Origin of the sequence: Rahnella rivi, assembly GCF_019049655.1 — a bacterium.
GTDB classification, from domain to species: Bacteria; Pseudomonadota; Gammaproteobacteria; order Enterobacterales; family Enterobacteriaceae; genus Rahnella; species Rahnella rivi.
In genome coordinates, this window is the sequence record NZ_JAFMOX010000063.1 from 1 (window position 1) to 115,343 (window position 115,343).

Here is a 115,343-nt window from a genome sequence, read left to right on the forward strand (position 1 = left end):
ACTTAATGGACATCCCTATAATAAATAAAGAGTATTTCATGATCAGGAAAAATTCGTCTTAAAGGATAGCTTAAAAAGAATTTTATGGTAGTCTGTGCGGCCATGTAACGACCCTGGTGATTGTATTAAATCAGTTGATTCATCATGGTGATGCATATTAAATTATTTAGTAATTAATGAATAACTTCAGCATACCAGCGCTTCGTGAATGTGTTTGTCATTCACTATATCTGTATGTAAAAAAAACCTTTTCCAGAAAATTGTTAGATCGTTAGATTTTAAAATGAATCCCCACCTGGCTCATTGCATGAGTCAAATAATGTCGGATAAATATATGAGCAATACACAGCATAAATTAGATAAAGCAAGGCCACCCCGCGTACAAATTACTTATGACGTGGATATTGGTGATGCACAAACCGTCAAGGAATTACCTCTGGTGATTGGCGTGATGGGCGATTTTAGTAAAACTAATGACTCCCTGCGTGAGCGCAAGTTCCTCAACATTGATAAAGACAATTTCAGCGGCATCATGGCGTCCATGAAACCTGAAGCGGAGTTTCTGGTGGAGAGCGCTTTGCCTGAGCACGCCGGAAATCTGGCCGTGTCGCTGACGTTCAACAGCATTGAAGATTTTTCGCCGGACAACATTGCCCGCCAGGTGGACCCGCTGCGCAAACTGATCGAACTGCGTGAGCAGCTGTGCGATTTGCGCAACCGCGCGGCCAGCAATGAACGCCTGAAAGAACAGCTTTCCGAGTTATTGCAGCAGCAAAATTTCACGTCGTTAAACCTCAGTGAAACGCAAGGAGAGCAGGAATGAGTGCTGAGCAAATTCTCAATGTGGCGGCCGGTTCTGCGCTGAGCGAAGATTATCTCGATAAAATCATTGATAACACCCAGGCCATTCGTCGCGAATCTGATCGCGGACGCATGAAGTCCCAGCTGAACAACTTCCTTGCCGAAGTGGTATCCGGCGCAGTCGTGGTATCGAGCGATCTCATCGGCAGCATCGAAGACCGTATCACGGCGATTGATGAGCTGCTCTCCAGCCAGATAAGCCTGATCATGCACGCACCAGAATTCCAGAGAAAGGAATCTTCCTGGCGTGGTCTGCATAAACTGGTGGAATCGAGCGTCACAGAAAATACCCAGGTGCGCCTGCTGCAATGCACCAAACAAGATTTGATGAAAGACTTTAAATCCGCGTCGGATTTCGATCAGTCGATGCTGTTTAAATGCGTCTACGAAAGCGAGTACGGTACTTTCGGTGGCGTGCCTTTCTCCGCGTTTGTCGGTGATTTCCAGTTCGATAACACCCCGCAGGATATCGAACTTCTCGAGCAAATTTCCCACGTCGCTGCCGCTGCACATGCGCCATTCCTGAGTGCCATCGCGCCTGGCATGTTGTCGATGAACGATTTCTCCGACATGCCGCGCCCGCGCGATCTGGCGAAAATGTTCGACACCACGGATTACGCCCGCTGGCGTTCATTCCGCCAGACAGACGACAGCCGCTACATCGGCCTGACGCTGCCTGCGGTGCTGGGCCGTATGCCGTATGGCGCCAAAACTGTGCCGGTCGAGACGTTCGGCTTTGAAGAGCAAATTCTGGAAAACGAAGTGGGCTCGGACTACCTGTGGATCAACTCCGCTTACGAATTAGCGGGCCGCATCGTCGACTCGTTCGAAGAGTACGGCTGGTGCGCCTCGATCCGTGGCGTGGAAGGCGGCGGCCTGGTCAATGCTCTGCCAACCTATCACTACGTGTCTGAAAGCGGTGAACGCGTCATGCAGTGCCCGACGCAGGTGGCCATTTCCGATCGCCGCGAGAAAGAGTTGTCCGATCTTGGCTTCATACCGCTGGTGCATTGTAAAGGCACTGACTATGCGGCGTTCTTCGCGGTGCAATCGGTCAACAAACCGCGCCTGTATAACTCGGATCAGGCAAACGCCAACGCACGTCTGTCCAGCCAGTTGCAGTACATCCTTGCAACGTCGCGTTTTGCTCACTACCTGAAATCTATCGTTCGCGACAAAGTCGGCAGCTTCATGTCACGCAGCGAATGCGAAGAATATTTGCAGAAATGGATCATGCAATACGTGGTCGCCTCTGATAACGCCGGGCCGGAAACCAAAGCCCGTTACCCGCTTCGTGAAGCGAGCGTTGAAGTGGTTGAAGTGCCTGGCTTCCCTGGCACCTTCCGCGCGATTGCCTATTTGAAACCTCACTTCCAGCTGGAAGGTTTAAGTATGTCACTACGTTTAGTCGCAGACTTGCCTGCGGCGGCCAACACGTAATTGTCATTTATAAAAGGAAATAAAAAATGGCGAAGTTAAAAGACTGTCAGTTCATCAAAATCACTATCGACGGCAAAGATGTTGCCGGTTCTTCCGAAGAGAAGAAATATAAAGGCTGGATGGAAGGTTTTTCCCCTGCGGGTCTGACCACCTATTCCGGGCCTGACGGCACCTATTTCGAGTCTTGCAGTGCTTCTATTCTGGTGACCAAAGAAACCAGCAATCTGTACGAGCAATACCTGAAACGCGGCTATAAAAAAATCGCGATCACTATTGTTCATCGCGGCTCAGACCAGTTCGACCAGGATTATGAAATTCAGCGTTCCGTTTATAACGACTGTAAGTTCAGCAGCCTGAGCTTTGATATGCGTGACAAGTTATTCATGAACCTGACATTCGGTTACGAAGGCATGGTTGAAGTCACCTTCAACGTGCCGAACGCGCTGGAATCCGGTCTGGATAAAATCGGGCCAATCAAATACGACATTCCTGAGAAAGCACTCAAGTAATCGTTATTTACAAAAAGCAGTGCGTAAGCACTGCTTTACTGACATGAGATTTCCAATGCCATCATTTTTACTTCGCCTCAGTGATAATCAGCCGCACATAGAAGAAGAAAATTACCGGAATGAAGACAAAAGCACCTGGCTAATGAACGAGCTTAAGATGCTTTTTTCTTCACGTTCGCGCTTTCCTGCCATTGAAAACATTCCACTGGTGAATGCATCAATTTTAAATTACGGCATCAATGAATCAGTTTCGCAGATTCAGGAAACCGATCGCCGGAAAATAGTCATTGAAGAACGGATTAAAAATACGTTGCAGCGCTTTGAGCCGCGATTAACTCAGGTGGAAATTATTACCAACACCAATAATCCTTCCAACGTCATATTTGAAATAAATGCATTTCATCAGGCATTGCCAATGAAATTCGCACTGGTCTGGGACGACTGTACGGGTAAGTTTTATTTCAATGAATAGGCTACTGTCGTATTACCAAAAAGAACTGACCTTTTTGAAACAGCATGGCAAAGCCTTTGCCAGCCGTTTTCCTAAAATCGCGCGCCGTCTCGGGATGATCGAAGGTGAGTCTGAAGACCCGCACGTCGAAAGAATCATCGAATCATTTGCGCTGTTAACCTCGCGCATTCATCAACGCTTAGATGACGATATGCCGGAAGTCACCGAAGCATTGCTGACCGCCATCGCACCACAATTTTTGCGTGCCATGCCATCAACCTGCATCGTGTCAGTTGAGCCTAACCGGCAAACCAGCGGCATTACCGATAAAAACACCATTGCCGCTGGGGCATCACTGTTTTCACGCCACATTGAAGACGTCGTGTGTCAGTTCCAGACGGTGTATCCGGTGGTGCTTTTACCCCTGTCGGTAGAAAAAGCCCGGCTGAACTTTAATGAAGAAGATCTTAACTGGCATCTGCACTTAGGTTTTCAGGTGTGGTCCGGCGCGGTGGTGGCAGGGGAATCTTTACGCCTGTTTCTGCACGGACCGAGTAACGCCGTGAATATCCTCTATACCCTGCTGTGCTCTGAAATCAGTCAGTTGCACGTCCATCAGGGCGAGGCATTTTACCCGCTGAAAAGCTCGGCGATAAGCCCGGCGGGTTTTACCCATGAAGAAGGATTGCTGGCACAAGATCCCCGCGTCGCGCCGATCCATGCGTTACTGCAGGACTATTTTTTCTTTCCACAAAAATTCTACTTTCTGGATATTCAGTTACCGGATTCTTTTCACGCCAGCGCCAATTCCCTGTTCAGTTTTGAAGTGGTGTTTAACCGCACGCACCTCAACCAGCACCTGGAGAAGCTGGCAAAAATTATTGATGCCTCTTTCTTCAGGCTTAACTGCACTCCGGCCATCAACCTGTTCGCCCAGCGCGCAGAGCCGATCACCCTGACGGAAAACACCGCCGAATACCCGGTGATTCCCGACATCCGCCGTCAGCAGCAGATTGACGTCTGGGCAATCAACCACGTGTTTATTCAGAGTAAAGAAGATAACGAGAGAGTCTCGCTGCCTGTTCAGCCGCTGTTTGGCATCGACCATTCGCGCCTTGAAGGCGATGCGGGTATTTACTGGCAAAGTTTCCAGCGCGAAACCATGACTGCCAGCGGTGCCGGACGGAAAGTGTTCATCGCCTTTGCGAACCGCAACACGCAGCCCGCCAGACCTGACGCCGACATAGTGACCCTCAGCCTGACCTGTACTAATCAGGCCATTCCGGGGCAGATGAAAAACGGTCATCCGGAGGGGGATTTTGACTCCGACCTGCCGCTGGCCGGGCTGAAGATCTGCGCGCTGAACCGCCCGACACGGCCAATCTTGCCGCCGGACAAGAGCGCCCTGCGCTGGCGTCTGATTTCCCAGCTTTCTCTCAATCATATGCTGCTGAGCGGCAGTCAGGGCGTGCAGGTACTGCGTGAAACGCTGATGCTGTACAACTTCCATGACCTGCCGGCGATCACCCGGATTATCAATATGATCCTGCATCTTGACGTGCAGCCGGTCACCACCCGGCTGGTGGCGAATGACCCGCAAACGCTGGCGCGCGGGGTGTCGCTGACGCTGACCTTCACTCATGAGGCGATCAACGAACCGGAATACTACCTGATGTGCTGTTTTCTGGATCACTTCCTGGGGCTGTATGCGCCCGTCAACAGTTTCACCCGCGTCACCACCCAGATTGAAAACGAAGCGCATACCCGCCGTCTCTGGCCGGTGCGCGCAGGGAAACTGTCATGGATTTAACGCGCATCACCAGCCGGTTCAATTTTTATCAGCAGGTCAGAACGTTGCTGCACAAGTTGCGGCACCGTAATACGCCCGCAGACACGCCCTCCGCCGACTTGCTGGACGCCAGACTGCGGCTGATCTCAACACTCTCGCTGGAAGCACCGGCGGGGCAAATTGCCAGCATTGAACAGGAGACGCCGGAAGATCCGCTTCGCGTGACGGTGTGGCAGAACGGGATGACCGGTGCGCTGGGCGCGTTACCGACGGCCTACAGTGAATGGATGATCGAGCGTCATTATCGTTATGGCGACCACAGCGCAAAAGCGTTCCTTGATATGTTCGGCCACCGGCTTTACTGCCTGGATTATCTGGCGTGGCAAAAAAACCATTTATATGCCCGCGCCGAATCGGAAACGCAGCCGCCCTTACAACAGGCGACGCTGGCGCTGACCGGCCTGCTGACCTCGATGTCCGTTTCCGGCGGCGAAAACTACGCCCATTTGTTCTCCTCACCGGTGCGATCGCTGGTCAATCTTGAAGTCTGGCTCAGCCATTACTACGGCGTGCCTGTGCACATCACGCCTTTTACCGGCGGCTGGAAAACGGTCGATCCTGCCGAGCACTGCCAGCTGGGAAAACCGGGGCAAACGCTGGACACCGCGCCGATGATTGGCCGCGTGCGCTGGGAAGTGCAGTCACATTTTGACGTCACGTTTGGCCCGATGGATCAGAACCAGTCGCAGCACTTTATCCCGCAGGGGAAGTTTTATCAGGAGATCTGGGGGCGCATTCAGGAGTACGTCGGGCCGGGTCTGGATTTCTCGATCCACCTCAGTATCAGCAGCCGCCACACCCTGCCCGTTCCGCTGGGCGCGGGGCAGCTCGGGCTGGGAATTTGTATTGGTCACCGCGACCCTGAGCAATTGCTCAAGGTTTGCCTGCCGGTCTACGCCGCATAACGTTGCATGCACTGCGCATTTCAAAAGGAAGATGAAAATGCTACTAACCGCAAAGCTCAAAGAGATGCAGAAAAATCATTTTCTGCACTGGAACGGCACCATCGCCTCTGACTTATTACTGCTTTCTTTGCAGGGCACGGAGTCTGTTTCCGCGCCTTTTTGCTATGAACTGCGTTCCATGACCGAAATGAATGAAAAAGGTCTGGCGGCGTTACAGGGCAAAGCGGTGTCATGCCAGATTGGCGACGGGAACCGCAACCTGCCCCAGCGCTACCTGCACGGTATTGTTACCCAGATCCAGCGTGGCCGGGATGCCAACAACCAGACAATCTGCATTCTCAAACTCGAACCTGCTTTTGCGCTGCTGCGCATGGGGCGCTCGATGCGCGTCTGGCAGAACATTTCGGTGCCAGATTTAGTCAAAAAACTGCTGGGTGAACACCAGATTAATCAGGTGGACGTGCAACTGGGCAGCACCTATCAGAAACGTGAATATTGCGTGCAGTACCGCGAGTCTGACTTCGATTTCATCAGCCGTCTGCTGGAAGAAGAAGGCATTTACTACTTCTTCAAACATCAGGCAGATAAACACACTCTGGTGCTGGCCGATCAGCCCGCCGGACATCCGGCCGCCAACGCGGGCAGTCTGGCCTGGCATCATCAGGGCGATGTGCTGACCGGGGGTAACATTGACAGCTGGTCTTCCAGTTCGCATCTGATGCCCGCAGAAGTCGCGCTATCCGGCTACAACATGCAAAAAGCGGCCAGTGTGGCCGACAAATACGCATCAACGTTAAAGGGCCAGAGCGTTGATAATCTGAACTTTACTGACATCACGCCGTTTGCCGAACGCTCGCAGCTCACCAGCAAAGCCAGAATCGTGATGGAAGGGTTTGAGACGAATACCACGCTGTACGAGGCAACGGTCAACGCCCACTGGCTGAGCTGCGGCGAAGTTTTCACCCTCACCGGCCACCCGACTGACAACGACACTTACCGCGTCCAGTCGCTGAGCCTCGAGGCCAGCAACAATTTTGAAAGCGGCACCGGCGGTTATCGCTGTGACATTCACGCACTGCGCAACAGCGTGAAATGGCGGCCAGTCTGCACCCGCACACCGCCCGATATTGCCGGTGTGTTGATCGCCAAAGTGGTCGGCCCTTCTTCCGAGGAGATCCACACCGATGAATTCGGGCGCATCAAAATCCAGTTCCCCTGGGACAGCGAAAACAAAAACGACGACACCAGCTCGTGCTGGGTGCGCCTTTCCCAACCCTGGGCGGGCAGCAAATTTGGTTTTCAGTTTATTCCCCGCGTCGGCAGCGAAGTGCTGGTCAGTTTTATTCAGGGCAATCCGGATTTTCCGCTGGTCACCGGCTCCGTTTACAACGGCCAGAACAAACTGCCGTTCACTTTACCGGACGAGAAAACCGAATCCGGCTTCGCGTCACGCAGCACCAGCAAAGGTGGAATGGAAGACGGCCACCGCCTGAGTTTTAACGATAAAAAAGGTGAAGAAAAGCTGACCATTACCGCGCAAAAGGATCTGTTACTGACGGTAAAAAATGATGTCACCAGCGAGGTGAAGCATGAAGTCAAAAGCAAAATCGGCGCCAACCGCAACACCGAAATCACCAAAGGCGACGACACGCTGGTGCTGAAACAAGGATCGCTGCACATCACCCTCAACAAAGGCGATATGCAGCAAAAAATCACCGGCAACATGACCACCAGCCTGAGCAACGGCAACTACTCCCTCACGGCGACCGGCGGCAGCGGCAAGATCAAAACCGACAAAAGCTGCGTGATCGAATCCACGCAGTCCATTGAGCTGAAAGTAGGCTCGAACAAAATCGCGATTTCACCGAGTGGCATCACCATCAGCGGCACGATGATCAAAATCGAAGGGTCAGGCACCGCAGAACTGAAAGGCGCAATGACCACGGTGCAGGGAAGCGGCATGACGCAGATTAAGGGCGGCATCATCAACATTGGTTAAGGAGGCATCATGTCCGATTACGGTTATCCCCACAGTGCGGGGGCGGCGCACTGGCATCAGGATGCGCAGCAACGCATCGCCGCCGGTCAGTGGGAAGAGGCGCTCACGCTGTGGGTTCAGCAGGCTTCGCCGCGCGCGTTAAGCCTGTGGCTGATCCGCATTTTGCGCGGTTCAGCCCAAACGGCGGCGGCGTCACTGCTGGATGAAATGCAGCGCTGGTACGCCGAACCCGACGAGAAACTGCGCTGGCAGATTTTCCATCACGCCGACACGCTCGGTTTTGAAACGCCGGCGGGTGCGCTTGCGCTGTCGCTGTTCTGGTCGCAAGGCAGCATGAGCCCGGAAGGGCTGGAGCCGGTCTATCCGCAGCCCCATCTGAGCCCGGAAATGCGTCGCTGCGTCTTGCTGATATTGGCCGCAGGCGACCCCGAAACACCGGCAGAGGGCACACGCCAACTGCTGACTCAGTGGATCCATCAGGAGAAAGCCTAATGGCACAACCCGCAGCTCGCGTTTCAGATATGCACGTTTGCCCGATGGTCACGCCCGGATTACCGCCCATCCCTCATGTGGGTGGCCCGATCTTGCCGCCTGGCGTGCCCACCGTGTTGATCGGCGGAATGCCTGCCGCCACCGTGGGGTCAATGGCCGTTTGCGTAGGCCCGGCGGACAGCATCGTCATGGGCAGTTTCAAAGTCCTGATCGGCAAAAAGCCTGCCGCCCGCATGGGTGACAGCTGTGCCCACGGCGGCACAATCGTCATGGGTTGCCCGAAAGTTCTCATCGGTTAAATACGTTTTTATTGGATAAAAAAGCATGTCAGCCATTCAGCCAGAAGTAGCCGCTCTTCTGATGCCCGTCAGCCCGGAAAATCCGGCAGGCATCAACCTGGAGTATGAACAAATTTATGATGATATCCGCAAAGCGCGGGAGAGCGACCCGGACTACCTTCCGCAGGATGAATGGACGATTGCTGAACCGCGCCGGGCAGACTGGCACAAAGTGCGCACATTGTGCGTCACGGCACTGACGCAGCAGAGTAAAGATCTGCAGGTCAGTTGCTGGTTTGCCGAGGCGCTGACCCATCTGCAAGGCATTGAAGGCACGGAAACGGGCTTTCAGTTTCTCAGCGAATTCATCACCCACTTTTGGTTTCAGTGCTGGCCTGCGCTGGACGATGACGGCGCCACATTCCGCTATGGCAAGCTCAGCCGGCTTGATCGCGATATCAGCCAGGCGCTGTATGTCCGCCCGCTGCTCAGGCAACCCGAGTCGGCGCTGGCGCACTGGCAGAAGGTGCTGGCGTTCGAGCACAAAATTTGCACCTGGCCGGATTCCCGTGACGACCTGATTGCCAAAGAAGGCGATCTGACCATGGAGAGTTTCGACAGTCTCGCGGCGACGTTTTCCTCGATTGAAATCAGTCAGCAGGATGAGATTCTGCAACGGTTACAGCTCCAGCTCGACCGGCTGGAATCCTGCTATTTCTCACTGAGCCAGGAAGAACCGCACGCGCTGTTTGCCCAGACGCGCCAGACGCTGAACGATCTGGCTGATTTCCTGCAACGTCTGGCACAGCGCGCCATTCCGCTGGCCAGCAACACCCTGAGCCTTAACTACGCGACACAACCCGAGGAAGAAGCGGCACCGGGTGAGGCGTTTATTGCGCCCGTCAGCCGCCAGACGATGTCCCGAGACGTTGCCATCAGCCAGATGTTGTCTATCGCTCACTTCTTTCGCCAGACCGAACCTTCAAGCCCGGTGCCTTTTCTGATGGAACGTGCGGCGCGCTGGGCCAACATGACGCTCACCGAATGGCTGGAAGAGATGCTCACCGACAGCGGCAGCCTGCGGGAAATCAACAACGTGTTAAAAGGACAGCAAGAGTGAAAGCCTTAAGGACGACGTTATTACTCCTGACTCTCGGGCTGATGCTCTCGGGTTGCTCCGGCGATCAGACGAAAAGCGTCTCTGCGGAGCAGCTGGCGGCAGATCAGGTCACCGCGCCGTTTGCTCAGGGCGGGATCACCCTCAGTATTAACGCTGAACCCGGCCTGAATGCCTGGAACGAGATCGCCAACAGCTGCACGGTGTTGGTCATTCAGGCGCAAAAAGCCAGCTCGCTCAATAAGATCCTCTCGAATCCGGCCCAGCTAAAAAGCCTGTTTAACGGTGCCGGCGCCGAGGATGACATTCTGAAGGTTGACCGCTACGCCGCCATGCCCGGCCAGAAAACCACCCTGCACATCGATCGCAGCGAGAACACCCGCCAGGTCGCGATAGTCGCCGGCTACTATCCGTTCCCGAAAAAGCAGCATATGGCGATGGTCAGCATTCCGGTCACCCTGACCAGCACCGGCTGGTGGACTAAAAAGTGGACGGCAGAATTATCGCCGCTGGTCCTCGACGTCACGCTGGGCAGCCAGAGCATCACGCAGCTGATAAAGAATGCCTCACCGCAAGACCTGCAGCCGCAAAAGGAACCTCAGGCCATCAAAACGCCGGACGACGCAGCCGCGAAGGGAGAGAAATAGAATGTATCCTGAACAACAGCAAATTTACTGGTACTCCGGGCTGTATCTGCAACCGCAGCATTTCCAGTCGGTGGATTTACATCACAGCTACATGCTGGCACAACAGCGCCAGCTGACGCAGCCGTGGAACGTCGGCGTGATCCAGTGCGATATCAATCCGGAAACGCTGGTGGATTTTTCTCTGAAAATCGACCACCTGCGTCTGATCCTGCCCTCCGGTTATTATCTGGAATATCCGGGTAACTGCCTGATTGAACCGCGTCAGTTCCGTGATGCCTGGAAGCAGCGCGAGAAACCTTTCACGCTGTGGCTGGCCTTGCGCCGCTTCGACCCCGGTCATCCGAACGTCAGCACAGGCACCAGCAGCCGCTGGATCAACCAAAGCGGCGATGGCGTGATGAAGGACGTCTATCACGACGGCCCTGAAAGTGCCGTGCCACGCATCGCGTATAACGTGCGCATTCTGAGCGAGGAAGAGAAAGAAACCGCCGTCGACTGCGAATGTTTGCCACTGCTGCAACTGCGCTATGACAACGACCGCGTCATGCTCGATCCGCGTTTCAGCCCGCCCGCAGTCACGCTGGCAGGCTCACCGGCGCTCAAAAATCTGCTGGAAGGGATACGCGCCGAACTCAGCAGCCGCGCCCATAAACTCGAAGAATACAAACGCCCGGAGCACCTGAGTGACATCGGCAAAAGCGCCGGTGACATCACGCAGCTTCTGGCGATGCGCTCGTTAAACCGCGCGCTGCCGCTGCTCGAACATTATTGCCGCGCACCGGCCCTGCATCCGTGGCATATCTACGGACTGCTGATCCAGCTGGTGGGGGAGATTTCCTCCTTCAACGACATGTGCTCGTTTAATGGCGAATGGCATGATGGCGGCGCCGCGCTGCTGCCTTACGATCACTACCGTTTAATTGACTGTTTTAACAGTGTCAAAAAAACGCTGATCACCCTGCTCAACGGGCTGGCGCTGGAAGACAACACCTACGTCACGCTCAAACCTGATGACCAGAAGATTTACCGTGGCGAGTTGCTGACAGCCAAAGCCCCGGCGGGCAGCAAGGTGCTGTTGCTGCTGCGTTCGGAAAAACTCGAATCCTGGCACGTTCAGTTCACCGGCGGCGGCGAGTTCAAAATCGCCAGCCAGGATGCCATCAGCGCGCTCATTCAGCACGCGTTACCCGGCATCTCCTCGCAATGGGAAAACCCGTCACCGCGCGGCGTCCCCAACCGCAAAGACTCCTATTACTTCGTGCTGAACCAACATGAACACGCCTGGAAACATGTTGAACAGCAGAAAAACATCGCTTTCTACTGGGCCGATGCGCCCGAAGATTTACAGGTACAACTGGTGTTCATGGTGCCATCACAATGAAACTGATCGACTGCTATTTACCGGTGTTTAAACTGGCCGCCCGCTTTGCCCATCAGCCCGAGCTTTTCGAGGATTACGGCACATTCCACGCGCTTTGCATCACCCGGCTCGAACAGGCGGTGCAGGAAGCAGAACATCACGACATTTCAGATTTTGAACGGGATCAGGCGTTCTTCGCTGTGGTTGTCTGGCTGGATGAAACCGTGCTGTGTTCCACCCTGCCCTTCGCGCAAAACTGGCGCACCGATCTGCTGCAACGCCGGTATTTCCAGACCGCCATCGGCGGTGAGATGTTCTTTGCCCGGCTGAGCCACCTGAAAGAAGAGCATTTGCAGGCGCGACAGGTGTTTCTGTTCTGCCTGCAACACGGTTTTCACGGCAAATACAGCACCGGGCAGGAGCAACCGGCGCTGTCGGCGTTGATTGACAGCCAGCGGAGCCTGTGTCTGCCGCAGGAATGGCAGACATGGCCGAATGACGCAGAGATAACGCCGGTGATCCTGCGCAAACGCTCGCTCGCGTCGTCCTCAAAGAGCCGCATCATCCTTGCCGTGCTGGGTATCGCGTTGATTCACGCCACCCTGGTACTTCTTCAGACCCTTTATTTTTCATAAGAACGTATGCTGAAAAAATTATTCGTTTTCGCCGGATGGCTGCTGCTGTTGTGCCTGGTGTTTCTGTTTTGCTGCACCGTCGGGCTGTGGCTGGAATGGAGTACGGGCACCATTTTACTGGTCTGGCTGGGTGTGCTGGTGGCCGGAGTGCTGCTGTGGGGCGCACTCCTCTGGTTCACATTGCTGATCAAAGAGAAGAGAGTTAACCGTTTCTTCCAGAAGTTTCGTCTTTCCCGCCGGGAATACGTGCTGTTTGAGCACTGGAAATCCGGTGCGGCGGTGGTGAAACGCATTCAGCGCAAACGCCCGCCGATCCCCTGGTATCTGCTGCTGGGCGACCGCTGCGGCAAAACCTCTTTGCTGGCGGGTTCCGGTCTGCCGATGTTTTCAAACGACGCAGGGGATAACACCGTTGTCCCAACCTATACCCTGCGCTGGTGGTTTTTCCGTAACGTCTGTTTCCTCGATCTTTCCGGGAATTTCCTGACCGGCGCACCTGCGTTCCAGCGCGCATGGGGAAAACTGGTTGGCTGGATGGCGAAAGTCCCCGCACCGGCAGGCGTGATGATTGGCCTGTCCGTGACCGATCTGATGAATGACGATATCAGCACGCTGCACGATAAAGCCCGCAAAATCCGCGCGCAAATCGAGCCGCTGATGCGCAAACTTAAACGTCAGTTGCCGCTGTATATCACCATTACCCAGTGCGACAAATTCCCGGCGTTCAGCCTGTGGACGCAACACCTTTCCGCCGAACAGCAACAACAGGTGCTGGGATATTACTGGCAGACGCCACCGGACATCGACGGCAAAGATGCTTCCACCCTGCTGCCGCTGGTTACCGCACTGAAAAACGGTTTCGATCTCGCACGCCTCAGCATGGCCGGTACCCCGGTTGCGCCAGACGTGCGTGCGGCGCTGCTTGATTTCCCGGAAGCGTTTATCGGGCTGCAAAATCCGTTGCTGGTTTTCCTGGCATCACTGTGTGAGCCCAACGCCTACTTCACCAATACCTCCCTTGGCGGCGTATGGTTTACGGCCAGCGAGCAGCAGGATAAAAACAGGAGTCGCCGTACCTCCTATTTTGTCCACGATTTGCTGATGCATTATCTGCCTGCGTTCAGCAGCACCCGTGACGTGCTCTGGCAGCACAATAAAAGAGTCCGCCTGGTGGCCGGGCGTCTGTTGCTGCTCGGCTGTGTCATCGCGCTTGGCTACAGCGCGGTGAAAAGCGCCGGATTAATGCAGCGCAACTACGCCACGCTTTCCTCGGCGTCGCTGGCAGAATTACTGGTCAAAAACGAAAGCCGCCACAACGCACCGCTGGTTTACCTGCCGTTTTCCACCGTACTCAATTACCAGCACCGGCTGATTGAACAGCGTCTGATGACCACGCTGCCGCCACAGGTTCTCAGCAGCGCGCAGATGATTTCAGGGTATCAGCAGGCGTTTATGGATGCTTCTGCACAGGCTCAGCGCCAGATGGTGCTTGATCTGGCGCACACCATCATCACCCGGCAGGACATGCGTGACAACGTCACTCTCGACGCGCTCAGCCGTCAACCGGCGATCCCTGATGCCCTGCGGCTCAACGCGCCAGATCCGGCGGCGACCGAACACGCACGGCTGGCGCAGGAGCGCTGGGTGATGCAACAGCCGATGAGCGCAGAGCATCTGGCAGCGCTGCACCGCCTGTTATCCACCCTGATCAATTACGATCAGTCGCTGGCATGGCTGGTGGCACCGGCTGATTCTCTGCCAGCGTTTCAGACCCGGGAGTTCTGGCCGCAAACGCAGGATGAGGAGACGCTGTCAGGCATCTGGACACGTCAGGGCGAAGCGCAACTGACCGAATGGGTGGCGTTGATCAATCAGGCGGGTGGCCGCACAGAGGAACCGCTGCTCCGGCATTTCATGCAGACGTTGCCGGTGCAGCGCCAGAACGCGTGGCGTGACCTGCTGCTTTCCGTGACCCCGTGGCTGCAAAACGGTGAGCCGCGTTCGCTGACGCAGAGCCAGCTGATTGCGCTAAGCCAGGGGCAAAGCCCTGGGATTAAATTCGCGCAACGCATCGCCTTTGAACTCGACAACATCCCGGACAGCCATGCCCAGGTGTGGCTGAGTGAGCTGCGCCGGTTACAAAAACTTCCGTCGCAGGCGGCGGTACACCCGACCCTGCAAAAAGTACAACGGGCCGATGCGAAACTGCGCGTCGGGCTGACGAAATGGTTACAAGGCGGATCTTCCGCCACGTCCGCAACGTCAGCGGTACCGCAAACCGCAGTGTGGCTGAAATGGCAGTCCGCGCTCACCGCCGCGACCGGTGAAGCACTCAATCAGGCGGCGCTCAGCCCGGTATTGACACAAGGGCTGTTCGCGACCCAGACCGATGCAAAAACCGTTAACCCGCTGGTCACCCTGTTCGCCAGTTTTGACCAGTTGCACAAAGCGATGCAAACGCACAGCGATGAAGCGGGCGTTGAAGCGGTCTGGACGCTGTATAAAAGCGATGCCAGTGCGCTGCTCTCCCACGCGCTGGCCCGTTCCGCCTGCTGGCTCAATGAACAGTGGCACAGCAAAATCATGTGGCCGATGAGTAAAAATGCCATCGGGCAGGATTACGCTTCCCAGCAAAGCCTGACCTGGCAGTATCTTGCCGACTTCGTGCGCGGGCCCGCCAAAGGGCTGCTGATCGTCAGCGATGAAGGGCCGCAGCCGGGTCAGTTCCGCGGTCAGACACTGCCGCTGAACGAAGAGTTTGTACGGATCGCCCGCTATATGCTCAATCCTGAAGACGTGCTCGACGTCCCGCAGCGCAAGAACACGCAGAACGCCGATCAGCTTTCCGTGCTGGATGACCAACTGCAACAACTGACGCAGCAGAAAAAAGTGCTGGAGCAAAAACCTTACAGCCTGACTATCGTCAGCGGCCCGGCAACCGTGCCGGAGGGCGCGCGCCTGATCCCAACCGGTGTCCGTCTTACGCTGGAATGCACGAACGGCAGCAAAGTGCTCGACAGCATGAACTTCGCCGAACAGGCCCAGTTCATCTGGTATCCCGGCCAGTGCCAGACCGTCAACGTTGACGTGAAATTCCCCGCGTTCACCGCGTCTTATCGTTATACCGGAGACAGCGCGTGGCCTGATTTTCTCGAGAATTTCGCCGGTGGCGAAGCACTGCTTGATGCGCGGGATTTTGATGACAACGCAGATTCTCTGACCGCGCTGAACATCAAACATGTGCTGGTGCGCTTTAAACTGGCGGATCAGGCCATTTTGCAAAATGCCTGGGCGGGCTGGGCAAATGTTGCTGAGCAAGTGGACGCTCTCAACGAACAAAAACGGGCGCTGGAACAGCAGCATCAAAACCAGACCCCCTCGGCAGCACTGCGCGGGCGCATGTCCGAGCTTCCGGAAAACGCGGCTGACTGCCGGTAATTGAATAAAAGGGATATTTATGAGCAGCTATTTAAAACGCATCGTCGACAAACTCACCCCGGAAAGCCGCAGCTGTCTGGATGCCGCGGTCAGTCAGGCGATTTCGCGCACCCACCATGAAGTGGACGTTGAGCATCTTTTGCTGGCGGTGATTGTCCAGCACAGCGATCTGATGGAAAGCCTGAATTTAGGCGCAGGTCTGGCGGCGGATGCCTTGCTGAGCGCCACCCAGCAGGCGCTGAACACCTTTCGCAGCGGCAACAGCCGCGCGCCGGTCTTTTCGACCGGGCTGGTTCAGTGGCTGGAAAAAGCCTGGCTGCACGCCAGCGCCAGCTGGGGACACACCCAGCTCGCCCCGGCCGCCCTGCTGGCCTGTCTGCTGGAAGAGAACACAGCACCGTCGTTAACCAGCGGCGTGCGTAAGGCGCTGAACTGCCAGCGGGATGCGGCGGAACAGCTGTTGCTTGACGCGTGCCACACCCGCGAAAATGCAGCGTCTCCGGCCACGCAGAGCAGCAACAGCGCACTCGGCAAATTTACCCGCAATCTGAGCGCCCAGGCCCGTAAGGGTGAACTGGATCCGGTGCTGGGGCGCGAAGCAGAAATACGTCAGATGATCGACATCCTGCTGCGTCGCCGCCAGAACAACCCTATTCTCACCGGCGAACCGGGGGTGGGGAAAACGGCGCTGGTGGAAGGCCTGGCGCTGCGGATCGCCGCTGGCAACGTGCCGGAGGTGCTCAGACAGATGGACGTGCTGACGCTGGATCTCGGTCTGTTACAGGCCGGAGCCAGCGTGAAGGGCGAATTTGAAAACCGTTTACAGGCGCTGATGAAAGAGATCGCCAGCGCACCTCAGCCGGTCATTTTGTTTATCGACGAAGCCCATACGCTGATTGGCGCGGGCGGTCAGGCCGGACAAAACGACGCGGCAAACCTGCTGAAACCGGCGCTGGCGCGTGGTGAACTGCGCGTGGTGGCGGCGACAACGTGGGCGGAATACAAAAAGTATTTTGAGAAAGATGCCGCGCTGACCCGCCGTTTCCAGCTGGTGCAGGTGGCTGAACCGGGTATCGACAGCGCCACCGCCATGCTGCGTGCCATTGCACCGGCCATGTCTCGCCACCACGGCGTGCAGATCCTCGAAAGTGCGATCCATGCCGCCGTCAATCTCTCCAGCCGCTATATCGCCGGGCGACAACTGCCGGACAAATCCGTCAGTCTGCTGGATACCGCCTGCGCCCGCGTGGCGGTGTCACAGTCTCACCATCCGAAAGAGATCGAAGACATCAACGCCCTGCTCAGCAATCTGCACACCGAGCGCGAGGCCTTACAAAAGGAAGGACAGCACGATCAGCGGCTGGCGACGCTGGCGCTGCGGGAAACTGAGCTGCTGGCCGATCTCGCCCATCTCCGGCCACTGTGGGAACAGCAAAAGAGTCTGGTGCAGCAACTGCAACAAAGTCGTGATGAGAGCGCTATCGCCGCCTGGCGCAGGGAGCTGGCTGAGCTGCATGAGGCTCATGCGCTGGTGTTTGAATGCGTTGATGCCACCTGTATCGCCGATGTGGTTTCCGGCTGGACCGGTGTGCCACTTGGCCGCATGGTAGAAAAACAACAGCAACAGTTGGGCGAATTACTTCACCGCCTGGAACAGCGGGTTATCGGCCAGCGCCACGCGCTCTCCACCATCGCCACACAAGTGCGCATCAGCCGCGCCAATCTGAACGATCCGCTGAAACCGACCGGGGTGTATATGCTGGCAGGTTCATCGGGTATCGGTAAAACCGAAACAGCGCTGGTGCTGGCAGATTTACTGTACGGCGGTGAGCAAAGTCTGGTGACCATTAACATGTCGGAATATCAGGAAGCACACAGCGTGTCCGGCCTGAAAGGATCGCCGCCGGGTTATGTCGGTTACGGTCAGGGTGGCGTGCTGACCGAAGCGGTGAAACGCAATCCGTACAGCGTCGTGCTGCTCGACGAAGTGGAAAAGGCGCACCCGGACGTCATGGAGCTGTTTTATCAGGTATTCGATAAAGGGATGATTGAAGACGCGGAAGGTCAGTTAATCAACTTCCGTAACACGCTGATTATCATGACATCCAATCTGGCCAGCGCGAAAATCACCGCCGCCTGCGCCGAAGGGGAAACGTCGCCGGAAGCCCTGTGTACGCTGATCCGCCCGGAGTTCGAGCACGTGTTCCGCCCGGCATTGATGGGGCGTGTCACGCTGATCCCTTACCTGCCGCTGCAACCGAAAACGCTGGCGCAAATCATCAGGCTGAAGCTGGATCGCATCTGCCAGCGCTATCACGCCGCCAGCAACGGCGAGGTGCAACTGAGTTACAGCGAGAGCGTGGTGAGCTGGGTGGCAGAACTCTGTCAGGTGATGCAGAGCGGTGCCCGTGATATCGATCAGGCGCTGAACCGGCACATTCTGCCGTTGCTGACCGACACCCTGTTGCAGGATGAGAAACCCGTCCGGGGCGGCCTGAAGATTGGCGTCAGCAAGGATAAACTCGTGACATGGAGGGCTCATGACAAAAGTTAATTACAGCGTGACGCCGGGCGATGTGAAAATCAGCTGCCACGATCCCCGGCATCATCACGAGTTTTTACTGCTCAGTAACAGCGTGAACGGCTGGAAAGGCCACGTGCACGACCGGTCATGGTGGCTCACGCAGGAAAACCAGTGCCTGGAGATTTTTCAGCGCCACGGCTACGACCTGCAAAGCGGCGTCTGGTTTTGTCTGATCAGCTGCCAGCGCCACGGCTGGGCGGGTATGGCGAACGCCACACTGCTGCTGGCGGAAGGTTTTGGCAAGAAGCAGCGCCAGTGCTGGCCGCCGGTGGCCGCAACCGATCTGCGTCAGCAAATTATCGAATGGTATTCCACCCATGCGGCGACCAGCCTGTACGGTCTGCCGCTAAACAGCGCAGAAGTCGATACCCTTCAGCAACTTGAAGGGGCGGTGTCGATGATGCTGGAACACGCGCTGGCCCTGCAATCGCGCAGTCAGGCCCCCCTGCGCAATCTGCTCGACTATCTGCAATCGAGCCGACAAACGCTGCAAAAGCGTGCCCTGATGGCGAAACCGGCCGTGCCCGACGTCGCGCCTGCGCTGGTAACGCCTCCTGCAATGGTGCCGGTGATCAAACCGGCACCCTTGCCTGCGCCACGCCCATGGAAAGCCTGGCTTTGCGGCGGCGGCGTGGGCATTGCGGTCACGGTATGCGTGATGAGTACCATGAACTGGCTGGCGCAACCCTCAGCGGCGATCCGCCTGAATGCGCTCTGGCCTGGGAATGCATTCTCGGCCCGCTGGCAAAATCATCACACCGAACTGAGTGCCACGTTGCCGGACATCAACAGCTGGGCGCTGGTGAACAACCAGCTAAACAGTGTCGAGCTGCGTTTGCTGGAAGCTGAACAAAAGCGCAAACCCTATATGACGATTTCTGAGCTGAAAACCGCGATTTATCAGATGCGCCAGACACTCCAGCAGGGTGGCGAACCGGTGCAGGCGCAGCTGGATGACCTGCAACGTAAGCTCGACAAACAGCAACCCGTCAGCAACGCCGAGATTAAACAAATTACTGAACATCTCGAGGCGTTAAACAGCCGGTTGATACTTTTAACGAATAAACAGTAGCCGCACAGAAAAAATCACAACGTTTTGGAATCAATATGCCTGACCATTAACCCGGCGGGCATAGCCGTTTCCAAATCAAAGGAAATATCGAAAGACACATTCACCTGATGATATTCATTGAATAAGGGATATATTAAATGAAAAGATCGTTCCATCCTTATACCCGCCCGTCGGCGCTGCCTGTGAAATCAAAATTCATTACTGAACAGGTTAAAACCTTTCTGGAACCGCCTTACTTTCTTTCTGAAAACAGCAATAAGGGAAATGTTTATTTCCATTATACTAATGAAGCCGGTATGCAGGGTATCAGACGCGATAACGCCATTAACGCCAGTAATAAAAATGAACATGGCCAGCCCGCAGGTTTATGCCGGATCTATCTGACTGATATTGCGCCGGAATTGATGAGGCAGAACAGTGCCCGTTATGCCCCGCTTATTTTCGGAAACGCCCCGTATCAGTCGTGGCAAAATAAAATTCGTTATTGTTATGTTCTGAATCTTTCCGGGCTAAGCCCCGAAAAAGGGGACGGAGAACATATCTTTTACCTTAAAGACATCCCCTTCCTGCCGATACATTACAGACTCAATGGTCAGCTGATTAACAGAGTCATCGCCCGTAAAAATGTCGCAACAGGATTGGTCATATAAATGTGATGGCATTAACCCTGAACAATGTACGGAGCAATATTTTGCTCCGTACATTGAGTATGCCCTTTCCACGGTGTTATTGAGGCAAACACGTGCCAGCCGCTCTATTCCGTGGAAAAAATAACGCACTTTATTTCAGGTTTTGTTTAAAGAATGACGTCAGTTTTGCAAAAGGGATCAGATCGGTGCGGTCGTAGAGGTCAACATGACCCGCACCGGGTACGATAACTAACTCTTTCGGCTGACCGGCAAGTTTGTAGGCATCTTCACTGAATTCCCTGGAGTGCGCGTTTTCGCCGGTGATAAACAGCATTGGCCGCGGTGAAATCGTTTCGATATCGTTGAACGGATAAAAGTTCATAAACTTGACGTTGCTGGTCAGCGTCGGGTGCGTCGTCAGCGCCGGGGAAGATCCTTTGGGTGTGAATTCCCCGCGCGGCGTGCGGTAAAAATCGTAGAACTCTTTCGCCACCGGCGGCGTGTCCGCATCGATTTTATGCACTGTACCGCTGGTATAGCGTATTTCGCCGCCGGTGAATTCGCTGTAACGCTGCTGCGCCGCCTGTTCAATAATGTCCTTACGCTGCGCCAGCGTGAGTGAATGATTGAGTGCGTGACGGTTCACCGCCCCCATGTCATACATGCTGACGGTAGCAATGGCCCGCATGCGCGGATCAATTTTCGCCGCGCTGATCACAAAGCTGCCGCTGCCGCAGATACCCAGCGCGCCAATCCGGTTTCTGTCGATATCCGGGCGCGTACCGAGGTAATCCACTGCGGCGCTGAAATCTTCAGCGTAAATATCTGGTGCGACGGCGTTACGCGGTTTCCCTTCACTTTCGCCCCAGAAAGAGAGATCGATAGCCAGCGTCACAAAACCTTGTTCAGCCAGTTTCTGTGCATAGAGATTGGAACTTTGTTCTTTCACCGCCCCCATCGGATGCCCCACCACAATGGCCGGATACCTGGCATTCTTATCCCTGTCTTTTGGCATAAACAGATTTCCGGTGACCTCCATCTGATACTGATTTTTAAACGTCACCTTTTGCTGCGTCACTTTGTCGCTTTTGTAAAAGTTATCTGCACCGCCAGACATATCGGCGCCGGTGGCGGCAAACGAGCTGATTAACAGCCCGACCAACATAGAAAAAATTTTCATCGAAATATCCTCAACAGGAGTGGTATGGGTTGGGCATCCGTTCGCCCGGTAAAAAGTGAATATGTCGTCAGTGTTGTGTGCGTGATGTAACAAATGTCAGACAGGCCGCCAGAGTCAGCAGAACGCCGCTGATGGCGAAGGTGGTTTGCCAGCCCGCAGAGTCAAAAGCCAGCCCTCCGGCGGTAGAACCCAGCGCGATGGAAAGTTGCACCACCGCGACCATCAGCCCGCCGCCCGCTTCGGCGTTGTCGGGAAAGGTCCGCGCTACCCATGACCACCACCCGACCGGTGCCGCCGTCGCCACCAGCCCCCAAAGGCCCAGCAGCGGCGCGACAATCCAGAGCCGGTGACCCGTCAGCATCAGCATCACGGCAATGGCCGTCATCATCAGCGGGATCGACATCAGCGTCAGATAAAAGCCTTTGCGCAGAAAAACGCCGATGATCAGGGTGCCAATAAAACCGGCCATGCCGATGGTCAGCAAAATCAATGACAACGTGGAGACGTCAACCCCGGTCACCGTTTCAAGAAACGGGCGCAGGTAGGTAAAGAGCGCGAATTGCCCCATAAAGAAAAGCCCGCACGCCGCCATCCCGGTGGCAACCTGCGGTTTTCTGAGCAGGCGTAACACATTTCCGGCCTTTTTTTCTTCCGCCGCCGTTTTCATGGAAGGCAGGCTGACGCACTGCCAGATAAAAACCACCAGCGCGACCGGCACCAGGCAAAAGAATGCGCCGCGCCAGCCCATCACCGACCCCAGATAACTGCCGAGCGGTGCGGCGATCACCATCGCCAGCGCGTTGCCGCCGTTGAATATCGCCAGGGCGCGGGGCACCTGATCCCTTGGCACCAGCCGGATAGCCAGCGCCGCCGACATCGACCAGAAGCCGCCGATGACGACGCCAATCAGTGCGCGCCCAACCATGTAAGTCAGGTAATCAGGGGCCAGGGCTATCACCACGCCGGAAACAGCCATCAGGGTCGTCAGCCCTAAAAGCAGAATTTTTCGGTCAATATTTCCGGCCAGTGTTGAGATCAACAAACTGGTCAACACCGCCAGCGCACCGGAGATGGCGATCCCCTGCCCGGCCAGCCCCTCGCTGATACCCAGATCGCGGGAAACCGGTGACAGCAGGCTGACGGGCATAAACTCCGACGCAACCAGCGCAAAAACGCACAGGGTAATCGCCCATACCCCGTTCCAGTGCGCGGCCCGATGTTGGTCAGGCAGCGCGTTTTCAACGGCAGATGGCACATTTCCTTCCTTTTTCAACGCTAAATGATGAATTTTTGGCAAGCACCGCCCGGTCTTTATTCACGGGAATAAAAACTGAAATAACATGAAGTTAAAGGGATAACGCCGGGAAAGTATTTCCTGTTTTGCGGACGTTATTGCTTGCCGGAAATTCTACAGGGCGGGTATATTCTTACTAGGTAATGAATCCTTAATGGGCTTATAAGCCCTGCTTATTAATAGAAGGACGGAAGCTGTGATGAAACGTAATTTCAATGATCTGATCGCTTTTATCACGGTCGCCCGTGAAGGGAGTTTTACCCGCGCTGCCGCGCTGCTCGGGGTCACGCAACCGGCGCTGAGCCAGACCATTACCGCTCTGGAAAATCAAATGGACATTCGCCTGCTCACGCGCACGACCAGAAATGTGTCGCCGACGGCGGCGGGAGAAAGGCTATTGCTGGCGATTGGCTCACACTTTGACGAGATTGAAGCCGGGCTGGATATGCTGACCGAGATGCGAGATAAACCGGCCGGTACCGTACGTATCACCTGCGGCCCGCACGTGCTTAAAACCCTGCTGATGCCAAAACTGTCGCCGTTATTACGCGAATACCCCGACATCCGGCTGGAATTTGATGCCAACCACGGCTTTCGTAATATCGTCGCCGATAAGTTTGACGCCGGTGTGCGCCTGGGTGACACCATCGATAAAGACATGATCGCGATGCCCGTCAGCCCCGCCTTGCGCATGGCGGCGGTGGCTTCCCCGGCGTATTTTGCGAAACATCCGCTGCCGCAGACGCCGCATGACCTGCTGCAACACAACTGCATGAATATGCGCCAGACCACGTCCGGCGGGCTTTATGTCTGGGAGTTTGATAACGAAGAGGGGCCGGTCAACGTGCGGGTGAACGGGCAACTGACCTTTAATACTTCCGCCCCTATGGTGGATGCGGCGCTGGCCGGTCTGGGCATTGCGTTTTTACCGGAAGAAGAGTTTGCGCCGCACATCGAAGAAGGCCGCCTGCTGCGGGTGCTCGATGCCTGGTGCCTGCCGTTTCCCGGTTACTACCTCTATTACCCCAGCAGAAAACAGCATTCACCGGCATTTTCGCTGGTGATGGCGGCGCTGAAACTCGACTGAGGGGCGCGTCACTGGCTCTCGCGCACGTTGATCACCTTACGCAGTTGCGCCACATCTTTCAGCGGAGGCAGCCCGAAAATGCGCGCATAGTCGCGGTTAAACTGCGGCACACTCCGGTAGCCCACTTCCTGAGCCACATAAGTGACGCTCTGCTGACGGCCTAAAAGCAGCGTTCGGGCATGGAGCAGCCGGACGCGTTTCTGATACTGCAACGGGCTCATGGCCGTTACCGCCTTGAAGTGCCGGTGAAACGCCGAAACGCTCATCGCCTCGCGCCCGGCCAGGGTTTCAACCACAAATTCTTCGGCAAAATGGTGCCTCAGCCACTGGATAGCGTTGCTGATCCTCGCCAGCATGGTACCCGGCGAGGCAATATCTCTGAGCATCCAGCCGTGAGGGCCTTTGAGAACATGATAAAGAATTTCACGCTCATAGCCCGGCGCGAGAGCGGGAATATCCTCAGGCGTTTTCATCAGACGCAGCATTCTCACCCAGGCATCAAGCAACTCCGGCGTGACTGACGCCACCGAGAACCCGCCTTCCGGCCTGCCCCTCATCTGCGAATGCGGTAAATCATCCAGCAAGGTGGCAACGCGCTGGGGATCGATGGTCAGGCTCACGGCCAGATAAGGTTCGCCGGTCAATGCCGGGTGAACTGCGCCCACCGCCGGCAAATCCACTGACATGACAAAGTAAGAGGCAGGGTCGTAATTAAAGACCTTCTCCCCCACCGTCATCGTTTTACTTCCTCTGAGGATCAGGTTGATCATCGGCTCATAGACTGCGGCCAGCGCCGCCGCCGGGACTTTCCCCTGCACCATAGCAACGCGCGGGATCCCGGTTTCTGTTCGCCAGTTCCCGGCATGAGCGGCCAGTCCGCGCAGTTCATCAAGTTGGGATTGCAAATCCATATCCTGCCTCAGCGGTAAAGGGGTGCGGGGAGCTTAAAGCAGAAACAGGCAAGAATCGAGCAGGAACGCAGAAGCCTCAGCCGGTGCCTTTCTTTAGTCTTACTGCACACCCACACAACGAGAGTCAACATCATGAAAGTCATTCTTATCACAGGCGGAAGCACCGGCATCGGGGCAAGTTCAGCAATTGAGTGCGCAGCAAAAGGAATGGGGGTGATACTGACCTGGCATCGCCACCCGGAAGCGGCTGACGAGGTGGTCAGGCAAATCGTCGCCGCCGGAGGCAAAGCCGTGGCAATGCAGCTTGATGTTTCCCGTACACAGACGTTTGCTGCCTTTCGTACACAACTCGCGGCAGTGCTGGAAGATTTCTGGCAACGCCGTAATTTTGATGTGCTGATCAATAACGCCGGTTTTGGCCTGTTTAACCCGATTGAAACCGTGACTGAAAATGAGTTCGACAACCTGTTTAACGTCCATCTGAAAGGCCCGTTCTTCCTGACGCAGACGCTGTTGCCGTTGCTCACTGATGGCGGCCACATTGTCAATGTGACCAGCGCCACCACCCGCGTTACAACGTCCGGCGTTGCGCCTTATGCCGCCTTTAAAGGCGGGCTTGAGGTACTGACGCGTTATATGGCAAAAGAGTTTGGCCCGCGTCGCATTCGCGCAAATTCGGTTTCGCCCGGCGCAATCCGGACCGGGCTGGGCGGTGGCCTCAACGATGAGCTGGAAACATTGCTGGCGTCGCAAACCGCACTGGGCCGCGTCGGCGAACCGGACGATGTAGGAAAGGCGATCGCAGGGTTGATTTCGGATGACAGCCGCTGGATCAATGCGCAGTCCATTGAAGTCGCCGGTGGCTACCACATTTAATGACGGACGGAGGTTCTATGCTCGATCACATTTTTGTTTCAGTGCGTGATGTTGACCGTTCGGTCAGGTTTTACACCGCCGCTCTGGCACCGCTTGGCATCACCTCGCGGGTCGATTACGACGGCAAAGACGGGCCGCCGGGGCACCCTGACCTCACCGGTTTTGGTGCACATGGCCGGATATTTTTCTGGCTGCGGCAGGCAAAAGCCACCGGCGATGCCTCGCATATCGGCTTTGTCGCCAGCAGTAAGGCCATGGTGGATGAGGCGTACGCCGCCGCAATCAACGCCGGGGCGAAGGATAACGGCGCGCCGGGCGCACGTCTTTATTACGATCCGCGCTATTACGCCGCCGGTGTGGTCGATCCTGACGGCTATACCCTGGAGTTTGTCTACAAAAGCTGGCAGCACGACCAGCCCTGAAGGCACGCACCGCTGACGTGGAGTCAGCGGTGACAACGGAGGTTCTCCTCCTGCACAAAATCGATAAATGCCCGCAACGGCGCAGGGATCAGACGGCGATCGTTGTAGTAAAGATAGGGCCCGGAAAACGACAGCCACCACGGCTGTAAGATGGGTTCCAGCTCACCGCTGGCAAAGGCGGGTTGCAGCCAGTCTTCAAACAGATAGAGAATGCCGCCGCCCGCTTTCGCGGTATCCACCGCCAGATCCACCGCGCCGCCGACGCTGACCACCAGCGGGCCGCTGACCTGTACGCTGAGATTTTCCCCTTCCCGCTCAAACTCCCAGGCAGTCATGATGCCGCTGGCATAACGGCCACGCAGGCAGGCGTGCTTCATCAGATCACGCGGGTGTGCGGGTCTGCCATGACGATCGAGATAATCCGCAGACGCAGCGGCGGCAAAACGCTGACGGCGCGGGCCGATGGGGATCGCCACCACGTCCTGTTCGAGACATTCGTCATAGCGGATACCGGCATCGCAACCGTCGCGAAACACATCCTGCACATTGCTTTCGGCGATGATCTCCAGCTGGATATCCGGATAACGTTGTAAAAACGCCGGCACCAGCGCGGGGAGAATCAGGCGCGTGGCGCTGACCGGCACGTTCAGCCGCAGCGTGCCGCCCGGCGTGTTGCGATAACGATTGATGGCGTCCAGCGCGGCATCGACCTCATTCATGGCCGGTAACAGGCGTTCCATCAGCGCCCGGCCTGCTTCGGTCAGCACGACGGTGCGCGTGGTGCGATGAAACAGGCGGATGCCGAGTTGCTGTTCCGCACGGCGCACGGCATCACTTAGCCGGGAGGCATTGCTGCCGGTGACCCGCGCCGCTTCCCGAAATCCCCCGGCTTTCGCCACTTCCACCACGGCATGCAGCAGAGCGATGTCCATTGGCATTGTGCGTAACCTCGTACAGTTTGTCCTGATTTCACCGGATAGTTGCACAGCCAGTTGCCCGATACAATGAATGAACACACACAGGAGAACCCCCATGTCACAACCCTCAATGACTTATCGCCTCGGCGACCGTGAAGTTGGACGCTTAGGTTACGGCGCAATGCAACTGGCAGGCCCCGGTGTTTTTGGTCCGGTGAAAGATGAAGCGCGGGCGATTCAGGTGTTGAAAGACGCGGTTGCATCGGGCGTCAATCACATCGACACCAGCGACTTTTACGGCCCGCATGAAACCAACCGGCTGATCAAAAAGGCTTTGCATCCTTATCCCGATGACCTGTGCATCGTCACCAAAGTCGGCGCGCGGCGTGATGAAAAGGGGGGCTGGTTACCCGCATTTTCAGCACCGGAGCTGACCCGCGCGGTGGAAGATAACCTGCGCAATCTGGGGCTGGAGACAATGGACGTCGTTAACCTGCGCAGTATGCTCGACGTGTATAAGCCCGCGGAAGGTTCGCTGGAACCGCAGCTGGAGGCGCTGATGGCGTTAAAAGAGCGGGGTCTGATCCGCCACATCGGGCTGAGCAATGTGACTGCCAGACAAGTGGCCGAGGCCCGCAAAGTCACGCCGATCGCCTGCGTGCAGAACATGTACAATCTCGCCAACCGCAACGACGACGCGCTGGTGGATGCGCTGGCTGAACAGGGGATCGCCTGGGTGCCGTTCTTCCCGCTCGGGGGGTTCTCGCCTTTGCAGTCAACACAGCTTAATGAGGTGGCCGCTGAATTACAGGCGACGCCGATGCAGGTGGCGCTGGCATGGCTGCTCAGGCGTTCTCCAAATATTTTGCTGATCCCCGGCACCTCATCTTCACAGCATTTGCAGGAAAACCTGGCCAGCGCGCGGCTGACGTTGTCGGATGAGGTGATGGCGAAACTCAACGAGATGAGCCGTTAACCCTGCCTTGCCAAAAAAAAGGCGCCTGCTGAGGGCGCCTTTGTTGTTTCTGAGGGGAAATGTTGGTCAGACCGTGCCGGTACCGCCATCCGAACACCACACCTGTCCGGAGGTGTAGCTGCTTTCGCTGGAGGCTAACGCCACGTACATACCGGCAATCTCGGCGGGCTGGCCCGGTCTGCCAAGCGGTGACTGCTCACCAAATTTCTCGACCTTTTCCTGCGGCTGGCCGCCGGAGGTTTGCAGAACGGTCCAGTACGGGCCGGGCGCAACGGCATTAACGCGAATACCGTCTGCGGCCAGCTGCTTCGCCAGACCTTTGGTGAAGGCGACAATCGACGCTTTGGTCTGCGAATAATCGAGCAGATTATCGCTCGGTAAAAATGCCTGAACCGAAGACGTATTGATGATTGCGCTGCCACGCGGCATATAGTCCAGCGCGGCTTTGGTGATCCAAAACATGGCATAGACGTTCGTTTTGAACGTGGCGTCAAAGGCTTCGGTGGTCAGGTCTTTGATCGAATTACAGAACTGCTGACGCCCCGCATTGTTGACCAGCAGATCCAGCCCGCCAAGCTGTTCAGCCGCCTCTTTCACCAGCGTCTGACAGAATTTTTCCTCACGGATATCGCCCGGAATCGTGACGATTTTCACGCCTTCCTTGCGCAGCAACGCCACCACATCTTGCGCATCCGGCTCTTCATCGGGCAGATAGTTTATCGCGACATCGGCCCCTTCACGGGCAAAGGCTATCGCCACCGCCCTGCCGATACCCGAGTCACCGCCGGTCACCAGCGCTTTACGCCCCTTCAGACGTGAACTGCCTTTATAAGAGGTTTCACCGTGATCGGGCACCGGGATCATCTTGCTGACCAGACCGGGGAACGGCTGCTTTTGCTGTTCAAACGGCGGTTTTGGAAAAGTGTCCACGTGCGGATCGTTAAGGGAAACGGGGATCGTTTTGTTGTTGTTCATACACAGGCTCCTTGTATAAAAACGAATGAAGGAACACTAAAGGTAGAACAGATATGCCAGGCCATGTGTCATTAAGGATATTTCTGAGTCTGAGGCAGCCCTTGCCCGCCGCAGGGGAAACCCTTTCACTCATTTGCATTTCGACACAATTATTCGCCCCGCCTTACGGCCTGTTTCTCGTTATTATCCTGACCAGACTGAAAAGTACAGGCTTCGTTGCGACGACAAAGGACTGACGACGGACGTTATATTGATAGTTTTTAACGGGATATATTATGCGTTACTCAAAAATGATGATGTTGTCAGCTCTGGTTTTCTCCTCCGTGATGACGCTGTCGCACACCGCGTCTGCGGCGACCCCTTCCCATGAGATCAAATCGTTCTTCGATGACTCGACCGAATACAAACTGGGCGACACCGTGCCCGGTTTATACCGCACCAAGCCTTATGAAATTGTTGACTGGCAACAGCGCCACCTGCCCGCCCCTGACGCAGGCAGCCACTGGACCTACATCGCGGGCAATTACGCGATGATCACCGACACCGACGGCAAAATTCTCAAAGCCGAATCCGGCGATATCTACTTCCAGTAATACCATCGCCGGTGACGCAAAAAGGGCGCGCTACCTCAGGTAACGCGCCCTTTTCTGTGTCATGCCGCCGTCACGCTTAACGCTCACGCATGGCTTCGTTCATTTTGTTCAGCGGTTTCAGCAGATAATCAAGAATGCTTTTGTTGCCGGTTTTGATGTCCACCGTCGCGATCATGCCGGGGAAAATATAAAACTTTTCATGATGCTTATTTTCCAGATAATTGGCGTTGGTCTTGATGTTCACGCGGTAATAATAGACGTCACGGCGCACCTCGTCCTGAATAGTGTCGGGCGAAATCGTGGTCACTTCTCCGTCAAAACTGCCGTAAATCGAATAGTCGTAGGCGGTGATTTTCACTTTGGCTTTCTGGCCGGGGTGAATAAACGCCACGTCGCGCGGTGAAATTTGTGCCTCCACCAGCATCTGATCGTCAATCGGCACCAGCGTCATCAGTTTGCCATTCGGCGGGATCACGCCGCCGACGGTGTTGACGTCAATATTCTTCACAATGCCTTTAACCGGGGAGAAAAACTCCAGACGGTTCAGGGAATCTTTACGGCCTAAAACCACCGAGCGCTGGGTTTCGATTTCCGCATTGGCTTTCGCCAGCTCTTCGCCCGCACGCACGTGATACTGGGTTTCCAGATCGGTGGCTTTGCTTTCCATTTCGTTGATCTGACGTTGCAGACGCAGCACCTCCACGTCGCTGGCCGCGCCCTGTTTCACCAGCGGCACGGTCATACTCAGCTCGCGGCGGATCAACGCCACGCCCTGCTTCAGGCCGGAAAGCTGCTTCTCCAGGCTGTTACGGCTGGAGTTGTACAGTTCAGTTTCGGATTTCACCAGCTCCGGTTCATCGTCAAGATCGGCCGGAAACGTCAGCGGTGTGCCGTTGATCTGTGCGGTCAGGCGCGCCGCCGTCGCCAGCGCGGCGTGCAGGCGGGACTGGCTTTCCTGCACGCCGGACTCGGTTTTGGTGCGGTCGAGCTGCGCCAGACGCTGGCCGCGCTCCACCACTTCACCTTCGCGCACGTCAATACTGTGAACGATACCGCCCTCCAGCGATTGCACGATCTGTTCGTGCGCCGAAGGAATGACTTTGCCGGTGCCGGTGGTGACTTCGTCGAGCGTATAGAAATTCGCCCACAGCGTGAAGCACAACAGCATCAGCGCCAGGCTCCACACCAGCAGGGTCGAACGCGGCAAGGTATTTTCACTCAGTGGCCGGTGATGGCGTTTGTTTCCATTCATGATGTCATCTCCTTATTGACGGCTTTCGCGGCCTGGGCTGGCTGTCCTTTCGGTCTGAAATGTTTACTGAGGATCTCGTCTTTGCTGCCGTCGAGTGTGATGCGTCCGTTGTCCATCACGATAATCCTGTCCACCAGCTGCAACAGCGCCAGACGGTGGGTGGCGACCACCAGCGTTTTGCCTTTACCCCACGCGGCCAGGTGAGTGATCAGATTCGCCTCGGAGATTTCATCCAGCCACGCGCTCGGTTCATCGAGCAGCAATACCTGCGGCTGCATGATGATGTGACGCGCTAATAACAGCGCCTGACGCTGGCCGCCGGAGAGGCCAACGCCGCCTTCGTGGATCAGGAAATTCAGGCCATTCTCTTTTTGCTGCACAAAGGTCAGCGCACCGCTCAACACCAGCGCCTGATGGATCTCGTCGTCCGTGGCCTGCGGTCTGCCCATGGTGATATTGTCTCGCACCGAGCCGAAAAACAGTCTGGCGTGCTGATTGTGCAGCGCCACGTCACGGCGTAAATCCGCCGGATCGATCTGTTTGATGTTGACGTTATCCAGCACCACCTGCCCCTGCTGTACCTGCTGCATGCCGGCCAGCACCTGCAACAGCGTCGATTTACCGGCACCGTTTTTACCCAGCACGGCGATCTTCTCGCCCGGCCTGATGTGCAGGTTGTTCAGCGCCAGATTGGCCACTTTCTCTTCTTCGTCGTAATAGAACACCGCATCGTGCACCTGGTATTCACCGGCGATCTGCGCCTTATGCACCATTTTCTGTCCGTCTTCCTGATCGACAGGCCGCTGCATCAGTTCATCCAGCCCTTTACGCGCCACTTTGGCCTGCTGCCAGCGGGAGAGCACGCCGGAGATCTGCGCCAGCGGCGCGATAGTGCGGGAGGCGAGGATGGTGGTCCCCACCAGCGCACCGGTGGTCATGTCGCCGTTCATCACCAGATAACAGCCCACCAGCAGCACAATGGCGTAAACGATCGACTGCACTTCCTGCGTCCAGGTCATCAGCAGGCTGGTGAGAAAACGCTGACGCATACTGATGTCGGCGGAGACTTCGTTGCAGTGGTTCCACTGATTCTGAAAGCGCTGTTCAGCGCGCATCAGTTTGATGTCTTCCAGAGATTCCACCGCTTCCACCAGTGAGGCGTTTCGCACTGCGGATTCGCGCATGCCTTCGTTCGCCAGTTTCGCCAGCGGTTTTTGGATCAGTAACCCTGGGATCAGCAAAAGCGGGATCGCCAGCAGCACCACAAACACCAGCGGGCCGCCAATCATCCACAGAATGACCGTGAATAACAGGAAGAAAGGCAGGTCGGAAATCACGCTGATGGTGGTCGAAGTGATCAGTTCACGCACCGATTCCAGCTCGCGGATTTGCGAAATAAAAGAACCGGTGGATTTGGAGCGGGCGCCGTTTTTAATGCGCAGCGCGCGGCCAAACACGCGGTCGGAAATGCGCAGATCGGCGCGTTTCCCCACCACGTCAGAAATATGGACGCGTACCATGCGCATCACGAATTCAAACACAATGGCGATCATCACGCCGCCGAATAACACCCACAGCGTCGGCACCGACTGCGAGGGCACCACGCGGTCGTACACCTGCATGGAAAACAACATACCGGCCAGCGCCAGCACGTTGGCGATCATCGCCGCCACCATGATGTCGCCGTAGCGACGCCAGTCTTTCAGGGCCAGATCCCAGAACCAGTTCTTTTTGTACGGCTTGATGTAGTTATCAACGCGCGCATCCGGCAGGGCCTGCAAAGGGCGCAGCAGAGTGATGCTCTGCACCCGCGATAAAAGCTGTTCAGGGGTGAGCGTGGTTTCCAGCCCCTGATCCTCGGTAAACTGCACGGCGCACTGGCCGCTGGCGTCCAGATGCGTCACCACGCCCAGACGGCCATTGTCCAGCGTCAAAATAAACGGCACGGACATCGGGTCCAGATCGGCAGGATGGAATGAGCGGGTCACGCGCGCCAGCCCGAGTTTGTGCGCCATCTCATCAAGCACGCTGTCTTGCGGTGCGCCCATCTCCCAGGCGAGCGTGGCTTTCACATGCTCTTCTGAATAATCCAGACGATAGTGGCGGGCGACATCCAGCATGGCGCTCAGCCACGCGCTATACCCTTTTTGTTTCTCCGCCTGCGCGGCGCGGCCATCGAACGCCACGGCCTCCGGTGCGGTACTGCTTTTCTCTGACATGATCTCTTTATTCATCTGCATTGTTCCCTAATTCATTGTTCCTTCACGTTCATTCCAGAACATGAATATTGAGCGGGAGAAGCGGAGCAGAGGATCATCCCTCTGCCCCGCCGCTTTCCGGTTGCCGTTAGCCAACCACTAACTGATGGTTCGCCAGCAGCGTCGCCAGATCGGTGTGAACGTTGGTCAGCGTGGCGATGGTGGTCATCGACTGCGCTGTGCCGCTGCCATCCAGATCGACCTTGATGACGGTGTCGTTGCCTTCGGTGCTGACGCTCAGGTACTCCGCCAGATTGCCGACGCCAGCGCCCAGGGTGGCGACGCCGTTCACGTAGCTGGCATCTGCCGTACCGGTGTAACCGCTCGACTGCAACAGATCGCTCAGATCAAGACGATCGGTGTTCGCCGTGCCTTCCCATGTGCCGACCGTAAAGCCGTTGATGGTGTCGGCACCGTTACCGCCGGTGGCGTCAGCACTGTCCAGCAACTTGTACAGCAGCGTGTCGTGCCCGCCGTTGCCCAGGTTGAAGGTGTCGTTGCCGCCGCGCCCTTCGAACACGTTATCGCCCGCGCTGCCGGTGAACACATCGTCAAAGTTCGACCCGGCAATGCCTTCGATATCTTTGAAGGTTGACGTGTTGAACCCGGTGTTCTGGGCATTGGTGTTGCTCAGATCCACCGTGACTCCGCTGGTGGCATTGCGGTAATCGACGATGTCCTGACCCCCGGTGGCGCTCCATGTCGCATGGTCTGACGTGGTGCTCCAGCCGCCGGAACCGTTGTAGATATAGGTGCCGCTTTCCGCGATAAACGTATCGTTGTAGCCGGTGCCGGTAAGGGTGCCGCTTTGTCCGCCGGTGGCGGCGTCCGCCGTTACCGAGTAGCTGCTGGTGCCATCGCCTGCGGTCAGGTCAGTCCAGGTGGCATTGGACGACACGCCGTTGATGTTGCGCACCAGCACCGCCGAATAGGTTTCATTCGGATCCAGCCCGTAGAAGTTCACCAGCGCCGAGGCGTCGTTAATCCCGATACCTGACTGGGCGTTGATGATCTGCGAGGCCACCAGTTCACCGGCTGAGTTGTACAGCTGAACGGTATTACCGTAGAACACGTTCATCCCTTCGCCGTCGAGAATGCGCAGGTGGATCGCCGTGCCGTCGGCAATGGTGCTGTTGTTGGCGATGTACACCACTTTGCCGTTAGCCTGCGACACCAGCAGATCCTGTGTTCCGTTCCAGTCGTAATCGAGGGTGGCAATCCCCGTGACGTTGACCAGTGCGGTGGCCAGCGTGTTGCTGCTCCAGTTGTTACCGGTGCCGTCATTCATGAACAGCGTGGCGGTCTGGCTGCCGGAATAGGTGCTGAACTTGATGATGTCCATATCACCGTCACCGTCCCAGTCCACGGCGGCGGAGAGATACCCGGCTGACGCCGCATTGGTCGTCGCCGCGCCCACCGCCGTTGGCGTGGTCAGCAGGGTGCCCTGCCCGCTGTTGTAATAAATCGCGCCGCCATAGTTGTACGTACCGTTCGGATTCAGACCGGAGGAAATGTACAAATCCATCAGGCCGTCGCCGTTGAAGTCCGCCCAGGTCATCGACGCCGCCGTGGTGGTGTTGGCCGCATTCGGCACAAAGACGTTGGCGATATTTTGGGTTTCTGTCAGCGTGCCGGTTCCGTTGTTGCTCACCACCGTCAGCGCATACGCGCCGTTGCGGTTGGTGTGCTGAACGATGTCCACGGTACCGTCGTTGTTGATATCCACGCCGGAGATTTCACGGTATGTCACCCCCGCCAGCCCTGCCGCGCCGTTGGTACCGTCCGCGGAAAGTACGCCGTTGTTATTGACCAGATACGTACGGGAGTCGCCGCCCGCATCGCCGTAGGCCAGATCCACCCAGCCATCGCCGGTTTTGTCGTAAGCAATCACGCCGCCGTACCAGATCAGCGTGCCGACAGCCTGCTGGCCGTAGGTGTAAGTGCCGTCCGGGTTCGCCGTCCATTTACCCTGGATGCTGCCGCCGTAGTTGGTTTCCGTCGCATAAATGTCTGACGTGCCGTTACGGTCGGTATCCGCCAGCGTATAACTCACCACAATGTTGCCGCGGGAGTTGGTCAGCGTGGTGCCGGTATAACTGTTCAGGTCGGTACTGGTGTAATCGGAGATACCGGTGACAATGTTCCACAAACCGTTAGCGTTCACGCTGAACGCCATCGCGTTGGTGGTTGTTGCCCCTGCGGTAGTGGCCCAGCTGGTGTCCACGGCGGTTTCGGCATACACGATGATCGCGCTGGTGCTGATGCCCGCATCGTTACCGTTACCGGCGCTGCTTCTTACCTGCGCGGTCACGTCATAACTTGCCAGCCCCAGAGCGCCCGGCACCTGCAAATACCAGGTATTGTTGAGCGGATCGACGACCACGGCACCGCCAGCTTCCGACGTGTAGGTCACGCCGTTGACCACCACCTGCACATACATGCCTTCGCCCAGCGCTTCGGACAAGGTCCCGCTGATGATCGGCGTGGTGTCCTGCGTAGATTCCGCTGTCACGGTGGCAATGGTGGTCGGAATTGACGTATCCACGGTCAATGTAAAATCGGTGGATGACGTGGTGTTCCCCGCCAGATCCTGCGAAGTCGCGACGTAAACATAGGTGCCGTCAGCCAGCGCCGAATCCGAGAAGGTCCAGGCCAGACCAACCACCGTCGCGACGCCAACAAACACGCCGTTGCGGTAGATTTTCAGCACTTCGCCATCGGCCAGCGCCTTGCTCAGCGTGCCGCTCAGCGTCGGTGCGGTTTCATCGGTGTAAGTGCCTGAACCGAAGGATCCCTGACGGTCGCCTTCATCATCCGAATACTGAACGATGGTCGCGACCGCTTCCGGGTTCAGCGTGTCGATGACCACGGTCTGGCTGCCGATCGTGCCGATGTTGCCTGCCTGATCGATAACCCGGACCTGCACGTTATGATTGCCGTCGGTGAGCACGGTGCCGGTGGCGTCATAGCTCCATGACTGGCCGTTAACGATCACATCCGTCCAGGTGTTGCCGCCGTCGAGGCTGATTTGCGCCCTTTCGTCGGTCGCCAGCGTCGCGCTCAGCCTGCCCGTGAACGTCAGGGTATTGTCGCTGGTAATAAAGTCACTGGCGGAATCGCCGGTGTCAGTGCTGATCGCGCCAATGGTGATGAGTTGCGTCGGCGCGGTGGTGTCAATGGTCACCACCTGCTGCGCGGTCTGGCCGACGTTACCGGCCTGATCCACCACGCGAACCTGATACAGCGTCTGGCCGTCGGTCAGCGTGCGGCCATCCACGTATCGCCAGGTGCTGCCCTGCAGCGTCACGGTGGTCCAGGTCGCGCCGTTATCGACACTGATTTGCACCACTTCGCCTGCGCCAAGTTCCGCGCCAATCGAACCGGTGACCGTCAGCGAGGTATCGCTGGTCACGAAGTCGCTGTCTGAAATACCGGTGTCCGTGCTGATGCTGTCGATGGTCACGGTTTTAGTGCTGTCCGGCGCAACGGTATCAACGGTAACCACTTTCGAGGTCACGCTGCCGACGTTACCCGCCATGTCCACCACGCGGACGTTATAGGTGTAATCACCGTCCGTCAGCGTGCGGCCATCCACAAATGTCCAGCCGGTGCCGATGGTGGTCGCGTTCGACCAGGTCACACCGCCATCGAGACTGACCTGCACGAACTCATCGGCAGCCAGCGCCGCGCCGAGCTTACCGGTGACGGTCAGTGCGGTGCTGCTGGTCACAAAGTCGGTGCTGCTCAGACCGGTATCCGGACTTATTGCATCAATACTGACGGTTTTGCTGCTGTCCGGTGCCGTGGTATCGATCGTGACCACCTGGCTGGCGGTCGCGCCGACGTTACCGGCCAGATCGACCACGCGCATCTGGTAGTTGTAATCCCCGTCGGTCAGCGTACGGCCATCAATATAGGTCCAGGTCAGGCCGCTGATGCTGACGTCTTGCCAGGTCGTGCCACCGTCGAGGCTGATTTGGGCATACTCATCCGCCCCCAGCGCCGCGCCGAGCGTGCCGCGCAGGTTAATGGTGGTGTCGCTGGTGATAAAGTCGCTGCTGCTCAGGCCGGTATCCTGCGAAATCGCATCGATACTGATGGTCTGGCTGGCGTCCGGTGCCAGGGTATCAATCACCACGGTCTGCGACGCCGTCGAACCGACGTTGCCTGCCGCATCAATCACGCGCACGTTATAGGTGTAACTGCCATCCGCCAGCGCGCTCCCCTGCGCATAGCGCCAGGTCGTGCCGGTCACGGTTAAGTCAGTCCAGGTCACCCCGCCATCCAGGCTGATTTGCGCGAATTCGTTGTTGCCCAGTGCCGCAGACAGCGTGCCGTTAAGCGTGATGGTGTTGTCGCTGGTCACGAAATCGCTGTTGCTGCGGCCGGTATCATCGCTGATCGAATCCAGGGTAATGGTCATCGATGGCGCGGTGGTGTCTACCGCAATGTCGTGACTGGCCGCACCGACGTTGCCGATGCTGTTGGTGACCGACGCGGTGATGGTGTAATTCTCACCATCCGCCAGCGCGTTCACCGCATTGGCGCTGAGATTCAGCGTCCAGTTCTGGTCGTTGCCGACCTGCGTGGTGTAGCTCTGGCCGTTCAGCGTCACCGTCACGATGGAACCTGCCGGTGCCGTTGAGGTGCCGGTAATCGCCAGCGGCCCGGGGTGTTCCGCCGCGCTGATCACGTCGTCCTGCGCGAAGGTGTTGATGGTGACTTCAGGCACCACACCGCTGAGGCTGACAGAAGAATCCGCCGCTGCCGGGTTCCCCGCCACATCCGTCACGGACGCGCTGACGGTATAACTGCCGTCGGCCACACCGTTGAAATCTGCCGCAGGCACATTCACGCTCCACGTCCCTTCTGCGGTAACGGTGCCGTGGTATTCGCGGTTGTTGAAGGTCACGGTGACCGTCAGACCGGCTTCTGCCGACGTGGTGCCGCTGATGGTCTGACCCGCCTGCTGCTCGGTGGTGTTGATGATGTCATCACCGGCAATGGTGCTGATGGTCAGCGTCGGCGCAAGGGTATCGACAATCACTGACGCGCTCGCCGAGGCCGGGTTGCCCGCCACGTCCGTGGTGCTGGCGTTGACCGTCAGGGTGCCATCCTGCAAGGCTGCCACGTCGTCCTGTGGAACCTGCACCGACCAGGTGCCGTCGGCGTTAACCCGCGCGGTATACGTGACACTGTTGAGCGTCACGCTCACCGTCTGACCGGCCTGCGCCGTGGAGGTGCCGTTCAGGGTTAATGGCTGCCCCAGCTCCGCCGCGTTCAGCATGCCGTCTGCGGTGATCGGGTTGATCAACAGCGCCGGTGCGGTGGTATCCACCAGCACGTCATGGCTGGCGCTGGCCGGATTACCCGCCGTATCGCGGGCGCTGGCGGTCACGGTGTAGTTACCGTCCGTCAGGCTGGCGACATCGGTCGCCGGAACGCTCAGCGTCCAGTCACCGTTGACATCCACCTGTGCGGTGTAGGTTTTGCCGTTCAGCACAACGGCGACTTCTGTGCCGGAAATCAGTTTTTCACTGCTGCCGGAAAGCGTCAGACTATTGCCGTGCTCCGCCGCATTGATGATGTCGTCCTGCGCAATCGCATCGATGCTCAGGCTGACCGCATCGGTATTGACGGTGATCAAATGGCCGGTGCTGCCGGTGTTGCCCGCGCTGTCAGTGATGCTCACCGTGAAGGTCGTTTCGCCGGAGGCCAGCGCGCTGATCACGCTCGCCGGTACGCCGACGCTCCAGTTACCACTGGCGTCCACCACGGTGGTGTAGGTGTTGCCGTCAATCACCAGCGTCACCAGATTGCCCGCCTGCGTCCCGGTACTGCCACCGGTGATCACCTGCGCCTGCGCATGTTCTGCGGTGTTCAGCACGTCATCACCGGCGACGGTGTTGACGGTGACCACCGGCGCAGTGACATCCACCAGCAGGGCGCTGTCGGTGCTGATGCTGTTTCCGGCGATATCGCTGACGCTGGCGCTGACGGTGTAAGTGCCGTCAGTGATCGCCCCCGCGTCTGCCGCTGGCACGGTGGTGTTCCAGGTACCGTCCGCCGCCACGTCGGCGGTGTAGGTTTTACCGTTAAGGGTAATCGTCACCTGCTGACCGGCTTCCGCGTTTGTTGTCCCGCTCACTACCACGTCTGCGCCCGCTTCCGCGCTGTTCAGTACGTTGTCACCGGCGAGGGTGTCGATGGTCAGCGTTGGCGCGGAAGCATCCACTTCTGCGGTATTCGCCGCGCTGGCGCTGTTGCCCGCCGCATTAGTCACGCTGACGGTCGCCGTGGCGTCGCCGTCTTTCAGCGCCGCCATGTCTGCCGCCGGAACGGTCACACTCCAGCTGCCGTCGTCGGCCACTTTGGCGGTGTAAATGTGACCGGCAAAGTTAACGGTCACGTCGCGACCGGCTTCGACGTTTTGCGTTGTGCCGCTCAGCGTCAGGTCTGCCGCCTTCTCCGCCGCGTTGATGATGTCGTCCACCGCGATGGTATCGACGGTGATCGCCACGCTGCTCAGATCAACGGTGATGTTTTGCGTGATGGTCACCGGGTTACCTGAGGCGTCCGCGCCGCTGACGGTGATTGCCAGAGAGCCCGCAGGCCAGTTCGCCACGTCCGCTGCCGGGATTGCCGCCGACCAGCTGCCGTTGGCCTGTACGCTTGCGGAGTAATCCACGCCGTTCACGGTTACGGTCACAGTGCTGTTCGGTTCGAGATCGGTGCTGGTGCCGCTGATGATCTGGTTTTGGTTAATTTCGATGCTGTTGACGATGTCGTCACCGGCCACGGTATCCAGACGCAGGCCCGGCAGATTGGCGTCGATGGCGATATCGCGCTCATTCGAGCCAGTATTTCCATACTGGTTGGTCACGCTGGCGCTGACGGTCAGCTCACCGTCGCCGAACCCTTGCAGGTCAGCCGATGGCACGCTGACGCTCCAGCTCAGATCTGCCTGCACGTTAGCTTCATAGGTTTTGCCGCCGAGCGTGATGGTGACAGTGTCACCCTCTGCCGCGTTGGTGACGCGGCCGCTCAGGGTCTGATCCGCCGCTGCTTCGGCAGCGTTGATCACATCGTCGCCCGCCACAGCATTGATGATCACGGATGGCAGCGAAGTATCGACCAGCAGGTTTGCGCTTTCGGTGATGTTGTTGCCGATAGCGCTGTTGGCGCTGGCAGTCACGCTGTAGTTCGCTTCGCCCAGTGCCGCCAGTGCGCTGGCCGGAACCGTCAGGCTCCAGACGCCCGCCGCAATCTGCGCGGTATAAGTCACGCCGTTCAGCGTCACGGTAACCTGCGTGCCTTCGCTCAGGTTGGTGCCGGTGCCGGAAATCGTCAGGTCTTCACCTTTTTCAATGGCATTCAGCACGTTGTCCTGCGAAATCGCATCAATGCTCAGGCCCGGCAGGCCGGTGTCGACGGTGACATCATGCGTCTGAGAACCGGTGTTGCCTGCGCTGTCGGTGATGCTGACGCTGACGGTGTAAGTGCCGTCAGAAATCCCGCTGATCACGCTGGCCGGTACGCCGACGCTCCAGTTGCCGCTGGCATCCACCACGGTGGTGTAGGTGTTGCCGTCAATCACCACTGTCACGGTGTTACCGCTGACCGTGCCGGTGCTGCCGCCGCTGATCACCTGCGCCTGAGCATGTTCGCTGAGGTTAATGACATCGTCACCGGCGATAGTGTTGATGGTCACCACCGGCGCGGTCACGTCCACCAGCAGCGAGCCGGTCGCGCCGGTGGTGTTACCGGCAACGTCGCTGACGCTGGCGCTGACGGTGTAAGTGCCGTCTGTGATCGCGCCCGCGTCCGCCGCTGGCACCGTGGTGCGCCAGGTGCCGTCTGCCGCCACGTCGGCGGTGTAGGTTTTTCCGTTAAGGGTAATCGTCACCTGCTGACCGGCTTCGGCGTTTGTTGTCCCGCTCACCACCACGTCTGCGCCCGCTTCGGCGCTGTTGAGCACGTTGTCACCGGCGAGGGTGTCGATGGTCAGCGTTGGCGCGGCGGTGTCTACTTCTACAGTATTCGCCGCGCTGGCGCTGTTGCCCGCCAGATTGGTGACGCTCACGGAAACGGTGGCGTCGCCGTCTTTCAGCGCAGCCATGTCTGCCGCCGGAACGGTCACGCTCCAGCTGCCGTCCTGTTGTACGGTAGTGGTATAAGTGTGCCCCGCAAAGTTGACGGTCACGTCGCGACCGGCCTCAACGTTTTGCGTTGCGCCGCTCAGCGTCAGGTCTGCCGCTTTCTCCGCCGCATTGATGATGTCATCAACCGCAATGGTATCGACGCTGATCGCCACGCTGCTCAGATCAACGGTGATGTTTTGCGTGATGGTCACCGGATTGCCGGAGGCGTCCGCGCCGCTGACGGTAATCGCCAGCGGGCCCGCAGGCCAGTTCGCCACGTCCGCTGCCGGAATGGCCGCTGACCAGCTGCCGTTGGCCTTCACGCTGGCAGAATAATCCACGCCGTTCACGGTCACCGTCACAGTGCTGTTCGGTTCGAGATCGGTGCTGGTGCCGCTGATGATCTGGTTTTGTTGAATTTCAATGCTGTTGACGATGTCGTCGCCGGCCACGGTATCCAGACGCAGGCCCGGCAGATTGGCGTCGATGGCGATTTCACGCTCATTCGAGCCGGTGTTGCCGTGCTGGTTGGTCACGCTGGCGCTGACGGTCAGGTCGCCGTCGCCGAACCCTTGCAGGTCATCGGATGGCACGCTGACGCTCCAGCTCAGATCGGCCTGCACGTTGGCTTCGTAGGTTTTGCCGCCGAGCGTGATGGTGACTGTGTCGCCCTCTGCCGCGTTGGTGACCCGGCCGCTCAGGGTCTGGTCTGCCGCTGCTTCGGCAGCGTTGATCACATCGTCGCCCGCCACCGCATTGATGATCACGGATGGCAGCGAAGTATCGACCAGCACGTTGTGCGTGGTGCTGCCGGTGTTGCCCGCCGCGTCGGTGCTGGAAGCGTTCAGCGTGTAGTTCGCTTCGCCGAGGTTTGCGACATCAGTTGCCGGAACGTCCAGCGTCCAGACGCCGCCGCTGACCTGGGTGCTGTACTCTTTGCCGTTAAGGGTCAGGGTGACGGTTGAGCCGTCGGCACCGTCGCTGGTGCCGCTGACGGTCAGCGCCTCACCTTTTTCAATGGCGTTGATCACGTCGTCGGAGGCCACGGTGTTGATGGTCAGCACCGGTGCAGCGGTATCCACCGTGACGTCGTGCGTGACGGAACCCGGATTGCCCGCCGCGTCTTTCGCGCTGGCAGTGATGGTGTAGCCGGTATCATTCAGGGTGCTGACCACAGACGCCGGAACGCCGACGCTCCAGTTGCCGTTCGCATCCACCGCGGCGGTGTAGCTGTGGCCGTCGATCTCAACCGTCACCAGCCCGCCCGCAGGCACGCCGGTGCTGCCGCCGGTGATCATCAGGTTTTGCTGATGCTCCTGCGCGTTGATCACGTCGTCGGAGGCCACGGTATTGATGGTCAGCGTTGGCGCGGTCACGTCCACCAGCAGCGATCCGGTCGCGCCGGTGGTGTTACCGGCAACGTCGCTGACGCTGGCGCTGACGGTGTAGGTGCCGTCGGTGATCGCCCCCGCGTCTGCCGCCGGCACCGTGGTGTTCCAGGTACCGTCTGCCGCTACTTCCGCGGTGTAGGTTTTGCCGTTAAGGGTAATCGTCACCTGCTGACCGGCTTCGGCGGTTGTCGTCCCGCTCAATACCACGTCTGCGCCCGCTTCCGCGCTGTTCAGTACGTTGTCACCGGCGATCACGTTAAGGCTTAGCGTTGGCGCGGCGGTGTCTACTTCCACAGTATTCGCCGCGCTGGCGCTGTTGCCTGCCAGATTGGTGACGCTCACGGAAACGGTGGCGTCGCCGTCTTTCAGCGCAGCCATGTCTGCCGCCGGAACGGTCACGCTCCAGCTGCCGTCGTCGGCCACTTTGGCGGTGTAGGTATGACCGGCGAAAATCACCGTGACATTCTGACCGGCTTCAACGTTTTGCGTCGTGCCGTTCAGGGTCAGGTCTGCCGCTTTTTCCGCCGCGTTGAGGATGTTGTCGGTGGTGACGGTGTCGATGGCAATCGCCACACCGGTCAGATCCACCGTGATGTTGTCAGAAATGGTGACATTGTTTCCGGCTGAGCTGGTGCCGCTGACGGAAACCGTCAGTGCGCCCGCAGGCCAGTTCGCCACGTCTGCCGCCGGAACGGCCGCATTCCAGCTGCCGCTGGCACTCACATTCGCCCGATACTCCACGCCGTTGACCGTCACGATCACCGTGCTGCCTTCGGCGATACCGGTGCTGGTGCCGCTGATGATCTGGTTCTGGTTAATTTCAATGCTGTTGACGATATCGTCACCGGCAATGGTATCAATGCGTAAACCGGGGATCGCCGCGTCGATGGCAATATCACGCTCACCGGAACCGGTGTTGCCGCTGAGATTGGTCACCGTTGCGGAAACCGTCAGCGCGCCGTCGCCCATTGCGGCGAGATCGGCAGCCGGAACGGTCAGGCTCCAGGTCAGGTCAGTTTGTACCTCGGCGTGGTACGTCTTGCCGCCCACGGTGACCACCACCTGTTGCCCCGCTTCCGCATGGAGCACGCTGCCGCTGATCACCTGATCGGCGGTCACTTCGCTGGCGTTGATCACGTCATCACCGGCCACCACGTTGATGGTCACGGCCGGGCTGTCAGAAGAGGTTTGCAGCCCTTTGCTGACTGAACCGCTGTTGCCGTACTCGTCGGTGCCGCGCACGCTCACCTGATACAACGCCTGTCCGAGGTTCGCCAGATCGCTGGCCGGAACGTCCGCACTCCACGCGCCGTTGGTCACGGTGCCCTGATAGTCCAGACCGTTAAGCGTGACGATAACCTGGGTGCCATCCGCCAGACCGGACACCGTACCGGTGATGGTCAGGGTGGTGAGCGCTTCGGTGGCATTAAGGATGTTGTCGCCACCGGCCATGTCATTGATGGTAAATACCGGCGCGGTCGTTTCAACGGTCACATCGCGGTTTGCAGAACCCGTGTTCCCGGCCACGTCCGTCGCCTGTGCGGTGATGGTGTAGCTGCCGTCGTTCAGACCGCTGATCACGTCCGCCGGAACGCCGACGCTCCAGTTGCCTCTGGCGTCGCTGACCGTACGGTAATCGACGTTATTGATGGTGACGATAACAACGCTGCCTGCCTCCACGCCGGAGACGGTGCCGCTGATCACCTGCGCCTGTGCATGTTCGCTGCTATTAATGACGTTATCGCCCGCGACGGTGTTGATGGTCACGACCGGCGCGGTGAGATCTACCTGCGCGGTGCCTGTTGCCGATGCCGGGTTGCCCGCGATATCGCTGACCGAGGCGTTGAGGGTGTAGCTGCCATCGCCCAGGCCGGAGAACACAGTGCCCGGTACGGTGGTGGTCCAGGTGCCGTCTGCGGCAACCTGCGCAAGATAGGTATTGCCGCCGAGCGTAATGGTGACGGTCTGCCCGGCTTCAGCGGTGCTGGTGCCGGTCAGCGTGACGTCTGCATTGCCCGAAACGGCGGTCAGCACGTCGCTGCTGGTGACGGTATTAATGGTCACCACCGGCGCGGAAGCATCCACTTCTGCGGTATTCGCCGCGCTGGCGCTGTTGCCTGCCGCGTTGGTCACGCTGGCGGTCGCCGTGGCGTCGCCGTCTTTCAGCGCCGCCATGTCTGCCGCCGGAACGGTCACGCTCCATCTGCCGTCGTCGGCCACTTTGGCCGTGTAAGTGTGACCGGCAAAGTTGACGGTCACGTCGCGACCGGCCTCGACGTTTTGCGTGGTGCCGCTCAGGGTCAGGTCTGCCGCTTTCTCCGCCGCGTTGATGATGTCGTCCACCGCGATGGTATCGACGCTGATCGCCACGCTGCTCAGATCAACGGTGATGTTTTGCGTAATGGTCACCGGATTGCCGGAAGCGTCCGCGCCGCTGACGGTGATTGCCAGCGGGCCCGCAGGCCAGTTCGCCACGTCCGCTGCCGGAATGGCCGCCGACCAGCTGCCGTTGGCCTTCACGCTGGCAGAATAATCCACGCCGTTCACGGTCACCGTCACAGTGCTGTTCGGTTCGAGATCGGTGCTGGTGCCGCTGATGATCTGGTTTTGGGTAATTTCGATGCTGTTGACGATATCATCACCGGCCACGGTATCCAGACGCAGGCCCGGCAGGTTGGCGTCGATGGCGATATCGCGCTCATTTGACCCGGTGTTGCCGTGCTGGTTGGTCACGCTGGCGCTGATGGTCAGGCCGCCGTCGCCGAACCCTTGCAGGTCAGCCGATGGCACGCTGACGCTCCAGCTCAGATCTGCCTGGACTTTGGCTTCATACGTTTTGCCGCCGAGCGTAATGGTGACAGTGTCACCCTCTGCCGCGTTGGTGACGCGGCCGCTCAGGGTCTGGTCTGCCGCCGCTTCGGCGGCGTTGATCACGTCGTCGCCCGCCACCGCATTGATGGTGACGGATGGCAGCGAAGTATCGACCAGCACGTTGTGCGTGGTGCTGCCGGTGTTGCCCGCCGCGTCGGTGCTGGAGGCGTTCAGCGTGTAGTTTGCTTCGCCAAGGTTTGCGACATCAGTTGCCGGAACGTCCAGCGTCCAGACGCCGCCGCTGACCTGGGTGCTGTACTCTTTGCCGTTGAGAGTCAGGGTGACGGTTGAGCCGTCCGCACCGTCGCTGGTGCCGCTGACGGTGAGGGCTTCGCCTTTTTCGATGGCGTTGATCACGTCGTCGGAGGCGACGGTGTTGATGGTCAGCGCCGGAGAAACGGTATCAACCGTAACGCCGTGCGTGACGGAACCCGGATTGCCCGCCGCGTCTTGCGCGCTGGCGGTGATGGTGTAGCCGGTATCGTTCAGGGTGCTGACCACAGAGGCCGGAACGCCGACGCTCCAGTTGCCCGACGCATCCACCGCGGCGGTGTAGCTGTGGCCGTCAATTTCAACCGTCACCAGCCCGCCCGCAGGCACGCCGGTGCTGCCGCCGGTGATCATCAGGTTTTGCTGATGCTCCTGCGCGTTGATCACGTCGTCGGCGGCCACGGTATTGATGGTCAGCGTTGGCGCGGTCACGTCCACCAGCAGCGAGCCGGTTGCGCCGGTGGTGTTACCGGCGATATCGCTGACGCTGGCGCTGACGGTGTAAGTGCCGTCAGTGATGGCGCCTGCGTCTGCCGCTGGCACCGTGGTGTTCCAGGTGCCGTCTGCCGCGACTTCCGCGGTGTAGGTTTTGCCGTTAAGGGTAATCGTCACCTGCTGACCGGCTTCGGCGGTTGTCGTCCCGCTCACTACCACGTCTGCGCCCGCTTCCGCACTGTTGAGTACGTTGTCACCGGCGAGGGTGTCGATGGTCAGCGTTGGCGCGGAAGCATCCACTTCCGCGGTATTCGCCGCGCTGGCGCTGTTGCCTGCCGCGTTGGTCACGCTGGCGGTCGCCGTGGCGTCGCCGTCTTTTAGCGCGGCCATGTCCGCTGCCGGAACGGTGACGCTCCAGCTGCCGTCCTGTTGTACGGTAGTGGTGTAAGTGTGCCCCGCAAAGTTAACGGTCACGTCGCGACCAGCCTCGACGTTTTGCGTTGTGCCGCTCAGGGTCAGGTCTGCCGCTTTCTCCGCCGCGTTGATGATGTCGTCCACCGCGATGGTATCGACGGTGATCGCCACGCTGCTCAGATCAACGGTGACGTTTTGCGTGATACTCACCGGATTGCCGGAAGCGTCCGCGCCGCTGACGGTGATCGCCAGCGGGCCCGCAGGCCAGTTCGCCACGTCCGCAGCAGGGATTGCCGCCGACCAGCTGCCGTTGGCCTTCACGCTTGCAGAATAATCCACGCCGTTCACGGTCACCGTCACAGTGCTGTTCGGTTCGAGATCGGTGCTGGTGCCGCTGATGATCTGGTTTTGCTGGATTTCGATGCTGTTGACGATGTCGTCACCGGCCACGGTATCCAGACGCAGGCCCGGCAGGTTGGCGTCGATGGCGATATCGCGCTCGCCGTTGCCGGTATTTCCATGCTGGTTGGTCACGCTGGCGCTGACGGTCAGGTCACCGTCGCCGAACCCTTGCAGGTCAGCCGATGGCACGCTGACGCTCCAGCTCAGATCTGCCTGGACTTTGGCTTCGTAGGTTTTGCCGCCGAGTGTAATGGTGACAGTGTCACCCTCTGATGCGTTGGTGACGCGGCCGCTCAGGGTCTGATCCGCCGCCGCTTCGGCTGCGTTGATCACGTCATCGCCCGCCACCGCATTGATGATCACGGATGGCAGCGAGGTATCGACAAGCACGTTATGCGTGGTGCTGCCGGTGTTCCCCGCCGCGTCGGTGCTGGAGGCGTTCAGCGTGTAGTTCGCTTCGCCGAGGTTTGCGATATCAGTTGCCGGAACGTCGAGCGTCCAGACGCCGCCGCTGACCTGGGTGCTGTACGCTTTGCCGTTGAGAGTCAGGGTAACGGTTGAACCGTCAGCGCCGTCGCTGGTGCCGCTGACGGTGAGGGCTTCGCCTTTTTCGATGGCGTTGATCACGTCGTCAGAGGCGACGGTGTTGATGGTCAGCACCGGTGCAGCGGTATCCACCGTGACGTCGTGCGTGACGGAGCCCGAATTGCCCGCCGCGTCTTTCACGCTGGCGGTGATGGTGTAGCCGGTATCGTTCAGGGTGCTGACCACAGAGGCCGGAACGCCGACGCTCCAGTTACCGTTCGCATCAACCGCGGCGGTGTAGCTGTGGCCGTCGATTTCAACCGTCACCAGCCCGCCCGCAGGCACGCCGGTGCTGCCGCCAGTGATCATCAGGTTTTGCTGATGCTCCTGCGCGTTGATCACGTCGTCAGCAGCCACGGTGTTGATGGTCAGCGTTGGCGCGGTGACATCCACCAGCAATGAGCCGGTCGCGCCGGTGGTGTTACCGGCGATATCGCTGACGCTGGCGCTGACGGTGTAAGTGCCGTCGGTGATGGCGCCTGCGTCTGCCGCTGGCACCGTGGTGTTCCAGGTGCCGTCTGCCGCGACTTCCGCGTTGTAGGTTTTGCCGTTAAGGGTAATCGTCACCTGCTGACCGGGTTCGGCGGTTGTCGTCCCGCTCAATACCACGTCTGCGCCCGCTTCCGCGCTGTTGAGCACGTTGTCACCGGCGATCACGTTAAGGCTCAGCGTTGGCGCGGCGGTGTCTACCGTCAGTTCCTGCGCCGCGCTGGCGTTATTGCCCGCGACGTTGGTCACGCTGACGCTCATGTTAGTGTCGCCATCTTTCAGATTTCTGATGTCCGCCGCCGCAACGGTGACGCTCCAGCTGCCGTCCGCCTGCACCGTCGTCTGATAGGTGCCGCCCGCGAAATTCACCGTCACCTGCTGACCGGCTTCGACATTTTGCGTGGTGCCGCTCAGCGTGACATCTGCCGCTTTTTCCGCGGCATTGAGGATGTTGTCCAGCGCGATGGTGTCGATGGCAATCGCCACGCTGCTGAGATCAACGGTGATATTGTTGGCAATGCTGACGCTGTTGCCCGACGTGCTGGAGCCGGTCACGCTGATGTTCAGCTCGCCCGCTGGCCAGTTCGCCACGTCTGCCGCCGGAATGGCCGCAGACCAGCTGCCGCTGGCGCTCACATTCGCCCGATACTCCACGCCGTTGACCGTCACGATCACCGTACTGCCTTCGGCAATGCCGGTGCTGGTACCGCTGATGATCTGGTTTTGCTGGATTTCAATGCTGTTGACGATGTCATCGCCCGCAACGGTATCTATGCGCAAGCCCGGCAGACTGGCGTCGATGATGATTTCGCGCTCGCCGTTGCCGGTGTTGCCGTGCTGGTTGGTCACTGACGCGCTGACGGTAAGATTTCCGTCGCCAAGCGCCTGCCAGTCTGCCGCTGGCACGCTGACGCTCCAGCTCAGGTCGTCTGCGACGGTGGTCTGATAAGTGTGGCCGCCCACGGTGACGAGCACGGTATCGCCCGCCGCCGCATAGGTGACTTTCCCGCTGAGGATCTGGTCAGCGGTGATTTCTGTGGCGTTGATGATGTCATCGCCCGCGGTGACGTTCACCGTGACCTGCGGCAGCGCGGAATCCACCTGCACCTGATGCGATGCGCTACCGGTGTTGCCGGCCGCGTCGGTGCTGACGACCGTCAGGGTGTAATGGGCTTCGCCGAGTTTTGCCACATCGGACGCCGGAATGCTGACTGACCATTGGCCGCCGCTGACGCGGGTGGTGTAATCCACACCGTTGAGCGTCAGGGTGACGGAGGTGCCATCCGGGCTGCTGCTGGTGCCGGTGACGGCCAGCGCTGCGCCTTTGGCTTCGGCGTTGATCACGTTTTCAATCGCGACGGTATCGATGGTCAGTTCCGGCAAATCGGAAGACAGTACGAGGGTCGAGGTCTGGTTGCCGGTATTGCCTGCTTTGTCGGTGATGCTGACGCTGACATCGTGGCTGCCGTCCGCCAGTGAACTGAACACGGACGCCGGTAAACCGATGCTCCATGAGCCATCCGCTGCCAGCGTTGTGGTGTAGGTCTGGCCGTTGATGATCAGCGTGACGGTGTCGCCTGCTTCCCCGCCAGTGCTGGTGCCGCTGACGATGTGCGCCTGCATTTGCTCCGCACTGTTAAGGATGTTGTCACCGGCGATGGTATCGATGGTGACGACCGGCACGGTGGTGTCTACGCGGAAATCATGCGTGGTGGAAGTGCTGTTGCCCGCCGCATCGCTGACGCTGGCGCTGAGGGTGACGTTGCCGTTAGCCAGTGCGCCTGCCTGCGCGGCCGGAACGCTCACGGACCAGTTGCCGTCTGCGCCAACGGTCGTGGTGTAGGTCTGGCCGTTCAGGTTAAGAGTGACGGTCTGACCGGCACCGGCATCCGAGGTGCCGCTGAGGATCAGGTCGCTGCCCGCTTCCGCCGCATTAAGAATATCATCGCCCGCCAGCGTGCCGATGGTCAGCGACGGAGGGTGCGTATCCACCGTCAGCGTTGAGGCGGAGGTGATGTTGTTACCGGCGCGATCCACGCCGCTGACCTGCACGGTATGAACGCCGTCAGCCAGAGCCTGCGCGTCTGCCGCCGGCACCTGCACGGACCAGGAGCCGTCTGCACCCACGGTGGTCTGCCAGCTTGAGCCATTAAGGGAAACGGTCACCGTGGTGCCCGCCGCCAGGTTTTCGCTTTTACCGGAAAGCGTCACGTCGCTGCCTGCTTCGGCAGCGTTGAGCACGTTATCGCCCGCCATGGTATCGATGCTCAGGGAGGCTTTAGCCGTGACAATGGTCAGGGTGATGGAGCCTGCGCTGGTGGTGGAACCGTTGCTTTCCTGTACCACCATGTAGGTATGCGAACCGGCAGACTGCGCGGCCAGTTGTGCCGTCCACTGCCCGTTTGCGTCAACCACGGTGGTGGCAATGATGTTACCGCTGGCATCCACAATGGCGATATCTGCCCCCGGATACCCGGTGCCGGTGAAGGTCGGACGCGTGTCGTCGGTCACCGCCTGATTCGCCAGAATGCCCTGGCTGTCGCCCTGCGTGTCGGTCACGAGGAACGTCGGCTGTGCCACTTCGACATCTTTGGTGTTATCAATGACCCTGGTTTTTTCGTCGGTGCCGCCGCTGTGACCCAGCAACGCGCCCGCCGCGCCCGCGCCCAGCACACCGGCCAGCAGGTACGGCCATTCCACGGTCACTTCTGCCGTGCTGAGCATTAAGCTGCTCATGTCCGCCAGCGGGGTTTCCACCGCGGTGAGGGTAAATACCGGCGTATCATGAGGGGCAGTGGCGTCGGTGAAATTCACCTCGGTCATCTGCTGATTTTCATCCTGAAAGACCAGTTTATTCTCGTCTTTATCACCTATATTCTCGAAATATCCTACACAGCGAATAACCGAACCATCCTGCATATGAATAATCAGATCATTGCCGCTGCGTTCATAGCTGGCGACATTTTTCACTGCGTCATGAATAACGACCACACCGGATTCATTCATCGCGACGGATGTATTTCCTTCTGCGGTGAAAACATTTTTCAATGACGTTTTACGAGAGATAATATCCATGGTTTTGCTCATGATATTGTGTCCATTCCTTTTATATACCCAATAGGTGTTATTACAACGCCATTAACCTGGCATTGTTTTTCTGTCGGAACTGCAGGTTACTTTAAATCAGGCAGTGACTGACTCACGCCCTGGTTAATACCGAGTTGTGGCAATAAATCATTCATCGCCGTGGCGTAATTTATTTGCGAATACCAGCTGTCGTATCGGGCGCTGACCTGTGAAAACTGCGCCTGGAATACATCCTGTTCCACGCTGAGTAAGTCATTCAGGGTGCGCTGATTGAGCTTATATTCGTTTTTGTACACATCACGCGAGCGGACTGAATCCTGCAACTGATCCGCACTGGCCTGCAACTGCCCTTGTGCGCCAGCCCAGTTGGCATAAGCCACAGAGGCTTTTTGCAGTACATCCAGCTTGGCCTGATCGACCAGCGTGGCGGCAATGTTTTTATGCCCTTCCGCCTGGCTGACGCGGGCGGAAACCGCGCCTCCCTGGTAGAGCGGAGCATTCACGTGCAGCTGGATCTGATTATTCCAGTAAGGGTTATTGGTTGTTTCGTAACGGGTTCGACTGGCCTGTAAACTCAGGGTCGGTAAATAATCAGACTTGGCTTTATTCACTTCAAATGAGGCGGATTCTTGTTGCGCCTGCGCATATAACACGGAGGGCACACGCGAATAATTAATATTATCCGGCATGACCGGCGGATCTAAATTCACACCGGACACGGGCAGGTAATGATTTGCTTTCACGCCGGTCAGCGACGCTAATTGGGCTTTCGCCGCAGATAAGCTCGCCTGATATTGTTTCAGTGTTGAACGCATCCCGGAAATACGTGATTGCGCCTGCAACACATCCGAGCGGGTGCTTAATCCGGCATCGGCGCGCAAAGAGGACATTCGCCGGACTTCTTCGAGCGCATTAATATTATCCTGCACCGCCTGGGTCAGATCCTGATATTTCAGCACATCGAGATACGCCGTTGCCGTTTGTTCGGCGACGTCAGACAGTGTCGCCAGCAGTTTGTAGCGATAGCTTTCCTGCGCAGATTTCTGCTGGTGAATACTGGCGTTGGTTTTGCCGAAATCGTAAACCAGCTGTGAGAGCGTCAGGCCGTAAGCCGCCGCATTGTTCAGGCTGTTGAAGGAGTCCTGCTGCGTCGAGTTACCGGTATTGGCGGTCAGCCCGATTTGCGGATACCACGCACTTTGCGCTTCGCGGATTTGCGCCTGACCAATCCCCATCTGATACGCCTGCTGGGTAACGGACGGGCTGCGTGAAAATGCCTGCAAAATGGCGGTTTTCAGATCCACCGAATCCATGCCTTTCATCGACGGCGCAGTGGCCCACTGTGGCGCCGTTTCTGAAACGGCGGCCTGTGTGATAAACGGCAGCGTCAGAAACAGAGTGAGCACGCTGCACTTTGTTACGACACTCTTAAGCATTTTTTTCATCTGACGCTCCTGTCGGTATCCTGTCGGAAACATCCTCGTGCCGCTGTCGCACTGTTTCCGAAACATCTCTTCCTTTTCACTTACGGCATCATTATTGCAATGTTCCTCACTCAGAAATAGTGGCCGAAAACCGTCGGAACGCTCTGAAACAATCGGAGGACACATTCACGCGGTGCGAAAAATCCTAAGTTTTGCATTCATCAGATGAATGAATTTACCTGTGATATCAGGGTGTTATTTTTCTCACAAAAAGATGTCGTGAAGTGACAAAAAGCACACTGAAATCAGGGAATTCGTTCACAATCGTCGGAAAAGCTTTACAAAAGTCAGGCAAATCCTAGGAATATTTGCGAAATCCTTACAAAGAAAATCACCAGAATTTGTCTTATACAGCGTGGCAGAAGGGTGAAATGAGAGAAAAGCGAACGATTATTCTGAATAATTCCTTAGGGTGTTTTGCCTGAATCACTTCAGGCAAAGGTGAAAAATCAGCAGAATAAAAAACGGCGGAATTGTTTAATGAAACTGATGTGTTGAAGGGGTATCTGCTCAGAGTTCGGCATTGCCGGGATTATCAAAACCCACACGCCCGATGAAGGGTAAACGCAGCGCCGGAGACTTAATATCAATGCCGAGATTTAGCCCTAACACATTGACCTCCACGCCCTCTTCCACGCCCATCGTGACGCCCAGAAGCCCCAGCACCGATACCTGAACGCCACGCCCCGACGGCGGTAAACCGATCGGATTGGTGATGCCGCGATAGTCTTTACCGATCGCATTCGACGGCATATCTAGCTTGAGATCCGGCACTTCACGGCCAATATGCGCCATAAAGGTATTACTGTTCGGGCCCGGCCAGGCGTGATAGGTATGCGGATAAGGGTAATTTTTGATGGCCGCTTCGATCTGCGGGATCAGCGCCTGCGCTGACGCGCCCCGGTGATCGACCAGCTTTCTCGGCCTTGAACCAAACCAGTAGCCGTCAGGTATGGCGTAATTGCGGCGAACGACGTTGTCGCTGCCCCAGCTGACCACGTCGTAACGGGTAAAAGCGGTTTCCCCTTCACGTTTGAAAATAATCCACGGGTGGACGGCGACCAGCCCGCGCCATCCGTAAGTGGGTGCAACGTAAATCTGCACAATCGCGGTGTCTTTGAGCTTAACCGGATCGGGTGCAATCCCGGCGGAATCACGGCGTGCCGTTGACCAGTTTTGCACGGGTTCTTCTTTGGTCTGGGTCGCTTTGGCATAGCTGTATCCAAATGACAGCAGCAAAACACAGACAAAGACGAGGCTAAACCATTTAAGGGTGATCATGCTTTTTTCACCTGAGAGAATTGTTCGAAACCTCCACATTACGCACTGCGCCGGAGGGTGGCAATAACGCATGACATTTGCGGGCGTTCAGGCGGGAGGGAGGTACGGGAATGTTGCGGGATGCGCGGCGGCGCGGGGTAAATCTGCACATAAAAAGAGGGAGATATCGCTATCTCCCTCCGGGTAAAAACGACAACTGACTTAGCCGTTAATGACGCTGATGTGTAAACACCGGCTCAGGCTGAGTGCGGCGACCCAACATGCCCATCGCACCGGCCAGTACGGCTTCAACGATTAACATAAAGAAGGCGAACCAGCTGGCTTTCGCCGTGGCGGCAGCGGCTTTCTCGCCAGCTTCACGGGCTTTCTGCTCCGCCTGCTGTTTCAGTTCTTCGTATTTTGCCCGCGCCTGCTGATAGGTTTTCTCAGCCTGGCTGACAATCTGATCTACTTCCTGATCGCTTTTACCGGTACGCGCTTTGATGATATTTTTCAGCGCTTCGCGGTCAGCGGCCTGGAATGTCGCTTCATTACGGGAAATAAGGCCCTTAATAAAGTTGGTCAAATCAGTGTCGGCAGTTTGCGGATGGTTCGCGGTATCACCGGCCTGCGCCTGTGCATTATTGACTTCACCTTCCGCTTTATTTTGCAAGTTCTCCGGCTGTAATTCCGGTTTACCCGTCTGACGCAACGTGGTTTCAAGTTCATTCTGTAAACTGTCGAGGTTAATATTATTCTCGCCCAGTTTATCTTTTACCATCTGAGTCACCGGCGGCGCGGCGGCGGATATTCCGCTGCCTAACGTTTGCAACCCGGAACCCACCACGCTCATTGCGCCGCTCATGGCATTATTCACCACCACCAGCAGGAACCAGGCGCAAATCAGCGTATTGACGCCAAACATTAACAGACCATGCAGCGCACCTTCGCGCTGGGCCAGACGGCCGCTGGCGTAAGCACCGGCCGCGATGGAGATCAACATACTGGCACCGGTCCAGATGGCCGCGCCCATACCCAGACCGTCCAGCGGATTTTGTTCTTTCAGCGGATCAATGGTACTGGCTCCGACCGCGGTACCTAATATGGACAACAGCAGATAAACCACCATTGAAATAATGACACCCGCGAATACCGCACTCCATGAAATACGTTTAAGGGGAACAGAATTTACCGGTTCAACCAGCGTATTATTGTAATGCCCTGGTGCAGGGTTAGGGTTTTCAATCATTTTGATATCTCCATTGGTTACCATACTTTTCATTAAAAAAAAGCAAATAAGGTACGTTAAACTCCTGAGAACCACCGCAAAAGGCCATATTAAATATATAAACCTGACAGCAGCTTAAATAAGATTAGCCATAAAACGGGAAATTGCCTCTGTCGCACCGCAAATTCGACGTCCGTTTAAGTCAAATTCGTCAAAAACTCATTAAAAATCATTACCTGTTCGCAATGAAACTATTTTAATTATTTTATAAAACCGGCCGGTGCGTAAAACGTGAAGACGTCAACCGCACACCGGGAAAATGGGACAGCGAGCCATTGCCGCCCCGCGGGCTCTGCCGCATACTGCCGGTAACATGACGAAAGGCTGAAAACGAATATCTGATATAACCCATTGAACAAAAGGATGAATATGACTAATTCTCAGAAAGCATTGATCATTGGCGCCTCGCGCGGTATCGGTTTAGGCGTGGTAAATGTTCTGGCAGAACGCGGCTGGCAGGTCACTGCGACGACGCGTGATGCGGTTCCTGCCGGCAGCCCGGCCTCTGCAGAGTGGCTGAAGCTGGACATCAATAAAGCTGATGAACGCAACGCGGTGAAAGATGCGCTTTCAGACAGCACGTTCGACCTGATTTTTGTTAACGCAGGGGCATTCGGCCCGGATCATCAGGACGTCAATCAGGCAGATGATGAAGAGATCGTCAGGCTGTTTATGACCAACACGTTTTCCCCGGTGCGCTGCGCAACAGAATTGCTGCCTTTGCTGAAAGCGAAAACCGGTGTCATCGCGCTGATGACGTCTGAACTGGCCAGCCTGAATGAAAACGACGTCGCCACCTACCCGCTCTATTCCGCCAGCAAAGCGGCTTTGAACATGCTGACGCGTCCGCTGAAAGAAGAAACCGACAAGCAGGGTCAGACGCTGTTGTCCGTGCATCCGGGCTGGGTGCAGACTGATATGGGTGGCGAAAATGCCACGCTGACCATCTCTGAAAGCACCAACGGCATTGCTGATGTGTTCGAAAAATGGCGCGGCAAAGGCGGCCATCATTTTGTGGAATATTCCGGCCGCGAACTGCGCTGGTAAAGGTTCCCGCCTGTTTAAAACGCTAAACAACGGCCTCTGCGGAGGCCGTTTTGCATGGTGGCAATCCGCAGGCTGCACCGCCAGACCGCGCACGACAACGTTGTTCACTCTGCGGGTTAAAGATTTGCCGCAGGTTTTGTGATAAATATACGACTCACCTTGTTTGTTAATTATTTGTATACACAATAATTGCCGGGCTAACGAGTCGTCACCGACCGCAGACCCGGCATCTTTCATTTTCTTCAGGGATTTGTCATGTCTGCACTCTCCGGCCAGTCGGACTCACTGTTACAGCACCGCTCGTTTGTCGCTTTCTGGATCGCCCGTGCGGCATCCAGCTTCGGTTTCCAGATGCTTTCCATTGTGGTGAGCTGGCAGATTTACTCGATGACCGGCCGGGCGTTCGACCTCGGGCTGATCGGCCTGGTGCAGTTTCTGCCGTCGGTGTTGCTGGCGCTGGTCGCCGGCCACGTTGCCGATCAGTTCGACCGCCGCCGCGTGGTGCTGCTCGGGCAAATTGCCGAGTGGGTCGCTATCGCCGCGCTGGCCTGGCTGACACTGACGCATCACGTAAATGAAGTGGTGATCCTCAGTTTGATTTTCATGATTTCCACGGCCAAAGCGATGGAAGCGCCTTCCCTGCAATCGATGTTGCCTGCGCTGGTGCCGCCGCATTTGCTGGCGCGCGCCATGGCGGCGAACAGCGTTTCCGGACAGGCTGCGGCGATGGTCGGCCCGGCGCTCGGCGGCTTTTTGTATGTCGCGGGCGCCGGTGTCGCTTACGCGGTGTGTGCGGCGCTGTATCTGTTGTCGATTGTGATGGTGAGCCGTTTACGTTACGAACATACGCCACCGCGCCGCGTACCCGCGACGTTCAAAACGCTGTTCGCAGGGATCGGGTTTATCCGCAACCGCCCCGACGTGCTGGGCGTGATTTCTCTGGACCTGTTCGCCGTGTTGCTTGGTGGCGCCACCGCCCTGCTGCCCATTTTCGCGCATGATATTCTGCACACGGGGCCGTGGGGATTAGGTTTGTTGCGCGGCGCGCCTGCTGTCGGTGGGTTGATTGTCGGTTTCTGGCTCAGCCACCGGGCGCTTAACCGCAACGTCGGGAAAATCATGTTTGCCGCCGTCGCCGGTTTCGGTGCCGCGACGCTGGTGTTCGCATTTTCCACCTCGCTGTGGTTATCCATTCTGGCGCTGTTCGCCCTCGGCGGATTCGATATGGTGAGCATGGTGATCCGTGGCGCACTGGTGCAGCTCGACACGCCTGACGACATGCGCGGCCGCGTCAGCGCAGTCAATTCCATCTTCATCAACACTTCAAATCAGCTCGGCGAGTTTGAATCCGGCCTGATGGCGGCCTGGCTCGGCGCAGTGCCTGCCGCCGCCATCGGCGGTGTGGGTACGCTGATCGTGGTCGGCTTATGGATGACCTGGTTCCCCGGCTTGCGCAAACGGCAGAAGCTGGAAAACGAAGTGATTGCCGCATAAATGTATGGCGGGGATTTTCGTCACTGGAACAAATCCAAAATCCCCAATATACTCAACTCATTCATTCACCAACGTTATATAAGGAGGATTGCCATGCTGACCCGTGAAGTTTTTTTAATTTCACTCGTCCTTAGCGATCGTCACTGCTCAGGTATTTCCGGCACCGTGCCGCGATAACCCGCCTGAGCGAAGCTAACTGACAACCTGAGAACTTCCCTCCGGCTTACCGGTTATCGTCGGCGTTTCTGACGATGGGCATAGCTATGCCTGAAAACCTGAGTAAGCAACATGACAACATTATTGTCTGCACAATCCTTATCCTTTGATAACACCTTCGGCCCGCTGCTGGCTGAGATTTCCTTCGGCCTGAAAAAAGGCGACCGTATCGGGCTCATCGGCCATAACGGCTGCGGTAAAAGTACCCTGCTGAAAATCCTCAGTGGCGATCTGGCCGCGTCTTCCGGCACGGTGACGCTCTCCGGCCAGTGTCTGATGGCGCGTATTGAACAGCATCTGCCGGCGGCGCTCACCGGGGGTTCGCTGATTGACGCTGTGCTGAACCATCTGCCGGAAAGTCTGCATCAGCCTGAACGCTGGCAGGCAGAAGTGCTGCTTGCCACGCTGGGGTTTGACGAACCGGCCTGGGATCTGACCGCCGGCACGCTCAGCGGCGGCCAGCACACCCGCCTGCTGCTGGCGCGGGCGCTGATCCGCCAGCCGGATTTGCTGCTGCTCGATGAGCCAAGCAACCATCTGGATCTCCCCACCCTGCTGTGGCTTGAGCAGTTTCTGAAAAACTGGAACGGCAGCTTTGTGCTCGTTTCCCATGACCGCAGCCTGCTGGATAACGTCACTAATGCCACCTGGATCCTGCGCGATAAAACCCTGCAATTTATCCGTTTGCCTTGTACGCAGGCCCGTCTGGCGCTGGAGGAAAAAGACTGCGCTGACGCTTTGCGCCGCAAATCCGAGCAAAAGGAGATCGACCGCGTGGAAAAAAGCGCCAAACGGCTGGCGGTGTGGGGCAGCGTGTATGACAACGAAGGGCTGGCGCGCAAGGCCAAGCAGATGGAAAAACAGGCAGAACGGCTGAAGGACGATCAAACCGAGGTAACAGCCGGTAACCTGTGGAAATTGCGGCTTAACGGTGAAGCCTTACCGGCTGACCGCGTGCTGGCGATGTCCGGTTTGCAGGTACGCCCCGCGCCGGAGGCACCGGTGCTGTTTAAGCTGGAAGAGATGCGGGTGAAAAGTGGCGGCCGTATTGCGCTGATCGGGCGCAATGGCTGCGGGAAATCATCACTTTTACACACGCTGTGGCAGGCGTTTATCCACCGGGACTCAGCGGTTCCCGGCGTGATTTTTCACCCCCGCGTGCGTACGGGTTATTACGATCAGAGCCTGCAACAGCTGCGTGACGACGACAGCCTGAGCGATGCGCTGGCACAGTTTGCTCCGTTGCTGGAGGAACAACGAAAAATGGCGTTGATCGGCGCCGGATTCCCGTACATCCGCCATCAGCAAAAGGTCAGCACGCTGAGCGGGGGTGAGCGTTCACGGCTGCTGTTTATCGGCCTGACGCTGGCGAACTACTCGTTGTTACTGCTCGATGAGCCGACCAACCATCTGGATATGGAAGGCAAAGAAGAGCTTGCAGAAACGCTGAAAACCTTCAGTGGCGCAGTGCTGCTGGTGTCGCACGACCGGCGGCTGATTGAACAAAGCTGTAACCGGTTCTGGCTTATCGACAAACAGCGGCTGGAGGAGTGGCATGACCTTAAACCGGTTTACACAATGTTAGCAGGCGGGCCACCGCCGGTTGCGTTGGCTGCCGAGAAGCAGACATCCGCAATACCGGTGCAGGAAACTGAAGAGGAACGCCTGCTGGCGATGCTGCTGGATCTGGAAAGTAAGCTGGAGGAAGACCGTACGCGGAAGCCGAAACATCAGAAACCAGAGTTGCAAAGCCGCTGGCAGCAGCAAATCGCCGAGCTGAACGCCCTGCTGGATTTGACCTGACGATCGCAGTGCCGCAAGGACGCGGCCTTTATTTCTGGTGTATTCGTCCGTTTTTGTCAGGACGGTGCGCTTTAGAGAAGATTGTGTGCTAAAAAAACCTGTCAGCCTGAAAACCAGCCGGAGAGATTATGTTTAACGTACTGCGCGCCGCGCCTAAAACAACATTCGAATACGGCCCTTTCAAAATCAGACGTATGCGGCCAGGGCTTATTCTGCCGGACGCGGGGGATGAGGCATTCGGCCCGCTCAGCGTCATCGACCACGCCACGCTGGACGTAGGCACAATGGTCACCTTGCACGAACACAACAATGATGAAATTCTCAGCTACCTGTGGCGCGGATCAATGGTCCATGAAGACGCCGCAGGCCACCGCGTGGCGCTTTCGCCGAAAAAACTAATGATGATGAACGCCGGTAAAAGCATCTGGCACGAGGAATCCACCCCGCTCGTCGCGACGGAAATGTTGCAAATTTTTATACGGCCGCGCAAAGCCGATTTAGAAAGCCGTGTTCAGTTTATGGAACGTCCGGAGGGCATCGGGGTGGATCACTGGACCATGCTGGCTGCGCCGGAAGGGATCAATTCGCCGCTGGAAATTCATCAGGCGGTGTATGTCTATGATATCCGGCTTGAGAAAGATTCCACCACCGCGATCCCGTCACATCCGGGTTTTGCCCAGTGGCTGTATATCATGGACGGTGAAATTACTCTTGATGAGTACCGGCTTAAGAAAGGTGATGCAATCAGTGATGTCGCGAGCGGCCTGCCGGTGGCAAAAGCCAGCCGTGAATCTACGCTGGTCTGTTTTTTGGTGTTGCTCGGGGCAGAAGCCAGCCTGGCGGGAACCATCAGCGGAACATAAAAATCATATTGATTATATAATCACAGGATTTTGGGATTCAGAGATACCCGCGGACGTCTAATTATCACAACCCCGAAATAGAGAAAGCCCCAGTAATGAATCACCGGGGCTTTCAGGGTACTACCAAATTAATATTTAACATTCATCAACTTAATTACTTAACTCTACTTCTCATGATGCACATATTTTCACAGGATATATTTGTTACTGCTTTACTGCTGTCCTCCTAGAGTTTTATGGAATAAGCGTTCATCCTGCTAATTTCATTAAGGCATATCCTTAAGATTTGTCTTAATGAGTACATCGCCCTCGCGATATAGACTCTTTGATGCGTTGCCTTACTTTCTTCGCGACATTCTCGATTTCATACTTACGTACCCAAATCGCGAACATTACTCTTCATAACAAGGCCTTACATCATCGCGTTATGGTCCACATGATGCGATTACAGTATTCTACTTCAAGGCCTGACATCCTCTTCTCACGTGGCTTGGTATTTCAGCCCAGTGTTGAAGAACCCATACTAAATACATCGTGGCCTTCATCGCATTTATTTACAGCTCAATAACTTTGGTACTCACTACTCGGTAATACACGCCGGATAATAAATCTCTTAACCATCTCCTCTCCAGCGTTAAGTTCTAATCTACTCGTTATAAACTGCGTGTCAACACTGTATTTTAGTACAGGGTTAATCGACGTTCTGAATATTAAAAAATGTAATGAAATCTGTGTTCTAAACCTTAATTTCCGATGAGGTTTCTAAGAATAATCACAGCAACCCGCCTGAGTTGTTTAATAAACAAGCAGATCGGTTAGGAACAGTACAAACGGGTGATCACACCTTTCTCATCAGACTCAATATTCAGACGTTCGGCGCGGTAATCCATCGTTACCGCCGTGTCTGGTGTGATGTTTCTCATCGGCTGCGCGAACCGCAGCGTATCAAGTGCCGAGGCCGGTTTGCCAATCAGATAACTGAAGGAACCCGCGCTGCAGGTGTCCGGCTGCTGCACGGTGGCGGCGTTTTTCGCGCGTTCATTCTTTACATCATCCTGATGGCTCTGACACCCCGTCAGGCCGATCGCGGCCAGCGCGCAGAGGGCAAGCATGTTTATCTTGATCATCATCGGGCTCTTCTTTCAAAAGTGAATCAATGTGCGCAGGTGCATAAGCGCGTAATGCCTTTTCAACAGACAGAACAGCTGCGAGCAACTGTCTTGTGTAATTCTGGGTAAAAAAAAAGCCCCCTTTAGCGAGCGGGCCATCAGCAGGCAGAGTCACGGCCCTGGCGGGCCGGCTACTGTTTCGGCAGCAGCGGGCAAGTTAATATTTTTTGGTGCCATATTTCCAGATAGCTCCACAAAAAAACCGGCTCACTGGCCGGTCTGCATTTGCAAAAACATCAGTACATATTAGCGCTAAATAACTCAGCGCTACCCTTAGGGTAGAGCACCTGGGTAATAAAGATACTAAGCTCGAAATTATTATCCCGGCAGGGATGTCATTTAAACGTGCCATAAATGTCTGTACTTGTGACAGTGCGCGCGTTGCCAGCTTCACCATTCAGGGGAAATGAAGCGAACAGGTGAACCGAACGCTATAAAGGGTTAGTACAGTTTTATTGAGGTGTTTCACTGTGAAAGTGATCAACAGGCAAATACAGCTCAAACAGATGCAGAAGATAAAGGAATCAGAAGCTTCTTAAATCCGCAAACTGACGCACCCTATGAATAAAAACATGTTATTAAAAACAGTGTTGACACGGTACTAAAAATCCGTAAATTAAGCTTCAACAGCGATACGAAAGTGTATTTCTGTTAGTTTTAGAAAGATTGAATACGTTAGTTTAATAATTAATCTTGGTTAACGTAAGCTGTAGTATTAAATGTAAGTAGACGTACCTGATGTATAGTCTGAAATACATGTAGTTGTGTTAATTGTAGTAATAGTTGTAGGCAAGTGTAATAAGTGTTAGTACAAACGCGATGATGTAAGGCTTTGTTTTTTATTAACTATGAGTTCGCGAAAGCAATGAGTGTCAGTAGTTTAACTATCGCGAAGGAAGTAAAGCCATGCATCAAAGAGTATATATCGCGAAGGGGAAATGTACGAGTTGAAGTAGTTTGGCCTGACTTGGTTTTGTGTTGGTATAAGTTGTCAGGTGGTTTTAAATCGATAAAGGAGGGAGTTATAGTTTTCAGTACCCAATGTTATCTGTAGTAACTTGTGCATTTAAAGCAGTACCAAATAGCAGTAAAAAGTAACGAAGTATATTAATGTTAAATCTTAAGTTAGCAGTACCTTAAAAGCCCTGACTCGTACAGTCAGGGCTTTTATTGTTTATGCATCAATAATGGATTCCCCCTGCCCTCATCCTGTTTCAGTGCTTCGACAGCTTAATTATTCACCGAAAATTAATCCTTGCATAAAAAATCAAACCAGGTCTATTATGACGGCATCGGTTTGGAACACAGACCTTATGAAAGCAGTTTTAGTAAAGCAGTCCTCATTTAAGCGTTATCCTAGATACCCTTCTTCATGAGCCTCCTCCTAAGTGCCCAATAAGTAAAACTCTGCAAAACAGGCCATCTTCGCTGCATAAGCGGCTCAAAAACGAAAGGAAGTATCTATGTCTAACAAAATGACTGGTTTAGTAAAATGGTTTAACCCTGAAAAAGGCTTCGGCTTCATCACTCCTGAAGACGGCAGCAAGGACGTGTTCGTACACTTCTCCGCCATTCAGAGCAGCGATTTTAAAACCTTAGACGAAGGCCAAAAAGTGGAGTTCTCTATCGAGAACGGCGCAAAAGGCCCTTCAGCTGCAAATGTTATCGCGCTGTAATTGCCGATAATTGCACTAACACTTACGGTAGCGATGAAGGCAACATCCTGAGCAGATAAGTGAAAGTGATAAAAAACCCGCCCTGAGCGGGTTTTTTCATTTTAAGGCCCGGTAAATACTCCAACAGCAGTAAAGAATGACGGTCGTTTACCCCAGCTGCTGGAGTGAAAAAATGAAGCCAAAGAGTGCGAAGCCAACAACCGATACTGTCAGCAGAGCCAAGAGTAATTTCCAACCAAACACCTTCCCTTCCACACAGTCAGCCTGATAACCCCGAACGATATTAATAATATTTTTTCCATGGTCAACCTGGACAAGCGTCTGGAATCCACTCAATAACGTTTTCTGAAAGCACTGATCAGCAACGGCTGAAGCCGTGTCTTCACGGGAGACGGGACGCTGCGGCTTCAGGCAACTGTCTTGTGTGTGGCTATGAGACTGAGATTGGTGGTGAGTTAGCTTAGAGCGAGGAGCGGACATTTGAGTTATGTTAAAGCTTTAAAAACATTCAGGCTTAATGATTGTTCATACATTAATTTATATATAATTCTAAATAGGGTTTTAAACTCTTTTGAGGTGACTTTGTGCGCATTCGTCCATCATCGCGATTAATAATACTCTCGCCTGAAAATCACGTGCTGCTCTTTAACTTCGTTCATAAAGATGATGCTCTGAGTGGGAGATCCTACTGGGCAACCCCAGGTGGTGGGCTCGAACAAAATGAATCTTTCGAGCAGGCTGCTTTGCGTGAGTTACTTGAAGAAACAGGTCTGAAAAGAAGTACTACGGGACCGCAAATAGCATCCAGAACCTTCACAATGGTTTTGCCCAGTGGGGAGACTGTTCTTGCAGAAGAGCGTTTCTTTATTATCAATACAGATGAATCAGATATCGACAGATCTGGGTGGAGTAGTAACGAAAAGAAAGTCATTCGCGATCATTATTGGTGGACAATAGAAGAACTCAGATGTACCGATGAAACAATCTTCCCATTGGATTTGATCCGTAACATTCTTGAAGGCAAGTTAACCGACTCGTTATCACATAACGCCTCGCAATGTCCTTAACGTTCGCTTTTGGCACTCGGGAGACGCTCAGGCTCAGCATGATCAGAAAATGAAAAGGATATCGAAGATGAAAACAGTCGAATTTCTGCTGTACACCCTAAAACCCGGCACCGGGAAAGACTTCCACAGAATCATGACGGAGGAGAGTGCTCCGCTTCACCGTTCAGCGGGTATGGATATTATTTCTTTTGGTATATCCGCACATGACAACGACGCATACTATCTGATCAGAGCTTATAACAGCCTCTCCCAGCTCAAATCCTCTCAGGAATCTTTTTACAACAGTGAAGAATGGCGTCATGGCCCCCGGCAGGCCATTATCGATAGGATCAGCGTCAGCGTTAAATCGGTTCTCACGCTTCGCAACAGTGCAATTGAGAGTTTACGATCCAGTTAATCGTGCAGCTAAGTACAATATAGCCGCGCAATCGACATTTTTTATTGCCTGCCATTAAATTCTCGCGCTATCTGGACACAACCCTCCGTCTGTTCAATACAGGCTGACCGCCCTCACAAAAAAATCTTTAACTAGAACTTTTTAATACATGCCTGAGCTGTTCACCCGGTGCCTGCGGTATCTAACCGACAGCTATGCGCGTAAAGGGGCATATTATGCCTACGCTTAAAGGGTTACTGGCTTCATGCTATATTCACTTTAAAGCAATAAAACGACTTTTTGGGAGAAATTATGTACGGACCAGATCCCGCTGATACACATCCAATGCAGGGTTTTCCACAGGTTTGTTTCATCAAAAACACCGTGACAAATCCCAACATCATTATCGGTGATTTTACTTATTATGATGACCCAGAGGACTCGCAAAACTTCGAGCGTAATGTTCTCTATCACTTTCCATTTATTGGTGACAAGCTGATCATCGGTAAGTTTTGCGCGATAGCAAAAGGTGTTCAGTTCATTATGAATGGAGCTAATCACAAAATTGATGGCTTCTCTACTTTTCCGTTTTATATCTTCGGAAACGGATGGGAAAAAAGCATGCCTCAACCCGGTGATTTACCCTACAAAGGTGATACGGTGATTGGTAATGATGTATGGATAGGTTATCAGGCGATGATTATGCCAGGCGTTAAGATCGGCAATGGAGCTATAATTTCAACGCGTTCCGTGGTTACTTCAGATGTCCCTCCATATACAGTTGTGGGCGGCAATCCCGCAAGAGTAATTAAGAAACGTTTTACTGATGATATTATTCTAGCTCTGGAAAAATTGGCGTGGTGGGACTGGCCTGTAGAACAAATTACACGAAAACTTACGGCAATAACGTCCGCTAATATTAAAGCATTGCTCGATGAATAGATTTTGCCGTTTGGCCTTTCCATATCAAAATGATGACTTGCGCATCGAGTCGGAGCAACTGCGCTACCGAAAATTGATCAAATGGCCCCGACTATACAGCCTCATGGATTTTCCCCTGCTGGCTGGGCAACTTGAGCAATGCCTGGATATGCGCTTCCTGCGGCATGCCAATTTCGGAGCGCGCTTGCTCGAACCCGAGGCGCTGTCGTGCAATTCCAAAATCCGTCAATGGTTAGCGCCCTGCGCCGACACTTTTGGATGGAACAGAAAAATGCAGCCGGAGTAGCGAGTACGGCGAAGCACCCTCATTTATCTCGACAAATTCCAGAAAACTTCTAATGAAGATGCCCTATTTTCCTGGACGGTTAAGAGTCAGATTTGGAGTGACCAGAGTCTTAATACTGGTGATGTCCGCTGTTGGCACTAACCATGGAAAATGTCGGCTGTGAGCGAGGAGCGGACATTCGCAGTTTTCCTACAATAGATACAGGCTTGTAACGCAGTCGCGTAGTTATCAACAGGGAGCAGTTAACCTGTACAGCTGTCGCTGTGAATGAATCGTAAATATATTTTTCAGACCGCACTTAATTGTGCTTTTTTTTCCTGAAAAAATCCCATCGCACTTATCGTGAAGAAATAAAACAGGTATTTTAGAAAGTTGGATGCTAAATTTTCAAAACCCAGCAGGTAATCTCATGATCTTAAGTGTTAATCACGTCGGTTTTTCAGTTAAAAATATTGAAGACTCATTATTTTTCTGGACTCATATTCTTGGAGGGGAGTTATTACGCGAAGGGAAAATGTCTGGACCTATTATTGATGAAGTGACAGGCGCAAGGGGAGCTGATGTACGAATGGCTTTGCTTGAACTGGCTGGTATTAAAATTGAATTACTGCAATACAATAACATTGAACAGCCAGAAGAGCCTTCAGCACCCTACATCCCTGGCTACGCTCACCTTGCGTTTAATGTAGAGGATCTTAATACGCTCTTGAGCAAAGTATCGGACTACGGCTGGAAGACGCCGGGTAAACCTCAGACAGTCTTGTCAGGACCCATGCAGGGAACCAGAGTAATATATTTACAAAGCCCCGATGGTCAGACGCTTGAGTTGATGGAACGCAGTCAATGAAGTCCACATGTTATGACCCGTTACCTTCTTAATAAAACAGTGATGTTTGCAAAGTCCGCTTATGGCACACAGCAGACAAACACCTGACGCTGAAGGTCTGCTGACAGCGAAAAGCGGAAGCCAAATTGCTTTCCTTTGCGGGTCGGGGGTGCCAACAAAGCTCGGCAACATTCAGGTAACAATTTTGTTGAATCCGGTAAATCTCAGTGCTAAAACAAAAGAGAAGTTTTTTACGATTCGTTGTGTTTCCTGTTCCCGATACCCAACCCATAAGAGAAAGTCAGAAAATGATTAAGTCAGTTCATACAGCGACAACCGTTACCACCACCGGAACTTTCGGCGGCGTGGGCGTATCTGTGACTGGCTCCTGACAAAACAGACTCTGACTCCCCGCCAAACCGGACGGGGAAGAAAATTTCTCCGTTCATGACTTACTGAATGGAGATACATCATGATTTCATCTGAAAATGCGCTTTTAGTTATCGATATGCAGCAGGGACTTTTCCGTGGCCCCGCCTCACCGTATTTTGCAGACAGGGTTCTGTCTAACATCTGCTTGCTGATTGAAAAAGCGAGGCAGGCTAAGGTGCCCGTATTTTTTGCCCGCCACACCGGACCTGATGATTCTCACTTCTCTGAGCAAAGTCCGTTGACGCAACTGATACCCGAAATGAATTTGTACGCTGAGCACGATGTCGTGTTTATCAAAAAGCACCCCAACTGTTTCCGGGGTACGAACCTGCAGCATCAGCTCAGCCAGCGAGGCATTAAGGAACTGGTTATCGCCGGGATGAAAACAGAATTCTGTGTGGACACTACCTGCCGCGCAGCACCGGAACTGGGATTCAGTACCGTGCTGATTTCAGATGCGCACACGACAATGGATAACAATTACCTGTCCGCAAATGAAATCATCAGCCACCATAACGTCACACTAGCTGGCCCGTTTGTGTCGCTCGCGACAGCAGCTGACTGGGCCTTTCACTCTGAGAAATGAGTTGGACTGAGAGCCGCCCTCAGGGCGGCTAAGGTGTTTGAAGTCCGCTCCTGGCACAGTGCTGTCCACTAGAGGAACTCGTACAGCAGCTAAGAGCGAAAAGCGGACGTCGTGACTTGTAATCTGAAATGGTGAACAAAGTTGGAGCGTGCAAATGGAAAAGAGCACCTCAGCGCTCTCCTGTTACCCTTTAACTACATGAATTCTATTCCCAACTTGCGGAGTCAGACAGACTTCAAAAACCAGTCAGGCACGCAAATCAGTTCTGGCGATTTCAGAGCTGCTCGCTGATGAGAACAGTATGACAATGCGCACCCGGCATCATTTTTTCCAGGCCATCAGTCAGCATCCTGCCGGCAGCATGCAGATCTTCCAGCGGCATTTGCGGCAGACTCTCAAGGATGAACCACATTCTGCTATCTGCCACGCTCAGGCGTGTCCGAATGCCCTGTCGCCAGTTCCACCGGCGGCAAGTTACGCCAGTATCATCACGCCAGATAACTTCACCCGCGTCCGGTGACTCGCTTCCCGGCTGGCCGTCCTTCATGGTGTCAAAGATTTCTGTACCTTCTGCAACCACCAGCCGTGGCCTTCCTGTGTATGCCGCAACGTTTTCTCCGCCAACTGGAACGGCATATCGGATGCTGACGGCGTTATACAGATCGACCACCGGATCGAGAGAGGCCATCGTGCCATCTTTAAGAACCCGCTTGCGCAAAGCTTCCGCTGAACAGGGTGTTCGTTTTGGTTTTGCCCCAAAGGCGCGAAATACCTCCGCCCATGCGTTCAGGTGCGCCTCTGCCCAGGCAGGCTGCCCTGCCTGAACTGACTCGCAGGCTTCCCGCAGCGCGACTTCTCCAACCCGTTCATCAGCCACGGGTGTAGCTTCCACGCTGATACTAAGTGCACGAAATCCTGGTGCGATGCGGTAAATTTCGGAGCTGATTGACGTTGACACGGCTGGCATATGATAATCCTGTAATGACTGATTTATTACATGATAATGACCGATGACCAAAAAAGTCAACATAACGACCGACGCCGATGCAGCCAGGGTAAACAAGGCCGTTTCCGCGCACGTAAAGCTCTACCGCAGCCAGAAAAAAATGTCGCTTGATGAGCTTTCCCGCCGTTCAGGCGTTAGTAAGGGAATGCTGGTAGAGATAGAAGGATGTAGGGCCAACCCCAGCATTGCACTACTCTGCCGCCTGGCGTCTGCTATGAACGTATCGGTGGCCGATTTTGTTAATGTCGCCGGTAAGCCCGCCGTTCATCTTATTGATTCTCGTGATATCCCGGTGCTCTGGAAAGGAGAAAAGGGTGGCAGTGCGCGATTGCTGGCCGGTACCAGCGGACCGGACATGGTCGAACTTTGGGAGTGGACGCTTTACCCAGGGGAAAACTTTGAATCTCCCGGACATCCAGAAGGCACCAGCGAACTGCTCCATGTCGCAAAAGGGATCCTGACACTCGTCGTCGGCGACACTACTTACGTGATTAACCAGGGAAGTGCAGCCGTTGCGAGAACGGATGCGCCGCATGCCTACATGAACAACGACGCTGGCGTGGCCGTGTTTACCATGACGGTGAACGAGAAAGGCCGCTGAAAATTCAGTGTCCGCTTCTGGCACAGGGCTGCTGTTGCAGCCCCGACAATCTTAAACTTCAATCGACTCAGAGATCTCTAACGCATCATCGACTTCAATGCCCAAATATCGGACTGTGCTTTCCAGTTTCTTATGACCTAGCAGGAGTTGTATCACACGAAGATTCTTGGTTTTCTTGTAGATCAGGTAAGGTTTTGTTCTTCTAATGGAATGTGTGCTGAACAGCGAATCTTCGAGACCAAGCTTTGCTACCAACCCATGAAAAATTCGGTTGTATTGCCGGGTTGATATATGTTGGCAAGAACCGACCCGGGATTTGAATAAGTAGTCTTTACTGTGCAGATTGCCAAGCTTTATCAATGCGGCAACAGCTTCTCTTGTCCCTTTAGTTAACTCAAATTGCACTGGGCTACCGGTCTTCTGTTGCAACACCGTCGCTCTGCTTGAAACAGAACTGCCATATGCAACATCTGATACTTTGAGTTTAACTAGATCACAGCCACGTAGCTTACTGTCCAAAGCCATGTTGAACAGGGCCAGATCGCGCGTTTTCCCCTCCAGTTCAAGTCTGATTCGGATCCCTTAGATATGAGATATCTGAAGCGGTCTTTTTTGGCCGATGATACGGTCTTTGTTCCACGGTGACGTGTTCATACTCAAATCTCCAGCAGTGTGGGAGATTTGAGTATGGTTGTCCCTCAAGAGCGAGAGGCGGACGTCAGGGTAAGCCTGTGAGTCACCCCATTGAAGTGGCTATCAAAAAATCAATCAGGACCTTCATTCTTTTCGTTTTACCCGCGTTTTTGGGGTAATAGAGATACACTGGCGGGTAGGTTTTCCAGTAGCTCTCCATCACGGGTATAAAGAGCTCCCTGTCGGGCTGTAACTGCCAGATGGGTTCAAACAAACGTCCAATTCCCATCCCGTTACGGATCCCGTCAGCCATAACGTCAATATCGTTACTGATTAACTGCCCGGGCATCTCAACCGTCAACTGCTCTCCGCGATCGTTCAGGATCAACGGAAGGATGCGGTTGTTGGTGATAAAACGGTACCCAATCAGCTTATGTTGACTGAGGTCTGACGGCACCTCAGGCATTCCATGCTCGCTGATATATGCTGAGGATGCATATAACCCTTCACGAAAGGGTTTCATTAACGGTCGAGCCACCACCCCACCTTCGAGGATATCGCCAAAACGGATCCCAAGATCAAAACGCTCTTCAATAATATTAACGGTACCGTCGTAAAGCGATATTTCCAGCTGTATACCCGGATATTGCTGACAGAATCTCGCCATTACAGGCTTAAGAATTAACAGATAGGCAAAACGCGAGAGCGTGATTCGCACGATACCAGAGGGCTCCTGATTCTGGTCGCGTATGCTTTCAAGCGAACTTTCCAGCGACTCCACCGCCGCAGTGGTCTGTTCCAGCAACAGCTGCCCGGTTTCCGTCAGCTCAATACGGCGGGTCGTACGCACAAAAAGCGGATGGCCAATATGCTCTTCCAGCAGCTTTAGGGCATTACTTACGGAGGGAGGCGTAATTTCCAGTTTTCTTGCGGCTGCCGAAATATTGCCCTCACGTGCAATGCTCTGAAAGATGCGTATCTGGTTATACAGGGCGTTATTCATAATGTGTTCCTTTAGCAATCTCCGCCTGATTATTAAGTACAGTCTAAAGATGCTTAAGTCAATGCCCCTCTAATCTTCCTGAAATATGCCTCTTATACTTTAATCTCTTTCTACAACGACCTGAATTCAGGAGACTATGATGCGAATTTTATGTCTGGATATCCCCGCACCTGGAGCATCGCTGGAAAAATATGCTCCACACCTTAACGCTGAAGCGCTGCACGCCTGGGGGTTGTATAAATCAGGCTTCATCCGCGACATCTACTTCCGTCAGGATAGACCTGGTGTTGCTATTTTTCTTGAATGTGACTCTGTCGAGGAAGCGATGAACGTAATGGCTGAATTCCCGCTGGCAAAAGCAGGTTTATTAAGCTTCGAGTGCATCCCGCTTGGCTCCTTTATTAACTGGGAAAATCTCTTCGCCGCTGAATTTAAAAATAAAGAGTGAGGCCCGATATGAAACCTGCAGATAAACCCGTGCTGTGTGTCGTTTCCAGCCATCCGATTAAAGGCGCATCCGGTGTACCAACCGGTTTTTTCCTGGCCGAGCTTACGCATCCGCTGAAAGTACTGGAAGATGCCGGACTAAAAACGACGATAGCCAGCATTCGCGGGGGACAGCCGCCGGTGGATGGATTTGACCTCAGTGACCCTGTCAACTCATGGTTCTGGAACGAAACCGATTTTCAGCAGCGCCTGGCTACAACGCCTGCGTTATCCGAGCTGAACGGTACCGATTACAGCGCCGTTTTCTTTGCGGGCGGGCATGGAACCATGTGGGATTTTCGCGATAGCCAGGATGCCCAGCGTATTATCCGCGAAGTGTATGAAAGTGATGGGATTGTCTCAGCCGTCTGCCACGGGCCTGCGGCACTGGTTGACGCAAAGCTCAGTAGCGGCGAATACCTGGTGAAAGGCAAAAACGTGGCGGCCTTTACCAACAAGGAAGAGGAAGAAGTTCACACCACAGATGTGGTTCCCTTCCTGCTTGAAACTGCACTCCGCGAGCATGGCGCACTTCATCATGAAGCACCGAACTGGTCTGAAAATGTGGTTACCGACGGACGCCTTATCACGGGGCAAAATCCCGCTTCAGCGCACGGTGTAGGTGTGGCGCTGTTAAATGCCCTCCGCCAGCCAACTTAATTCATTCATCTGCCTTTCACCGTTACTCACCCTCTTTGGCCGGTTTAAGTTAGCAACGATCCGGCTTTTTTTCAGGAGCTGAATATGAAAACATTTCCTCCCGTCGCGCTGGGCACATGGTCCTGGGGCACAGGCTTTGCCGGTGGCGACACCGTCTTCGGCAATCATCTTTCTGATACTCAGATGGCAGAAGTGTTCACCACGGCCATGAGTAAGGGCCTCAATCTCTGGGATACCGCAGCAGTATATGGCATGGGGAGTTCCGAGGCAGCGCTGGGAGCATTAGTCCGTCAGTTCTCCCGCGAGTATATGATTTTATCCACCAAATTCACGCCGCAGATTGCGGACGAACAGTCAGCGCAGCCTGTCAGCGATATGCTTGAGGCCAGCCTCGGACGCCTGGGCGTGGAAGCGATTGATATCTACTGGATCCATAATCCCCTCGACGTCGAGAAATGGACGCTTGGACTGATCCCGCTCTTACAAAGCGGTAAGGTAAAACGCGTCGGTGTTTCCAACCATAATCTGGCACAAATCAGACGAGCCAACGAGATCCTTAACGCCTCCGGTAATTCCATCAGTGCAGTACAGAATCATTACAGCCTGCTCTATCGCGCTTCTGAAGAGGCTGGGATCCTTGAGTATTGCCGACAAAATAATATCACGTTCTTTGCTTACATGGTCCTGGAGCAAGGCGCGCTCAGTGGTCGTTATGATTCAAATCATCCCATGCCTGCCGGGAGTGGCCGGGCAGAAAGTTATAACGCAGTGCTGCCGCAGATAGAGAGATTAACCGCCGCCATGAAAAAAATGGGAGCCGAGAGGAATGCCAGCGTTGCGCAGATAGCCATCGCATGGGCTATTGCGAAAGGTACCCTTCCACTCATCGGTGCGACTAAAGTCCGTCACGTTCTGGACGCCGCCAGCGCTTCAGACATCCAGTTACGCGATGATGAAATCATCCTGCTGGAACAACTCGCCACAGAGACCAGAGTGGATACACGTGGCGCCTGGGAAAAACCGATGGTGTAAACCCCGTCCGGGACAGACTGTCATGAATGACACTCACATATGGGCTGTTCCGGGTAATCCTAATCTGCATCACTTTTACTGCTTTGTATGAATGGTGAGAATATGAAAATCATTTGCCTCGAAGAACATTATCTCGACAGCGAGTTAGGGCGAGCGTGTATGCCTGTTGCGCTTGAGCAGGCGCCTTTCCTTGGCGACTGGGGGAAAACCGTCACTGATGGTCATAATCCGGACCGAAGCCGGCCGCAGATAGAAAAGAATTCGCGGATAAACCAGAAAGGCGTTGATTTGGGAAGCCGTCGTCTCAGAGATATGGATGAGGCTGGAATTACCATGCAGATCCTCTCTGTGGGAGGATTCCCCCAACTGGCACCCGAGGATGAAGCGGTAACATTAAACACGGCGGCAAACGAACGCCTTGCCGGAGCGGTAAGAAATCACCCGGAACGCTTCGCGGCATTTGCCACACTTCCCTGGGCACAGCCGAAAGAGGCCGAAAAAGAGCTTGTCCGCACAGTTGAAGAATTGGGGTTTAAAGGGGCACTTCTGAGTGGCAGACCCTATTCATGCTTTCTCGATCATCCTGATTATGACTCCCTGCTTTCCCGCTTTAATAAACTGAATGTGCCACTCTATCTTCATCCCGGATTACCGTTAAAAAGCGTACAACAGGCCTATTTCACTGGCTTCAGCGCAGAGGTCAACGCCAGGCTCTCTATGTTTGGCTGGGGCTGGCATCATGAAGCGGGGATCCATTTATTGAGGCTGATGTTATCGGGCGCATTTGATAAATATCCCCAGCTGCAGGTAATCAGTGGCCACTGGGGGGAGATGCTACCATTTTGGCTACAGCGTCTTGACGACAGTCTTCCACTGGCTGCAACGGGTCTGTCACGAACGCTAACGAGAACCTTCCAGGAACACGTTTACGTTACCCCGTCAGGTATGCTGACACTGCCGCACTTCAAGTTTATCTACGAATTAATGGGGGCAGAAAGGATCCTGTTCTCCGTTGATTATCCCTATCAGACCCTGGACGGTGTAAAAACATTTATCGAAAGTCTCCCCGTCAACAAGGCTGAAAAAGAGGCCATCGCGTTTCGCAACACAGAGCGTTTACTTGGCATCACGGCTTAGTTCACTAGTTCATGATGACTGAACACAATGAGAACAATCGACCATTATTAGTTTTTGCCTAAAAGTGAATGAGCCTTTACTGTTCTAAAAAAAATAATGTTGTCACTCTATAATGGGTTAAATATTCACAAATAATGTTTAACTAATTGAAATGAAAAATATCCTTGTTGTTTCAGGTCATCCTGAACTTACTTGTTCCGTAGCAAACGCCACTATCCTTGATGAAGTGGCGACCGCTCTTCCCGATGCTGAGATTCGTCGTCTGGACAGGCTCTATCCGAACGGCAAATTCAATATCGCTGCGGAGCAAGAAAGCCTGCTCAGGGCCGATGTGATTGTCTGGCAGTTCCCTTTTTCCTGGTATGGGCTGCCCGGGTTAATGAAACAATGGCTGGACGAGGTCTTTGTCCACGGCTTCGCGCATGGCTCAACGGCAAAACTGGGTGGCAAAAAGCTGATCCTCTCCTTCACTACAGGGGCGCCACTGGCGCTCTATACCGCTGACGGTTTCTTTGGCCATGCCATTGAAGAGTATCTTATTCCGTTCGAAACCACGGCAAGGCTGTGCAATCTTAAGTTGCTGGCGCCGGTTTATACCTGCGGTATCAGCTATGCCGACCGGGATGCTGACAAAATCGCACAGCAAAAAACGCTTGCCCGGGAACACGCTTCAAGGCTTGTCTATCTGCTCAATACCGTTCGTGAATAATCCAGAGGGAGAATAACGATGCAGTATACCCGGCTCGGTAAAAGTGACTTACTGGTCTCCCGCATCTGCATGGGATGTATGGGGTTTGGCGATCCGTTGACGGGCCAGCATCGCTGGACGCTGGGCGAAACAGCAAGCCGCGACATCATTCATTACGGCCTCGAAAAGGGTATCAACTTTTATGATACCGCCATCGCCTATCAGAACGGCTCCAGCGAGCGGTACGTTGGCCGGGCGCTACGGGAGATGGCGAAACGCGATGAAGTCGTGCTGGCCACCAAGTTTCTGCCACGAACCACCGCGCAAATTGCCGGAGGGATCAGCGGAAAAGAGGCAATAGCCCGATCGCTAGACCAGAGCCTACAGAATCTGGGGATGGACTACATAGACCTCTACATCTACCACATCTGGGATTACAACACGCCTGTTATTGACGTGCTTGAAGCGCTGCATACCGCCGTTACTGCGGGCAAAGTGCGCGCTATTGGTATTTCAAATTGCTATGCCTGGCAGCTGGCGAAGGCGAACGCCCTTGCCGAGCGCGAAGGGCTGACGTCCTTTGTTTCCGTACAGAGCCACTACAACCTGATTATGCGTGAAGATGAACGAGAGCTCTTCGGTCTGTGCGCTGAAGATAATATCGCAATGACTCCCTATAGCGCGCTGGCCAGCGGCCGTCTCTCCCGTAAAGAAGGCCACACTCTGCGAGCCACGGAGGATAACTATGCGCGTGGAAAATATGACAGCACGGCTGAACAGGATCGGATCATTATTGAGCGTGTAGCCGAACTTGCCGAAAGGCATCAGGTGTCCATGACGGAAATATCTCTCGCCTGGCTGCTGACAAAAGTCACGTCACCTGTCGTAGGGGCCACAAAAAAAGATCACGTCGATGGCGCGGTAAATGCAGTAAATCTTCAACTGAGCCCGGAGGAAATCCAGTTTCTGGAAGAAGCCTACCAGCCGCATGTTCTGACGGGGATTATGGCGCAAAACACGCCGCAAACGAAAGACGTTAAGCAGGTCTGGACGCGGTAGCCCTTATTCACCTTCATTAAATGTAATCAGGAGGGAGCATGTTTTTTAAAACAGCTGTAGCCTTTCTTTTCATCATCTCTGGGCTCGCTTCAGCAGTGGCGGCAACACCTGCTTATTACATCGCAGAGTTTCAGGTGACCGATCGTGAAGCTATCAAACCGTACAGCGCTCAGGTCGAATCAACCTTCAGGCCATTTGGTGGGCACTTCATCGTCAGAGGAGGTGAACCCGATGTTAAAGAAGGGTTCGGAGCACAGGGCCGACTGGTTGTTATTAAGTTTGAGAGTCTCAAAAATGCCCAGGACTGGTATCACTCGGCAGCGTACCAGAAGATCATCCCTATCCGTCACCGTGCCGGCAATTCGCGAACCTATATCGTAGAAGGATTACCGGAACTGGCCCCTGTTACACCATAGCGCTTACAGTCCAGTTAAAACAAAGGAGGTTTTATGATGGTGTTACGTCAGCGCAGAGCAGCAGCATTATTTTTGTTTGCATTTATTTTCCTCATGCCCGTTAGTCATGCACATAGCCGTGAAAAGGCCGACATTAAAACGCTCGTTATCGTCTCTCACCCTTATCCGGAACGCTCAGTTCTGACAAAAGGGCTGCAGGAAGCCGCTGAGAGTCTGGAAGGCGTGACGGTTCGCAACCTTGAGACGTTGTATGGCTATGACACACGTCGGATTAATGGCGACGCGGAGCGAAAAATGATGCGTGAGAACCGTCGTGTCGTTTTTATCTTCCCAACACACTGGTTCAATATTACGCCGATGATGAAAGCCTGGTTGAATGAAACCTGGGGAAGTGTCGGCCCCGGTCTGTGGCAGGGAAAGGAGATGTTTGTTGTCAGTACGGCTGCGGGGGGAAGCTCCACTTACGGGCCGGACGGCAGGATCGGGGTATCCCTTGCGGATGTGTTTTTACCGATGAAGGCCAGCGCCCTGCACGCCGGTATGACGTGGCTTCCTCCCCTGGTCTTTGAGAGCGCGAGTAGCGATCGGCTTCCCTCCTACCAACACCAGTTGATTGAACGTCTTAAACAGTAATGTCAGTAAAAGGATCATCGTGAAAAAGAGCCTTATGCTTTTAATTTGCCTGCTAGTAAGCAGCCCTGTCTTTGCAACAAAACCGGACACGCAGGATAAGCCCGTGATGAATATCTTCGAGCTTGGCGTCAGACCCGCCCGGGACAGGGATTTTGATGACGTGGCCAGACAAACGATTTCCGCTTCGGTTGAACATGAAGAAGGTACGCTGGCGATGTACGCCCTGCAACGCAGCGACAATCCACGTCAGGCATTCATGGTCGAACTCTATGAAAACGAGGGTGCTTACCGCAAACATCTGAATGCCGACCCGTACAAGGCATTCGCTGCTCGTGCACCTGACATTATCGATCGGAAAAAGAAAATCACCCTGGAGCCACAGTTTCTGGGGGACAAACACATCATACCGGACGAGCGGACCATCAATAATCTGGTGATCGTCGAAGTTAAGCCTGAATTTCAGACCGAATTTAAAAACATCGTCCTGCCTGAAATGGCGGAGTCGCTCAAAGTAGAGAAAGGCGTGTTAGCCATGTATGCCGCTACAGACTCACACACTCCGAACCGCTGGTATTTCTATGAGATTTACGCCAGTGAGGAAGCGTATCAACTGCACCGACAAACGCCACACTTCCGGGACTATCTCAGGCAAACGGCGCATATGAGCGCCAGTAAGAACGCTATCCCGGTAAAACCGGTATTTCTTCGTAACAAAGGCGGAATCAAACAGGATCCGCACCGTTGACCAGTGAGGATTAACATGAAAAGCGTAATTGCAGCGGCGGCCATGTCGCTTGTTATTTCTGATTTTGCTAATGCTGAGGAAACAAGAGGTAAAGCTATGATGAAAATTGAACCTTCAGCGATTTCGGAAGCTGATATTCGTTCTGTCTCACCGGCTCTGGCACGCTTTGGTCGCGAAGCTATTACTGAAGATCTGTGGACACGCGATGCCCTCTCGCCCAGGGACCGTAGTATGGTGACCGTCGCCATGCTGATTGCCAGAAACCAGCTTGGCGACCTCAAACACTATATAGACATTGCCCTTGATAATGGCGTGACGCCAGCGGAAGTGTCAGAAATCATTACCCATCTGGCGTTCTACTCAGGTTGGCCAAATGCAATGTCAGCCGTCAGCGTGACCAAAGCGGTTTTTGCATCTCGTGGCGTCACGGCAGATGCACTTCCTGAAGCTTCTCCGGATCTGCTCCCCCTCAACCAGGAAGCAGAAAAACAGCGTTCAGAAACAGTGGGAAAAAATGTGGGCCCAATATCTCCAGGCCTGGTTAAATTCACTGCTGACCCACTGTTCCTGGATCTCTGGCAAAGACCCGCGCTGAACCCCCGCGACAGAAGCCTGATTACGGTCAGCGCATTAATCGCATCCGGACAGAGCGCGCAGATTGGCTATCACCTTAATAGAGCTATGGATAATGGACTTTCAGCCGAAGAGGCGGGTGAAGTCGTTACCCAGGCCGCGTTCTACGCTGGCTGGCCAAATGCATTTACCGCAGCGCCGGTTGTGGGTGAGGTATTACGTAATCGGTCATTCAGCAAAAAATAAAATGTTCAGGAAGGACCCGCTTTTAGTGGTTCCTTCCATATCTTTTTCTCTGCTTCTTCATACAGAAAATCGTGGCTATCACCACGTAATACACCTTAACCTGCCCGGAGATGGTTATCTCACCGTAATGTGAGCAACGTCCGCTTCTGGCACAAAGCAGACATGCGGGCGTAAATGGTCCGCTTTGAGCGAGGAGCGGGCAACAAAAATAGAGCGGAAAGAGGATAGGAAATCTCGCTTTTTTTTTCAGGCCAGCCACCTGGTTCAGCTGGCCTTCATTTGAAACGTTGTTATATGGGAACGGGTCAGGTCAGTGCGACCCTCACCTTTAGTCCAATAACGAGTGTGGCAAAAAACATTATGCAACCAGCGGTAATGAAAACACCTGTTACGCCGCTGAAACCAAAGAGTAATCCTCCCAACGCAGCACCCGCAGCAATTGAGGACTGAACTGCTGCGACTACCATGCCGCCAGCAGTTTCAGCCTGATCGGGAACGGATCGCGCTACCCAGTTTGACCACGCAACGGGTACACCACCAAATGCCATCCCCCATAACGCGACGAACAACATCAATCCTTTTTCCTCTAGTGGCAGCAAAATCATGCTTAATGCCGCTAAACCAACAAGCGCTGGCATGAGTATCAGGGTAAGACGCAGGCTTCTCTCCATCATCCACCCGGCCAGCAGCGTGCCAATAAAATTAGCGATGCCAAATCCAAGCAGTATCAAAGACAAACGATCCACATCAAGTTGGGCAATATTTTCCAGAGCCGGACGAATATAGGTAAACAACGCATACTGACCCGTATGGGCAATCACACACCCCGTCATTCCCATCGCAATGCCTGGACGGCGGAGTAAATCCATGACAGAAGCCGTTATCATCATTTTACGCGGAGCCATTCCAGGAAGGGTAAACAGCTGAAAGAGCAGTGTCAGCACGCCTACTGCGGTTGCAGCGATAAAAGCACTACGCCAGCCATAAAGCCCCCCTAAATAGCTCCCCAGCGGGATCGAAACTACGGTACCGACAGCAATACCGCTAAAAATAATAGAGAGAGCACGCGGGACGCTTTTAGCTGGGACCAGCCGCATAACTACGGCAGCAGCCAGACTCCAGAAGCCTCCCAGCGCGATGCCCAGCAAAATGCGCATGACTAACAGAACAGCCAGACTGGATGAAAGTGCGACAAGCAGGTTTGAGGCAATCATCAGCACGGTAAAACTAAGCAAAACATTTCGGCGATCATAATTACGCGTCAGGCGGGGAACCATCAGACCAGCAAACAGGGCCACCACAGCGGTTACTGTCACAGCCTGACCTGCAAGAGCTTCGGTCACACCGAGATCGGCAGCCATGGGTGTCAACAGGCTGGCAGGAAGATATTCTGCAGTCAGCAAGCCAAACACGCCCATCGTCAGTGAAATAACGGCCATCCATGCGGACTCTTTGGGTTCCGCACTCTTCAAACTCGCGGATACAGCTACAGTTGCTTCATTTCTCATAACACACTCTTCTTGGGAAAAAATGACAACACCAAGTCTAGAGTTGAGCAGCTGGACGATCTATGATGCCACATCCTGATTTTTTACCCGAAACGCCGATTATGCCTGTGAATAAACATTTCGCCCTGTCATCCGAACTCATCAGTGAACTGCTGCTGGAAATGCGGCTGCGTGGTGTGCAGTATCGCCGTTTACAGACTGGCTCTCAGTTTGGCGTCGGTTTTAGCAACAGACCGGGACATGCCTATTTTCATTACATCGCTGTGGGTACTGCTCTGCTTCGCACAAACGACGGTACATTGCACGAACTGAAAGCCGGAAGCATGGTATTCATGCCGCAGGGTGAGGATCATCAGCTTGTATCGGATGTCAGCTGTTCATTTCAACATATCGACACCTTAGGATCTGCTCCCTTAGGTGAAGCCGTCAGCGGAATCAATACTTGCCCGAGTTCGCATCCGACACCCAGCACGGTTCTATTTTATGGCTGTATGGAGTTCGATCTCGGTGGAATGCAGGGTCTTGGTAAACTGATGCCGCAAGCCATAGTGGTTGAGGCAAATGAACAGATCTATCCGGGGCTGGTTCCCATTCTGGGCGCGATGAAATTTGAAATCTGTTCCGGACGCGCTGGCTTCGCGGGCATTCTGGCACGCCTCGCAGAAGTGGCGGCTGCCATGATTGTGCGAGGATGGATCGAAAATGGCAGCGAGAACGCCGCAGGCCTGATCGCTGCGTTACGTGATCCACGACTCGCCCGTGCAATTCTGGCGATTCATCGCGATACGGGTCGGGAGTGGTCTGTTGCCGAGCTTGCTGCCCAGTCGCATGTGTCACGTTCTGTTTTTGCTGAACGCTTCAAATCAATCATCGGCATACCTCCTCAGCGCTATGCAAGGGAGGTGCGAATGCGCATCGCAGGTCACTGGATTATTCACGAAAAGATCTCAATTGAGACTGTTGCTCTTCGCCTCGGCTATGCCTCACAGGCAGCGTTTAGCAGAGCTTTTAAGCGCATCAATGGATATCCGCCGGGCGCTATGCGTCAGCGACCAGCACGAGGCGTTAATACAATAAATGAGTGAATGTTGTCTTTATATTTATTGGACTCACTGTATGACGCTGCTCTCAACATTAAAAACTGAGCGGAAACGGCTTTTAACACTCAAGGTATCGTAATTTTCTTAATGTCCGCTTTTGGCACTCAGCAGACATTCAGACCCATCAAGATTCCTGCTTTGCTGGCGGAAGCAATTTTTTAGCTGCGTGAATGAGCTTTTCAATCTCTTCCAGAGGGATGCATCCTTCGTAGCAAGAAAAAGAGAACTCATGAGTGACATCGGAATAGAAGACTTCAGCAATTTGCCGGAGCGGGGATGTTCCAGCCTCAGAAAGCTCGAGGTACATCCCATCACGGATGACATCGCTTCCACGGGTTATTTTCCATTTTTCCTATTAACAAGGCCTCTGTTCGAGCGCAATAAAACGTAAAACATTCCCCAGAAGATAACTTGCACAGGTCCGCTGTGAACGAGAAGCGGACATTTGCATTCCCAGATCAGCACCTCTGGACTTAATAGGCGTTTGCGTTAAGCACCTCATCTGAAGCATCCATAATCCCTATGAGTTTATCTCCAATAGTGGACAATAAATCCACTATAGAGTATTCATATCAAATCATAATGGCAGGGCTCAATAGAGTTAATATGGATTCTTTACTTACATTTGTAATGCTGATTGCCGGAGGGGTTGCTCTGGTTATTCAGAACACGTTGATGGCCAAGATAAGTTACTCAGCATCAACAGTATTGATAGCTCTGGTGCTGAATTCTGCAGTAGGGCTTACCCTGCTCAGTAGCTTACTTGCGGGAAAAACCGGTGTGACAGGGTTTTACGAGCTAATACAATCGTTCAGGGGCTGGATGCTACTTCCGGGCATTTTAGGTTCTTTTTTTGTATTTACTGGGATAACTGGTTATCAGAATATCGGTGCTTCGCGAACGATTGCGATACTGGTCGCCAGTCAGCTTGTCGCAGGTCTGGGATATGATATCTACCGCAGTGGTACAGAGAATTTAATTAAAAACGCACCAGCCATAATTGGAGCTGTGTTACTGGTTGCGGGCGCTTTTCTCGTTGCATCGCGCAAGTTCTGATCTCAAGCTTTGTCACCGGCACATCCCTGTGCCTTTTATTGCTTCTAATGTAGTGTTCTGTGAGTATTCGCTATCAGGGGAGTTCCCGTGTATCAAGGCGTAACTGCATAAACGTCAGGTCCAGCCAGCGGCCAAACTTGTTGCCTACCTCTGACATTCTGCCGGCCTCTGTGAAACCGAGTTTTTTATGAAGCTCGATTGAGGTTGAGTTTCCAGATTCAATGCCGGCCACCATGACGTGTTTCCCCTGATCGGCTGCAAGTTTGATCAGTTCTTCCATCAGTGCCTTACCTGCGCCACGCCCCCGGGCACTTTTATGCACATAAACAGAATGCTCAACGGTGTGGCGATAACCGTCCCACGGGCGCCAGTCGCCATATGAGGCATATCCCAGAACTGAATCGTTCGCATCAACAAATACGATGACGGGAAAGCCTGCATCACGACGGTCTTTCATCCATTTTATTCGGTTAAGAAAATCGACCTTATTTTCGTTCCAGATAGCCGTGGTATTAAGCACGGCATCGTTATAAATCTCAGCGATGGTTTCAGCATCGTGTTCTGTAGCAGTACGAATTTGCATAGTAGACACCCCGTCTTTCATTCACTAAAGTAGATAAACCGTACACTATTATACTTATCCATTATGTTAGATAAAATGTCTAGTAAAGAAGACGGCTTGAACACTCGTATTGGCCTGAAGATAAAGTTTGAAAGAGAAAGACGGGGCTGGTCCCTGACCGATTTGGCAGCTAGCTCTGGCGTATCACGAGCGATGATTCATAAAATTGAGCGTGGTGAAAGCAGCCCAACAGCAACCCTGCTTGCGAGACTTTCTGGCGCTTACGACATGTCTATGTCCCAATTGCTTGCTGAAACGGAAGTTCGTACCGGAATGCTTGTCAGATATGAAAATCAGGCTCTATGGCAGGATCCTGAAACAGGCTACATCCGTCGCCATGCTTCACCAGGGCAGATCCCCGTAGACCTGGTTAGTATCGAGCTGCCTGCAAATACTGCCGTGCCTATGCCCGCCATCTCCTACCTTTCACGACGTCAGCTCATTTGGGTCATTGAGGGTAAGCTGACATTTGTCGAGGGCAGCACAACCTTTGAGATGTTACCGGGTGATTGTCTGGAGCTTGGTGATCCCGCTGACTGTATCTTCAGAAATGATACAGGTGACCTTTGCCGCTATGCCGTGATAGTTCTCAAGCCATCCTAATCACGAGCATGAGAGCTGACTTTTTCATAGTTTGCGAAAAATTCATCAGGAGGTAATTCTTTAGCCTAACTGAGCATCCCATTTGAGCCTAATTTTGTAACCGTCGGGGTGATAGCAACGTTTCTGCAGGCACATAACAGTCCAGTTCGCGCAATGTCCGCTTTTGGCACGAAGCAGCCCAAAAGGATTTTATTGGGCTGCTATGAGCGATAAGCTCTTGTGCTAAATGACGCTTTCTAAGGAGCATGCAAAATATGTTCGACCATTCAACCCACCCCGACGTCGCCGAATGGTTTGCAAGGTTCGGTGTTGCCGAGGTGTCATATAGCGGGTGTTCCGTCGACCTAACCAACGAACCGCCTGAGCACTGGTTTTACAAGCGCAACAAGTTGCGGCCTGAAAGCCTGAAACTGGATTTGCGCATCCCATCTAACGGAAACTGGTTGGTCGACCTGTCGCGTCATGACAAGCTGTTCAACATTCAGTGGCGCCCAAATGATGACTTGCGCATCGAGTCGGAGCAACTGCGCTACCGAAAATTGATCAAATGGCCCCGACTATCCAGCCTCATGGATTTTCCCCTGCTGGCTGGACAACTGGAGCAATGCCTGGATGTGCGCTTCCTGCGGCATGCCAATTTCGGAGCGCGCTTGCTCGAACCCGAGGCGTTGTCGTGCAATTCCAAAATCCGTCAATGGTTAGCACCCTGCGCCGACACTTTTGGATGGAACAGAAAAATGCAGCCGGAGTAGCGAGTACGGCGAAGCACCCTCTTCTATTTTGACTAATTCCAGGAAACTTCGAATGAAGAGGCACTATTCTTCTGGACGGTCACGAGTCAGATTTGGAGTGACCAGAGTCTTAATACTGGTCATGTCCGCTTCTGGCACGAAGCAAACATGCGGGCGTAAAGGGTCCGCTGTGAGCGAGGAGCGGACCTTACGCATCCCTGATAACATTGGCTCTGTGTAGTGGGAATTGAACTTTGCGATTCATTGCGAATTCCCTACCGCCATTGCAGCCAGCCTGATTCACCGTAACCTTTGGATTACTAACCCTAATTAATCTGTCCATTGTTTCCGTAGTAATGAAAAAACATGATGTTAGAAACCGGATTCATGGCCATAAATCACGGTCTTGTTCCCCTCAAAGTAATCGTATGAGGTCTTTATGCTGATAGCGCAGGTTTCAGACATTCACGCCTCAAACCAAAATGATCACCTGTTTCGGTTCGACCAGGTACTGAACTGGCTTGCGCATCTGCAACCGGACGTACTGGTACTTACAGGTGATCTAACGGATGGGCATTGGCAGGAAGGATATAAACAGATAGCTGACCGCCTGAATCAGCAAAATTACCCTTCATTGATCCTGCCCGGTAACTCAGACGACCGCAGTCTGATGCGTTCGGTTTGGGGTGAGAACCGATGGTTGCACAATGCCCAAGGAGAGGCCTTGCACTTAATCCATAACACAAGTGATCTTCGCCTGATTGGTTTAGATTCGACGATTGATTATAAGGATTACGGCAGTGTGACTGACCATCTGGAATGGTTGGATAATCAACTTAGCGACACAGGCGGCACTCCGTCATTGCTGTTTATGCACCATCACGTATTTGCATCTGGTATACCGACGCTTGATGAAACGATGTGCAGAGGTCTAACAGAAATGGAAGATTTGATTAGACGCGCCCCGGCCAGACTACTCGCCATTTCTACAGGCCATGTCCACAGACCAATCGCGGGTACGTTGGCAGGCATACCGGCCTACATTTGTGGCTCCGTCTGCCCGGCTAATCCTGTCTGGTTTGGAACAGTAAACGTTCCTCCTGTGAATGATCCGCCAGCGTTGATGATTCACCGCTACGTCAGTAACTCTTTTACCAGCCATCACGTTTGCGTTTAATTAGCATTCAGAAAACGCATAGACCTTATAGAAAACGACATGCTCCCCAGTGATCAACACATAATGTTCCGAGAGAGCAATATCCTCCTTTGGCACTGAGTTGCCTAAAGGGCTTCGACTGTTAGAGCCAATAGCAGACGTTACTGCCTTGGGCTACAACCAATTTTAAAGCCAAGCTGAAAAGACTGGCAGATGGCAAATCCGAGCTGTCCGCGCTAATCTCACTGGCGACATAAGCATTGGGTATATCACTTTTGAAAGGGTATAGGGAATGGCGGAAGAAATCAGTCTTGAGGTATGTGAAGATTCAGATGCAGCGAAATTGCTGCCAATTGAAGAAGGGCTAAATGAATTTAACGATCTTATGACGGGTATAAACGATCGTAAACCCCTTTCTGTCTTAGTAAAATCAACCAGCACGGGTAAGGTCCTTGGCGGAATGCAAGGGCGGTCTTCACTGGGACTCCTGTTTATTGATCTTTTTTATCTTCCACCAGAGTTGCGAAAAATGGGGATAGGTTCAGACATCCTCCATCGCTTTGAAGATGAAGGACGAAAAAGAGGCTGCTCTGCTGCGTTTCTCTATACAATTAGCTTTCAGGCTCCTGATTTTTATAAAAAGTACGGCTGGGAAGAGTTTGGGCGTATTGACAGTAAACCGGAAGGAATAAGCCGTATTTTTATGAAAAAATCATTATAGGACATATTGAATTTTGGCTAATATACGAACGGTGAGTTCAAAGAAAAATGAATCCCAACAGGTCATCTAGAATCTTAAGTATTATTTGCTACAAAATAGACGTCCTTTTCGCTTATAGCAACCTCAGGATAAAGGCTGTCGGTTAAAGTGCTCACTTTACAGTCCAAAAAGTGTCATTGATATCGAGGATAGGGTCAAACTGAAGCGATTCCCGTTGATTTCATATCAGACAAAAATCAACGGACCGGCAGCTCATCGGATAAAAACACATCTACAGCAAGTACATCAAAGGCAACATTTTCTGATAAAAACTGAATGCTGAAATGTCTGAACTTCGGCGATTCATGACTCGACACAAGACTCCACGTTTTCAAGTTGTCTCTCAGCCACTCTGAATCTGCAAACTCCGTCAACTTACCAAGCTTAAACTCACTTGGAACACTATCTAACTCAAAAAGAGAGCCTCCAGGGAACGGCCCCCGGATGAAACATCGCACATAGTTGAATGTAATTTCCCGCCTTAAAGCCAGTACCACCTCTTCGTTATCAACTAAAATCTCTTTTTCATAATCAATATCGAGTATTACATCTAGTCCAACGGAGTGGAACGATACCCTTGACTCACCATATCCTGGTAGCCACTCGTAGGGATCCATTATCAATCTGGGCTGACCTTTCTTCATGAAAACACCTAGTTGGTTGCTCTGCGCCTTTCAACGGCAATTTGTTAATTTTAACTGAATCTGCTACCAGAACATTTAAATAATGGCATGAAATTCTGCTCCTGGCATTCAGCAGCCCAAAAGGATTTTATTGGCCTGCTTAGAGCGATAAGCTCTTGTGCTAAATGACGCTTTCTAAGGAGCATGCAAAATATGTTCGACCATTCTACCCATCCCGACGTCGCCGAATGGTTTGCAAGGTTCGGTGTTGCCGAGGTGTCATATAGCGGGTGTTCCGTCGACCTAACCAACGAACCGCCTGAGCACTGGTTTTACAAGCGCAACAAGTTGCGGCCTGAAAGCCTGAAACTGGATTTGCGCATCCCATCTAACGGGAACTGGTTGGTCGACCTGTCGCGTCATGACAAGCTGTTAAACATTCAGTGGCGCCCAAATGATGACTTGCGCATCGAGTCGGAGCAACTGCGCTACCGAAAATTGATCAAATGGCCCCGACTATCCAGCCTCATGGATTTTCCCCTGCTGGCTGGGCAACTTGAGCAATGCCTGGATATGCGCTTCCTGCGGCATGCCAATTTCGGAGCGCGCTTGCTCGAACCCGAGGCGTTGTCGTGCAATTCCAAAATCCGTCAATGGTTAGCACCCTGCGCCGACACTTTTGGATGGAGCAGAAAAAGCAAGAAAAAGAGAACTCATGAGTGACATCGGAATAGAAGACTTCAGCAATTTGCCGGAGCGGGGATGTTCCAGCCTCAGAAAGTTCGAGGTACATCCCATCACGGATCACATCGCTTCCACGGGTTAGATTGTATTGGATCTTAGCCATTAATTTAATTTTCCATTTTTCCTATTAATGAGGCCTCTGTTCGAGCGCAATAAAACGTAAAACATACCCCTGAAGGTAACTTGCACAGGTCCGCAGTGAGCGAGGAGCAAACGTTCATTCCTGAATGATAGCCACATATTTGCTCTGGGCTACGTGAAGAGCATCGCAAGCAAACAATTTTATATCGGTGCACATTTATTTAGCGTCGCTAAAGCGTGTGCAGGGTCTTAGCCAGGAACCATTTGAAAATCAGAACCTCGCTTAGAGAGGGGCTACTTTACGTGGATAACATCACCGTGTTAAAATTTCATTTTTAAGTCTCAGGACATGGATATGTTTAATCGATTTAAATCTTTAGTAGCGACTCCAAAAAATAGTTTTGAAAGAACCACAGGAAATTTTAATTATACTGGCGCTTACATTTCTATCAATAATAAACTGGCCTATCGCTACGATTCCCGCTCACCTGATGAAATCAAAAAGAATGGATTTGCTGGTACACTGAGTCGTGATACTGAAGAGATTCGCGTTTTTGGGGAACAGAACGTATTTGCTTCGCGTTCCAAAGAAGGGGCGAAAAAATTTTTAGACATTAATCAGTATGTAGGACGGGAAAAAATTCAGCATCTTTATGAAATTAATACAAAAGGGATGCCGACATTTTCATTCGTTGAAAATAAAAACATTAACTCTGATGCGTTAATTGAAAATATCGCTGAGTTTACTCTGCAAAGGGCACTCGTTGAGTTTCCGAGAGATCAGGCCAGGCTTTTCGCAAGAGAAGCCATTGAGAATCTATACTGTTCTGTCGATGAACTGCATATCAATGGCCCAATACCTTCCTCACGAATAAAACATATTACGACCATCCTGGTGAAATGAGTTATTCATGTAGCTGAGGGAATACCCTTAGCTACAATCGCCTCAACTCCGTTTTTCTTCTGATGTGAGGTAAGCCCCTTTATTCTTGACCCGATAACGGTGATGAGCCGTTTACATCGTTTATTCCGCTCGTATGCGACAATAATGATGGATGTAACCCTGACATCAAATAGCAACTCTGATTGGCAAGCGTTTCTGAGTTCAGAAATCACTTATATATTTTATTTAACTAACGGACTTTTTGCCGCCTGCCCTATTCGGAATTTTTTATATACCCAGCTGTCAGGATATTCGGCAATCTATCCGCGATAAGAGGTTTAGTCTTAGCGATATTTAAAAACATCACGTTCTCTTTAATAAGAGCATTTGAATAGTAAAGATGTAGGCCCAGATATGTCTACAGGCTCGGGGGCACTGCACTCCTCAGTGCCGCCTTTCGTACCAGTGAACTAGTTCACGGTGTACAACATGGCTCGTTTGCACTATATTGTCGCGCTTAAGGTCAGAGTCGCAGAATAATCACGCGCTTTCTGACGTCCTTTACCATCTCTTCTTTTACAGCAATTCGTTATATGAATCGTGATAAAAGCCACGCGAGGATCCGCACTATGGCGACGCTTTCCAGGGAAGCCCCACTCCGTTCCGTCTTTGGCGGTGCAATGATTATCGGCGGAACCATCATCGGTGCCGGGATGTTTTCGCTGCCGGTGGTGATGTCCGGCGCCTGGTTCTTCTGGTCGGTCGCCGCACTGGTTTTCACCTGGTTTTGCATGTTGCATTCCGGGTTGATGATCCTCGAGGCCAACCTCAATTACCCGATTGGCTCCAGTTTTAATACCGTAACCCGCGATCTGCTCGGTCAAGGCTGGAACCGGCTGAACGGCATCACCATCGCCTTCGTGCTGTACATTCTGACTTACGCTTATATCTCGGCCAGCGGCTCGGTTATCCAGCATACGATGCGTGAAATGTCTGTGAGCTTTTCACCGCGTCTGGGCGGAATGCTGACCGCACTGGCCGTCGCGTTTATCGTCTGGCTGAGCACCCGTGCGGTCAGCCGGATGACCGCCATCGTGCTCGGCGCTAAAATCATCGCGTTCTTCCTGACCTTCGGCAGCCTGTTGTGGCACATCAGGCCGGTCAATCTGCTCAACAGCGTGGAACTGCATCCGAGTTATATGCCCTATGTGCTGGCGACGCTGCCGTTTTGTCTGGCGTCGTTTGGCTATCACGGTAATGTTCCGAGCCTGATGAAGTATTACGGCAAGAACCCGCAGGTGATCAAAAAATGTCTGCTGCTAGGCACGCTGATGGCGCTCGGGCTGTATGTGATCTGGATGCTGGGGACCATGGGCAATATTCCGCGTCCGGATTTTATCGGTATCGCTGAACGCGGCGGCAATATTGATGTGCTGGTGCAGTCACTGAGCCAGATCCTCAACAGCGAAGGCCTGGATTTACTGCTGACGATTTTCTCGAATTTCGCCGTCGCCTGCTCTTTCCTTGGCGTCACGCTCGGGTTGTTCGATTATCTGGCGGATTTATTCAAGTTTGACGACAGCAAAACCGGACGTTTCAAAACGGCGCTGGTCACCTTCATTCCGCCGATGATTGGCGGCGTGATTTACCCGGACGGCTTCATTTATGCCATCGGTTTCGCCGGGCTGGCGGCCACGGTCTGGGCGGTGATCGTACCTGCGCTGATGGCGCGCAAATCGCGTAAACGCTTTGGCAGCCCGCTGTATCGGGTCTGGGGCGGGAATAAAATGATTGTGCTGGTGCTGCTGTTCGGGGTGCTCAATGCGGTGGTGCATATTCTTTCGAGCGTGAATCTGTTGCCGGTATACCGGTAATGCGCAGGCACCCGTTCCTGATGCGGTATCGGGAACGGGTTCGTCTCAGGCGGGGAGAGAATCCGGGTGCCGCCAGTGCAGCCGGGGGGCTAAGTAGCAGCGGAGTTCTTCAGGCTGCTGCTCATTGATAAGACCGATCACCACGTCAAAGCAGTGCATCGCCAGCTCGCGGCAATCCTGTGCCACGGTGTCGATTTTCACTGACAGCGAATCATAAAGATAATGGTCATCGAAACTGCACAGGTGAATGTCACTCTCGAGCAGTTTGTGCTGGCTCATATAACGCAACACCCCTTCCATGAGGCCGCACGAGGCGACATACAACGCTTTGGGCGGACGCCCCAGACGCGCGCAGAGATTTGCAAACATCTCATAGCCGGAGCTCGGATGATAATTGCCGTACATGATCCACTCAGGCTGGAGGCTGACGCCGGCACGTTCAAGGCCCAGCTGATAGCCCGCCAGACGGTCACGCGTCGGGGAAATTCGCGGCTGGCCGCCGAGAAAATAAAACTCATCGGCATGGTTTTTTGCCACGCGGGCGACCAGTTCAGCGGAGGATTCGATCGCTTCGCACACCACCAGCGGCAGCTGAGTGTCCTGCATGTGGCGGTCAAAAAGCACCACCGGCAACTGCTGACTGATTTTGACGTATTCGGCGTCGTTGAGCATGCTTGAGGCGACGATCAGCCCATCCACCTGGCGCTGGATCAGGTTATTCACCACCATGGTTTCCTGACTGGTATTTTCATCGGTACAGGCGATCAGCAACTGCATACCGTTCTCGCGGCACAAGGTTTCAAGCTCGTTTGAGCAGGCTGCGAAGCCATAGTTGGTCATTTCCGGCACCACCAGCCCCAGCGTGTAACTGCGCGCCGCGTTGAGTGAACGGGCGTGAATGCTCGGCTGATAATGTTGCTCAGCGGCCACCGCAAGCACGCGATCGCGCGTGACATCGGAAATGCGAAACTTTTTGCTGTGTCCGTTGAGCACCTGGCTGGCAGTCGATTTCGACACGCCAGCCAGTTCGGCTATGCCGCTGATAGTAATGCGTTTGGTCTTTTTCACTGCGCCATATTCTGTTGTCCGGAAAGACGTTTAGTCTATCACGCAATCCGTCAACGACCAGTAACGCAGCGCTATCTGCTGTGCCCCGCTGAAGGTCAGTTGCGCCGGTAACGCAGGAAAATAGCGCGACGACATCACCGCCTCTCCGTCATTGATGAAAATTTCAACGGATGAACTGTCGCACAACAGCGTCAGGGAGCGTAACGCGCCTCGCCAGACGCGCTGCTCCTGCTCGCCGCTGCGACGGTTTTGACGCGTCAGACGCAGCCATTCTCCGTCCCAGGCCAGTTGCAGATTTCCACCCAAATCCGCGGCAAACGGCCCGGAGGTGTCGATTTCCACCTCCGCACGGCTGATGGTCCACACCGGCGCGTCCTGCGCGATGCCCCGCCACGCCTGCACTTCACCGCGTAACTGGCGCAGCTCACGCGCCGGGCGCTGAATAAGCCTGCCGTCTTCCAGCGTCAGTTCACGCGGGCAGGTCATGGTATGGATCCAGCCCTGCGCGACGGTCGGCTGATAAAACTCATCGCCGTCGGGAATGCCCATCCAGCCGATCAGCAAACGGCGGCCATCATCGGTCTGAGTGGTTTGCGGTGCGTAAAATTCAAAGCCGAGATCCAGCTCGCGGAACTCGCCATGCGCCAGCGTCCCGCGGGCGTAATCGAGCTGCCCGACGAAATACCCGGACTGGAACGTATTCAGGTAGCGATCGGCCTGGGCAGGCAGCCCCTGCGGACAGCAGACCAGCACGTCGCTGCCGGACAAACGGAACAGATCCGGGCATTCCCACATATACCCAAACTCGCCCAGCCCGTTCAGGCCGGAACCGGCGATTTCACCCAGCGATTCCCATGACAGCAAATCTTCAGAGCGCAGCAGCAGGATTTTGCCTTGCAGGCTGAGATCCTGCGCGCCCAGCACCATGTACCAGCGGCCTTCGTGCTGCCAGACTTTAGGGTCGCGCACATGGCCGGTGTAACCGGCGGGTAAATCCAGCACCGGCCCGGTTTTCTCAAACTCGCCGCGCACGTTTTCACGCGCCAGGCACTGAAACGCGGTGCGGCTGCCGTCCGGGTATTTCACATTGCCGGTGTAGATCAGCGTCAGCTGACCGTTGTCCGTGACAGCTGAACCGGAATAACAGCCGTGCGACTCATACTCTTCTGCCGGTGCCAGCGCCAGCGGCTCATGCTGCCAGTGCAGTAGATCCGCTGAGCTCCAGTGCCCCCAGAATTTTGCCCCGTGCGCGCAGGCCAGCGGATTCCATTGATAGAAAAGATGGTAGCGGCCGTTGTGCTGCACAAAACCGTTGGGATCGTTGAGCAGACCGACCGGCGGCGCGAGGTGCCAGCCGGGACGGTAAGGGTCAGCGGCGGCCTTCACCTGCCCCGCCACCACGCTGCGCAACGCCTGTTTCAGCAAACTCACTTCCGACATTATTCACTCTCCGTTTTGTATTTCAGCAGCAGGGAAAGCAGGAATGCGCTGCCGAAAGCAATCACTAAACCGATCAGGTAGCTGACCATCGAACTGGCCTGCACAATCGCCAGCCCCGGAATACCGGTCAGGCCGACGGCGGTCATGTTGACGTGCATCGCCACCACCCATGCCCCGCCGAGCGCACCGCCGGCTAAGGCGGCAATGAACGGTTTCATAAAGCGCAGGTTGATACCGAAAATGGCCGCTTCGGTAATGCCCAACATAGCCGAGAATGCCGAAGGAATGGCGATCGCTTTAATTTTCGCATCACGGGTTTTGAAGTACACCGCCAGACAGGCACCGCCCTGCGCCACGTTAGCCATCGACCAGATCGGCAACAGGAAATTCACGCCGATGTTCGGGTTGCCCAGCAGCCCGGCTTCAATGGCATGGAAGCTGTGGTGGATCCCGGTGATAACAATCACCGAATACAGCCCGCCAAAGATAAGCCCCGCGACCCAGCCCGCATGGGTGATCAGCGTGCTGAGAATAAAGGAAATGCCATCACCCAGCGCACGGCCTGCCGGGCCGATGATCAGGAAAGCGATAAAACCAGAGATAATCACCGTCAGGAAAGGCGTCAGGATCAGATCGAGCGCGTCGGGAATGACTTTCCGCAGACGTTTTTCGATGAAGCTCATAAACCAGACCGCCAGCAGCACCGGGAACACCGTGCCCTGATATCCGATCATCGCAATCTCCAGACCGAAGAAATTCATGGTGTGGAAACCGCTGGCAACGCCCCAGGCATTGGTCAGCGCCGGATGGGTGAGAATGCCGCCCAGCGTGGCGCCGAGGAACGGGTTACCGCCAAATTCACGCGCCGCGGTGAACCCGATCAGGATCGGCAGAATGATAAACGCCGCCGAACTGAACATGTCGAGCATGATAAAAATCGCGCTGTCCGGGTTGGCCCAGCCGTAGGTTTTCACCATACCGAGCAGCCCCATCAGCAGGCCGGAGGCGACGATGGCCGGAATGATCGGCACGAAGATATTCGACAGCACGCGCGCGATACGCTGGAACGGATTGAGCTTTTGCGCCGCAATATTGGCCGCTTCGGATTTGCTGGATTCGCCAATCCCCGCCACTTTAATAAACTCGGCGTGAACCTTGTTCACCAGACCGGTGCCAAAAATGACCTGAATCTGACCCGCATTGCTGAAACAGCCTTTCACGCCCTCGACTTTTTCGATGGCGCTTTTGTTCACCAGGCTGTCATCCACCAGCACCAGGCGCAGACGCGTGGCGCAGTGTGCCGCGCTGGCAATATTGTCTTTGCCTCCCAGTAACGGAAGCAGTTCAGTCGCGATTGCATTGATATTCATAATGTTCCTTGTATTACCCTGAACGATAACGCCCGATGTGCTCAGGCGTATCATGGTGATTCACACCCTGCTTTTTAGAACCAGGTTTCCATCTGGATGCCGAAATTCCACTGGCCGCCGGAGGTGAAACCGTCCGTCCCGAACGAGTCGCTGGAAGAGTAGCTGTCCAGTTTGTGGCTCCAGTCCATGTAACTGGCGAAGAAACGGATTTCAGGACGGCTGAGCATATCGCTGATATCCCCCACTTTAAACGTCGGCGCGAAGGTCAGTTTGTAGAATCCGCCTTTCACTTTGTTGTTATTCTGATAGCCCTGCGGATCGAGATCCATGTACTGATAGCTGCCTTCATAGGCCAGTTCAAAGTTTTCGGTGATCTGCTGGATAAGACGGGTGTTAAAGGTCAGCCACTGATAATCGTCGCCGGAGACATAACGGTCTTTGCTCTGTTGAGCGAGGATCGCCGGAGCGATATTCCAGTTTTTACTCAGCGGCGTGATGCCGTAAGTGGCCAGACGTACGGTACTGGCGTCGTCGGTCAGATGCCCGTCCGAGCCCAGCGCTTTCACTTCTGCCCCTAAACCGTGACCGTACAACAGCGCGGTTTTCGATGTCCCTTCGCGCAGGCCGTAGAAGCTGTCGCCGTGGTAGGCCAGCAGGGTATGGAAGCCGGTATCCGCGGCATTAGTGACGCCCTGTGTACCGGTGTTTTCGCGATCCTGATTGTTTTTGGCACGCAGCCCGCTGACCATCCACTGGAACGGCCCGGCGAAGTTATTCGCCGTGACGATGTAGTTCTCAATGCGGGTGTCGTCATTGCTGTTGTTGTTATCGTCCAGATCGTCGAAGTTGCGCCCGTAGAGCGAGAAGTTACTTTTCAGGTTATCGCCCCACTTCACGTCATAAATCCCGCCGCCGGTGCCGGCGAGGAAAATGACGTCGGAATCGAGCCAGTGAATATCAAAGTTATCGCGGTCAAAGCGTTTACCCGCCCACAGCGTGGAGTCTTTCCACGGGCCGGTGAACGTCGGCAGCGAACCCAGTTCCACAAACGCCTGACGAATATTCAGATCGCTGGTCGCGCCGGTCCAGTCGTTATAACTGCGCTGGCCGTCGGCAAGCATCACCTTATAACGTGAAGTTGCGCCGCTGGCCATGGTCTGGTTGTGCTCCAGATTCAGCTCAACGTAGGTGTTGTTTTCGTTGCCCAGACGGCCGACCGCGCCCCCGGTTTGTCCGGCTGGCGTCACGTAAGGGCCGCTTTCCGTCGAGGTGGCGGAATCATTCATGATCACGCCGGAACGGGCGTAACCGGTGAATTTAAACCCGCTGTTATCGCTGCTGCTGGTTTTGGTATTACTGGCTAACGTTTCGGTGCGTTTTGCCACATCCGCCGTTTGCTGCTGGGTAATTTCTGCCGTCTTCGCCACCTGACGGGTTTGCTGCTCGTTGCTGGCGGTGCGTGTTTCCAGCTGCTTAACCTGCTGTTCTGCCTGCGTTGCGCGGGCTTCGGCCTTGGCGGCGCGGCTTTCAGCCTGTTGCAAACGTTTTTCCATGGCGTTGAAGCGGGCTTCAATCGCACTGGCGGAAATATCGGCCCCCTGAGCCGCAGAAGAAAGAATAAGTCCAATAGCAACAGCAAGATAGCGAGGTTTCATCATCATTTTTATCCCTCAGAAGAAATGTAATTATTATGGGAAAAACTGTTTAGCTAAATTGCTAAACTGGTTTTCCTGAGCACAATAAGCACTCCCCCCGCCTTTAGGCAACGAAGTTCGCCAGTCTTGTAGTGGAATTGTGATCTTGCTGGCAAATCGTCACCGAATCCTAATAATTCATTTGTGCTTGATTAGCTAAACCGGTTCTTCTACTTTATCGACAGATGACTTATCAGGACGAGAAAAAGGGAATGAAGATGAATAAGCGGGTTTGGGTATTGGGCGATGCCGTGGTGGATTTGATCCCCGAAGAAGATGGCCGTTTACTGAAGTGCCCCGGCGGCGCACCGGCCAACGTGGCGGTCGGCATCAGCCGTCTTGGAGGAAACAGCGGTTTTATTGGCCGCGTGGGCGACGACCCTTTCGGCGCATTTTTGCGTAAAACGCTGGATGACGAAGCGGTGAACACCGAATTTATGCACCGCGATCCGCACCACCGGACCTCCACCGTGGTGGTGGAAAACGATGCTGACGGCGAACGATCGTTTACGTTTATGGTGCGCCCGAGCGCCGATCTGTTTCTGCAATCTGTCGATATTCCTGCGTTTTCCGCCGGAGAGTTTTTGCACCTGTGCTCAATTTCACTTTCCGCTGAACCCTCGCGTTCTTCCGCCTTTTTAGCCATGGCGCAGATGAAAGCGGCAGGCGGCCAGGTCAGCTTTGATCCGAATATCCGTCACGATTTATGGCCGGATGAAAATGCACTGCGCGAATGCCTCGAGCAGGCACTGTCGCTGGCAGACGTAGTAAAAGTGTCTGAGGATGAACTCGCGTATCTGACCGGCGAATCGCTGCTGTCAGAAGGCATTTTGCGGCTTTGTCAGCGCCACGATCCGGCGTTATTGCTGGTCACTCAGGGAAAAGACGGCGTGTCGGTGTATCGCAAACAGGATGCCTCGCTGATGCAGTATCCAGCGCCGAAAGTGCAGGCCATCGATACCACCGGCGCGGGCGATGCGTTTGTTGCCGGGCTGCTGGCCGGACTGGCACAGCACGGCCCGCAACCGTCACCCGAGGCGTGGCACGCCATTATCCGTCAGGCACTCACCTGCGGCGCGCTAGCCACCACCGCACGCGGCGCAATGACGGCGCTGCCGGATGCGCAGGCGCTGGCCGTCTTTAGGGGGCAGGCGTTTTAAACATGTCATCTGGCGTATAAAAAAACGGCGCAACCGCGATGGCTGCGCCGTTTCTCTCTTAACCTCCTGTTTTATTTCAGTTCCGGCCAGTAGTCTTTATTGGCTTCGATCAGATCATCCAGAATGGCTTTGGCGACAGACGCGCTCGGGACGGTTTTTGACAGCGTGATCGCCTGCCACAGCTTCAGGTAGGATTTCTCCACCCAGGCTTCGACCACCAGTTTTTCCACCGCCACCTGCTGGCCTATCAATCCTTGCTGGAACAGTGGGATCTTACCGACCGTCAGCGGTTCCGGCCCGCTGCTGCCGACAAGACACGGAATTTCGACCATTGCTTGCGGATCGACATTGGTGATAGCCCCCTCGTTCGGCACAATCAGCAGCATTCTTGCCTGCGTGTTGAACGCGATGGCCGTCGCCAGATCGACGATGTAAGACGCGTGTTCGTCGATTTCCAGTTCACCGGCAGACGATTTCCCGGCCTGAGTAATGGCGGCGCAGGCGCTGAACACATGTTTTTCGCGATGCTCCATCACCTCATTGGCGCGGGTATGGTCAGGGTTGGAATGCGCGACGACGTAATCCGGGTAGAGGTAATATTTTAAATAGGTGTTCGGGAAAGTGGACGGATCCAGCGCCCAGACATCTTTGGCTTTGGCGAAGGTGTCATTCCAGCTGGCTTCGCTTGCCTGTTCACCGGTGTGAGGAACATAGCCATATTTCGCCACATGTTCGCGGATTTTGGGCATCAGATCGTTGCCATGTGCGTCTTCGATTGATGTCCACCAGCCGAAGTGATTCAGCCCGTAATAACGCACGCGCATCTCTTTGCGGGATTTCAGCCCGGCAATCTCCGCCATGCGCCCTTCAATACCGATCGGCATATCGCAGATGTTGAGAATTTTGGCCTGCGGGCGCAAACGGCGCGTCGCTTCCGCCACAATGGCGGCCGGATTGGAATAGTTGAGCATCCATGCGTCCGGTGAATACTTTTCCATGTAATCGACGATTTCCAGCACGCCGCCGATAGAGCGCATTCCGTAGGCGATCCCGCCCGGCCCGCAGGTTTCCTGTCCGACCACTCCGTGACGCAACGGGATTTTTTCGTCCTTTTCACGCATCGGGTATTTACCGACGCGGATGTGCGCCATCACGAAATCGACATCCGTGAATGCCGCACGGGGATCGGTGGTGTAGCTGAACTCAATCTCCGGCGCCTGCTCTCTGAGGATCACCTTGCACGCTTCGGCGACAATCTCCTGACGTGCGCCATCATTGTCATAAAATTTGATGGCCCGCAGCGGGAATCTCTCCTGATTTGCCAGTAACATCAGAACGATACCCGGTGTAAATGTGCTGCCACCGCCTGCCACAACGACTGAGAATTTCTTCATCATACTGCCTCCGTAAGGGATGTTTCTGTCGGGGAACGCGCCCCGGATGTGGATGATTGTGTGAAAGCGTCTTGCTTCATCAGCGTCTCTATCTGGTCGCGCACCTGAGGAACGTGCAGACCCACGATGACCTGAATGGCGTTGCCACGCCGCACGACGCCGTGTGCGCCGAGGGCTTTGAAGATGTCGTCACTTTGCGTCAGCGCCATATCGCCCAACGTGATACGCAGCCGCGTCGCGCAGTTGTTGAGGTCGATAACATTGCCGTGACCGCCGAGCGCCTGCAGATACCCGGCGGCCTGACCCTGTGAGGAAGACGGTGCCGTGCGGTCGCTGGCCTTTTTCTGCGCCTGATAATCGGCTTTGCTGTAGAGCTTGATTTCACTGTCTTCGCGCCCCGGCGTTTTCAGGTTCAGGCGCAGGATCACCGTGCGGAACACCAGGAACCAGATGCCGGTAAACACCAGCCCGATACCGATTTGAGTGAACATCATTGCCGCGTGATTGTGGAACATCGGGATCCAGTTTTGCGGCAGGAAAGAATCGAGCAGGCCGCCGCCCATGTTGCCGACCACGCCGGCCATGTACATCAGCGTCGCCAGCGTGGCGGCCAGTAATGCATGGAGCGCAAACAGCAGCGGGGAAATAAACAGGAAGGTAAATTCCAGCGGTTCAGTGATGCCGACCAGCACGGCCGTGAGCGTTGCCGGGATCAGCAGCCCCGCCACTTTCACGCGGTTTTGCGGTGCGGCGGTGGCGTAGATCGCCATCGCAACCCCCATCGACCCGAAGACTTTCGAGTTACCGAACAGCGCAAAGCCGCCCTGCGGGAACAGGGTTTTCAGCGGTTCGGTGCTTTGGCTGAAGGCCTGCAAATGTTCAGCCCAGTAAACCTGAATGCCGCCTTCAATCGCCGCCGGGCCAAAGACAAAGGGACCGTAGACGAAGTGATGCAAACCGGTCGGGATCAGAATGCGTTCGAGGAAGGTGTAGACCCAGACGCCCAGCGAACCGGAAACCAGCATGAAATGCTGCATCGAGAGAATACCGGTCTGCACTTTCGGCCACAGCAGCAGGGTCAGCCACGCGCAGGGGATCATCAGCAGGAAACCAATAATCACCACGAAGGAGCTGCCCTGAAAAATACCGAGGAAGACGGGAAGTTGTTTATCAAAAAAATGATTGTGTATTGAGGTAACAAGACCGGAAATAATAATCGCACCAATTATGCTGGTGTCGAGCGTTTTAATTCCGGCAATCATCGCCAGCCCACTTTGCCCGCCGGGTTCGACGTTGAAATTAACGCCGAAATAATCTCCCCAGGTTAATCCCATGGCATTAATTAAATAATTCCAGGTCATAAAACTGACCAGCGCCGCCAGACAGGCACGGCCTTGTGCCTGTTTCGCCAGCCCGACAGGCAAGCCGATGGCGAAAATCAGCGGCATATTGCGAAACACCGTCCAGCCGCCTTCCTCAATAATATGAACAACTTGAGCAAAAAGGTTATCAGGGGCGGTGAGCGTTTCACCCATGAACATCGGGTTTTGAAGCATAATCGCGATGCCCACCACCATTCCCGCAAACGGAAACAGTAATACCGGCGTAAACATCGCACCGCCAAAACGTTGGATTTGACTGAGCATATATAATCCTCATTTTACTTCGGGGTCAGAGTTTTTTATTAAAATGTTTTTAATGACGTTTTTTATTTTCTGATCAGAGAGTAGGAATAATGAAAAATAAGATCGCAAAATGATTAATCGTTTCGTGATCGCATTCATGCTTTTTCTGTGGGTGAAGTGATCTACTTTTCAGGCTTTTTCTATACACTGAAATTAGCGGGTCTGAAAACCCCGCAAGGTCAGAACAGGTTATTGAGGATTTACAGGGGCGTAACCGGCTTTTCAGGCCCGGCTACGGAGATTCGCGCACGGAGAAAGAGGTCTGCCGGTGATCTACAAAACGCTTGCTGAACGCTTAAGAATTCGCATTAATTCTGCCGATTTCGGCATCGGTGATGCTTTACCCAGCGAAAAAAAGCTGGCAACGGAGTTTGGCGTCTCGCGCATGACGCTGCGTAAAGCGGTGGACTTGCTGATCGAATGGGGGCTGGTGCGGCGCTGTCACGGTAGCGGAACCTTCGTCGCGCAAAAGGATGTCCAGCATGAAACGCGCGGGCTGATGGGGTTTTGTGAACTGATGAAACAGCTTGGCCGCCCGACGGTGAGCGAAGTGCTGGAATTTAAGATCATGGGCGCGCCCCCGGCCATCGCCAGCCAGCTGCGCATCAAAACCGATGAACGTATCTACTATTCGCGCCGCCTGCGGTCGGTGGAGGGCAAACCGCTGGTGCTGGAAGACAGCTACATGCCTGGCCGTTTATTTGGCAATCTTTCGGTGAAGCATCTGGAAGGCTCTAAATTTTCCTACATCGAAGACGAATGCCATATCTGCATCGCCGGAAACTATGAAAGCTTCAGCCCGATCCTCGCCGACAGCACCGTCGCCGCCCTGTTTCACATCGCCGAAGGCACGCCGCTGCTGCGCCTGACGTCGCTGTCTTACAGCGATACCGGCGATTACATCAATTACTCAGTGATGATCCGCAACGCCAACGAATACCATGTGGACTACCATTTGCAGCGCAACAAATCCTGTACCGGTCACATACGGCCAGCCTGAGAGGTCAGCACTGTCTGAAGCGGATGTCAGGAAAGTCATGATGTGCGGTTTGGCTGAGACGTCATCAGGAAAAAAAGGGGAGATCAGAGAGGGAGCGGAAAATAGAATCTGAAGGGGCATCGTCACGCAGCCTGCTCTGCGTAGGGAGACAACAGGCCGCGATCTTCGGTAAGGTCGTTAACGTTACGCTTTGTTCACTGAAACAATTTCTTTAATGAAGGTGAAGTTAGAATCGCCGTGGTCAGTTTTAACCGTTGGATAAATTCTTTCTCCTTTCTTCACAAAGCCAGTGACTTCGTGGGTTGAGCCGTTCTTGACAGTAAAACTATCGCCAACACTGATCGAACTTTCGACTTCGCTCATAACAATCCTTAACTCGTGGTGCATGGAACTTCAAAAAACCAGGGTACGTCTTTATGCATGGTGCGGGTCGATGGTAGGCCTTTATGTGCAAGGTAGCCAGCGGTGTAGTCATAAAACCGCCAGCTCCGGTGTATCAGCGGATTATTTCACATCAGTATTGGCGTTCAGCGGTTCGCCGGTAGCGTAAAACTGGCCGCCTGCGATGTAGTGCAAACTGCGCAGCGACGGATCGGCTTCTTCGAAATGCCAGTGTCCGTTTTTGAACACGCGGGTGTCCGCCCAGGCACCGACAATCTCGCCGATAAACAGATCATGCGCCTGCTGGTTATGAGGCTCCGGGATCAGCTTACAGGCCAGCCACGCAGTGCAACCGGCGACGAAAGGTAAATCCCCCTGGCCTGCCATACGAAACAGCTCCGTGCCGCATTTCGCCAGTTTATCCGGGTCATTGCGCAGCGTACGGTTGCCCAGATCGTAGGTCATTTGCAGTTGCGCGACCGTGGGCACCTGAATCACGAAGTATCCGCTCTGTTCGATAAGCTCGCGCGTTCTGGCGATCTTATCCAGCACCACGGTCAGTTTTGCCGGTCTGAAATCCAGACCACACACCCACGAGGCAGACATCACGTTGTCAACGCCTTCGTGATGCGCAGATACCAGCGCGGTCGTGCCGTGATTAATCAGACGGTAAGCTTTTTCCAGCTCAACGGGAGCAAATTGTGGGGTCATTGGCGTTTCTCATAAAAAATGTCCGGCGTGCAGCATCGCAAAACTTCCGCCGGAACACTATTCATTCGGTGCGCTGTCAGGGATTTGAGGCGGCCTGACGCGGTTTGACCGCCTTGCGCAGCAGATGCACCGTCAGCGCCAGCAGGAAAATCAGCGCCTGAATCAGCACGATGGTCGGGCCGGTCGCGGCATCGATATAAAAACTGATAAAGGTGCCGGACACCGCCGCCAGCAGTGACGCGGTCACCGCCACCGCCATCATTTTCGGCAGGGTTTTACACAGCAGAAAGGCGGTGATGCCGGGGGTAATCAGCATCGCCACCACCAGCACCACGCCGACCGCCTGCAACGCGGCAACGATGGTCAGCGCCAGCAGACACAGCAGCGCATAGTGATAAAAACGCACCGGCAGCCCGATAACCTTCGCCTGTACCGGGTCAAAACAAAACAGCATCAGGTCTTTGAATTTGATGATAATCGCCAGGGTGACGATAAACGCGATGATCAGCGTTTGCAGCATTTCGCTGTCGGTGACGCCGAGCACGTTACCGAACAGAATATGGCTGAGATGCTGCTCAGTATTCACCCGCGAGAACAGCACCAGTCCGGCGGCGAACATGCCGGAAAACACGATGCCCATCACCGAATCTTCTTTTACACGGCAATGCTCCTTGATGAAACCAGTGGCGACTGCACAAAACAGGCCGGAACCGAACGCGCCGATCACCAGCGGGATCCCCGCCAGATAGGCCAGCACCACGCCGGGCAGCACCGCATGAGAGATGGCGTCGCCCATCAGCGACCAGCCTTTGAGCACCAGAAAACAGGAAAATATCGCGCAGACCACGCTGGTGGCCGCGGCGGTGAGCAACGCGCGCTGCATAAAGTCGAAGCTCATCGGCTCCATCAGCACATCCATCCAGGCCATCATGCGCGGCTCCCTGAACGTTTAAGACGGAAATGATTCGCCAGCCAGCCGTGTTTCGGTGCGAACAAAAATGCCAGCAGAAAAACGGTGGTTTGCAGACAGACGATCACCCCGCCGGTGGCACCGTCGAGGTAATAACTGAGCCATGCGCCCAGCGCGCTGGTTACCGCGCCGATCATCACTGAGATAATCAGCAGGTGCGAAAAGCGGTCGGACAGCAGATACGCCGTCGCGCCAGGCGTAATCACCATGGCGATCACTAAAATCGCGCCGACGGTCTGGAGCGCCGCCACGCTGCACGCGCTGAAAATGGTGAAGAAAATCACCTTCAGCCACAGCGGAGAAAGGCCGACCGAGCGCGCATGCGCTTCATCGAAAAAGACCGCCAGCAGGTCGCGCCAGATGACACACAGCACCAGCAGGGAAATGCCGACGATGATTTGCACCTGCAAAATGTCGGCGTCGTCGATGCCTAAAATGTTGCCGAACAGGATCGACTGCACGTTGACGGAGGTCGGATTCAGGGACACCAGCAGCAGGCCGAGGGCGAAGAAGGTGGAAAAAACAAAGCCAATGATGGCGTCTTCACGCAGTTTGGTGAAATGGCGTAGCAGCGTCATGGACAGCGCGGCCAGAATGCCGGTGCCAAAGGCACCAATGGCGTAAGGGAAGCCCAGCGCATACGCGCCCGCCACGCCCGGTACCACGGAATGCGATAACGCATCGCCCATCAGCGACCAGCCCTTGAGCATCAGATACGCGGACAAAAACGCACACACCGCGCCGACCCCCGCACTGACCCAGATGGCTTTCACCATATAGTTGTAATGAAACGGCTCAAGCAGCAGGTCTATCATTTCACCCGCCTTATCGGTGACAGGGTTTCTGGCATCGCGGCCGTTTCCTGCGGGACTAAATAGCCGATATTGCGCAGTGCGCCGCCGAACGTATTCTCAAGATTCGGATGGGTAAAGGTGGTGTCAAGAGGCCCGGCGGCGATCACCGTCCGGTTTATCAACACCACGCGGTCGCAGAAATCCGGCACGCTGGCGATGTTGTGGGTCGACACCAGGATCAGATGCCCCTCTTCACGCAGCTGGCGCAGCAGATCGATAATGGCGTTTTCTGTTTTGATATCCACGCCGGTGAACGGCTCGTCGAGCAACATCACGCGCCCTTGCTGTGCCAGCGCACGGGCAAGAAACACGCGTTTTTTCTGACCACCGGAAAGCTCGCCGATCTGACGCTGTGCCAGATCGGTCAGGCCAACACGCGCCAGCGCCGACGCCACCTGTTTTTTATCTTCCTGCGAGGGAATTCGCAGAAATGACATTTTGCCGTAGCGCCCCATCATCACCACATCACGCACCAGCACCGGAAAGTTCCAGTCCACGTCTTCAGACTGCGGCACGTAAGCGATCAGATTCTGCTTCAGGGCTTTGCTGACGTTCAGGCCATCAAGCGTCACGCTGCCGTGCGTCGGGCGAATAATGCCCATGATGGTTTTGAACAGGGTGGATTTGCCGCTGCCGTTGACGCCCAGCAGCGCGCAAATCGATCCGCCGCTCAGGCGGAACGACGCATTCTCTATGGCGGTGTGACCATTGTTGTAGGTCACTGAAATGTTATCGACGTCGAGATGCAGCGCGGTATCACTCATTGGCCGAATCCTTGTGCAATGGTGCCGACCGTGACTTTCAGCAAATCAATGTAGGTCGGTACCGGGCCATCCGCCGCAGACAGGGAATCGACATACAGCACTCCGCCATATTTCGCGCCTGTCTCTTTGCTGACCTGTTTGGCCGGTTTATCCGAAATGGTGCTTTCGCTGAACACCACCGGGATGTTTTGCTGGCGCACCAGGTCGATCAGTTTTTTCACCTGCTGCGGCGTGCCCTGCTCTTCGGCGTTGATCGGCCACAGATAGGCTTCTTTCAAATCATAATCTTTCGCCAGATAGCTGAACGCGCCCTCGCTGGTGACTAACCAGCGCTGCTGAGCCGGAATTTTTGCCAGACGTTCGCGCAGCGGCGCATCCAGCCGGGTGATTTTTTCGGCATAGCTTTTGGCGTTGCGGTCGTAGGTTGCGGCGTTTTCAGGGTCGTATTTCACCAGCGCTGCGCGGATATTCTCCACGTACACCAGCGCATTTTTCGCCGACATCCACGCGTGCGGATTTGGGTTGCCGAGATAAGGCCCTTCCTGGATCGGCAGCGGCGCGATGCCGTCGGTGACGGTCGCGGACGGCACATTTTTGATGTTGGCAAAGAAGCGCCCGAACCAGCGTTCGAGGTTAAATCCGTTCCACAGGATCAGATCGGCGGACTGCGTTTTTACGATGTCACGCGGCGTCGGCTGATAATCGTGAATTTCCGCACCGGGTTTGGTGATGGACTCCACCGTGGCGGCATCACCGGCAACGTTTTGCGCGATGTCCTGGATCACCGTGAAGGTCGTCACCACTTTAAACTTTTTTTTGTCTTTCTCCGCCGCCGTTGCATTGCCGGTGATCAGCGCCACGATCATGCCGATCAGCATCAGCCGTAAACGGAACGGCGACTGACTGAATAGTTTTACAATGTTTTGTCCATTTCCCATGAATTTTCTCCTGTCACTCTGTCCGGCTGTCGGCGGTTTATTATTCAGGTATAGCATAGGCTATACTCCATAGCCAAGGCAAAGTTCGCAGAAATTGGTAGATATGTGTTGTTGGTTTACAATGCGGTTCGTTGTCGCGCAAAGCGGCGGCGGTAAGAAACCGTTGAGCAAGAAAGAGGCAGGCGCAGTGAAAGATAAAAAATTAAATCCGTTGCTGGATGTTGAAGAACACGCTCAGGGTTTTTTACAGGTGCGCGAGGCGCACCGACGGGAACTGATGGATGATTACGTTGAACTGATTTCCGATCTGATCCGCGAGTTCGGCGAAGCGCGTCAGGTGGATCTGGCTGCACGTCTGGGCGTTTCGCAACCCACCGTGGCGAAAACCCTGAAGCGTCTGGCGAATGCCGGGCTGGTTCATCAGTTGCCTTATCGCGGCACCTTCCTCACGCCGGAAGGCGAGAAACTGGCGGCGGAAAACCGCGAGCGTCACAACGTGGTGGAGGCGTTCTTCATTGCGCTGGGCATCAGTGCCGAAACCGCACGGCTGGATGCCGAAGGCGTCGAGCATCACGTGAGTGATGAAACGCTGGAAGCGTTCCGGCGCTTTACCGCAAGTCAGAAATCCTCGTCCTGATCCTGAAGGTTTGCCCCCGTAAACAGGGGCATTCCTTCGATACCTTACGCCATTACCACTGATACCCTACCCCGACGGCGGCACCCATCTCCCCCTGCGAGTTGCTGCTGCCGGACATTTTGGTCACCCATCTGCCATTTTCAGAAATAGTGGACACCCCCAGCGCGACGGAGGACTGATCCTGATACGTCCCTCCCCCCATGCTCACCATACTGGCGCCCGGCGCGTAAGGCTGCGGCAGACTGGCCATCGCCATGGCCCCGGCGATACCGGCACTCAGCTTGTCATTATTGTCATCCACCAGGTTTTTCAACGCGCCGAACTTGTTATCCGTGTATTGGTTGGCCTGGGTAACGCCCGATGTTAACTGGCGAACGTTCACCGCATCGGTACCGCGGGTGCCTGTCGCCACATTAGTTATCTGACGCTCCGCCCCCGCAGAACCTACCGAAACCGAGTTGGCGCGATCGGCAAGAGAATCCGCCCCCAGCGCAACGGAATTTGCGGCAGAAGCGCGAGCATTCGAGCCGAGGGCGGTACTGTTATCCCCGGACGCGACGGCGCCGGCGCCCCCGGCAGTGGCCTCTTTGCCGCTGGCGACCGGTTTCGCACGTTTGCTGGTGTTGCTGACCTGGAACATGCCCTCTGTCCCGCTGGCGATATTATTCACCCCGGCAGAAACCGCGCTGAGCTGGGCATAATTCACCGCGTCGCTGTCCTGCGTGCCTGCCGCAACGTTAGTGAGGGTGGTCGGGTCGCCGGACAGCGTGATTTTGCTGTAATTGGTCGTGCCGTCGCTGTTGAGATCATATTTAACGGAAAGCGTATCCAGACTCGCCATGCCGCCATTGATGTTGTTGATCGCATCCGTCACCGCGTACAGCTGGGATCCGTTGACGGCGTCGGTGCTGGTGGCGTTGATCTGTCCGGCGGCCACATTCGTGATGGTGCGTTCCGTGCCGGTATCGCCGACGCTGACCGTTCCCACCGGCGAGCTGCCTGCAAAAACATAGTCTTTCCCCTGAAGGGTGACGCCGGAAGTGGCGACCGTCGCCTGTGTTTTTGCGCCATCGCCCAGCGCCACGCTGTTCGCGGTGCCCGCCTGCGCTCCGTTACCGATAGCGACCGCGTTGGTTGCGCTGGCGGCAGCACTCTGCCCTATCGCCACGGCGTCCGCCCCCGTCGCCGAGGAATCAGCACCGGTTGAATTTGCGTGAGTGTATTTCGTGCCGCTGCTGTAGATGCTGCTAATACTGTTATTGGTTTCGGTCAGCTGAGAGAAGTTCACTGCATCGCTCGGCGCGGAGCCGTCCGCCACGTTGGTCAATATTGTCCCGCCGGTGTGGGTGCTGCTGTTATAGGCGCTGCCGCCTGTCGTCATGCGGTTGTAGTTCACTGAACCGTCGGCGTTGGTGTCGTATTTCAACGCATGGTTATCCAGATCGGTGAAGCTGAGATTCAGATTCTCAATGGCCTGATTGGTGGCAAACAGTTGTGAACCGTTCACGCCGTCGGTGCTGTCTGAACTCAGCCGCCCGGCCGCCATGCGGGTCAGCGTGCGCTCGCTGCCGAGCGCGCCAAGGCTCACTGTGCCTGCGGGCGCCCCTGCGGCGAAAACATAATCCTTCCCGCGGATCTTCGTGCCGGTTGTCGCCACTACCGGAGACGTTACCGCACCCGCACCGAGGGCCACACTGTTGTTGATTGAGGCGGTCGCACCATAGCCAAAAGCAAGAGAGGAGGTGCCGGATGCCAATGCCTGCGCACCCAACGCCACCGCCGCCTGCCCGCTGGCTGACGCACGCCAGCCCATCACTGCCGACCCGGTGCCGCTGGCGCTGGCCCCCGAACCGAAGGCCATCGTCGAGGAGGCTGTCGCACTGGCGGTATCGCCGAGCGCAATGGAAGACACACCCGTGGCTGAGGCCGCGTTACCAATCACAACCTGATTAGCATTCGCGCCGGCAACGCTGTAGCTGCCGGTGGCATCGCTGCCGATAACCACGCTGCCTTTTGACGAACTCACCGTGGCATTTTTACCGATAGCCACGCCATTGCCTGAACTGGCATCGACGGTCGCACCCGCACCGGTGGCCAGCGAATACGCCCCCTTCGCACCATCATTGTTGTAGTTCGCTCCCGCCGTGCCGCCATCATTCACGCTGGAATAATGCGTTTTGACTTTCGTCACGGAATCATTGAGCTGATCAACGTTGACCGCATCACCGCCACTGGTGCCCGCAGCAACATTGGTGATCCGCGTTCCTCCGCTTTTGGTCGTGCTGCTGTACGTTGTTCCGCCTAACGTGATGTTGTTGTAGTCAAAGGATCCGTCCGGGTTGGTATCGTATTGCACATCGCTGCCGGTGACGGCCTGTAGTTGCAGGAGGCTAAGCCCGTCGGTGGCACGTTTGCCCGCAGCCACCTTATCTTCAGGTTTCGCACCCCCTGAGGCCTGAACGGCACCCTGCGCATTGGCCGGTAAAGATATCAGCGTCGCGGCCACGATACCCGTCAGGCCACTTATCCGTTTTATCTTTTGCCCCGCCAACTCACCCGAGACGAACCGGACTTTCGATGCAAAATTCCAGGTCAGACGAGATATTTTATTCATTTCAACTCCCTTTGTGGCTCCATGCCATGAGTAGTGTGTACAGATCATTTGCAGCGGATAAGGCCGCTACGGCCCAAGGCGGGCATATTTCAATGCCGGTGTTTATTGAACGATGAAATAATTAACGCCTGAATGCCGTTAACGTTTTTACAAGCATTTCGGCCCGTCATTCACTCATGCATTAACGGTTTTCCCCTGAATGCAATGAAATAAAAAAAGGAAAATACAAAATTCACAATACATTGATTTTATTGAACTTAACAACAATAACACTCAGCGCATTAAAAAGGATTTCAGGGGAAGTGATTATGCTATCAGACAATTTTTAAAAAGGTAAACCCGAAAAAATCAATTTTAAATTACCTGCCTTAACGCTTTAACAATATAACTTACACAGGTAATTAAATTGTAAAATCGTTTATTTTTGATTTACACAAGTTATTATTCAAGAAATAAAATTCTTTATGAGCCGGATATTTAAGAGCGAGCTTTAAGTGAGGAAAATACCGGTGAATGGCCTTCACTTTCGCTATCTTTGCGGGCGAAGAAAAGGGAGAGGGTTTGATTGCAGCCGAACGTCAGTATTTCGCGTTTCCGGAATTTTTTACACACAATTGCTGACGCATCCTTGTCCTGTTCCCCCTAATTCCACGCCAACCTTTCCGCTGGCAGCAGAGTATCTTTAGCCTCAGGAGAAGTGGCTTTTTTTACGACTCCGCGCAACGGGTTTTCTATCTCAGAGGTGGTTATGAAGAGGCTGCTGTTGTTGATGCTGACCGCTGGCGTACTGATGTCCGTCAGTTCAGCGTCGTTCGCCTATGGCTATTACGGACAGGGTTATTATGGACACGGCTATTATGGGCATGGCTATTACCGGCACGGTGGCTATGGCCGCGGCTGGTATGGTCCGAACGTGGTGATCGGCATCCCGCCGCCGGTCTATTATCCGCCGCCGCCAGTGGTCTATGTTGCGCCCGCGCAACCACAGACTTACGTTGAGAAAACGCCAAACTATGCGTATTACTGCCAGAATCCGGCGGGCTATTACCCGCGCGTTCCTGCTTGTCCGCGGGGATGGATGAAAGTGGTAGTGGGCGATTCAGCACCCCGTTAACAGGTAATAAAAGTGATGAACAGGTTTACTCCGGTGGCAATGCTCGCCCTGGCCGCAGCGCTGACGGGCTGCGTTTCGCCTCCTACCCGGCCTGATGTGATGGTGCTGCCGGGCACCGGTAAAAGTTATCAGTCGTTCCGGATGGATGAAATGTCCTGCCGCAACGCCGCTTACGGCAGTGTTAACGGCGGCGCAGAAACCGCCAGTAATAATGCGGCGGGCACGGCGGCGGCAGGGACGGTGGTCGGTGCAGCGGCAGGTGCTTTGCTCGGCGCCGCCTCCGGTCATGCCGGACCGGGAGCATTGATCGGCGCGGGCAGCGGATTACTGATCGGCAGCGCCATGGGCAGCAACAGCGCCGGTGCCAGCAGCGGCGATTTGCAAGATCAGTACGACACGGTTTACACCCAGTGCATGTATGCCAAAGGCAACAAAGTGCCGGTTGACGCCGGTTACAGTGATAATCAGTATTCCCCGCCGCAGTCGCCGGTACCGCCGGATTACAACCCGGCGCCTCAGGAGGACAGCGGCGTGCCACCTGATTACGTCCCCTGACCGCTCAGGTTCACTGACACACTGTAAACACCGCTTAAAGGCTGCCCGCTTCCGGCAGCCTTATTTCATTACTGGCCGCACACTGGCTATATTTGCACCGCTCTGAGAAATGAACCAAAAGACCCCTGGCTGATACGTTGATTTCAATCAACGGGAGGGGATATATCTTTGTAAGGTTTGTCTGCTTATGTAGGAATATTCTAGTATTCAATAAAGATTTGCAAAATAATCCGACGCCAATAATATATTTCATTCACTGTCATTTAAAATTCTTTTATTTTCAACCTGTTGCGAAATTATTTTTGAAACATTTAATGACATTTATATAATGTTTTAAATTCACTTACATTGACGGTAGGAATAATACTATATATTATAAATGCCAGAATGATGGATGAATATAACGGAGGTAAACCATCAGAGTCACAACCCGTTTATCAAATGGAATTTTTTTAATTTAAAGGAATGAATTAATGTTGCGGATTGCAATTATTGACTCATGCACGTTGACTTTTTTGGGATTGGAGAATGTCTTCTCTCTGATTAACACATCAAAGAGCATTATTTTTAATCAAATCAGCGCAGAATACGCCTTAGATAAGAATAGCCAGAAATTCGATATTTACATTATCGAACCCGGCGCAGTGAGTTTTGAATACGACATAGACAAGTTTATTTATAACTTAAAAACGAACACCAAAGAAGACTGCAAGATAATCATTCTTAGCGATAATGTTATTGTTAACAGCCGGTTGTCAGACTTTCACCTGTGCAAAAACAATGCATTATCTAAAGTGTTTTTCTTTTTCGATAGCCTGCTGACGGGGAAATATGAATCTATATTGCCTTTCATTGAGGACTTCATTCTGACGAAAAATGAAGCGATTTTACTGCGGTGTTTGTCGAAGAACGCTAAGATGAAAAATATCGAGAAAATCACCGCAATACCGGCCTCAAATCTCTATTACTACAAATACAGCGCCATGAAGAAGTTAAAACTGAAGAGTACAAAAGAGTTGTTCAACTACCTAAATAAAGTGCTCAACCACTCCATCTGACGCCACCCCCTCTCTGCCCGTGCAGTGAGGGTCCTCATCACACCCTCATCCTCACGCCCTTTCTCCGGTTACTGCATCAGGTATTTATAAAGCTCAATCGAGTTTTTCAGCCCCAGCTTTTTCATCGCATTTCTTTTATGCGTGCTGACCGTCTTAACGCTGCGTCCGAGTTTACAGGCAATGGTGGCGTTGCTTTTCATTTGCTGTATGGCACTCAGCACTTGCCATTCCATCTCGGTTAAATGCTTTTTCGCCGCGCGGGTAAAATCATTATCTTTCTGTTTGAGGAACGGGCTCACCGCCATGTGATAGTTAAGGTCGGTCACGCCGGTGATCAACATTTTTCTGAGAATAGAAAAATCTTCCTGCTCGGAGATGATCATATCTACCTGAAGTTCTGCCAGTAAACTCAGTTTCTCGGCTTTTTCTATTTTGGTCATGACAATAATTTGTGGCGGGGTGTAATAAAAGCTCAGCCTGCGCAAAAACTTTATGGCGGCATCAAAGTTTGAGGACTCTTCTTTCACTTCCAGAATAATAAAACCCACGCTCATTCCAGGCCCTGAATGAAAGAATTCCGTTAATGATGAATAAGATCGCGGCTTCACTTTTGCTTCTTTAAGAATGTGCGAAATCGCCAGCATTTCATAATGGCCGGAATGGATTATCACTGTGTCTTTCATAAATTGTTCCATTGAAAATAAACTGCAATATCAGTAATACCTTCCGCCCGCCGCGCCATGCAGGGTTGCGTAAGCGATATATAAACTGTGTTTGCCCTTCCCTGTTAAACCTTAACTAAACCAGAACCCCTTATGCGTTCTCTTTGCTGACACATTACGACATAATATGTCAGTGCCTTATTTTACTGCCTTAGGATAATTCTCTCAACGCAACAATCATAATTCTCAGTCTTAACATTGTCGAGAGCCCGTACCGGCAGAGAGTGGAATTCAGATTATTAAGAAGTTTTCGCGATAATCTACAAAAAAGCCCTGCCCGCAGAATTAAAAACCGCAAAACAGAAAACAAAAGGTGAATAATGCCAGCAGGAAGGCTGTTCTGACAGATATAGTGCCTGGGGAAATTGTTGAGGAAATATTATTGCAGTCTGATTGACATTTACATGCTGAAAATAAAAGGCGTTTAGATTTAACTTGCCATTTACACTATGTCACAGCACATAAACATTCTCACTGCATTCGAGCAGGCTGACTAGGAATTTTCGCGTTTTTTTCGCGAAATTTCTAATTAGTGAGATCTATAAGATTTTCCGCACGAATCGCTCACGCACAACCACGCCAGAGGGCCGCTGGCCGCTGACGTGGCTGCATGGGCTGGTCAGCCGTGATTAACGTCAAATGGCGCACGGCCATTCAGCCAGTCATCAATCACTTTCAGCACGCCCTCTTCCCGGTTGGATGGCGCACGGTATTTGGCAGCCGCTTTTGCCGGTTCAGAGGCATTTTCCATCGCGAAACCGTATCCGGCGTAGCTGAGCATCTCCAGGTCGTTCCCGCTGTCACCGAAGGTCATCACTTCTTCATCGCGAATGTCATAACGCTGCTGGATTTTCTTCAGGCCGTTCGCTTTGTGATTACCGGTAATGATCAGGTCAATCGATCCATGGCCGCTGGTGACCGGCGCAACAATGTTGCCGAGTTGCTGGGTGATTTCCCCCATCAGCGGATACACGTCATCTTCCACATAGCTGAGTGCAAATTTAAAAATGGTGTCATCGATGTGCGCGTAGGTCGGCACTTTGCTCAGACGGTGATAGTAATGGCTCATGCGACGGATGAACTCTTCATCGGTGCCCTCGAGCACGTAAGCCCCTTTTCTGCCGCAGACAAGGTTATTGATGCCGGGCGTGCGGCCAATCCATTGCAGGACCTGAGAGACCTGTTCACGCTCCAGGCTGGCGCAATACAGCTCCTGCTTTTTATCGACCACGTAAGCGCCACCTTCGGCGACGTAGGCGATCTGGTCATCCAGCTCATCAAAGAAGGATTTCAGCTGGTAATACTGGTTGCCGCTGGCAACCACAAATTTGATACGGCGACGCAATAATTCCTGATACTGCTCGCTAAAACGTGCCTGGTTATATTCGCTATATTCATTCAGGAACGTGCCATCCATGTCGACGGCGATAAGTTTTACGGCCATTGCAGCTCCTACAGGGTCAGATGATAAAAGGCGAAAATAGAAAAAAAGCGGGCGTTTTACGACCCGCCCGCGGTTCAGTGTGACTCAGTTATCCCAAAATCATTAATATTTTAATTTGTACGCGCCGAAGGTGATGATCAGGAAAGCCGCCGCGACGCCTGAGAATGCCACGTACAGGCTGGAGAGATGCGCGATAAACCCGATCAGCGCCGGGCCGCCGAGCACGCCGAGATAACCCAGCGTCGCCACCATCGCCACCGACATATTGACCGGCATGACTTTCTCCTGCCCTGCGAGAGTGATCAGCACCGGCACGATATTCGCCGCGCCAATACCCACCAGCGCAAAACCACACAGTGGCAGGATCCAGCCCGGTAACAGCACCACCATCAGATAACCGGCAATGCCCAAAATGCCGCCCACCACCAGCACACGTTTACGCCCCAGCGCGCTGACGATGGCGTCGCCGGTCATGCGCATCAGCGACATTGCGACAGCAAAGACGGCAAACCCCCAGCCCGCATGTTCCAGTGCCAGACCACGTTCGCGCGTCAGGAATACGCCGCCCCAGTCAAGTACCGCGCCTTCGGCCATAAAGCAGATCATAGCCATCACCGCCATCAGTACCAGGCGGAAGTTAGGCCGTGGTTTGGCTTTTCCTTCAACGTGCTCTTCCTCATGCGCGCCAAACGGCAACAGGCCACGACAGGAGTACGCGGTCACGATAATCACCAGTGCGATGGCGTAAAACGTACTGCCGAGCGGTGAAACGCCCGAGCTCAGCAGCAACGAACCGCCGCCGGCACCGGCGATACAGCCGACGCTCCATAAGCAGTGAAAACCGGACATCAGCGGCTTATCCGCGGCCTGCTCGACCAGCGTTCCCTGCACGTTCACCGAGACATCTGCCAGCCCGATGCCCATGCCGAAAATGAACAGGCTCACCGCCAGCAGCCAGATGTCGCTAAACAACGCCAGCAGCGGCAGCATCAGGCAATACAAAATGACCGAGGCGATGATCACCCCCCGGCAGCCAAACCGGCCAATCAGCCGCCCGGATCCCAGCATGGAGAGTAACGAACCCGCGCCGAGGCACAGCAGCAGCAGGCCGAGATCTCCCGCTTCCGAATGCGTGCGTAACTGCGCGTAGGGCACCAGCGCGGCCCACAACCCCATCGCCATGCCGGTGACAAAAAAGATTGAG

91 protein-coding genes and 1 pseudogene (1 of these 92 running past the window's edge) are annotated in these 115,343 nt (G+C 54.5%); 58 read left to right on the forward strand and 34 right to left on the reverse strand.

The genetic code is table 11. The features are described 5' to 3' along the window. The first annotated feature begins 334 nt into the window (after nucleotides 1-334). The 17 genes from tssB (at nucleotide 335) to J1779_RS16665 (ending at nucleotide 20,287) form a co-directional block, all read left to right on the forward strand. Complete coding sequence (tssB, locus tag J1779_RS16585) at nucleotides 335-823, forward strand: type VI secretion system contractile sheath small subunit (protein WP_136375139.1); 489 nt, start codon at nucleotides 335-337, stop codon at nucleotides 821-823. Beyond that, nucleotides 820-2,301, forward strand: coding sequence for a type VI secretion system contractile sheath large subunit (gene tssC, locus J1779_RS16590; protein WP_217204288.1), 1,482 nt, complete (start codon nucleotides 820-822; stop codon nucleotides 2,299-2,301). Before tssB ends, tssC begins: the two co-directional genes overlap by 4 nt. 26 nt (nucleotides 2,302-2,327) lie before the next feature. Next, nucleotides 2,328-2,810: a hypothetical protein gene (locus J1779_RS16595; RefSeq protein WP_056772552.1), complete on the forward strand. Its 483-nt coding sequence runs from the start codon at nucleotides 2,328-2,330 to the stop codon at nucleotides 2,808-2,810. A 55-nt stretch (nucleotides 2,811-2,865) separates the two neighbouring features. Further along, nucleotides 2,866-3,282, forward strand: coding sequence for a GPW/gp25 family protein (locus J1779_RS16600; RefSeq protein ID WP_056772556.1), 417 nt, complete (start codon nucleotides 2,866-2,868; stop codon nucleotides 3,280-3,282). Continuing rightward, nucleotides 3,275-5,071, forward strand: a complete 1,797-nt coding sequence (tssF, locus tag J1779_RS16605) for a type VI secretion system baseplate subunit TssF (protein WP_217204289.1) — start codon at nucleotides 3,275-3,277, stop codon at nucleotides 5,069-5,071. The genes J1779_RS16600 and tssF overlap by 8 nt, the downstream gene beginning before the upstream one ends. Continuing rightward, nucleotides 5,062-6,015, forward strand: a complete 954-nt coding sequence (tssG, locus tag J1779_RS16610; protein ID WP_183849191.1) for a type VI secretion system baseplate subunit TssG — start codon at nucleotides 5,062-5,064, stop codon at nucleotides 6,013-6,015. Before tssF ends, tssG begins: the two co-directional genes overlap by 10 nt. Nucleotides 6,016-6,052: 37 nt before the next feature. Continuing rightward, on the forward strand, nucleotides 6,053-8,014 hold the full coding sequence (locus tag J1779_RS16615; RefSeq protein ID WP_217204290.1) for a type VI secretion system Vgr family protein: 1,962 nt from the start codon (nucleotides 6,053-6,055) through the stop codon (nucleotides 8,012-8,014). A 9-nt stretch (nucleotides 8,015-8,023) separates the two neighbouring features. Continuing rightward, complete coding sequence (locus J1779_RS16620; protein WP_217204291.1) at nucleotides 8,024-8,506, forward strand: DUF6931 family protein; 483 nt, start codon at nucleotides 8,024-8,026, stop codon at nucleotides 8,504-8,506. Beyond that, nucleotides 8,506-8,805, forward strand: a complete 300-nt coding sequence (locus J1779_RS16625) for a PAAR domain-containing protein (RefSeq protein WP_217204292.1) — start codon at nucleotides 8,506-8,508, stop codon at nucleotides 8,803-8,805. Before J1779_RS16620 ends, J1779_RS16625 begins: the two co-directional genes overlap by 1 nt. A 25-nt stretch (nucleotides 8,806-8,830) precedes the next feature. Continuing rightward, nucleotides 8,831-9,904, forward strand: a complete 1,074-nt coding sequence (gene tssA / locus J1779_RS16630) for a type VI secretion system protein TssA (RefSeq protein ID WP_217204293.1) — start codon at nucleotides 8,831-8,833, stop codon at nucleotides 9,902-9,904. Beyond that, nucleotides 9,901-10,548 (forward strand): type VI secretion system lipoprotein TssJ, encoded by a 648-nt coding sequence (gene tssJ / locus J1779_RS16635; RefSeq protein ID WP_338019867.1) that lies wholly within the window; start codon nucleotides 9,901-9,903, stop codon nucleotides 10,546-10,548. Before tssA ends, tssJ begins: the two co-directional genes overlap by 4 nt. 1 nt (nucleotide 10,549) lies before the next feature. Then, nucleotides 10,550-11,929, forward strand: coding sequence for a type VI secretion system baseplate subunit TssK (gene tssK, locus J1779_RS16640; protein ID WP_217204294.1), 1,380 nt, complete (start codon nucleotides 10,550-10,552; stop codon nucleotides 11,927-11,929). Beyond that, nucleotides 11,926-12,543 carry a DotU family type IV/VI secretion system protein gene (locus tag J1779_RS16645; RefSeq protein ID WP_217204295.1) on the forward strand — a complete coding sequence of 206 codons (618 nt, stop codon included), beginning with the start codon at nucleotides 11,926-11,928 and terminating at the stop codon, nucleotides 12,541-12,543. Before tssK ends, J1779_RS16645 begins: the two co-directional genes overlap by 4 nt. A gap of 6 nt (nucleotides 12,544-12,549) precedes the next feature. Continuing rightward, the gene (locus tag J1779_RS16650; protein WP_217204296.1) at nucleotides 12,550-15,981 is read left to right on the forward strand and encodes a type VI secretion protein IcmF/TssM N-terminal domain-containing protein; all 3,432 of its coding nucleotides are present in this window, start codon (nucleotides 12,550-12,552) and stop codon (nucleotides 15,979-15,981) included. 19 nt (nucleotides 15,982-16,000) lie between these two features. Further along, nucleotides 16,001-18,535, forward strand: coding sequence for a type VI secretion system ATPase TssH (gene tssH, locus J1779_RS16655; RefSeq protein WP_217204297.1), 2,535 nt, complete (start codon nucleotides 16,001-16,003; stop codon nucleotides 18,533-18,535). Continuing rightward, complete coding sequence (locus J1779_RS16660; protein ID WP_217204298.1) at nucleotides 18,522-19,637, forward strand: VasL domain-containing protein; 1,116 nt, start codon at nucleotides 18,522-18,524, stop codon at nucleotides 19,635-19,637. Before tssH ends, J1779_RS16660 begins: the two co-directional genes overlap by 14 nt. A gap of 137 nt (nucleotides 19,638-19,774) precedes the next feature. Next, nucleotides 19,775-20,287 (forward strand): hypothetical protein, encoded by a 513-nt coding sequence (locus J1779_RS16665; RefSeq protein ID WP_122096605.1) that lies wholly within the window; start codon nucleotides 19,775-19,777, stop codon nucleotides 20,285-20,287. Nucleotides 20,288-20,417: 130 nt separating this feature from the next. Here the strand turns inward: J1779_RS16665 and J1779_RS16670 are convergent, their stop codons facing one another. Beyond that, entirely contained in the window at nucleotides 20,418-21,446 is a 1,029-nt protein-coding gene (locus J1779_RS16670) for an alpha/beta hydrolase (protein ID WP_056772600.1), read from the reverse strand. Between the two features lie 67 nt (nucleotides 21,447-21,513). Further along, a complete protein-coding gene (locus J1779_RS16675) occupies nucleotides 21,514-22,701 on the reverse strand; it encodes an MFS transporter (protein WP_338019868.1) in 1,188 nt (395 codons plus the stop codon). A gap of 238 nt (nucleotides 22,702-22,939) precedes the next feature. On the opposite strand from J1779_RS16675, the gene J1779_RS16680 reads away from it, so the two are divergent. Further along, complete coding sequence (locus tag J1779_RS16680; RefSeq protein ID WP_056772602.1) at nucleotides 22,940-23,827, forward strand: LysR family transcriptional regulator; 888 nt, start codon at nucleotides 22,940-22,942, stop codon at nucleotides 23,825-23,827. Between the two features lie 8 nt (nucleotides 23,828-23,835). On the opposite strand, the gene J1779_RS16685 is transcribed toward J1779_RS16680, so the two are convergent. Further along, complete coding sequence (locus tag J1779_RS16685; protein WP_217204299.1) at nucleotides 23,836-24,738, reverse strand: AraC family transcriptional regulator; 903 nt, start codon at nucleotides 24,736-24,738, stop codon at nucleotides 23,836-23,838. A 132-nt stretch (nucleotides 24,739-24,870) separates the two neighbouring features. Between J1779_RS16685 and J1779_RS16690 the strand changes: the two genes are divergently transcribed. Together J1779_RS16690 and J1779_RS16695 are read left to right on the forward strand one after the other, a co-directional pair. After that, nucleotides 24,871-25,614 carry an SDR family NAD(P)-dependent oxidoreductase gene (locus J1779_RS16690; RefSeq protein ID WP_217204300.1) on the forward strand — a complete coding sequence of 248 codons (744 nt, stop codon included), beginning with the start codon at nucleotides 24,871-24,873 and terminating at the stop codon, nucleotides 25,612-25,614. 17 nt (nucleotides 25,615-25,631) lie between these two features. Continuing rightward, a complete protein-coding gene (locus J1779_RS16695) occupies nucleotides 25,632-26,036 on the forward strand; it encodes a VOC family protein (protein WP_183849213.1) in 405 nt (134 codons plus the stop codon). Between the two features lie 23 nt (nucleotides 26,037-26,059). Here the strand turns inward: J1779_RS16695 and J1779_RS16700 are convergent, their stop codons facing one another. Further along, nucleotides 26,060-26,974, reverse strand: coding sequence for a LysR family transcriptional regulator (locus tag J1779_RS16700; RefSeq protein WP_183849215.1), 915 nt, complete (start codon nucleotides 26,972-26,974; stop codon nucleotides 26,060-26,062). Nucleotides 26,975-27,068: 94 nt separating this feature from the next. Here J1779_RS16700 and J1779_RS16705 point away from each other — a divergent pair, with 94 nt between their 5' ends. Next, nucleotides 27,069-27,929, forward strand: coding sequence for an aldo/keto reductase family oxidoreductase (locus tag J1779_RS16705; RefSeq protein WP_217204301.1), 861 nt, complete (start codon nucleotides 27,069-27,071; stop codon nucleotides 27,927-27,929). Between the two features lie 66 nt (nucleotides 27,930-27,995). Here J1779_RS16705 and J1779_RS16710 read toward each other — a convergent pair whose 3' ends face one another. Next, nucleotides 27,996-28,904: an SDR family oxidoreductase gene (locus tag J1779_RS16710; RefSeq protein ID WP_122096597.1), complete on the reverse strand. Its 909-nt coding sequence runs from the start codon at nucleotides 28,902-28,904 to the stop codon at nucleotides 27,996-27,998. A gap of 275 nt (nucleotides 28,905-29,179) precedes the next feature. Here J1779_RS16710 and J1779_RS16715 point away from each other — a divergent pair, with 275 nt between their 5' ends. Then, nucleotides 29,180-29,497 (forward strand): RcnB family protein, encoded by a 318-nt coding sequence (locus J1779_RS16715; RefSeq protein ID WP_056772628.1) that lies wholly within the window; start codon nucleotides 29,180-29,182, stop codon nucleotides 29,495-29,497. A gap of 76 nt (nucleotides 29,498-29,573) precedes the next feature. Here J1779_RS16715 and J1779_RS16720 read toward each other — a convergent pair whose 3' ends face one another. From J1779_RS16720 to J1779_RS16745, 6 genes are all read right to left on the reverse strand, one after another. Continuing rightward, nucleotides 29,574-30,749 carry an HlyD family type I secretion periplasmic adaptor subunit gene (locus J1779_RS16720; RefSeq protein WP_122096596.1) on the reverse strand — a complete coding sequence of 392 codons (1,176 nt, stop codon included), beginning with the start codon at nucleotides 30,747-30,749 and terminating at the stop codon, nucleotides 29,574-29,576. Further along, the gene (locus J1779_RS16725) at nucleotides 30,746-32,983 is read right to left on the reverse strand and encodes a type I secretion system permease/ATPase (RefSeq protein WP_274388817.1); all 2,238 of its coding nucleotides are present in this window, start codon (nucleotides 32,981-32,983) and stop codon (nucleotides 30,746-30,748) included. Before J1779_RS16725 ends, J1779_RS16720 begins: the two co-directional genes overlap by 4 nt. Nucleotides 32,984-33,095: 112 nt before the next feature. After that, on the reverse strand, nucleotides 33,096-51,092 hold the full coding sequence (locus tag J1779_RS16730) for an Ig-like domain-containing protein (RefSeq protein WP_217204302.1): 17,997 nt from the start codon (nucleotides 51,090-51,092) through the stop codon (nucleotides 33,096-33,098). An 86-nt stretch (nucleotides 51,093-51,178) separates the two neighbouring features. Further along, a complete protein-coding gene (locus J1779_RS16735; RefSeq protein WP_082465701.1) occupies nucleotides 51,179-52,537 on the reverse strand; it encodes a TolC family outer membrane protein in 1,359 nt (452 codons plus the stop codon). 549 nt (nucleotides 52,538-53,086) lie between these two features. Then, entirely contained in the window at nucleotides 53,087-53,857 is a 771-nt protein-coding gene (locus J1779_RS16740; protein ID WP_056772644.1) for a DUF3750 domain-containing protein, read from the reverse strand. 208 nt (nucleotides 53,858-54,065) lie between these two features. Continuing rightward, complete coding sequence (locus J1779_RS16745) at nucleotides 54,066-55,085, reverse strand: hypothetical protein (RefSeq protein ID WP_235533401.1); 1,020 nt, start codon at nucleotides 55,083-55,085, stop codon at nucleotides 54,066-54,068. Between the two features lie 408 nt (nucleotides 55,086-55,493). Between J1779_RS16745 and J1779_RS16750 the strand changes: the two genes are divergently transcribed. The 4 genes from J1779_RS16750 (at nucleotide 55,494) to J1779_RS16765 (ending at nucleotide 60,547) form a co-directional block, all read left to right on the forward strand. After that, entirely contained in the window at nucleotides 55,494-56,171 is a 678-nt protein-coding gene (locus J1779_RS16750; protein ID WP_217204303.1) for an SDR family oxidoreductase, read from the forward strand. A 255-nt stretch (nucleotides 56,172-56,426) separates the two neighbouring features. Beyond that, nucleotides 56,427-57,665 (forward strand): MFS transporter, encoded by a 1,239-nt coding sequence (locus J1779_RS16755; RefSeq protein ID WP_122096593.1) that lies wholly within the window; start codon nucleotides 56,427-56,429, stop codon nucleotides 57,663-57,665. 288 nt (nucleotides 57,666-57,953) lie between these two features. Further along, nucleotides 57,954-59,684 carry an ABC-F family ATP-binding cassette domain-containing protein gene (locus J1779_RS16760; protein ID WP_217204304.1) on the forward strand — a complete coding sequence of 577 codons (1,731 nt, stop codon included), beginning with the start codon at nucleotides 57,954-57,956 and terminating at the stop codon, nucleotides 59,682-59,684. Between the two features lie 128 nt (nucleotides 59,685-59,812). After that, nucleotides 59,813-60,547 (forward strand): pirin family protein, encoded by a 735-nt coding sequence (locus J1779_RS16765; protein ID WP_217204305.1) that lies wholly within the window; start codon nucleotides 59,813-59,815, stop codon nucleotides 60,545-60,547. Nucleotides 60,548-61,362: 815 nt separating this feature from the next. On the opposite strand, the gene J1779_RS16770 is transcribed toward J1779_RS16765, so the two are convergent. After that, a complete protein-coding gene (locus J1779_RS16770) occupies nucleotides 61,363-61,677 on the reverse strand; it encodes an I78 family peptidase inhibitor (RefSeq protein WP_056779361.1) in 315 nt (104 codons plus the stop codon). 1,502 nt (nucleotides 61,678-63,179) lie between these two features. On the opposite strand from J1779_RS16770, the gene cspE reads away from it, so the two are divergent. From cspE to J1779_RS16800, 6 genes are all read left to right on the forward strand, one after another. After that, entirely contained in the window at nucleotides 63,180-63,392 is a 213-nt protein-coding gene (gene cspE / locus J1779_RS16775) for a transcription antiterminator/RNA stability regulator CspE (protein WP_056779359.1), read from the forward strand. 584 nt (nucleotides 63,393-63,976) lie between these two features. After that, a complete protein-coding gene (locus tag J1779_RS16780) occupies nucleotides 63,977-64,459 on the forward strand; it encodes an NUDIX hydrolase (protein WP_217204306.1) in 483 nt (160 codons plus the stop codon). A 67-nt stretch (nucleotides 64,460-64,526) separates the two neighbouring features. Continuing rightward, on the forward strand, nucleotides 64,527-64,856 hold the full coding sequence (locus J1779_RS16785) for an NIPSNAP family protein (protein WP_217204307.1): 330 nt from the start codon (nucleotides 64,527-64,529) through the stop codon (nucleotides 64,854-64,856). Nucleotides 64,857-65,147: 291 nt separating this feature from the next. Next, a complete protein-coding gene (locus tag J1779_RS16790) occupies nucleotides 65,148-65,777 on the forward strand; it encodes a Vat family streptogramin A O-acetyltransferase (RefSeq protein WP_056779408.1) in 630 nt (209 codons plus the stop codon). Between the two features lie 695 nt (nucleotides 65,778-66,472). Next, nucleotides 66,473-66,910, forward strand: coding sequence for a VOC family protein (locus J1779_RS16795; RefSeq protein ID WP_217204308.1), 438 nt, complete (start codon nucleotides 66,473-66,475; stop codon nucleotides 66,908-66,910). A gap of 451 nt (nucleotides 66,911-67,361) precedes the next feature. After that, the gene (locus J1779_RS16800; protein ID WP_217204309.1) at nucleotides 67,362-67,907 is read left to right on the forward strand and encodes a cysteine hydrolase family protein; all 546 of its coding nucleotides are present in this window, start codon (nucleotides 67,362-67,364) and stop codon (nucleotides 67,905-67,907) included. 274 nt (nucleotides 67,908-68,181) lie between these two features. On the opposite strand, the gene J1779_RS16805 is transcribed toward J1779_RS16800, so the two are convergent. Beyond that, nucleotides 68,182-68,874, reverse strand: coding sequence for a B3/B4 domain-containing protein (locus J1779_RS16805; protein WP_217204310.1), 693 nt, complete (start codon nucleotides 68,872-68,874; stop codon nucleotides 68,182-68,184). Nucleotides 68,875-68,917: 43 nt separating this feature from the next. On the opposite strand from J1779_RS16805, the gene J1779_RS16810 reads away from it, so the two are divergent. Next, complete coding sequence (locus J1779_RS16810) at nucleotides 68,918-69,514, forward strand: helix-turn-helix domain-containing protein (protein WP_217204311.1); 597 nt, start codon at nucleotides 68,918-68,920, stop codon at nucleotides 69,512-69,514. Between the two features lie 51 nt (nucleotides 69,515-69,565). Here the strand turns inward: J1779_RS16810 and J1779_RS16815 are convergent. Then, nucleotides 69,566-70,168 (reverse strand): annotated as a pseudogene (locus J1779_RS16815) (tyrosine-type recombinase/integrase). A gap of 82 nt (nucleotides 70,169-70,250) precedes the next feature. Then, nucleotides 70,251-71,150 carry a LysR family transcriptional regulator gene (locus tag J1779_RS16820; protein ID WP_056774967.1) on the reverse strand — a complete coding sequence of 300 codons (900 nt, stop codon included), beginning with the start codon at nucleotides 71,148-71,150 and terminating at the stop codon, nucleotides 70,251-70,253. Between the two features lie 139 nt (nucleotides 71,151-71,289). Between J1779_RS16820 and J1779_RS16825 the strand changes: the two genes are divergently transcribed. The 10 genes from J1779_RS16825 to J1779_RS16870 all read left to right on the forward strand — a co-directional run bounded on the left by J1779_RS16825 (nucleotide 71,290) and on the right by J1779_RS16870 (nucleotide 78,825). Then, a complete protein-coding gene (locus J1779_RS16825) occupies nucleotides 71,290-71,598 on the forward strand; it encodes a hypothetical protein (protein ID WP_056774970.1) in 309 nt (102 codons plus the stop codon). 8 nt (nucleotides 71,599-71,606) lie between these two features. Continuing rightward, nucleotides 71,607-72,296 (forward strand): type 1 glutamine amidotransferase domain-containing protein, encoded by a 690-nt coding sequence (locus J1779_RS16830; RefSeq protein WP_217204312.1) that lies wholly within the window; start codon nucleotides 71,607-71,609, stop codon nucleotides 72,294-72,296. Between the two features lie 84 nt (nucleotides 72,297-72,380). Then, nucleotides 72,381-73,328, forward strand: a complete 948-nt coding sequence (locus tag J1779_RS16835) for an aldo/keto reductase (protein WP_217204313.1) — start codon at nucleotides 72,381-72,383, stop codon at nucleotides 73,326-73,328. 102 nt (nucleotides 73,329-73,430) lie between these two features. After that, nucleotides 73,431-74,465, forward strand: a complete 1,035-nt coding sequence (locus tag J1779_RS16840) for an amidohydrolase family protein (protein ID WP_217204314.1) — start codon at nucleotides 73,431-73,433, stop codon at nucleotides 74,463-74,465. A 151-nt stretch (nucleotides 74,466-74,616) separates the two neighbouring features. Next, nucleotides 74,617-75,174 carry an NAD(P)H-dependent oxidoreductase gene (locus J1779_RS16845; RefSeq protein WP_217204315.1) on the forward strand — a complete coding sequence of 186 codons (558 nt, stop codon included), beginning with the start codon at nucleotides 74,617-74,619 and terminating at the stop codon, nucleotides 75,172-75,174. An 18-nt stretch (nucleotides 75,175-75,192) separates the two neighbouring features. Further along, nucleotides 75,193-76,212 carry an aldo/keto reductase gene (locus J1779_RS16850; RefSeq protein WP_217204316.1) on the forward strand — a complete coding sequence of 340 codons (1,020 nt, stop codon included), beginning with the start codon at nucleotides 75,193-75,195 and terminating at the stop codon, nucleotides 76,210-76,212. A 38-nt stretch (nucleotides 76,213-76,250) separates the two neighbouring features. Then, nucleotides 76,251-76,628, forward strand: coding sequence for a DUF1330 domain-containing protein (locus J1779_RS16855; RefSeq protein ID WP_217204317.1), 378 nt, complete (start codon nucleotides 76,251-76,253; stop codon nucleotides 76,626-76,628). Nucleotides 76,629-76,664: 36 nt separating this feature from the next. Beyond that, entirely contained in the window at nucleotides 76,665-77,261 is a 597-nt protein-coding gene (locus tag J1779_RS16860) for an NAD(P)H-dependent oxidoreductase (RefSeq protein ID WP_217204419.1), read from the forward strand. Between the two features lie 34 nt (nucleotides 77,262-77,295). Then, nucleotides 77,296-78,006, forward strand: coding sequence for a putative quinol monooxygenase (locus tag J1779_RS16865; RefSeq protein ID WP_217204420.1), 711 nt, complete (start codon nucleotides 77,296-77,298; stop codon nucleotides 78,004-78,006). Between the two features lie 15 nt (nucleotides 78,007-78,021). Then, nucleotides 78,022-78,825 (forward strand): carboxymuconolactone decarboxylase family protein, encoded by an 804-nt coding sequence (locus tag J1779_RS16870; protein WP_056774995.1) that lies wholly within the window; start codon nucleotides 78,022-78,024, stop codon nucleotides 78,823-78,825. A 305-nt stretch (nucleotides 78,826-79,130) separates the two neighbouring features. On the opposite strand, the gene J1779_RS16875 is transcribed toward J1779_RS16870, so the two are convergent. Continuing rightward, nucleotides 79,131-80,333, reverse strand: a complete 1,203-nt coding sequence (locus tag J1779_RS16875; protein WP_217204318.1) for an MFS transporter — start codon at nucleotides 80,331-80,333, stop codon at nucleotides 79,131-79,133. A gap of 62 nt (nucleotides 80,334-80,395) precedes the next feature. Here J1779_RS16875 and J1779_RS16880 point away from each other — a divergent pair, with 62 nt between their 5' ends. Together J1779_RS16880 and J1779_RS16885 are read left to right on the forward strand one after the other, a co-directional pair. After that, nucleotides 80,396-81,418 (forward strand): AraC family transcriptional regulator, encoded by a 1,023-nt coding sequence (locus J1779_RS16880; protein ID WP_217204319.1) that lies wholly within the window; start codon nucleotides 80,396-80,398, stop codon nucleotides 81,416-81,418. A gap of 621 nt (nucleotides 81,419-82,039) precedes the next feature. Further along, complete coding sequence (locus J1779_RS16885; protein ID WP_217204320.1) at nucleotides 82,040-82,489, forward strand: DMT family transporter; 450 nt, start codon at nucleotides 82,040-82,042, stop codon at nucleotides 82,487-82,489. Nucleotides 82,490-82,562: 73 nt separating this feature from the next. On the opposite strand, the gene J1779_RS16890 is transcribed toward J1779_RS16885, so the two are convergent. Beyond that, complete coding sequence (locus J1779_RS16890) at nucleotides 82,563-83,072, reverse strand: GNAT family N-acetyltransferase (RefSeq protein ID WP_217204321.1); 510 nt, start codon at nucleotides 83,070-83,072, stop codon at nucleotides 82,563-82,565. A 63-nt stretch (nucleotides 83,073-83,135) separates the two neighbouring features. Between J1779_RS16890 and J1779_RS16895 the strand changes: the two genes are divergently transcribed. The 4 genes from J1779_RS16895 to J1779_RS16910 all read left to right on the forward strand — a co-directional run bounded on the left by J1779_RS16895 (nucleotide 83,136) and on the right by J1779_RS16910 (nucleotide 86,322). Continuing rightward, nucleotides 83,136-83,714 (forward strand): XRE family transcriptional regulator, encoded by a 579-nt coding sequence (locus tag J1779_RS16895; protein WP_217204322.1) that lies wholly within the window; start codon nucleotides 83,136-83,138, stop codon nucleotides 83,712-83,714. 254 nt (nucleotides 83,715-83,968) lie between these two features. Continuing rightward, nucleotides 83,969-84,466 carry a hypothetical protein gene (locus J1779_RS16900; RefSeq protein WP_217204323.1) on the forward strand — a complete coding sequence of 166 codons (498 nt, stop codon included), beginning with the start codon at nucleotides 83,969-83,971 and terminating at the stop codon, nucleotides 84,464-84,466. Nucleotides 84,467-84,884: 418 nt separating this feature from the next. Then, on the forward strand, nucleotides 84,885-85,622 hold the full coding sequence (locus J1779_RS16905) for a metallophosphoesterase (protein ID WP_217204324.1): 738 nt from the start codon (nucleotides 84,885-84,887) through the stop codon (nucleotides 85,620-85,622). Nucleotides 85,623-85,893: 271 nt separating this feature from the next. After that, the gene (locus tag J1779_RS16910; RefSeq protein ID WP_122096920.1) at nucleotides 85,894-86,322 is read left to right on the forward strand and encodes a GNAT family N-acetyltransferase; all 429 of its coding nucleotides are present in this window, start codon (nucleotides 85,894-85,896) and stop codon (nucleotides 86,320-86,322) included. Between the two features lie 236 nt (nucleotides 86,323-86,558). Here J1779_RS16910 and J1779_RS16915 read toward each other — a convergent pair whose 3' ends face one another. Then, entirely contained in the window at nucleotides 86,559-87,005 is a 447-nt protein-coding gene (locus J1779_RS16915) for a hypothetical protein (protein ID WP_056775032.1), read from the reverse strand. 192 nt (nucleotides 87,006-87,197) lie between these two features. Here J1779_RS16915 and J1779_RS16920 point away from each other — a divergent pair, with 192 nt between their 5' ends. The 3 genes from J1779_RS16920 (at nucleotide 87,198) to mtr (ending at nucleotide 90,566) form a co-directional block, all read left to right on the forward strand. Continuing rightward, nucleotides 87,198-87,707: a hypothetical protein gene (locus tag J1779_RS16920; protein WP_217204325.1), complete on the forward strand. Its 510-nt coding sequence runs from the start codon at nucleotides 87,198-87,200 to the stop codon at nucleotides 87,705-87,707. A 457-nt stretch (nucleotides 87,708-88,164) separates the two neighbouring features. Then, entirely contained in the window at nucleotides 88,165-88,713 is a 549-nt protein-coding gene (locus tag J1779_RS16925; RefSeq protein ID WP_217204326.1) for a hypothetical protein, read from the forward strand. A gap of 608 nt (nucleotides 88,714-89,321) precedes the next feature. Then, nucleotides 89,322-90,566 (forward strand): tryptophan permease, encoded by a 1,245-nt coding sequence (mtr, locus tag J1779_RS16930; protein WP_217204421.1) that lies wholly within the window; start codon nucleotides 89,322-89,324, stop codon nucleotides 90,564-90,566. Nucleotides 90,567-90,611: 45 nt separating this feature from the next. Here the strand turns inward: mtr and J1779_RS16935 are convergent, their stop codons facing one another. The 4 genes from J1779_RS16935 to J1779_RS16950 all read right to left on the reverse strand — a co-directional run bounded on the left by J1779_RS16935 (nucleotide 90,612) and on the right by J1779_RS16950 (nucleotide 96,105). Continuing rightward, nucleotides 90,612-91,634, reverse strand: a complete 1,023-nt coding sequence (locus tag J1779_RS16935) for a LacI family DNA-binding transcriptional regulator (protein ID WP_056775046.1) — start codon at nucleotides 91,632-91,634, stop codon at nucleotides 90,612-90,614. 30 nt (nucleotides 91,635-91,664) lie between these two features. Further along, the gene (locus tag J1779_RS16940; protein ID WP_217204327.1) at nucleotides 91,665-93,074 is read right to left on the reverse strand and encodes a sucrose-6-phosphate hydrolase; all 1,410 of its coding nucleotides are present in this window, start codon (nucleotides 93,072-93,074) and stop codon (nucleotides 91,665-91,667) included. Then, nucleotides 93,074-94,444, reverse strand: coding sequence for a sucrose-specific PTS transporter subunit IIBC (locus J1779_RS16945; protein ID WP_122096912.1), 1,371 nt, complete (start codon nucleotides 94,442-94,444; stop codon nucleotides 93,074-93,076). Before J1779_RS16945 ends, J1779_RS16940 begins: the two co-directional genes overlap by 1 nt. A gap of 74 nt (nucleotides 94,445-94,518) precedes the next feature. After that, complete coding sequence (locus J1779_RS16950) at nucleotides 94,519-96,105, reverse strand: carbohydrate porin (RefSeq protein ID WP_056775053.1); 1,587 nt, start codon at nucleotides 96,103-96,105, stop codon at nucleotides 94,519-94,521. A gap of 251 nt (nucleotides 96,106-96,356) precedes the next feature. Here J1779_RS16950 and J1779_RS16955 point away from each other — a divergent pair, with 251 nt between their 5' ends. After that, the gene (locus tag J1779_RS16955) at nucleotides 96,357-97,298 is read left to right on the forward strand and encodes an aminoimidazole riboside kinase (RefSeq protein WP_217204328.1); all 942 of its coding nucleotides are present in this window, start codon (nucleotides 96,357-96,359) and stop codon (nucleotides 97,296-97,298) included. 71 nt (nucleotides 97,299-97,369) lie between these two features. On the opposite strand, the gene J1779_RS16960 is transcribed toward J1779_RS16955, so the two are convergent. Continuing rightward, nucleotides 97,370-98,692 carry a 6-phospho-alpha-glucosidase gene (locus tag J1779_RS16960; protein WP_056775154.1) on the reverse strand — a complete coding sequence of 441 codons (1,323 nt, stop codon included), beginning with the start codon at nucleotides 98,690-98,692 and terminating at the stop codon, nucleotides 97,370-97,372. Continuing rightward, entirely contained in the window at nucleotides 98,692-100,338 is a 1,647-nt protein-coding gene (locus tag J1779_RS16965) for an alpha-glucoside-specific PTS transporter subunit IIBC (protein WP_217204329.1), read from the reverse strand. Before J1779_RS16965 ends, J1779_RS16960 begins: the two co-directional genes overlap by 1 nt. 307 nt (nucleotides 100,339-100,645) lie before the next feature. On the opposite strand from J1779_RS16965, the gene J1779_RS16970 reads away from it, so the two are divergent. After that, nucleotides 100,646-101,377, forward strand: coding sequence for a GntR family transcriptional regulator (locus J1779_RS16970; protein WP_056775062.1), 732 nt, complete (start codon nucleotides 100,646-100,648; stop codon nucleotides 101,375-101,377). A 183-nt stretch (nucleotides 101,378-101,560) separates the two neighbouring features. Here J1779_RS16970 and J1779_RS16975 read toward each other — a convergent pair whose 3' ends face one another. From J1779_RS16975 to J1779_RS17000, 6 genes are all read right to left on the reverse strand, one after another. After that, nucleotides 101,561-101,740 carry a hypothetical protein gene (locus tag J1779_RS16975; protein ID WP_056775066.1) on the reverse strand — a complete coding sequence of 60 codons (180 nt, stop codon included), beginning with the start codon at nucleotides 101,738-101,740 and terminating at the stop codon, nucleotides 101,561-101,563. A gap of 141 nt (nucleotides 101,741-101,881) precedes the next feature. Further along, nucleotides 101,882-102,469 (reverse strand): flavin reductase family protein, encoded by a 588-nt coding sequence (locus J1779_RS16980; RefSeq protein ID WP_217204330.1) that lies wholly within the window; start codon nucleotides 102,467-102,469, stop codon nucleotides 101,882-101,884. A 76-nt stretch (nucleotides 102,470-102,545) separates the two neighbouring features. Further along, on the reverse strand, nucleotides 102,546-103,400 hold the full coding sequence (locus J1779_RS16985) for a metal ABC transporter permease (protein WP_122096909.1): 855 nt from the start codon (nucleotides 103,398-103,400) through the stop codon (nucleotides 102,546-102,548). Beyond that, nucleotides 103,397-104,254, reverse strand: coding sequence for a metal ABC transporter permease (locus J1779_RS16990; protein WP_217204331.1), 858 nt, complete (start codon nucleotides 104,252-104,254; stop codon nucleotides 103,397-103,399). Before J1779_RS16990 ends, J1779_RS16985 begins: the two co-directional genes overlap by 4 nt. Further along, the gene (locus J1779_RS16995) at nucleotides 104,251-105,057 is read right to left on the reverse strand and encodes a metal ABC transporter ATP-binding protein (protein ID WP_136377398.1); all 807 of its coding nucleotides are present in this window, start codon (nucleotides 105,055-105,057) and stop codon (nucleotides 104,251-104,253) included. Before J1779_RS16995 ends, J1779_RS16990 begins: the two co-directional genes overlap by 4 nt. Next, nucleotides 105,054-105,995, reverse strand: coding sequence for a metal ABC transporter substrate-binding protein (locus tag J1779_RS17000; protein WP_122096907.1), 942 nt, complete (start codon nucleotides 105,993-105,995; stop codon nucleotides 105,054-105,056). The genes J1779_RS16995 and J1779_RS17000 overlap by 4 nt, the downstream gene beginning before the upstream one ends. 187 nt (nucleotides 105,996-106,182) lie before the next feature. Between J1779_RS17000 and mntR the strand changes: the two genes are divergently transcribed. Further along, nucleotides 106,183-106,632 carry a manganese-binding transcriptional regulator MntR gene (gene mntR / locus J1779_RS17005; protein ID WP_122096966.1) on the forward strand — a complete coding sequence of 150 codons (450 nt, stop codon included), beginning with the start codon at nucleotides 106,183-106,185 and terminating at the stop codon, nucleotides 106,630-106,632. A gap of 52 nt (nucleotides 106,633-106,684) precedes the next feature. Here mntR and J1779_RS17010 read toward each other — a convergent pair whose 3' ends face one another. Next, nucleotides 106,685-109,246 carry a YadA family autotransporter adhesin gene (locus J1779_RS17010; protein ID WP_238485193.1) on the reverse strand — a complete coding sequence of 854 codons (2,562 nt, stop codon included), beginning with the start codon at nucleotides 109,244-109,246 and terminating at the stop codon, nucleotides 106,685-106,687. A 748-nt stretch (nucleotides 109,247-109,994) separates the two neighbouring features. On the opposite strand from J1779_RS17010, the gene J1779_RS17015 reads away from it, so the two are divergent. From J1779_RS17015 to J1779_RS17025, 3 genes are all read left to right on the forward strand, one after another. Next, entirely contained in the window at nucleotides 109,995-110,360 is a 366-nt protein-coding gene (locus tag J1779_RS17015; protein WP_056775083.1) for a hypothetical protein, read from the forward strand. A gap of 15 nt (nucleotides 110,361-110,375) precedes the next feature. Beyond that, a complete protein-coding gene (locus J1779_RS17020; RefSeq protein WP_056775086.1) occupies nucleotides 110,376-110,915 on the forward strand; it encodes a glycine zipper family protein in 540 nt (179 codons plus the stop codon). Nucleotides 110,916-111,388: 473 nt separating this feature from the next. Beyond that, entirely contained in the window at nucleotides 111,389-111,973 is a 585-nt protein-coding gene (locus tag J1779_RS17025; protein WP_056775089.1) for a helix-turn-helix transcriptional regulator, read from the forward strand. 68 nt (nucleotides 111,974-112,041) lie between these two features. Here the strand turns inward: J1779_RS17025 and J1779_RS17030 are convergent, their stop codons facing one another. From J1779_RS17030 to J1779_RS17040, 3 genes are all read right to left on the reverse strand, one after another. Next, complete coding sequence (locus tag J1779_RS17030; RefSeq protein WP_162997903.1) at nucleotides 112,042-112,527, reverse strand: helix-turn-helix transcriptional regulator; 486 nt, start codon at nucleotides 112,525-112,527, stop codon at nucleotides 112,042-112,044. A gap of 787 nt (nucleotides 112,528-113,314) precedes the next feature. Continuing rightward, nucleotides 113,315-114,139, reverse strand: coding sequence for a Cof-type HAD-IIB family hydrolase (locus tag J1779_RS17035; RefSeq protein WP_217204333.1), 825 nt, complete (start codon nucleotides 114,137-114,139; stop codon nucleotides 113,315-113,317). Nucleotides 114,140-114,241: 102 nt separating this feature from the next. Then, a protein-coding gene (locus J1779_RS17040) for an MFS transporter (protein WP_056775098.1) crosses the window boundary here: on the reverse strand, nucleotides 114,242-115,343 show its 3' portion. It continues 71 nt past the right edge of the window; only the last 1,102 of its 1,173 coding nucleotides appear in the window; its start codon lies off the right edge, out of view; the stop codon is at nucleotides 114,242-114,244.

What these genes read in the sequence shown, in the direction of transcription:
- mtr (WP_217204421.1), top strand. Translation starts at nt 89,322, where the DNA reads ATGGCGACGCTTTCCAGGGAAGCCCCACTCCGTTCCGTCTTTGGCGGT.
- J1779_RS16785 (WP_217204307.1), top strand. Translation starts at nt 64,527, where the DNA reads ATGAAAACAGTCGAATTTCTGCTGTACACCCTAAAACCCGGCACCGGG.
- J1779_RS16890 (WP_217204321.1), bottom strand. Translation starts at nt 83,072, where the DNA reads ATGCAAATTCGTACTGCTACAGAACACGATGCTGAAACCATCGCTGAG.
- J1779_RS17000 (WP_122096907.1), bottom strand. Translation starts at nt 105,995, where the DNA reads ATGGGAAATGGACAAAACATTGTAAAACTATTCAGTCAGTCGCCGTTC.
- J1779_RS16705 (WP_217204301.1), top strand. Translation starts at nt 27,069, where the DNA reads ATGTCACAACCCTCAATGACTTATCGCCTCGGCGACCGTGAAGTTGGA.
- J1779_RS16980 (WP_217204330.1), bottom strand. Translation starts at nt 102,469, where the DNA reads ATGACCCCACAATTTGCTCCCGTTGAGCTGGAAAAAGCTTACCGTCTG.
- J1779_RS16685 (WP_217204299.1), bottom strand. Translation starts at nt 24,738, where the DNA reads ATGGATTTGCAATCCCAACTTGATGAACTGCGCGGACTGGCCGCTCAT.
- J1779_RS16840 (WP_217204314.1), top strand. Translation starts at nt 73,431, where the DNA reads ATGAAAATCATTTGCCTCGAAGAACATTATCTCGACAGCGAGTTAGGG.
- J1779_RS16835 (WP_217204313.1), top strand. Translation starts at nt 72,381, where the DNA reads ATGAAAACATTTCCTCCCGTCGCGCTGGGCACATGGTCCTGGGGCACA.
- J1779_RS16910 (WP_122096920.1), top strand. Translation starts at nt 85,894, where the DNA reads ATGGCGGAAGAAATCAGTCTTGAGGTATGTGAAGATTCAGATGCAGCG.
- tssC (WP_217204288.1), top strand. Translation starts at nt 820, where the DNA reads ATGAGTGCTGAGCAAATTCTCAATGTGGCGGCCGGTTCTGCGCTGAGC.
- J1779_RS16995 (WP_136377398.1), bottom strand. Translation starts at nt 105,057, where the DNA reads ATGAGTGATACCGCGCTGCATCTCGACGTCGATAACATTTCAGTGACC.
- J1779_RS16850 (WP_217204316.1), top strand. Translation starts at nt 75,193, where the DNA reads ATGCAGTATACCCGGCTCGGTAAAAGTGACTTACTGGTCTCCCGCATC.
- J1779_RS16745 (WP_235533401.1), bottom strand. Translation starts at nt 55,085, where the DNA reads ATGATTGAAAACCCTAACCCTGCACCAGGGCATTACAATAATACGCTG.
- J1779_RS16790 (WP_056779408.1), top strand. Translation starts at nt 65,148, where the DNA reads ATGTACGGACCAGATCCCGCTGATACACATCCAATGCAGGGTTTTCCA.
- J1779_RS16875 (WP_217204318.1), bottom strand. Translation starts at nt 80,333, where the DNA reads ATGAGAAATGAAGCAACTGTAGCTGTATCCGCGAGTTTGAAGAGTGCG.
- J1779_RS16965 (WP_217204329.1), bottom strand. Translation starts at nt 100,338, where the DNA reads ATGCTCAGTCAAATCCAACGTTTTGGCGGTGCGATGTTTACGCCGGTA.
- J1779_RS16860 (WP_217204419.1), top strand. Translation starts at nt 76,665, where the DNA reads ATGGTGTTACGTCAGCGCAGAGCAGCAGCATTATTTTTGTTTGCATTT.
- J1779_RS16690 (WP_217204300.1), top strand. Translation starts at nt 24,871, where the DNA reads ATGAAAGTCATTCTTATCACAGGCGGAAGCACCGGCATCGGGGCAAGT.
- J1779_RS16805 (WP_217204310.1), bottom strand. Translation starts at nt 68,874, where the DNA reads ATGCCAGCCGTGTCAACGTCAATCAGCTCCGAAATTTACCGCATCGCA.
- J1779_RS16830 (WP_217204312.1), top strand. Translation starts at nt 71,607, where the DNA reads ATGAAACCTGCAGATAAACCCGTGCTGTGTGTCGTTTCCAGCCATCCG.
- J1779_RS16795 (WP_217204308.1), top strand. Translation starts at nt 66,473, where the DNA reads ATGATCTTAAGTGTTAATCACGTCGGTTTTTCAGTTAAAAATATTGAA.
- J1779_RS16905 (WP_217204324.1), top strand. Translation starts at nt 84,885, where the DNA reads ATGCTGATAGCGCAGGTTTCAGACATTCACGCCTCAAACCAAAATGAT.
- J1779_RS16755 (WP_122096593.1), top strand. Translation starts at nt 56,427, where the DNA reads ATGTCTGCACTCTCCGGCCAGTCGGACTCACTGTTACAGCACCGCTCG.
- J1779_RS16865 (WP_217204420.1), top strand. Translation starts at nt 77,296, where the DNA reads ATGCTTTTAATTTGCCTGCTAGTAAGCAGCCCTGTCTTTGCAACAAAA.
- J1779_RS16710 (WP_122096597.1), bottom strand. Translation starts at nt 28,904, where the DNA reads ATGAACAACAACAAAACGATCCCCGTTTCCCTTAACGATCCGCACGTG.
- tssA (WP_217204293.1), top strand. Translation starts at nt 8,831, where the DNA reads ATGTCAGCCATTCAGCCAGAAGTAGCCGCTCTTCTGATGCCCGTCAGC.
- J1779_RS16650 (WP_217204296.1), top strand. Translation starts at nt 12,550, where the DNA reads ATGCTGAAAAAATTATTCGTTTTCGCCGGATGGCTGCTGCTGTTGTGC.
- J1779_RS16985 (WP_122096909.1), bottom strand. Translation starts at nt 103,400, where the DNA reads ATGATGGCCTGGATGGATGTGCTGATGGAGCCGATGAGCTTCGACTTT.
- J1779_RS16870 (WP_056774995.1), top strand. Translation starts at nt 78,022, where the DNA reads ATGAAAAGCGTAATTGCAGCGGCGGCCATGTCGCTTGTTATTTCTGAT.
- cspE (WP_056779359.1), top strand. Translation starts at nt 63,180, where the DNA reads ATGTCTAACAAAATGACTGGTTTAGTAAAATGGTTTAACCCTGAAAAA.
- J1779_RS16915 (WP_056775032.1), bottom strand. Translation starts at nt 87,005, where the DNA reads ATGAAGAAAGGTCAGCCCAGATTGATAATGGATCCCTACGAGTGGCTA.
- J1779_RS16760 (WP_217204304.1), top strand. Translation starts at nt 57,954, where the DNA reads ATGACAACATTATTGTCTGCACAATCCTTATCCTTTGATAACACCTTC.
- J1779_RS16665 (WP_122096605.1), top strand. Translation starts at nt 19,775, where the DNA reads ATGAAAAGATCGTTCCATCCTTATACCCGCCCGTCGGCGCTGCCTGTG.
- J1779_RS16645 (WP_217204295.1), top strand. Translation starts at nt 11,926, where the DNA reads ATGAAACTGATCGACTGCTATTTACCGGTGTTTAAACTGGCCGCCCGC.
- J1779_RS16800 (WP_217204309.1), top strand. Translation starts at nt 67,362, where the DNA reads ATGATTTCATCTGAAAATGCGCTTTTAGTTATCGATATGCAGCAGGGA.
- tssG (WP_183849191.1), top strand. Translation starts at nt 5,062, where the DNA reads ATGGATTTAACGCGCATCACCAGCCGGTTCAATTTTTATCAGCAGGTC.
- J1779_RS16615 (WP_217204290.1), top strand. Translation starts at nt 6,053, where the DNA reads ATGCTACTAACCGCAAAGCTCAAAGAGATGCAGAAAAATCATTTTCTG.
- J1779_RS16680 (WP_056772602.1), top strand. Translation starts at nt 22,940, where the DNA reads ATGAAACGTAATTTCAATGATCTGATCGCTTTTATCACGGTCGCCCGT.
- J1779_RS16990 (WP_217204331.1), bottom strand. Translation starts at nt 104,254, where the DNA reads ATGATAGACCTGCTGCTTGAGCCGTTTCATTACAACTATATGGTGAAA.
- J1779_RS16810 (WP_217204311.1), top strand. Translation starts at nt 68,918, where the DNA reads ATGACCAAAAAAGTCAACATAACGACCGACGCCGATGCAGCCAGGGTA.
- J1779_RS16730 (WP_217204302.1), bottom strand. Translation starts at nt 51,092, where the DNA reads ATGAGCAAAACCATGGATATTATCTCTCGTAAAACGTCATTGAAAAAT.
- J1779_RS16670 (WP_056772600.1), bottom strand. Translation starts at nt 21,446, where the DNA reads ATGAAAATTTTTTCTATGTTGGTCGGGCTGTTAATCAGCTCGTTTGCC.
- J1779_RS16740 (WP_056772644.1), bottom strand. Translation starts at nt 53,857, where the DNA reads ATGATCACCCTTAAATGGTTTAGCCTCGTCTTTGTCTGTGTTTTGCTG.
- J1779_RS17020 (WP_056775086.1), top strand. Translation starts at nt 110,376, where the DNA reads ATGAACAGGTTTACTCCGGTGGCAATGCTCGCCCTGGCCGCAGCGCTG.
- J1779_RS16950 (WP_056775053.1), bottom strand. Translation starts at nt 96,105, where the DNA reads ATGATGATGAAACCTCGCTATCTTGCTGTTGCTATTGGACTTATTCTT.
- J1779_RS16975 (WP_056775066.1), bottom strand. Translation starts at nt 101,740, where the DNA reads ATGAGCGAAGTCGAAAGTTCGATCAGTGTTGGCGATAGTTTTACTGTC.
- J1779_RS16960 (WP_056775154.1), bottom strand. Translation starts at nt 98,692, where the DNA reads ATGAAGAAATTCTCAGTCGTTGTGGCAGGCGGTGGCAGCACATTTACA.
- J1779_RS17035 (WP_217204333.1), bottom strand. Translation starts at nt 114,139, where the DNA reads ATGGCCGTAAAACTTATCGCCGTCGACATGGATGGCACGTTCCTGAAT.
- J1779_RS16715 (WP_056772628.1), top strand. Translation starts at nt 29,180, where the DNA reads ATGCGTTACTCAAAAATGATGATGTTGTCAGCTCTGGTTTTCTCCTCC.
- J1779_RS17025 (WP_056775089.1), top strand. Translation starts at nt 111,389, where the DNA reads ATGTTGCGGATTGCAATTATTGACTCATGCACGTTGACTTTTTTGGGA.
- tssK (WP_217204294.1), top strand. Translation starts at nt 10,550, where the DNA reads ATGTATCCTGAACAACAGCAAATTTACTGGTACTCCGGGCTGTATCTG.
- tssB (WP_136375139.1), top strand. Translation starts at nt 335, where the DNA reads ATGAGCAATACACAGCATAAATTAGATAAAGCAAGGCCACCCCGCGTA.
- J1779_RS16625 (WP_217204292.1), top strand. Translation starts at nt 8,506, where the DNA reads ATGGCACAACCCGCAGCTCGCGTTTCAGATATGCACGTTTGCCCGATG.
- J1779_RS16940 (WP_217204327.1), bottom strand. Translation starts at nt 93,074, where the DNA reads ATGTCGGAAGTGAGTTTGCTGAAACAGGCGTTGCGCAGCGTGGTGGCG.
- J1779_RS16700 (WP_183849215.1), bottom strand. Translation starts at nt 26,974, where the DNA reads ATGCCAATGGACATCGCTCTGCTGCATGCCGTGGTGGAAGTGGCGAAA.
- J1779_RS16620 (WP_217204291.1), top strand. Translation starts at nt 8,024, where the DNA reads ATGTCCGATTACGGTTATCCCCACAGTGCGGGGGCGGCGCACTGGCAT.
- J1779_RS16770 (WP_056779361.1), bottom strand. Translation starts at nt 61,677, where the DNA reads ATGATGATCAAGATAAACATGCTTGCCCTCTGCGCGCTGGCCGCGATC.
- J1779_RS16735 (WP_082465701.1), bottom strand. Translation starts at nt 52,537, where the DNA reads ATGAAAAAAATGCTTAAGAGTGTCGTAACAAAGTGCAGCGTGCTCACT.
- J1779_RS17015 (WP_056775083.1), top strand. Translation starts at nt 109,995, where the DNA reads ATGAAGAGGCTGCTGTTGTTGATGCTGACCGCTGGCGTACTGATGTCC.
- J1779_RS16955 (WP_217204328.1), top strand. Translation starts at nt 96,357, where the DNA reads ATGAATAAGCGGGTTTGGGTATTGGGCGATGCCGTGGTGGATTTGATC.
- tssF (WP_217204289.1), top strand. Translation starts at nt 3,275, where the DNA reads ATGAATAGGCTACTGTCGTATTACCAAAAAGAACTGACCTTTTTGAAA.
- J1779_RS16595 (WP_056772552.1), top strand. Translation starts at nt 2,328, where the DNA reads ATGGCGAAGTTAAAAGACTGTCAGTTCATCAAAATCACTATCGACGGC.
- J1779_RS17010 (WP_238485193.1), bottom strand. Translation starts at nt 109,246, where the DNA reads ATGAATAAAATATCTCGTCTGACCTGGAATTTTGCATCGAAAGTCCGG.
- J1779_RS16695 (WP_183849213.1), top strand. Translation starts at nt 25,632, where the DNA reads ATGCTCGATCACATTTTTGTTTCAGTGCGTGATGTTGACCGTTCGGTC.
- J1779_RS16825 (WP_056774970.1), top strand. Translation starts at nt 71,290, where the DNA reads ATGCGAATTTTATGTCTGGATATCCCCGCACCTGGAGCATCGCTGGAA.
- J1779_RS16660 (WP_217204298.1), top strand. Translation starts at nt 18,522, where the DNA reads ATGACAAAAGTTAATTACAGCGTGACGCCGGGCGATGTGAAAATCAGC.
- J1779_RS17030 (WP_162997903.1), bottom strand. Translation starts at nt 112,527, where the DNA reads ATGAGCGTGGGTTTTATTATTCTGGAAGTGAAAGAAGAGTCCTCAAAC.
- J1779_RS16925 (WP_217204326.1), top strand. Translation starts at nt 88,165, where the DNA reads ATGTTTAATCGATTTAAATCTTTAGTAGCGACTCCAAAAAATAGTTTT.
- J1779_RS16895 (WP_217204322.1), top strand. Translation starts at nt 83,136, where the DNA reads ATGTTAGATAAAATGTCTAGTAAAGAAGACGGCTTGAACACTCGTATT.
- J1779_RS16885 (WP_217204320.1), top strand. Translation starts at nt 82,040, where the DNA reads ATGGATTCTTTACTTACATTTGTAATGCTGATTGCCGGAGGGGTTGCT.
- J1779_RS16600 (WP_056772556.1), top strand. Translation starts at nt 2,866, where the DNA reads ATGCCATCATTTTTACTTCGCCTCAGTGATAATCAGCCGCACATAGAA.
- J1779_RS16725 (WP_274388817.1), bottom strand. Translation starts at nt 32,983, where the DNA reads ATGAATAAAGAGATCATGTCAGAGAAAAGCAGTACCGCACCGGAGGCC.
- J1779_RS16750 (WP_217204303.1), top strand. Translation starts at nt 55,494, where the DNA reads ATGACTAATTCTCAGAAAGCATTGATCATTGGCGCCTCGCGCGGTATC.
- J1779_RS16945 (WP_122096912.1), bottom strand. Translation starts at nt 94,444, where the DNA reads ATGAATATCAATGCAATCGCGACTGAACTGCTTCCGTTACTGGGAGGC.
- J1779_RS16920 (WP_217204325.1), top strand. Translation starts at nt 87,198, where the DNA reads ATGTTCGACCATTCTACCCATCCCGACGTCGCCGAATGGTTTGCAAGG.
- J1779_RS16900 (WP_217204323.1), top strand. Translation starts at nt 83,969, where the DNA reads ATGTTCGACCATTCAACCCACCCCGACGTCGCCGAATGGTTTGCAAGG.
- J1779_RS16880 (WP_217204319.1), top strand. Translation starts at nt 80,396, where the DNA reads ATGATGCCACATCCTGATTTTTTACCCGAAACGCCGATTATGCCTGTG.
- tssH (WP_217204297.1), top strand. Translation starts at nt 16,001, where the DNA reads ATGAGCAGCTATTTAAAACGCATCGTCGACAAACTCACCCCGGAAAGC.
- J1779_RS16765 (WP_217204305.1), top strand. Translation starts at nt 59,813, where the DNA reads ATGTTTAACGTACTGCGCGCCGCGCCTAAAACAACATTCGAATACGGC.
- J1779_RS16720 (WP_122096596.1), bottom strand. Translation starts at nt 30,749, where the DNA reads ATGAATGGAAACAAACGCCATCACCGGCCACTGAGTGAAAATACCTTG.
- J1779_RS16820 (WP_056774967.1), bottom strand. Translation starts at nt 71,150, where the DNA reads ATGAATAACGCCCTGTATAACCAGATACGCATCTTTCAGAGCATTGCA.
- J1779_RS16855 (WP_217204317.1), top strand. Translation starts at nt 76,251, where the DNA reads ATGTTTTTTAAAACAGCTGTAGCCTTTCTTTTCATCATCTCTGGGCTC.
- J1779_RS16845 (WP_217204315.1), top strand. Translation starts at nt 74,617, where the DNA reads ATGAAAAATATCCTTGTTGTTTCAGGTCATCCTGAACTTACTTGTTCC.